Here is an 87,103-nt window from a genome sequence, read left to right as displayed (position 1 = left end):
ACGAGCGGCGCCCCGATGGGGTCGCGTCCGACGAGCGCGCCCAGCCCGTCATGAGCCGGCTCTTCCAGCAGAAGGACATCGACGATTCCCACATCCGCGGCCTTGAGCAGCTCGATGATGGAGGCCCGGCGCTCATTCGTCTCGGCGGCCCATCGGCTTCCCAGCGACAGCAGGTTGCCGGCGTTCAGCCCCGGACGATCCCTGGTGATGGCTCGCATGAACCACTTGTAGACGTCGTGCAGCGGCTGATGTCCGCCACCGCTCTGCGCCTGGGCGAAGCGAGCGGCCGTGGAGACGAACAACGCGGCCGGAGCGGTGATGGCGGAGATTCGCTCGAGGTCCGAGCCCTTCCTGGTCTCCTCGCCCCAGGCGAAGGAGTCACCGTCACGTTCGAAGACACGACGCTTCTTCTTGAACGGATAGTGATACAACCACTCCTCGACGATGCGCTCGTCATCGATGGTGTAGCCGTACGTGTGCCGCACGCCGTCCAGGCTCAGATCGACGACGTAGCGCGACGGCGAGACAGCGATCTCCGGGTCGAGCAGGAAGGGCTCTCTCGTCAAGGACGAGGGCAGGCCCGGCTCCACTGCCTTGTCGGACTGGAGGACCAGCCGACGCATGGACGACAGGGCGTCCAGAGCATTCGACTTCCCCGAGGCATTCGCGCCGAAGATGCCCACCACGGGCACGGTCACCCTGGACTCCGGCTGGGTGTAGGCCGGGGTCAGATTGAGCTGCTGCTCGTCGGCGAACGACCGGTGGTTCGCGAATCGGAAACTCTGCAGCACCGGGGCGTCACCCCCTCCTACGGACGGCCACCATGCCTCTCATGCGAGTAAACCACGCAACAGCCACCTAGGCACCCTGAAATCAGCTCTCACACGACGGCGAGCACCGCGGCTTCGACGCGGTCGCGGGCGGCGGGGTCGGCCCAGGCGCCCTCGAGGTAGAAGGCGTCCACCACGTCGCCGCCCAGGGTGGAGATGCGGGCCGCGCGCACCTCGGCGCCCGCTTCGTCCAGGGCCGTCGCGACGCGGTAGAGCAGGCCGGCCGAGTCGGCGGCGCGCAGCTCCAGGACGACGGCGTCGGTCGCGACCTCGCGCAGCCAGACCACGCGCGGGGCGGCGGCTTCGCGGCCCAGGGGCGGGCGGGCGCGCAGCCGCTGCGTCACGGACACGTCGCCGGCGGCCACGCGGCGGAGGTCGGCGGCCAGGGCGATCGGGTCGGCCGGGGAGCCGTAGCGGGGCTGGGTCACGAACTCGACGATGGCCCGGCCGTCGACCGTGGAGGCGTCGGCGGACAGCACGTCGAGCCGGTGCATGGCGAGGCAGGCGGCCACCGAGCCCAGCAGCCCGCGCCGATCTGCAGCGGCCACGGCCACCCGGTCGCCGTCCAGGTGCAGCGCGGGCAGGTCGCCGGTCAGCAACGCGGGGTCAGGCAGCGGCGGCGCGGGGAGGGCGCCCGTGTCGAGCGCGGTGTGGACCCGGCTGACCAGCTGGGCCATCAGCCGTTCCTTCCAGTCCGACCAGGCGGCCGGGCCGGTGGCGTGGGCGTCGGCGCGGGCCAGGGCGTGCAGCAGGTCGAGCGTCGTGGCGTCACCGACCGCGGCGGCGACGGACGAGATGGTCAGCGGGTCGCCCAGGTCGCGGCGGGTGGCCACGTCCGGCAGCAACAGGTGCAGCCGGACCAGCTTCTCGATCACGGCCACGTCCGCGGGCGGCAGGCCGATGCGGGTGGCGATCGACGCGGCGATCGGGGCGCCGACCGTGCTGTGGTCGCCGGGCAGTCCCTTGCCGACGTCGTGCAGGAAGGCGCCGATCAGCAGCAGGTCCGGCCGGTCGACTTCCCGGGTGTGGGCGGTCGCCTCGTACGCGGCCTGCACCAGATGCCGGTCGAGCGTGAACCGGTGGATGGGGTGGTGCTGCGGCAGGCTCCGCATGCGCGCCCACTCGGGCAGCCACGCGTCGATGAGCCCGTACCTGTCGCAGGTCTCCCACGTCGGCAGCAGCCCCTGCCCCGAGCCGAGCAGGGACACCAGCGCCGCCCGGGCAGCCGGGGGCCACGGGGCGGCCAGCGGCGGCGAGAACGTCGCGAGCCACTCGCACGTCGCGCGCGCGATGGGCAGCCGTACGGTCGCCGCGGCCGCCGCCACGCGCAGGGACAGCGTGGGATCCGGCGTGGGCCCGATGGCCGTACGCGCCAGCACCAGCTCCCCGTCGTGCTCGACCACGTCCCGGGCGACCGGCCGGCGTACCGTCTTGCCGTTCCCGCCGAGCCGGCGTCCGCTGCGCAGGCGGTCGGCGGCGCGCCAGGCGTCGTCGAGGGCGTGCGCGATGGTCCGCGCGTCCCCGGCGACCCGGCGCAGCAGCGCGTCCCCGTCGTCCAGGTCGAGCAGCTCCGCCACCGTGCCGCGCTCCTGCGCGACGAGCCGGTCGACGCGGCGGCCGACGGCGAGGTGCAGGGCGTCCCGGGTGTCCAGCAGCCGCAGGTCGGCGGCGCGCACCGCGGGGCGCATCGTGTCGGCCACCCCGGCGCGGCCCATGCCACGCAGGATGGTCAGGTCGCGCAGGCCGCCGGCGGCTTCCTTCAGGTCGCCTTCCAGCAGGAACGCCAGCTCCCCGTGGGTCGCCCAGCGGGTCTGCGAGATCTCCTTCAACTGCGGCAGCAGCCGTACGGCCGTCCGCCGCCACTGGTCCCCCGTCGCCGCGACGAGCTCGGCGGACAGCGCCTTGTCGCCGGCCACGTGCCGCGCGTCGAGCAGGCCGAGGGCGACCTTGACGTCGTCGACGGCCACGGACTGCGCCTCGGGGATCGTGCGTACCGAATGGTCCAGGCCGAGCCGGGCGTCCCAGATCGGGTACCACAGCCCGGAAGCGATGCGGTCGATGCCGGCCGTGCCGTTGTGCAGCAGGACCAGGTCCAGGTCGCTGTACGGCGCGCAGTCCCGCCGGCCGAGCCCGCCGACCGCGACGAGGCTGACGCCGGGCAGGTGGCTCGGGAAGATCGATCGGAGCCAGGTGTCGAGGTCAGCCGCGCGCCGGGTCCGCGCGCCGGCGCCGATGTGCTGCCGCAGCTCGGCAAGCGAGCCCCCGGCCGGCACCCGAGGTGCGGCCGAGGGCTCGCTCACTGTGTAGCTCATCGATCGTTTACAGCGCGTCGAGTCCGCGCTCGCCCGTGCGCACCCGGACCACGTCGTCGACGCTGGTGACCCACACCTTGCCGTCGCCGATCTTGCCGGTGCGGGCTGCGGTGATCACCGCGTCCACGACCTTCTCCACGTCGATCTCGTCGGTGACGACCTCGACCTTGATCTTCGGCAGGAACTCCACCGTGTATTCGGCACCCCGATAGACCTCGGTGTGCCCCTTCTGCCGGCCGTAGCCCTGCACCTCGCTCACGGTGAGGCCCGCGACGCCCAGGGCGTGCAGCGCCTCCTTCACCGCGTCGAGCTGGTACGGCTTGATGACCGCGGTAACCAGCTTCATGCTCAAACCCTCCATGGCGAGAAAACTAACCGGCGACCTTCTGGCTGACATCAGCCTTGCCGTCCGCGTCGACCGGCTTGTTGCCCAGGCCGGCCATCGCGAAGGCGCCGCCGCTACCACCGGCGGGCGTGAAGTCGTACGCGGTCTCGCCGTGGTCCGCGATGTCGATGCCGCCGACCTCGGCCTCGTCGGACGCCCGCAGCAGCTTGGCGGCCTTGAGGATGAACGCGATGACAGCCGCGATGACGAGCGAGTAGACGGTCACGGCCAGGCTGGCGACGAACTGCCGGCCGAGCTGCGTGGCGCCGCCGCCGAAGAAGAGACCGTTGTCCGCGCCGAGCACGTCGCTGATGGCCGAGTTGACGCCGTTGTCGGCGAAGAGGCCGAGCCACAGCGAGCCGATCCAGCCGCCGACGAAGTGGACGCCGACCACGTCGAGCGAGTCGTCGTAGCCCAGCTTGTACTTGAGGCCGACCGCCAGGGCGCAGAGCACACCGGCGACGATGCCCAGCAGGGCGGCCGAGAGCGGGGCGATGAAGCCACACGCCGGGGTGATGGCGACCAGGCCGGCGACCGCACCGGAGGAGGCACCGACCAGGGTCGGCTTCCCGTCGCGCAGCCACTCGACGATGATCCAGCCCAGCAGGGCCGCGGCCGTGGCGACCTGGGTGTTGACGAAGGCAACCCCGGTGACGCTGTCAACCGTCAGCTCCGAGCCGGCGTTGAAGCCGAACCAGCCGAACCACAGCAGACCGGCGCCGAGCGCGACGAACGGCACGTTGTGCGGGCGCATGTTCTCCCGCGGCCAGCCGATGCGCTTGCCGAGCACGAGGACGACACCCAGCGCCGCGGCGCCCGCGTTGATGTGGACCGCGGTGCCGCCGGCGAAGTCGAGGGCGTGGACGCCCGCGCCGATCCAGCCGCCGCCCCAGACCCAGTGCGCGACCGGGACGTAGACCAGCGTGAACCAGCCGAGCGCGAAGAGGATCCAGCCGCCGAACTTGAGGCGGTCGGACAGGGCACCGCTGATCAGGGCGACCGTGATGACGGCGAACATCATCTGGAACACCATGAACACGTACGTCGGGATGCCGGTCGTGCCCCAGAACTCCGGCAGCCAGCTCGTGCCGGTGCCCGCGTACTGGGTGAAGGAGCCGAGGAACTTGTTGAGGCCGTCCGAGTCGTTGCTGCCGAAGGCGAGCGTGAACCCGTAGAGCATCCAAAGAACGGAGATGAGCCCAATGCTGCTGAAGCTCATCATCATCATGTTGAGTGTGCCCTTGGACCGGTTGAGGCCACCGTAGAACAGCGCCAGACCCGGAGTCATGAGCAAAACGAGCGCAGACGACACGAGCAACCAGACGGTATTGCTGGCGTTGATCTCCACGCTGCCTCCTCTCGGAATTATGTCTTCCTCACGGTCCACAGGGCAGCATCGCGCCGGTCGACCGGTGTGTGCGAGGAGCCTCCCGGTCCGCTGTTTCACCCACGGTCTACGCGCGATTTCCGGCGCGTGACCGGTTGTTTCGTACGTGTGAAGAAACTCTCACAGGCGCATTGACATTCGCGGCCAAACAGCGGCAAATAGCCCAGGAGGGCAGCGCGGCGTCAGATCAAATTCATGAAACCGATGTCGCAGCGGGGTGGTGCGTGCAGACCGCTGCTCACGCCGAGGTGCCCGGCGCGACTCCGCTGGCCGCTGACGCGTCCAGAACGCGGAGCCCCACCGGGCCACGTGCGTGATCCAAGCTCCCGAAGATCAAACCCACGCCCCGCCGCTCCGCTCAGCGGAGGGCGTACTCGAGGGTGTGGCGCTCGTAGTCGAGCAGGCGGAGGTCGCGCATCGGGCGGCGGAGGTGGCCCTTGTGCACGATGCGGACGAAGGCCGGGTCGCCCGCCGCGGCCATGCGGCGGATGCCCTCCACGTGGTCGACGATGCGCTTCCTTATGGTGCGGACCAGCCGGTGCCGGTCGCGCGGGATCAGCCCGTACGCGTCCGCGAAGAGCCGGAGCCGGCGCGGCCGGTTCGGCCGCTTCCAGCCCAGCGTGTAGGAGTCGCGGTCGCTGAAGAGCGGCACCCACGTCCACGCCGCGTACGCCACGTCGTAGATGCGCGCGCCCGGGGACGCCAGGTCGAAGTCGATCAGGGCGAGCGTGCCGTCGGGGCGCCAGACCACGTTGTGCGGGGCGGCGTCGTGGTGGCAGATGACCTCGGTGTCCGGCGGCGGCGGGCCGAAGCTGCGCCAGACCGCGTTGGGCGGGGGCTGGAAGCCGTACTGCGCGTCGTGGAACATGCGCAGCATCGTGGCGACCGTGACCAGCGCCTCGTCGGTGGTCCAGTGCGGGGCGAGCGGGTACTCGCCGCACTCACCGTCGAGGTACGACAGCACCTCGCGGTTGCGCTCGTCCATGCCCAGCACGTGGGGCGACCCCGTGAAGCCGACCCGCTGCAGGTGGTTGAGCAGCGCGTGGACGGCGGGCGTCCACGGCCCCACGTTGCGGCGGACGGTGTCGCCGACCTTGGAGACCGTGCTGACGTTCCCGCCGTGCAGAGGAATCTCCCGGACGGGCTCCTGCGTCACGCACGACCTCCCCAGTCGTCGCCGTTGAACATTTCGAGCCTACGCGTCCGTGCCAACCAGGGCCTCGACGAAGGCGGCCGGCTCGAAGGGTGCCAGGTCGTCCGGGCCCTCGCCCAGGCCGACGAGCTTGACCGGGATGCCCAGCTGGCGCTGCACGGCGATGACGATGCCGCCCTTGGCCGTGCCGTCGAGCTTGGTCAGCACCACGCCCGTGACATCCACCGCCTCGGTGAAGACCTTGGCCTGCTGGAGGCCGTTCTGCCCGGTGGTGGCGTCGAGGATGAGCAGCGTCTCGTCGACCGGGCCGTGCTTCTCGACGACCCGCTTGACCTTGCCGAGCTCGTCCATGAGGCCGACCTTGTTCTGCAGGCGGCCGGCGGTGTCGACGAGCACGGTGTCCACGCCCGTCTCGATACCCCGCTTGACCGCGTCGAAAGCCACGCTGGCGGGGTCGCCGCCCTCGGGGCCGCGCACGGTCTCGGCGCCGACACGCTCGCCCCAGGTGGCGAGCTGCTCGGCGGCGGCGGCGCGGAAGGTGTCGGCGGCGCCCAGCACGACCGTACGCCCGTCGGCCACCAGCACCCGCGCGATCTTGCCGCAGGTCGTGGTCTTGCCCGCGCCGTTGACGCCGACGACCAGCACGACCGCCGGGCGGCCGTCGTGCGGGGCGGTCCGGAGGCTGCGGTCCATCTCGGGGTCGAGGGCGACGGTCAGCTCCTCGACGAGCTGCGCGCGCACCTCGGAGACCGTACGCGTGCCGAGCACCCGCACCCGCTCGCGCAGCCGCTCGACGATCACCTGGGTCGCCTCGACGCCGACGTCGGCGGTGATGAGGCTGTCCTCGATCTCCTCCCACGCGTCCTCGTCGAGGTGGTCGCGGGAGAGCACGGCGAGCAGGCCCTTGCCGAAGACGTTCTGCGAGCGGCTGAGCCGGGCCCGCAGCCGGACCAGCCGGCCGGCGGTGGGCTCGGGCGTCTCGATGACGGGGCCGGCCGGCTCCTCGACAACCGGCGGCGGCAGGACCGTCGGCGGGGAGTCCTCGGTGACCGGCGGCGCGACAGGCGGCCGCTCGAGCGTCGTGGTGCCTCCGCCCTGCTCGCCGGGCGGCAGCTCACGCCGGCGGAAGCGCGGGACGACGAGGCCCACGGCCCCGACGATCAGCACCGCCAGCAGGATCAGGGAGGCGACGACGTATTCCATGCCCGAAATCCTGACAGATGCGCGCGGGGCGCGTGGGGCCACCCGGGGTGTCGATCGCCACCCCGCGTGATCAAGAGGTGCCGGAAACCGCCCTGGCGGAGCACCCGCCGCTGCGGAACGATGGGAAGGTGAGTCCCGCCGCGCCCGCCCATCTGCTGATCGGGCCGGTGCTGCGGCGCGTCGTGGGCGACCGCGCGACGATCTGGGTGGAGACCACCGCGCCCGCCACCGTCCGGGTGTCGGCCACCGAGGGCGGCGCCGGCTCCGCGCGCACCTTCTCGGTCTACGGGCATCATTACGCGATCGTGGTCGTCGAGGGCCTGCCCAGGGGCACCGCCACGGAATACCGGGTGCATCTCGACGACCGCCAGGTGTGGCCCCTCGGGGACTCGCCCTACCCGCCGAGCCTCATCGTCACGCGGCCGGCCGACGACGACGAACGGCCGGTGAGCGTGATCTTCGGCTCGTGCCGGGAGGCGACGCCGCAGGCCACGGGGCGCAAGCTGCCGCCGGACGCGCTGGACGCGTACGCCCGGCGCCTGATGACCGACCCCCGCGACCCGCGGCTGCGCCCGGACGTCATCGCGCTGCTCGGCGACCAGGTCTACGCGGACAACACGTCGGCCAAGGTGCGCAAGTTCCTGCGCCGCCGCCGCGAGGCCGGGCACGACGGGCCGGAGCACGAGGTCGTGTCCTTCGACGAGTACACGAAGCTCTATCTGGAGTCGTGGCGCGATCCCGAGGTGCGCTGGCTGCTGGCGACCGTGCCGAGCGTCATGATCTTCGACGACCACGAGATCATCGACGACTGGAACACCTCGGCGGCCTGGCGGCGGGACATGTCGGCGGAGTCGTGGTGGCGCGAGCGCATCTCCAGCGGGCTGGCGTCCTACTGGGTGTACCAGCACCTGGGCAACCTGGGCCCCGACGAGCTGGCCGCCGACGAGCTGCTCGCGAAGATCACCGCGGTGGAGGACGCGACCGATCTGCTGCGCGACTTCGGGCTCGGGGTCGACGCGCCGGAGTCGGCGGAGAACACCGACCGGCCGTACCAGTGGAGTTTCGCCCTCGACGTCGGCCGCACCCGCCTGGTCATGCTGGACAACCGCTGCAACCGCGTGCTGACCCCGGGCCGCCGCGAGATGCTGCCGGCCGCCGAGTGGGGCTGGTTCCTCGACCAGGCGCACGGCGACTACGACCACCTGGTGATCGGCTCCTCCCTGCCCTGGCTGATGCCGCCGGCCATCCACCACGTCGAGGCGTGGAACGAGTTCCAGGCCGACTCCCGGGGCCCGCGCCGCGCCCGGTACGCCGAGAAGCTGCGCCGCGCCTTCGACCTGGAGCACTGGGCCGCCTTCACCCGCTCCTTCGAGGCCCTCACCGAGCTCTTCCGGCGCCTGGGCGAGGGCACCGCCGAGGGCCGCGTCGGCGCCGGCGGTGCCTATGCCGCGCCCGCGACGATCAACGTGCTCTCCGGCGACGTCCACCACTCCTATGTCGCCCGCGCCGACCTCGGCCCCACCGTCCGCACCCCGGTGCACCAGCTGACCTGCTCGCCGATCCACAACCAGGTGCCGGCCTTCATGCGCCCGCTCATGCGCTTCAGCTGGTCGCGCGCGGCCGCCAAGGGGACGCGGGGGCTGGCCCGCTCGACCGGCGTGCCGGCGCCCTCGCTGCGGTGGCGGCGCCTCGCCGGCCCCTATTTCGGCAACGCGATCAGCACCCTGCGCACCGAGGGCCCGCGCGCCGACGTGCGGGTGGAGGGCACCGCCAAGGACGGGCACCTCTTCACCGTCGCCGACCTGCGTCTGGACGGCCCCGCCACCTCCACCATATAAGCCGCCGGGGGGCTTGCGGCAAGGCCCGGGTGACCTCGCACAATGCGCAGATGCCCAGGACAGAAGTGATCATTTCCGGCGGCGGCCCGACCGGCATGATGCTGGCCGCCGAGCTCCGCCTGCACGGCGTCGGCGTGCTCGTGCTGGAGCGGGACCCGCGCCGCATCCGGTACGCGGGCTCGCTCGGCCTGCACATCCGCAGCATCGAGATCATGGACCAGCGCGGGCTGCTGGAGAAGTTCCTCGCGATCGGCACGCAGTACCCGCCCGGCCGCTTCGCCGGGATCCCCGGGCCGATGCCTGAGCCGCTGGACACCGCCCACCCGTACCTCCTGGGCATCCAGCAGGTCCACACCGAGCGCCTGCTGACCGAGCACGCCGTCGGGCTCGGCGCCGAGATCCGGTACGAGAGCGTGCTCACCGGCCTCACGCAGGACGACGAGGGCGTGACGGCCGAGCTGTCCGACGGTACGCGCCTGAGCGCCCGCTACCTCGTCGGCTGCGACGGCTCCCGGAGCACCGTGCGCAAGCTGCTCGGCATCGGCTTCTCCGGCGAGGCCGCCCGCCACGAGTGGGTCCTCGGCGAGATCAAGGTGACCGCGTCGCCCGAGGAGCTGGCCGCCTCGATGGCCGAGGTACGCAAGACCCAGCAGGGGTTCGGGGTCGGACCGGTCGGCGGCGACTACTACCGCGCGGTCGCCCCGGCGGCCGGCCTGTCCGACGAGCCGCCGACCCTCGACGAGCTGCGGGAGCGGCTCCGGCACTTCGCCGGTACGGACTACGGCGTGCACGAGCCGCGCTGGCTGGCCCGCTTCGGCGACGCCACGCGGCTCGCCGACCGGTACCGGGCGGGCCGGGTCTTCCTGGCCGGCGACGCGGCGCACATCCACCCGCCGATGGGCGGTCAGGGGCTCAACCTCGGCATCCAGGACGCGTTCAACCTCGGCTGGAAGCTGGCCGCCGCGGTCGCCGGCTGGGCACCGGCGGAGCTGCTGGACACGTACGAGCCGGAGCGCCGCCCGGTCGCCGAGGACGTGCTCACCCTCACGCGCGCGCAGGCCGAGCTGCTGTCCACCGAGCCCGGGCCGCAGGCCGTGCGCCGGGTGCTCGCGCAGCTCATGGCCTTCGACGAGGTCAACCGCTTCCTCGTCGAGAAGGTCGCCGCGACGGGCATCCGCTACGACTTCGGCTCCGGCGATCCGCTGGTCGGCCGCCGGCTGCGGGACATCCCGCTCAAGGAGGGCCGCCTGTACGAGCGGATGCACGCCGGCCGGGGCCTGCTGATCGGCCGGCTCCCGGTCACCGGCTGGGCCGATCGCGTCGACCTCGTGGCCGACGCCGGCGACGAGCGCACCCTGCTCCTGCGCCCCGACGGCCACGTCGCCTGGGCCGGGGACGACCACCAGGAGCTCGACGCCGCCCTCACGCGCTGGTTCGGAGCCCCAGCGCCTTCCGCAGATAGGTGAAGTCCTGGGGCCCCGACCAGCGGAAGCCGAGCAGCTTCGCCGCGCGGGCGCCCCGGATCACCCGGTCGTCGTCGTCCACGAAGAGCACCCAGGGCGCCTGCTCGCCCAGCGCCGCGCAGGCCCGCGCGAAGAACTCCGGCGCCGGCTTGTGGACCTTCAGCTCGTAGGAACTGACGACGGCGTCGAACTCCTCCGCCAGCCCGAGCGCGTCGAGGTCGCCGCGCAGCCGGTCGGTCGCGTTGGTGGCCAGGCCGACCTTGCGACCGGCGGCGCGCACCTGGCGGACGAAGGCCAGCACCTCCTCGTCGACCGTGCCGCGGTGCTGCTGCCACTCGGCGACGGCGGCCGCCGCGGTGTCGTCGTCGAGCGGCAGGCGCTTCGCGATGAGGTACATCCACTCGGCGTCGGTCATCTCGGCCGCCACCGCGGGGCGCAGCAGCTCCCAGTCGAACGCCGTGCGCGCCAGCGTGCCGGCCTCCAGCCCGTACGACGACTCGACGCCCGCCGCCACGGCCGGATCCCACCGGCGCAGCACACCGTCGAGGTCGATCAGCAGGGCCCGGGCAGGTTGACGCAACATGGCGGCAAGACTACTTACTCGTCCTCCTGGCGGTTGAGCCGCTGGCTGATCACCTGGGTCACACCGGAGCGCATGGTCACGCCGTACAGGGCGTCGGCGACCTCCATCGTGCGCTTCTGGTGCGTGATGATCAGCAGCTGGCTCTTCTCGCGGAGCTGCTGGAAGAGGGTGATGAGCCGGCCCAGGTTGACGTCGTCGAGGGCCGCCTCGACCTCGTCCATGATGTAGAAGGGGCTGGGGCGGGCCCGGAAGATCGCGCACAGCATCGCGACGGCGGTCAGCGAGCGCTCGCCACCCGAGAGCAGCGACAGCCGCTTGATCTTCTTGCCCGGCGGCCGGGCCTCGACCTCGACGCCGGTGGTGAGCATGTCCTCCGGGTCGGTGAGCACGAGCCGGCCCTCGCCGCCCGGGAAGAGCACCTGGAAGACGGTCTGGAACTCGCGGGCCGTGTCCTCGAACGCCGACGTGAAGACCTCGAGGATCCGGTCGTCCACGTCCTTGACCACGGTGAGCAGGTCGCGGCGGGTGGCCTTGAGATCCTCGAGCTGGTCGGAGAGGAACTTGAACCGCTCCTCCAGCGCCGCGAACTCCTCCAGCGCCAGCGGGTTGACCTTGCCGAGCAGGGCCAGGTCGCGCTCGGCCTTGTTGGCGCGCTTCTCCTGGGTGGGGCGGTGGAAGGGGTACGGCTCCGGCGGCTCCTTGCCGTCCTTCTCCGCCTGCGCGGTCTCGGCGGCGGTCGGGGGCACGAGCTGCTGCGGGCCGTACTCGGCGACCAGGGTCTCGACGTCGAGCGAGAAGTCCTCGGCGGCCTTGGCCTCCAGCTGCTCGATGCGCATCCGCTGCTCGGCGCGGGCGACCTCGTCGCGGTGCACCTCGTTCGTCAGCCGCTCCAGCTCGGCGACCAGGCGCTTGGCCGTCGCGCGCACCTCGGACAGCTCGGCCTCCCGGGCCGTACGCGCGCGGGCCAGCTCGTCGCGCACCTCGACCGCGGCAGCCAGCGAGACCTGCACCCGGGCCAGCGCGGCGGCCGCACCCAGGGCGACGGCCCGCGCGATCTCGGCTCCCCGCGCCCGGGCGGCCCGGCGGGCGGCGGCGCGCTCCCGGGCCTGCCGCTCGGCGTTGGCCTGGCGCAGCAGCGAGTCGGCGCGGCCGGCGATGGACGAGACGCGCTCCTCGGCCGTGCGGACCGCCAGCCGCACCTCCATCTCGTTCTGCCGGGCCTGCGGCACCATGGCGGCGAGCTGGTCGCGTTCCTCGGTGGACGGCTCCTCGTCGATCGGGGTCGCCTCGGCCAGCCGCAGCCGCTCCTCCAGCTCGGCCAGCCCGGAGAGGTCCCGGTCGCGGTTGGCCTCGGCCTTCTGCCGGGACGCGCCGAGCCGCTCGGACTCCGCCTTCGCGGACCGGGCCGCGGCGCCCAGCTCGGCGAGGCGGCGGGCGGCCGCGTTGCGCTCGCCCTCGGCGGCCCGCTTGGCGGCGGCCGCGACGTTGACGGCTTCCTTGCGCTCGGCCACCTCGGCGCGCGCGTCGGCCAGCTGCGCCTTGAGGACGCCGATCTGCTCCTCGGCCGCCTCGCGGTTGGCGTGCGCCTCGTCGACGGCGGCCTGCACCTCGATGTAGCTCGTCGCCTTGCCCGAGCCGCCCGCCGCGGCGTGGGCCCCGAGGACGTCGCCGTCCGGGGTGACCGCGCGCAGCTCGGCGTTGCCCGCGACCAGCTGCGTCGCCGCGGCCAGGTCGGGCACGAGGACGACGTCGCGCAGCGCCCTGTTCAGCGCGGGGCGGATCGATTCCGGACACTCGATGACGTCCGGGGCCCAGATCGCGCCCTCGGGCAGGGCGGGCCGGAGCGCGTCCAGCGGGCCCTGCATGCCCGGCGCCGCGGGCGACGCCACGACCAGCGCGGCACGGCCGGCGTCGGCGATCTTGAGCGTACGCATGGCCTCGACGGCCTCGTCCACCCCGCTGAGCGCGACCGCGTCGGCCAGCCCGCCGAGCGCCGCGGCCAGCGCGGCCTCGTGCCCGGGGCGGACGGTCAGCATCGAGGCGAGGCTGCCCAGCAGGCCGGGGATCTGATCGGCCTTGCCCAACAGGGCGCCGGCGCCGTCCTTGCGCTTGAGCCCGAGGGCGAGCGCCTCCTCCCGGGCCTTCCAGCTCGCGGCGTCCTTCTCCGCGGCGCGCTCGGCGTCGGACAGCTCCTTGACCACGGCGGCGGCCCGGTCGTGCGCGGCGACGGCCTCGGCGTGCCGGGCGTCCAGCTCCACGTTGTCCCGGTCGGCCTCCGTGGAGACCTCGGCCACGGCGTCGACCTCGGCCTGCGCCGCCTCGGCCCGCATCAGGGCGTCGGTGTGCGCGGCCGCGAGGCGCTCGATCTCCTCGGCGGCGCTTCCCGTCCGGGCGCGGGCCGCGTTCACCTGCCCGGTCAGCTTGGCGAGGCCCTCCCGCCGGTCGGCGATCGCCTTCGCAGCCGTACGCAGCGCGCCCTCGGCCGCGGCCAGCTGACGCTCCAGCTCCTGGCGGTGCTCGACCGCCTCGGCGAGCCGCATCTGGTCCTCGGTCAGCGCCTCCCGGAGCTCCTCCTCCTGCTCCCGGACCCGCTCCGCCTCGGCCGCCAGCTGCTCGGGGTCCCGCCCGGGGCGCTCGTCGTCCGACGCCGCGGAGAGGTGCCGGTAGCGCTCGGCGGCCAGCTGCTCGGTGGACCGGAAGCGCTCCTGCAGCGCGGACAGCTTGTACCAGGTGTCCTGCGCGGCCTGCAGCAGCGGCGCGTCCTCGGCGTGCGCGGCCTCGAGGTCGGCGAGCATCCGCTGGACCTCGCGGTTCTCGTCCTCGACCTGCTGGCGCCGCTCGCGCATCGCCGACTCGTCGGCGATCTCCTTGTCCAGCGTGGTGCGCAGCGTGTGCAGGTCGTCGGCGAGCAGCCGGAGCCGGGCGTCGCGCAGGTCGGCCTGGATCCCCGCCGCCCGCCGCGCGACCTCGGCCTGCTTCCCCAGCGGCTTGAGCTGGCGGCGCAGCTCGGCCGTCAGGTCGTTGAGCCGGTTGAGGTTGGTCTGCATCGCGTCGAGCTTGCGGATCGCCTTCTCTTTGCGCTTGCGGTGCTTGAGGACGCCGGCGGCCTCCTCGATGAAGGCGCGGCGGTCCTCGGGCTTGGCGTGCAGCATCGCGTCGAGCCGGCCCTGGCCGACGATGATGTGCATCTCGCGGCCGATGCCGGAGTCGCTCAAGAGCTCCTGGATGTCGAGCAGGCGGCAGGAGTTGCCGTTGATCTCGTACTCACTGGCGCCGTCGCGAAACATCCGGCGGGTGATCGACACCTCGGTGTAGTCGATCGGCAGGGCGCCGTCGTTGTTGTCGATCGTGAGGGTCACCTCGGCCCGGCCCAGCGGGGCCCGGCCCGCCGTGCCGGCGAAGATGACGTCCTCCATCTTCCCGCCGCGCAGCGCCTTGGCCCCCTGCTCACCGAGCACCCAGGCGATGGCGTCGACGACGTTCGACTTGCCGGAGCCGTTGGGGCCCACCACGCAGGTGATGCCCGGCTCCAGCCGCAGCGTCGTAGCGGAGGCGAAGGACTTGAAGCCCTTGGCCGTCAGGGTCTTGAGGTGCACGGATCTCCGAGGGTCGGACGGGTTGGCTCGTGAGGGCAGGTTACCCGCCCGTTCCCCGCAGGTGTGCGCACGCCGCGCGTCCTGTTCCTGGCCTCATGAGCCTTTTCATCCCCTTCGTTCCCGTGGCGGCGCCGAGATGTCGCCCGACAGCGACGCCATCGATGCGTTGAGCGATCACGACGGCAAGAATTGGCACGCCGCCGAGGGCGTGGCCTCCGGGTGCCCCGTATCGCGATCGACGCTTATATCGAGCGCGCCGGGGGGACACCGCACCAACTCCTCCGGGGAGAAGGAAGGTCAGACGAATGGGCACGCTGCGAAGACCGGACTGCCCGCCCGCCGGCGGGCAAAAAGATGCGCGCCGCCACGGTCGGTGGAGGCGCGCTGGTGTTCTGTCGTTCGTGAGGGGCGGACGGGTGAGCGCCGCATGCTGGTCAGGCGGCGCCCCGGGGAGCTCAGGTGAGGGCGGGCTCGCTCAGCAGCCGCAGATCGTCGGAATCGGCGGACGCCGCCTCGAGCCGATCGTTCTCCGCCCGGAGACGGGTGACCTCGAACTCCAGAGCCTGCACCCTGGAACGCAGTCGGGTGACCTCGTCGAGCAGACGCCGATCGGGCGCCGCACCAACGTGGCCGTAGAGGGCCTTCGCCATGACTTCTCCTTGTGAGACGATGCGTCTCTTTGTCTTGAGCGCTGCCGTGTCAATCCGGCCAAACGCGCGCACAGTGGCATAGCACTTCCGAGCCCACGGACACGCGTAGGCACAGAGATCTGCCCTCAGGACAGTGCACGAGATGCAGATTTACCCGCGCTCACGAGACATGAGCGCAGATGGGCGCGACTGGCGACACTTCTATGGTGCGCCCATGTCCAGGGCTCGTCAAGCCGTGGCCCCCGCGCCGGCCCCCGTACACCAGTGAATCTCGCCACCCTGGCACGTCCACCCCGGTTGGATCAAGGGGTTTACGCCTTCCGGGGTCCCGCGGCCCGCATCCTGAAGCCTGCCTTAGGTCTTCCTTTCGGCGATTGGCCGGTGAGCGTGCGGCTGCTTACCGTGACGCCGATCGGCTCGCCGATCCCCTGGATGCCGGGCGCCAGTGGCGGGGTGCCCGGCATCCGCCGAACCCGGTGCGCCGCACAGGCAAGGGCCGGAACGGGTGAAATCCCCCGCACGGCAACGCCTACAAATGCCCCAAAAGGGAGCATAAACGGCGGCGGGACGGGCGGCTTCCCGTACCTTTTCGCCGCTGCTTCGTTGCAGCCATCGTGATATCACCCCCGACGTGCCCACGGTGCTGAGCGGCATGCGCATCTGTCTGCTCACCGGGGGCGGTTACCCGTTCCGCCGGGACGCCCTCGCCGGTTGGTGCCGCACCCTCGTCGACGGACTCGCCGGGCACCGCTTCCACCTCGTCACGGTGTCCGACCGCGAGCCGCTCGGCGGCCCCGCCTACCCGCTGCCCGCGCATGTGGCGTCGGCCGAGTGCGTGGTCCTGCCCCGGGACGCGACCAAGGGACACCGGGACGAGAACGCCGTCGCCGCCGCCGTGCTGCTCTGCCGCGGGCTGGTCGAACGGCGCGACGAGGACTTCGCCCGGGGCCTGGCCGCCCTCGCCAGCCTCGCCGAGAAGGCGCCGCCCCTGCACGCGGTGCCGCTGGCCGACGTCCTGCTCGACGCGTGGAAGGCGGGCCGGGCGACCGAGGACGGCGACCGCCTGCCGAAGCTGAGCGTGCGGGACGCCCGGACCGCGGTGACGCTGCTCCGGCACGCCGCGCGGGCGCTGGCCGTACCGGTGCCGGAGAGCGACCTGATCCACTGCGTGGGCGGCACGACGCCGCTGCTCGCCGCCCTCGCCGCGCGGTGGCGCACCGGGACGCCGCTGCTGCTCACCGAGGCCCGGGCGCCCGTGAGCCGGCCGCGGTCGAGCGAGGAGCGCCTCTCCCCCGCCGTGCAGACGGTGCTGCGGCGCTTCCGGCGGGCCGTCGCGCGTACGGGCTACGCGGAAGCCGGGCTGATCGCGCCGCTCAGCGAGTTCCACCACGCGTGGGCACTGCGGCACGGCGCCGAACCCGGGCGGCTGGTGCCCGTGCCCGCCGGCGTCGACCCGCGCGACTTCCCGAGCGCGCCGGAGGCCCGTACGGCCCCCTCGATCGTCTGGGCCGGCAACGGCGCCCCGGACAGCGGGCTGCCCAAGCTGCTGGACGCGTTCGGCCGGATCTCCACCGCCGTCCCGGGCACCGTCCTGCACCTGGTCGGCGTCGGCTCGACGCACGAGGACCACGCCGCCGAGCTGATCGACCGCACGGGGCTCGGCCGCGCCGTCCGGATGCACCCGATCCCGGCCGACCCCCGGTCCCGGTACGCCACGGGCCACCTCGTCGTGCACCTGCCCGGGCCGGCCGACCCGCCGTACCGGCTGATCGAGGCCATGATGTCGGGCCGCGCGGTGGTGGGCGTCGACGTCGGACCGGTCGCCGAGACGCTGGGCGATGCCGGGGTCGTCGTACCCGAGGACGATCCGGAGACGCTCGCCGGCGCCTGCATTTCCCTGCTCAAGGCGCCCGCACGCCGGCGGGCCCTGGGCGACGCGGCCCGGCGCCGGGCGCTGGCCTACTTCACCACCGACCGGGTCGTGCGGGCCTACGGCGCGCTCTACACCGACCTGGCGACCCCGCCCCCCGCACCCACCTACGAGCTGCCGCTGGCCGTCCCCGCACCCCGGGAGACCGAGCCCGCGACCTTGCGCTGGCTGGCCCAGGAAACGCTGACCCCAGGAGGATCCCCGTGAGGACCCTTTTCCCCCCGTACGCCCACCCGTCGCCCGGCATCGCCCTCGACGCCGACACCTGGCTCATCCAGGACCGGCCGGGCCGCCGCCGCAACCGGCACCAGCGCCTCGGCCGCGTCGACCTGGACTGGGGCGGGCGGTCGCTCGCCGACGTCCTCGCCGACGTGGACGCGTGGCGCGAGGAGGGTGCCGAGGGCCTGTTCCTGGACCGGGCGCCGGCCGGCGCGGGCGGCGTCGGCCCGGTGGCGCTGACCGTGCGGCTGGCGGCGCGCCGCGGCCTGCACCGGATCGTGCTCAACCCGGGCGTCCCGACCCACCCGCTCTACCGCGATCTGGGGGTGCGGATCTGCACCTTCGACGGGCCGTGGTCGGCCTATCAGGGGTGGGCGGGCGACGGGGTCCGGCCGGGCGACGGCCACCTCGTGCACGGCGTCCCGGTCGAGCTGCTCACGGCGGCCCGCCGGCTGATGGGCCGCCGGGGCGCGGGCTTCGGGCTGGCCACCGACGCCAGCCCGTATGTCACCGCAGGGACTTCCGGGGCCGTGGCTGGCACCGCGGACAGCTGTACGACGACCGGTTCATGAACTGCTCGCGGCGCATGGCCGTGCCACAGCGGTGGCACGGCAGCCCCTCGCGCCCGTACGCGTCGAGCGACCGGTCGAAGTAGCCCGACTCCCCGTTGACGTTGACGTAGAGCGCGTCGAAGCTCGTCCCGCCCGCCTTGATCGCCTCGCCGAGGATGTCGCGCACGTGCCCGAGCAGCCGCCGCACGACCGGCTTGGTCAGCGCGTCCGTCGGGCGGGCGCCGTGCAGCTGGACCCGCCACAGTGCCTCGTCGGCGTAGATGTTGCCGACGCCCGAGATCAGCGTCTGGTCGAGCAGGGCGCGCTTGACCTCGGTGTGCTTCGCGCGCATCCGCTCGGCGAACTGCTCGTCGTCGAAGAGCGGGTCCATCGGGTCGCGGGCGATGTGCGCGATCTCGTCCGGCAGCTCGGCGCCGCCCTCCGACACGGACAGCCCGCCGAACGTACGCTGGTCGACGAAGCGCAGCTCGGGCCCGTCGTCCGCGAAGGCGAACCGGACCCGCAGGTGCTTCTCGTCCGGCGCCCCGGGCGGCTGCATGAGCAGCTGGCCGCTCATGCCCAGGTGCGCGATGACCGCGTCGCCCGAGTCCAGCGGCAGCCACAGATACTTGCCGCGGCGCCGGGTGCCGGTGATCGTGCGTCCGGCGAGGACGGCGGCGAAATGGGCGTCGCCCGGGAGGTGGCGGCGGATCGCCCGGGGGTGGTGCACCTCGACGGCCGCGATCCGGCGGCCGGTGACCCACTTGTCCAGACCCATGCGGACGGTCTCGACCTCGGGAAGCTCAGGCATGTGCTCCTGCTCAGATCGTGTAGGGCCAGACTGCTACCAGATAGGCGCCGTACCAGAGGCCGAACAACGCCCACGCGCTGATCGCGAGGATCGCCACGCGGGGACGCGCCCGGGCCGCCGCGGCCACCGCCGGGAGCAGCGTCAAGAGTACGGGCAGCAGCAGCCGCGGCTTGGAGTGGTAATAGCCGGCCTGACCGTAGACGAGCACCATCGCGACGACCCCGTAGACGCCCAGCGGCAGCCACGGCCGGCCCACCAGCGCGACCCCCGCCGCCGCCAGGGCCGCGAGCAGGATCAGCGCCACGCTCATCGGCACCCAGCCGTCGGCCAGGGTCAGCGTGTCGGCCAGGAACGACACCGTGCTTCGCCCGAAGTCGGTCGACGTGCCCCAGCCCGCGGTCTGGATCTTGAACCAGGCGTCCCACTCGCCGACCCGCCAGCCGACCCAGCCCAGATAGGCCGGGACCCCCGCGAGCGCCACCCCCGCCGCCAGCAGCGGTGGCCACTTCCGGTCACCGGCGCGGACCGCCAGCAGCGCGGCGACGGCCAGGGCGACCGCCGCGGCGGCACCGGTCGGGCGGGTCAGCGCACAGCCGAGCCCGAGCAGGCCGGCGGCCCACCACACCTTGCGGTGCGCGGCCACCAGCATGCCGGCGAGCAGGGCGAGGAAGAGACTTTCCGTGTACGCCATCGACAGCACCACGGACATCGGCGCCCCGCAGCAGATGCCCACGAGCGCCCAGCCGGCCCGGCGACTCCGGAACAGGCTCGTGCCCAGCAGGTGCAGGGCGACGGCCGCCCCGACCGACGCGAGCCAGCTGACGGCGAGCGCCGAACTGCCGGCGTTGAAGCCCAGCGCCGACAGGACCCGGATCAGCGACGGGTAGAGCGGGAAGAAGGCGAGCTCGTTGCCCTCCAGGGCGCCCGTCGGGCCGTACGTGTAGCCCTCCGGATAGCCCTGGGCCACCCGCAGGAACCAGCCGCCGTCCCAGATGAGCAGGTTGGCGCGCAGGCCGGTGGGCTCGGCCGTGGCCCGGTCGAGCCCGACGAGCAGCAGCAGCTGAACTACCCGGGTCAGCGCGAGGATGCCGACGGCGATGCCGGCCCCGCGCCAGCGCCCGGCCAGGTCCCAGAGACGGTCCGTGGTGGTGGCCGTGGGGGCGTCGGCCGCCGTGGTGCTCACCCCTCAACTGCGCTTTCGGCTTTGTCGTCCTCGGCGTGGCCGCCCTCGGCCACCGGTTTGTCGTCTCCGGCGTGTCCCCCGCCTGCCACCGCGGGGGGCGGGGTCGCCGACTCCGCCCGCTCGGTCAGCGTGCGCCAGGCGGCCGCGGCGGCGCGCTGCTCGGCCTGCTTCTTGCTGCGCCCGTCCGAGCCGCCGTAGCGCTCGCCCGCGACGACCACCCAGGCGGTGAACGTCTTCGCGTGGTCGGGCCCGGCGTCGTCGATCACGTAGTCCGGGACGCCGAGCCCGAGCGCGGCCGTCAGCTCCTGCAGGCTGGTCTTCCAGTCGAGGGCGGCCCCGCGCCCGGCCGACTCCGCCATCAGCGGGTCGAACAGCCGGTGGATCACCTCGCCGGCCAGGTCCAGCCCGTGCTCGAGATAGATCGCCCCGAGCAGCGCCTCCAGGGTGTCCGCCAGGATGCTCGCCTTGTCCCGGCCGCCGGTCGTCTCCTCGCCCTTGCCCAGCAGCAGATGCGGGCCCAGCCCCTGCGGTCCGAGGGTCCGGGCGACGTCGGCGAGGGCGTGCATGTTCACGACGCTCGCGCGCAGCTTCGCCAGCTGGCCCTCGGGCAGATCGGGGTGGTTGTGGAACAGCGCCGACGTGATGACCACGCCGAGCACCGAGTCGCCCAGGAACTCCAGGCGCTCGTTGGTGGGCAGGCCACCGTTCTCGTAGGCGTACGAGCGGTGGGTGAGGGCGCGCTCGAGCAGGCCGGGCTCGAGGGGGACGCCGAACGCCTCCTCGAGCGGCTCGGTCGAGGGGCGTACCCGCCGTTTGTCGTTACTGCTCATGCACCACCTCTTGCACTGGGAGAACTCCTTCGGTCTTCGGTCGTTCCGTCATGTCCCGCGCCGGCCTGGCCCGCGGCGCCGCTTTCTCCGCCGCCGGCCTGGGGCTTGGCGCTGCCTTCTCCGCCGCCGGCCTGGGGCATGGCGCTGCCTTCTCCCCTGCCGGCCCGGGGCTTGGCGTCGGCCTCTTCCGCGCCGGCCGGGGTCGTGGCCCGGGCCGGCGCCCGAGTCGCGGTGTCGGTTGCTTGCGCCGCCTCCGCTGCTTGCGCCATCTCTGCTGCTTGTGCCGCCTCAGCTGCTTCCGCGCGGACCAGGGTGGCGACCTTCGGGACGGTGCCGATGCGGTGCAGGGCGGCGGCGAACGCGATGCCCGCGGCCAGGTCCGTTCCGCTCGCGGCACCGTGGCACACGACGACGAGGCCGCCGACACCGAGCAGCACGGCCGCGCGGGGCGGGGGCTCGCGGGGCGGGTCGGCGGGCGGGGGGCCGATCATCGCGTACGCGGTCTCGAGGCCCTTGAGCAGCACGTTGCCGGCGAATCCGTCGGTCACCACGACGTCGGCGACCGCGCCGGTGACCACGTCGTTGCCCTCGACCAGGCCGGCGTAGCGGGCGCCGCCGGGCAGCGTGATCTCGTCGAAGAGCTCGGGGGCGGCACGGCGCAGCCGGTCACCCTTGCCGGGCTCGGTGCCGATGGTGAGAAGGCCCACGCGCGGGGCGGCGATGCCGTGCACGGCGATGGCGTACGCGGCGCCCAGCCGGCCGTGCATCGCGAGGGTGTGCTCGTCGGGATCGACGGAGGAGCCGACGTCCAGCAGCACGACCCGGCCGGCGGCGCTGGGCAGCACGGCGGCGAGCGGGGGGCGGCGTACACCGATCAGGCGGCCGAGCGTGATGGCGGCCGAGGTGACGATCGCACCGGTGTCGCCGGCGGACACGACGGCGTCGGCCAGGCCGGCCGCGACGGCGCTCACGGCCGCGCGGACCCCGGGCTCGGCGAACTGCCGGGCGCGGCCGACCGCGGGCGCGTGGGCCGAGCGTCCGGCGGCGTGACCGTCGAGGTCGTCCGGGGCGGGCTGCACCGGGTGGAGGCGCACGCGGGTGCGCTGCTCCGGCGTCAGGGCAGCGAGAACCAGCTCGGCGGCCTCGATCGGGCCGACGAGCAACAACTGAAGGGCGGGGTCGGCCTGAGCGGCGCGCAGAGCGCCGTCAACCACGACGGCGGGAGCTTGGTCCCCGCCGAGGAGGTCGACGGCGATCCGCGCGGTGCCCGGCTCCCGGGCGGGGCCGGCCTGCTGGCCGCCCTCCGCCGGGTCCGGGACACCGGACGATCGCCGCTGCCCGGGCTCGACCCGCCCGCTGATCGGGCGCGTCACTCCGCGAGGCTCAGACCTCGACGACCTGACGGCCGTTGTAGGTGCCGCAGACCCCGCACGCGGTGTGCGGCAGGTGCGGCGACTTGCACTGGGGGCACTCCACGGTCTGCACCGCGGTCGCCTTCCAGTTCGCCCGGCGGGACCGGGTGTTGCTGCGCGACATCTTGCGCTTGGGGACGGCCACGGTACCTACTCCTCAGAATGACGCTGGTCGAGCGGCGAAGCCGCCTCAGCTGACAGGTTGCGCAAAGCGGCCCACCTGGGGTCGACGTCCTCGTGACTGTGGTCGGCCGGGAGGTCGTCGAAGTGCACCCCGCAGTCGGGGCACAACCCTGGGCAGTCCGGCCGGCAGACCGGGTTGGTCGGCAGTGTCAGCACCACCGCGTCCCGCACCGCCGGCTCCAGGTCGATCAGGTCGCCCTGCATCCGGCCCACCTCGTCCTCGTCCGTCGTCTCCTCCGTGGTGCTCTCCGCATAGGCGTAGAGCTCCGCGAGCGGAACGTCGAACGACTGCGAGATCTCGTTGAGGCAGCGCCCGCACTCACCCTGGAGTGAGCCACGGATCCTGCCGCTGACGTAAACGCCCTCGGAGACCGATGTCAGGCTCAGATCGAGCTCGACGTCGGAACCCTCGGGCACCGAGATCAACTCCAGGCCGAGGTCCGCCGGTGCCGGGATGACCCGCTTCAGGGCACGCGTCGCCCCAGGCTGGCGCGGGAGTTTCGTCGTGTCGACGACCAGCGGCATCCTGGGATCGAGGTGGTTCTGCGAAATCTTGGGCATCGTGAACTCTCAGCCATGGGTAGGCCGACAGGAAAGGTTACCTGAGCAGCGGGGGTGACGTCGAATCGCCCCGGGCGGCGGGCCGCACCCGGGTCGAGGGGAAAAGCCTACCCTGCCCGGCACCGGACAAATCGCCCGTTACGCCGCGCCTCGGAGTGACCTTCAGAACGGCAGCGGGCGCTCGTTCTCCTCGCCCTGGAAGGTGCCGATCTCGCGCAGGGCGTGCATCTTGTCGCGGCCACGCTCTATCGATGCCAGCGCCCGGGTGAGGAACTGCTCGAAGTTGGCCAGCGCGGTGTCGACGTAGTCGTCGACCTCCTCGCGCAGCCGCTGGGCCTCGGACCGCGCCTCGGCGATGATCCGGGCGCCCTCGTGCTCGGCCGAGACGGTGATCTCGTTGACCGACACCAGGCGGGCGTGCTCGGTCTCGCCCTCACTGACGATCCGGTCGGCCTCGCGCTTGCCGGCGTCGATGATCTTGTCCCGCTCCTCGAGCAGCGCCACGGCCCGGCGCAGGTCACCGGGGAGCTCCGAGCGCAGCTCGTCCAGAAGCGCGACCATCTCGGCCCGGTCGAACATGAAGTTGGTCCGGGACATCGGGACCGACCTCGCCTGCTCCACCAAGGAGATGATCTCGTCGATGCGGTCGAGCGGATCCACGGCGCCTCACTCCTGTCAGCTGCCACTCACACTGAGTGGTCCGATCACGGTAATGCCGAACCCGGCAGCCGGGCGGCGAAGGCCACGCCGTCAGTTTTGCCGCAGTCTCGTCACGAGCCGCTCCCGGACGAAGTCGGGCACGTAGGACGACGCGTCGCCGCCCCACTTGACGACGTCCTTCACCAGGCTGGACGAGAGGAACGAATAAAGGGGGTTGGTCGGCATGAACAACGTCTCCACGCCGGAGAGCCCGATGTTCATCTGCGCCATCTGCAATTCGTAGTCGAAGTCGCTCACCGCGCGCAGACCCTTGATCACCACGGCCGCCCCCTGGGCCCGGCAGAAGTCCACCAGCAGGCCGTGGAAGGACTCGACCCGCACGTTCGGGTACGGCGCCGAGGCCTCGCGGAGCATCTCGATGCGCTCCTCGATCGTGAACAGGCCGGTCTTGGAGTGGTTGATCAGGACGCCGACGATGACCTCGTCGAAGAGCCGGCTCGCGCGCCCGACGATGTCGAGGTGCCCGTTGGTGACCGGATCGAAGGAACCGGGACAGACCGCACGTCTCATGATCGGCGACCGTACCAAAGAGTGGTCTCGCCGTAGCGGCGGCTGCGATCCGCTGTGAGACCGTCCACCCAGCTCAATGGCTTACCCTTGACCGACGTACGGGACGATCGCTCGAAGGTCACCACCGCGTCGTCCGCCAGCCACCCGTTGGCCACGAGGGCCAGCTGCACCTCCTCGACCTCGTCGTCACCGACCGCGTACGGCGGATCGGCGAAGACGACGTCGTAGGGCCCGCCCTCGGGGGGCGCGGCGAGCAGCGTGAGCACCTTGCCGGTGACCAGGCGCGCGGCGTTGCCGGCCCGGAGCGCGACGATGTTGTCCCGGATCGCGCGGGCAGCCTTGGCGTCGGACTCGACGAGCAGCGCGTGGGCGGCCCCGCGCGACAGCGCCTCGAGCCCGATCGCCCCGGAGCCGGCGTAGAGATCGGCGATCCGGGCACCGTCGAGATCGGTCATGGTGCCGAGCGCACTGAAGTAGGCCTCGCGCACCCGGTCCGATGTGGGCCGGGTCTGCGCACCGGGCGGCGCGGCCAGCCGGCGCCCGCCGTGCGTCCCGGCGATGATGCGGGTCATCGAGCCCCCACGGCTTGTTGGAAGAGCACGCTGCGACGCTACTTCACCACCCCGGGCGCCCCACCGGAGAGTGAACTTTTCCCTCCGCTTCGTGCCCCGGAAACCACGTTGAGCAGCAGCACAACAGCAGCGCGTCCAACGAAGATCTCGAATATATAACAGTCACCTCGGAGCCAGCTTCGGGGTTCAACGGATCGGCCCGGCTCGCTATGGTCCCTGTGCCGCCGACGAAACGCTGTCGGTACGACGATGCGGGGAGGTATCGTCGCCGGCCCGCGCTGACAGCCCCTGTCGCGCGCCGGCATGCCGCCGACCCCGCGCCGTTCCCCTCGGTCCTCACCACAGGAGAAGGCGTGATCCTCCGCAAGTCCCCCCTGCGCCGCACGGCATCCATCGCCGCCGGCACCCTGCTCGGCCTGACGGGCGTGGCGTTCCTCGCCGGCCCCGCGAGCGCCCACCACACCACCCTCAAGCCCTCCGCCGCCTGCGTGAACGAGGACGGCACCTGGCAGGTCACCTGGACGGCCTTCAACAGCCAGGGCAACCTCGAAGCCAAGATCACCGACGTCAAGCTGACCGAAGGCAGCACCATCACCGGCCTCCTGAAGGACGCCGTGCTGCCGAAGGCGCCGGGCTCCCTCGAGGGCATCCAGCAGCTTCCCGCCTCGGCCGAGAAGGCCGAGGTCGGCATCACCGCGTTCTGGGACTACGAGCGCCAGGCGGACGTGACCAAGGGCGACGGCGGCGAGCTGCGCAAGCCCACCGAGAAGTGCGCGCCGGAGGAGAGCGAGTCGCCGTCCCCGTCGGCCTCCGCCTCGGCCTCGGCGTCGCCCGCCCCGTCGGCGTCGACCCCGACCAAGCCGGCGCCCTCGTCGCCCGCCACCCCGACCAGCCCGGCGCCGAGCTCCCCGGCCCCGAGCAGCACGGCCCCGTCGGCGCCCGCCGAGGAGCCGGAGTTCGTCTACGAGGCCGACTGCGACTCGGTCACCCTGGGCATCACGGTGCCGAAGAGCTGGCCCGAGGACGTCAAAGTGACGTTCGAGACCAGCACCGGGGTCACCAAGACCATCACCGGCAAGGTCGGCGAGACGACCAAGGTCGAGCTCCCCGCCACCGACGGCATGGAGATCACCGCCACGCCCGAGGGCTACGAGGACGAGGCCGCCACCATCACGTACGAGCAGCCCGCGGACTGTGACACCGCCGGCTCCGGCGGTGGCGACAGCGACGAGCCGACCCTGCCGCTGACCGGTGCGGCCGCCGGCAGCATCGCCGCCGGTGCGGTCGTGCTGCTCGGTGCCGGCATCGCGCTGTTCATCGTGGCGCGTCGCCGCAAGGTGAAGTTCACCGCCTGACGTAACGCCTGAGGCGCGCCGGCTCCCACCGAGCCGGCGCGCCTTTTCGTTGCCATAACTGTCCACATCAGACCGGCCGGGAACCCGTCTCCGCCGGTCCCGGCGACCGCCAGGCCCGTCGGTGGGCTGCTCGGACGCCGGGCAGGTCTGAGGACTCGCCCGGTCACCGGGCCCGCTCGAGCGCTGGACACGTCGGCGGGCTCGCTCGGTCAGCGGGCCCGGCGACGGGTCGGTCAAGCGCCGGACACGTCACCGGGCTCGCTCGGTCACCGGGCCACGGCAACGGGCCCGGTCAGGCGCCGGGCAGGTCGGTGGGCGGGGCGAAGGTGCCGTCCGGGCCGGGTTGCCAGTCGTGGACGGCGGCGACGGCGGCGACCGGGATGGGCGCGTAGAGGTGCGGGAACTGCATGCCGGACGGGTCCGGTGGGTCGCCGTCCTCCCACACCGGGGGTACGGGCAGCAGCTCCTCCCGCAGCACCAGCAGCACCAGGTCGGTGCGGCCGCGGGCGAGCAGGTTCGCCGGGACGGCCACCTGCTCCGGGGTGGACAGGTGGATGAAGCCCTGGCTCTCCAGGGACTCCGCGCGGTAGGTGCCCGTCTCGGCGGCCCGTTCCCAGTCGGCCCGCGGGCAGAAATGCAGGATCAACCCTTCTCCAAGTATTCGGCTCGGTCCTCGTCGACCAGCGCCGCGACCGAGGCCGCCAGCGCCGGGTAACGGGTCAGGTCGGGATCGTCGCCCACCAGCTCGGCCGCCTCGGCCCGGGCCTCCCGGATGAGGTTGCTGTCCCGCAACAGCGAGAGCAGGCGCAGGTGGCTGTGCTTGCCGGACTGCGAGGCGCCGAGGACGTCGCCCTCGCGGCGCTGTTCGAGGTCCAGCTCGGCCAGTTTGAAGCCGTCGGTCGTGGACGCCACGGCGGCCAGTCGCTCGCGGGCCGGCGTACCCTCGACCGCCTCGGAGACCAGGAGGCACACACCCGGCGCCGAGCCGCGGCCGACGCGACCGCGGAGCTGGTGCAGCTGGGAGACGCCGAACCGGTCGGCATCCATGATGATCATGACGGTGGAGTTGGGCACGTCCACGCCGACCTCGATCACGGTGGTGGCGACCAGCACGTCCAGCTCGGCGGCGGCGAAGCGGCGCATCACGGCGTCCTTCTCCTCGGCGGGCAGCCGGCCGTGCAGGACCCCGATCCGCAGCCCGTGCAGCGGCCCCTCCTCGAGGATCGGCGCCACCTCCAGCACCGCGAGCGGCGGCCGCCGGGCGGGCTCGTCGTCCTTCGGCGGCTCCCCGTCGTCCTCGGCACCGTCGGCGTCGCCGATGCGCGGGCAGACCACGTACGCCTGGTGGCCCTTCCGCACCTCCTCCTTCACCCGCTCCCAGGCCCGCGCGAGGAAGTCGGGCCGCTCCGGCGGGACCACGTGGGACGCGATCGGCGACCGGCCGCGCGGCAACTGCGACAGCGTCGAGGTCTCCAGGTCGCCGTACACGGTCATCGCGACGGTCCGCGGGATCGGCGTGGCGGTCATCACCAGCACGTGCGGCGGCGTGGCGGCCTTGGCCCGCAACGCGTCCCGCTGCTCGACGCCGAACCGGTGCTGCTCGTCCACGACCACCAGGCCGAGATCGTGGAAGTCGACACCCTCGTACAGCAGGGCATGGGTCCCCACGACGATCCCGGCTGTGCCGTCGGCCACCTTGGCGAGCGCGGCGCGCCGCCCCTTCGCCCCGAGCGATCCGGTGACCAGCGTCACCTGGGTCCCGCGCGGGTCGCCGTCGAGCTCCCCGGCCCGCCCGAGCGCCCCGAGCTGGGCGCTGATGCTGCGCTGGTGCTGCGTGGCGAGCACCTCCGTCGGGGCCAGCAACGCCGCCTGGCCGCCGGCGTCGACCACCTGGAGCATCGCGCGTACGGCCACCAGGGTCTTGCCCGACCCAACCTCACCCTGCAGCAGGCGGTGCATGGGGTGCGACGCCGCCAGATCCGCCGCGATCTCCTCGCCGACCCGCGCCTGGCCCTCGGTCAGCTCGTACGGCAGGGCGGCATCGAACGCGGCCAGGATGCCGTCCGCCTTCCGGGGCCGCGCGCGCCCCGGATCCGCGGCCGCCCGCGCCCGCCGCTGCGCGAGCGTCACCTGCACGGCGAACGCCTCGTCCCACTTGAGCCGGTGCTTCGCCCGGTAGAGGTCCTCCTGCGAGCTCGGCCGGTGGATCTCGTGCAGGGCCTTGCCGATGCCGATGAGGTTCCGATTGGCCCGGACCGCCCCGGGCAGCGGATCCTCCGGCGCCTGGAAGGTGTCGAGCACGGTCCGTACGCACTTCGTGATCGTCCACGTCGGCACGGCGGCCGCCGCGGGATAGACCGGAATCAGCGCCCCGGCGAACTCCTCGATCTCCTCGGCCGCCTCGTCCTGCGTCGCGTCGGCCTTGAGCAGCTGATAGGACGGGCCGTTGAGCTGCCGCTTCCCCCGGAAGTCGGTGACCTTCCCGGCGAAGAGCCCCCAGCGCCCCGGCGTCAGCTCCCGCTCGCGCCACGCCTGGTTGAAGAACGTGCACGTCAGCGTCGCGCCCGACCCGTCGCCGACGGTGATCTCCAGCATGGTGCCGCGGCGCTGGCGCATCGGGCGTACCGTCCGGCTGCGCACCTGGGCAAGCAGGGTGACCTGCTCGCCGATCTGGAGCTCGCGCAGGTCGGTGTGCTCGCCGCGCTCGTCGTAGCGGCGCGGGAAGTGATAGATCAGATCGCCCGCGGTGTGCAGGTCGAGATGGTCGGCGAGCGCCTTCGCGGTCCTGTCGCCGAGCACCTTCCGCAGCGGGGTGTCGACGGTCGTCGCGGTGGTCGTGTCGGTCATTCCACTCCAACAAGAAGGTGGTAGCGCGGCTGGCCACCCGCATAACACTGCACTTCCACGAAGGGCCACGCCTCGGCGACATGCGCGCGCAGGGCCGGTTCGAGGCTCGCGGGCGCGTCGGCGCCGAGCACGAGCGTCACCAGCTCGCCGCCGCCCCCGAGCATCCGGTCGAGCAGCCGCCGGCACACCTCCTCCAGCCCGCCGCCGATGAGATTGACCTCACCGTCCACGAGCCCGATCAGCTCACCGGGCCGGCACCGCCCCGCCACGGTCAACGCCTCCCGCGCGGCGGTCGTCACCTCGCCGTACCGGCAGGCCCCGGCCGCCTCGGCCATCGCGATCACGTCATCGTCGAAGCGGCGCTGCTCATCGCGTACGGCCAGGGCGGCAAGCGCCTGCACCGGCGAGCGCGTGGGCACGACGCTGACCCGCACCTCCCCGGGCCCGCCCGTCGCCTCCCGCGCGGCAGCCGTGGCGACCGCGTGCGTGTTGGCGTCGTTCGGCAGCAGCACGACCCGCCGCGCCCCGGTGGCCGCGACGGCCGCGAGCATCTCGGCGATCGACGGGTTCCGCTCGACGACGACCGCGCCCTCCGCCCGGAACAGACGCGCCAGACCCTCCCCGGCGGCGACCACAACCGCACCCCGGCCCGGGCGCTCCTCATGATGCTGCGCGGACAACGGCGTCACGGAGATCCGGTGCGGCCGCCCGGCCCGGATCCCGGCCTCGATCGCCGCCCCCACATCATCGACATGAACATGAACGTTCCAGGTGGGCGGCGCCCCGTCCCCCGTCCCGACGATCACCAGCGAGTTGCCGAGCCCGTCGAGCACCGTCCGCAACGTGGCGACGGCATCGGCCCCGGCATCGAGCAGATACTGCACCTCGTATCCGGGAGCGGGGTGCTCCCCACCTCCCGGGCCGATGTGCCGGCGCTCCGGCCCCGGGGCGGCCCCGGTCTCTTCGGGCCGCGCGCTCTGCTCCGTCTCGTCCGGTCGGGCCTTCTCCGGACCAGGGCCGGTGCTCAATGCCTCGACCAGGGCTTCGAGCAGGACCACCAGCCCCCGGCCACCGGCGTCGACGACCCCGGCGCGGGCCAGCACCGGAAGCTGCTGCGGCGTCCGGGCCAGCGCCTCGGACGCCGATCGCGCCGCGGCCCGCGCCACGGTCAGCAGGTCGTCGGACTTGATCCGGCTGGCCCCCTCGGCCGCGGCAGCCACCACCGACAGAACAGTGCCCTCCACCGGCCGGGCCACCGCCGCGTAGGCCGCCTCACTCGCCTTCCGCAGCGCCCGGGCCAGCTCCGCGCCGCGCACCGACGCCTTCTCCGCGAACGCGTCCGCCATCCCGCGAAGAATCTGCGACACGATGACGCCGGAGTTGCCCCGAGCCCCGAGCAGCGCCCCGCGAGCCATGCGCCGCATCACCCGCCCGAGCGCCGCGCCCCGGACGCCGGCCTCCCGGCCGGCCACGATCTCCCCGGTGACCACCTCATCGGCCGCACCGGTGACAGCGTGATCGGCGCCGACGGACCGGGCATCGGCGTCCGCTGCGATGCGGATCTCCACCGCACCGCCGGCGCCGCCCGGGTGGGTCACGCCACTTACACCTGCAGCGCCGCTCGCACCTGCGGCGCCGCCCGCATCCTCCGCGCCGCCCGCATCCTCCGCGCCGCCGTGGGTGGCCGCGTCGCTTCTGCTCACCGCGCCGCTCCGGCCTGCCGTGCCGCCACTCCGACCTGCCTTGCCGCCGGTGCCTTCCTCGGCGTCGGCGGCCTTGGGGTCGGCGGCCTCGGCGGCGACGGCTTCGAGGTCGGCGGCCTCGGCGGCCTCGGCGGCCTCGGCGTCGTCGGCGGTGGCTTCGGCGTCGTCGGCTTCGAGGTCGGCGGCTTCGGCTTCGGCGTCGGCGGCTTCGAGGGCTTCGTGGGCGGAGGTGAGGGTGAGCACGAGGTTGGTGCCGGTGTCGCCGTCGGGGACCGGATAGACGTTGAGCTCGTCGATCTCGCGCTGGTGCGCCCGGAGCGCGGCCAGCCCAGCACCGCACCAGCGGCGCACGGCGGCGGCATCCAGGGTCTCCAGCACGCGAAAAGCCTACTAACGCCCACCGACATTTGCCGGGTGCCGACGGGCCCTCCCGGGGCGATTGGCTGTTCGGGCGGGGCATCGGGTAACCTGGCTGGGTTGCCCGGTCGCACTCTGTCCGGGGCACCCTCAGTTCGCAGCCGGCCGTCGTGTTCCGTTGGCCGGCGTATCAATCCCAGGAGTACCCCGTGGCTAGCGTGTGCGACGTCTGTGGCAAGGGACCGGGCTTCGGCCACAACGTGTCCCACTCGCACCGGCGGACCAACCGCCGCTGGAACCCGAACATCCAGTCGGTGCGCACCCCGGCCGGTGGCGGCAACACCAAGAAGCTCAAGGTCTGCACCTCGTGCATCAAGGCCGGCAAGGTCGTCCGCGCCTGACGACTCGATCGCGCGTCACTTCCGGTGACGCCTGATCGACCGAAGGCCTGACACCTGTTCGGTGGAGTGTCGCCCACGAGCGACGTCCCCCGTGCCGGTCCGGCCAAGACACCACCGTAGCCGCCGGGTCCCCGTGACCCGGCGGCTACGTTTGTTGCCGACGTGCCCCCAACCCACCGGATTCGCTGCCGTGCACACCGGCCGGTGTCGCCGACGCGCACACGAATCGGTGCTGCCAACATGCCCACAATCCACCGCAGTTGCGGGCGTGCACCCCGCCGGTGTCACCGGCGCGCACACGAACCGGTTGCCTACGGGCACAGGACGCACCGTTATTGCCGGCGGGGAAACGACGCACCGGACACATACGGCGGGCCCGCCTCGGCTAGCGCATCGCCGAGCGCCCGAGCACTCAGGTGTCGCCTCAGGCCGCGGCCACGGCCACCGGCGTCGGATGCAACCCAAGCCCCGGTGACGCCCAGCCTCGGCCACGCCTGAGCCCGGTTCCGGCACATTTGTGCGGGCTGCGACGGGGTTCGTCGAGGTCGCGCGATCGGCGTCGGAGAGCGCTCAGGCGGGCGGGGGGAGCGCGGTGGAGCGGGTCCGTTAGAGGGGCTTGGCGTAGGAGAGGACCCCGTCCTCACCCTTGTAGTAGCCGAAGTCCTCGATGCGCTCGTAGCCGCACTTCTCGTACAGGGCGATCGCCTCGGGCTGCTTGTCGCCTGTCTCGAGGATCACGCGCTCATAACCGCGCTCGCGGGCCGAGTCCTCGATCGCGGCCAGGACCTGGCGGGCGACGCCCCGGCCGCGGGCTGCCTCGATGGTGAACATGCGTTTGAGCTCGGCGTCCCTGCCGTGGGTGCGCCAGCCGGCGCAGCCGAGGAGGCGGCCCGTCTCGTCGCTGGCCACGAGGAAGGCGCCCGTCGGGGATGTGAAGTCGGCCGGATCGACGGGTGTGTCGTCGCCGCTGCCGCCGTACCTCTTGCTGAGCTCGGCCATCGCGAGGGTGACGAGGGCCTGGGCCGCGGGCTCGTCGTAGCGGGCCTCGCGGATGTTGATCTTTTCCACGTCCACCCACGCTAGCCGACCCGGAGCCTCTCCCGCTCCCCCACGTGAGCACCCCCACGACCCCTCGGACCAGGCCCGGCACGCGGAGACCACGCGCGGCCCGGCCTTCCCGCCTCGGCGAACGCGAACGCGAACGCGAAGGCAAAGGCGAACGCAAAGCGAAGGGCCAAGGCGAACGCGAAGGCAAAGCGAAGGCGAATACGAAGGAGAACGCGACCGCGAAGGACCGAGGGAGGCCAGGAGCGGGGGTAGGGAAGGCGGAAGGGCAACTACGGGCGGGTCAGCGGAAGTGGTCCCAGCCCAGCCCGCCCTGCCAGGGCTTCCCGTCGACGGTCACGCCGGTGCCGTCGTGCACGCTGCCGACGACCCGCCAGCCCTCGGGGAGCGTCGTCCCCGCCGGGAAGGTCGCGGCCAGGGCGTGGTCGTCGCCGCCCGCGAGCAGCCACACGTACGGGTCGACGCCCAGCGCGGACGCGGCGTCGCGCATCTGGGCCGGCACGGCGAACGCCTCCCGGTGCAGGTCGATGCCGACGACGCTGGCGGACGCGACGTGGCCGAGGTCCTGGAGGAGCCCGTCGGAGACGTCGATCAGGGACGTCGCGCCGAGCTCGGCCGCCTCCGGGCCGGCCGCGTAGGGGACGTCCGGCCGCCGGTACGCCTCGACCAGCAGCTTGGGCGTACGGAACCCGCGCGAGAGCACCGTGTAGCCGGCCGCCGCATAGCCCGTACGCCCGGCCAGCGCGACCAGGTCTCCCGGCTGCGCGCCGGACCGGAGCACCGGAGCGCGCCCCCCGAGGTCGCCGAGCGCGGTGACGGCGATCGTCAGCGTGGGACTGGACGACATGTCGCCGCCCACCACGCTGGCGCCCACCAGCGCCGCCTCGTCCGACAGGCCGTCCGCCAGCTCCTCGGCCCAGGCCACGTCGAGGTCAGCCGGGGCGCACAGGGCCACGAGCAGCGCGGTCGGCCGGGCGCCCATGGCCGCGATGTCGGCGAGGTTCGCGGCGGCGGCGCGGTGGCCGACGTCGGCGGCGCCGCACCAGTCGCGCCGGAAGTGGCGGCCCTCGACCAGCACGTCGGTGGAGGCGACGACCCGGGAGTCGGGGGCCGCGACCAGGGCGGCGTCGTCGCCGGGGCCGAGCAGGGCCGCCGGGCCGCCGCCCAGGCGGTTGACGACCCGCGTGATCAGGCCGAACTCGCCGGCTTCCGCGATGCTCACGTGATGATCATTCCTTTCCGGGCGGACCGGACCAGCGATGCGCGCCGCAAGGATGGCGTTCCGTACTGTAGTTTCACGTTCGAGTCTCCGGCGCCGGAGGGTCCGGCCCGGCCGGGTGGCAGAGGCGTCGGAGGGTCGCCGTCGCAGCGGATAGGAGTCAGTCGTGGTCCAGGCATACATCCTCATCCAGACGGAGGTCGGAAAGGCTCGTGACGTGGCCGCGGCGATCGACAAAATTCAGGGCGTGGTCCGGGTGGACGCGGTCACCGGCCCCTACGACGTCGTGGTCCTGGCCGAGGGGCACACGGTCGACGAGCTCGGCCGGATGATTGTGAGCAAAATCCAGTACGTGCCGGGCATCACGAGGACCGTCACGTGCTCCGTGGTAAACCTCTGACCCATGACCGAGGAGAAGGACCGGACGACCCGCAGCGCGGCGCTCTGGGCGACGGTGGTCGCCGTGCCGGTGGCGGTGCTCGTGGCGTTCTTCGCGGTGACCGCCTTCACGCCGGACGACGAGGAGCCGGCCGCCCAGCCGTCGGCCACCCAGCCGTCGGTCCTGCCCAGCACGCCGGTGCCGATGGCGGCGCCCGCGTTGTCGGCGCGGCAGCGGGAGGTCTGCCTCGCGGTGACCTCCCAGCTGCCCAACCAGCTGCGTGACCTGGGCAGCCGCAAGGTCAGCGCGGGTCCGGAGCAGAACGCCGCGTGGGGCGAGCCGCCGATCACCGTGGCGTGCGGAGTCCCGCAGCCGGAGACGTGTCAGAGCATGACGGACACCACCGGCTGCGTCCCCATGGACACCGAGCTGATGAACATGGACCAGGTCTGCTGGTTCGCCGATCAGCAGGGCGCGGCGACCGTCTTCACCACCATGGACCGCGAGGTCGCCGTCCAGGTCACTGTCCCCAAGCAGTACGACCAGCCGGCCCAGTGGGCGAACGAGTTCTCCACACCGATCGTCGAGACCGTCAAGTCCCGCACGTCGGGCGTGCCCTACGGCTGCGTCTGATCAGGCCGTGAAGGTCTGGGGCAGCACCCCGTCGTCCCACAGCGTGTTCAGGTGCTCCAGGAAGCCGACCAGGCTCCGCTCCAGCTCCCGCCGCTCCGCCACCGACAGGCTCGCCAGCGGGTCGGAGAAGATCAGCCCCTCCGGGTGCTTGGCCCGCGTGCCGACGAAGCGGTGGCAGGCGGCGCACCACACGTAGGACACCAGCGTGGGGCGGCGGGCGTTGTCCGGCGCGGTCACGTAGGCGCGGACGCTCCGCTTGCCGCATGCCGGGCACTCGCGCTCGGCCGGCGCGAGGAAGAAGCTCTCCCCCTGCGCCAGCGCCGCGACCTGGTCCCCGGTGAAGCTGCCCCACTCGGCGGTCACGCGGCGCCCGGCCCGGCGGCGAGGGCAACCGGCAAGCCGACGGCAAGAGCGGACGGCAGCCCGACGGCGGGGGAAGTCGGCAGGCAGGCGGTCACGCGGCGTCCAGCCCTGCGGTGAGGTCGGCCATCAGGTCGGCGGTGTCCTCGATGCCGCACGAGAGCCGGACGAAGCCGGGGGGCGTGTCGTCGCCCCACTGGGCCCGGCGGTCGGCGGTGGTGTGCAGGCCGCCGAAGGACGTGGCCGCGAACACGAGCTTCGACGCGGTCAGGAAGCGGGCGACCCGCTCCGCGCTGCCCAGGTCGAACGACACGATGCCGGGGATGCGGCGCATCTGGGCGCGCGCGATCTCGTACGACGGATCGCTCTCCAGGCCGGGCCAGCGCACCCCGGTCACGTCGTCGCGCCCGGCCAGCAGCGCCGTCACGGCGGCCGCGTTGGCGGTCTGCCGGGCCAGCCGCAGGTCGAGCGTCGCCAGCGAGCGGTGGGCCAGCCAGCAGTCGAACGCCCCCGGGATGCCACCCGTCTGCGCCCGCCACGTGGTGACCGCGGTGAGCAGCTCCTCGTCGCGCGCGGCGACATAGCCGAGCAGCACGTCGGAGTGCCCGGTCAGCGCCTTGGTGCCGGACGCCACGACGAGGTCGGCGCCCAGGTCCAGCGGCCGCTGGCCGAGTGGCGTCGCGGTCGTGTTGTCCACGGCGACGAGCGCGCCGGCGGCGTGGGCGGCGGCCGACACGGCGGCCAGGTCGCACACGTCCAGGCCCGGGTTGGCCGGGGTTTCCAGCAACACCAGCCGTACGCCGTCAAAGCTCGGATAGGGCCCGGCGGTGGGCACGAGCACGGTGCTGACGCCCAGGCCGCGCAGCGTCCCCTCGGCGAACGCGCGCACGGTGAAATAGCCGTCCGCGGGCAGCGCCACGGTGTCGCCCGACTTGAGCACCGACAGCAGCAGCGCCGTGATGGCCGCCTGGCCGGTGGCGAAGGCCCGCACGGCCCCGCCCTCCAGCTCCCCGATCGCCGCCTCCAGCGCACGCCGCGTCGGGTTGTCGGGGCGCCCGTAGCCGTTCTCGGTGGGCCCGGTCACCGGGTCCAGGTGGTACGGCGCCGCGAGCACCGGCCCCGGCAGGAACGGCTCCCCCGGCACCGGCTCGGGCAGTCCCGCGTGCACGACGAGCGTGCCATCGCCCTTGTCACTCACTCCGGCTTCATCTCCCGGCCCATCAGCAGCTTGACGGCGACGCGCGGGTCCACGCCCTCGTGGCACACGCGCTCGACCTGTTCGGTGATCGGCATCTCGACGCCGTGCGCCCGGGCGAGGTCCCGGATCGCGAGGCAGCTCTTGACGCCCTCGGCGGTCTGCTTGGTGGCCCGCTGCGCCTCCTCGAGGGACTCGCCGCGGCCCAGGTGCTCGCCGAACGTGTGGTTGCGCGACAGCGGCGACGAGCAGGTCGCCACGAGGTCGCCCAGGCCGGCGAGGCCGGCGAAGGTCATCGGGTCGGCGCCCAGCGCCACGCCCAGGCGGGTGGTCTCGGCCAGGCCGCGGGTGATCAGCGACGCCTTGGTGTTGTCGCCCATGCCCATCGCGGAGGCCATGCCGTAGGCGAGCGCGATGACGTTCTTCACCGCGCCGCCGATCTCGCAGCCGATCACGTCGTCGCTGGTGTAGGGCCGGATGTAGGGCAGCGCGATGCTCTGCTGCACGGCCTGCGCGCGGCGCGGGTCGGTGCCGGCGACCACGGTGGCGGCGGGCTGCTCGGCGGCGATCTCGGGAGCCAGGTTGGGCCCCGAGACGACGACCACGCGGTCCGGGTCGACGCCCGCCGTCTCCACGATGACCTGGCTCATCCGCTTGGTGGTGCCCAGCTCGATGCCCTTCATGAGCGAGATGAGCGTCGCGTCGCCGGGCAGGTGCGGCGCCCAGTCGGCGAGGTTGCCGCGCAGCGTCTGCGACGGCACGGCGAGGAAGACGAACTCCGCGCCGGCCACGGCCTCGCCGAGGTCGCTGGTGGCCGTCACGCGGGTGGGCAGCTTCACACCCGGCAGCGCGACCTCGTTGATGTGCCGCTCGCGGATGGCCGCGGCGACCGGCTCGCGGCGGGCCCACATGGTGACCTCGGAGCCGGCCTCGGCCAGGATCTTCGCGAACGCGGTGCCCCACGCACCGGCGCCCAGCATCGCCGCCCGGGTCATGCCGGCAGCTCCGTCGGACCGCCGGCCTCGGAGCCGGGCTCCTGCGCCGCCGGCGAGTCGCCGGGCCGGCGGGCGGGCCCGCTCCACAGCGCCCTGTCCGGCGCCGGCTCGTTGCGCAGGTCGGCCAGCAGGTCGCGGGTGGCGACCTGCAGGGCCTCGGTCATCTGCTCCAGCACCGTGCGGGTGGGCGCCTCGCCCTCCCAGCGGCTCAGGTCGACCGGCTTGCCCGCGACCACGCTGACCGGCACGCGCGGACGGAAGGACACCTTGCCGGTGCGCACGTCGTGGATCTCCTGCGACCCCCACTGGGCCACCGGCACCACCGGGGCGCCGGTCGCGAGGGCGAGCCGGGCGGCGCCCGTCTTGCCCCGCATGGGCCAGAGATCGGGGTCGCGGGTCGTCGTGCCCTCCGGATAGATGACCACGACGCCGCCCTCCCGGAGTGCCTGGATCGAGGTGTCGAGCGACTTGGCGGCCTCGACGCTGCCCCGCACGACCGGGATCTGGAAGGTCTTGTCGAGCAGGAAGCCGACCACCGGGATCTTCCAGATGCTGGCCTTGGCCAGGAAGCGGGGCCAGCGGCCGGACGCGTAGAGATAGTGCGCCACCACGAGGGGGTCGAACTGCGAGACGTGGTTGGGCGTGACGATGAAGCCGCCGCCGGCGGGCATGTTCTCCATGCCGCTCCAGCTGGGCTTGGTCCAGACCCGCATCGTGGGGACGACCAGGCACACCGCCAGCCGCCGCCAGAACCCGAGTTTGCGCTGCGCCACCCCGTGCCTCCTCGTCTGCCACACCCGGTCGAAATCATGCCTGCCGGCGCCCGGGTGAGCCAGGGCGGGTCCGGCGCCGGACAGAGCGGGAGCGCCGGTGGCAGGATGGTGATCGTGTCAGGAGCGGACTGGACGGCGGTCGTACCCGTCAAGCGCCTCACCACGGCCAAGAGCAGACTACGCGGCGCCGTGGCCGAGGCCCGCCACGAGGAGCTGGCGCTGGCCATGGTTCGCGACACCGTGACAGCCGTCACGGCCTGCGCCCGGGTCGGTGAGGTCCTGGTGGTGACCGCCGATCCGCGCGTCGCCGCCGCCGTGCAGGCCCTGGGCGCCCGGGTGGTGCCCGACCCCGGCGGCGACCTGAACGCCGCGATGCGCTTCGGCGCCGACGCCGTCGCCGGTCCGGAGCGGTGGCGTGCCGTCCTCACCGGCGACCTGCCCGCGCTGCGGCCGGAGGAGCTCGGTGCCGCCCTGCTGGCCGCGGGTCCCGGCCGGTCCTTCCTGCCGGACGCCGCCGGCACCGGCACGGTGCTGCTGACCGCCGGGCCGGCCACCGCGCTCGATCCCCGCTTCGGTCCCGGCTCCGCCCGCGCCCACGCCGCCTCGGGCGCCATCGAGCTCCAGGGGCCGTGGCCGGGGCTGCGCCAGGACGTCGACACGGCGGCCGATCTGCGGACCGTGCTGGCGCTGGGGGCCGGCGAGCACACCTGCGGCCTGCTACGTGATCTCGGACTCGTCACGGAGTGCAGCGCTTGTCCGGTGAGCGCGGGCCCGTCCTTGTAGCGTCATGGCATGCAGGGGACGATCGCGACGTTCGACTCACGGGACCACACCGGCACATTGCTGCTGGACGACGGCACCGAGCTGGCCTTCGGGGCGGAGGCGTTCCGGGCGTCGGGGCTGCGCCTGCTCCGGCTCGGCCAGCGGGTCGACGTCACCACCGGCGACGACGCCCATGTGACCAAGGTCCAACTTCCCGGAATCTCATGAGCCTCGTTCATTTCCTGTTCACCTCGAACGGGCAATGATGGACCCATGACCACCCCGCACCGGAACCCCGCACGCCGTCGCGGCCCCAACGGCAGGTTCCTCCCCCGTGAGGAGCAGCTCAACGGCGCGGTGGTGGCGGAACAGGAGACTGCCTTGGCGAGCCCGATCGAGCCCGTGTCCGCGACCCCGGCGCCCGCCGGCGAGCTGCCCGCCGCCGAGCGTGGCGACGTGGTGCCCGGTGCGGAGTTCTGGGAGGGCTCCAGCGGCATCGACGAGGAGTCCGACCGGCCCGAGCTGCCCGACGACCGCTTCCTCAACCGGGAGCTGTCCTGGCTCGACTTCAACGCGCGGGTGCTGGCGCTGGCCGAGGACCCGGGCACCCCGCTGCTGGAGCGCGCAAAGTTCCTCGCCATCTTCGCGAGCAACCTCGACGAGTTCTACATGGTGCGGGTGGCCGGCCTGAAGCGGCGGCTCAAGGCCGGGCTGCCGATGCGCGGCGGCGACCGCGTCTCGCTGCGCAACCAGCTCGAGATGATCACCGAGCGGGCCGCCGACCTGGTCACCCGGCACGCCGCCTGCTTCGGCGAGGAGGTCCGGCCCAAGCTGTCGGCCGAGGGCATCGAGATCGTCAAGTGGGCCGAGCTCGACGCCCCCGACCGCGAGCGCCTCCGCACCTACTTCCGCGAGCAGGTCTTCCCGGTCCTCACCCCGCTGGCCGTGGACCCGGCGCACCCGTTCCCCTACATCTCGAGCCGGTCGCTCAACCTCGCCGTGGTGCTGCGCGACCCCGACGACGCGGCCAGCGAGCGGTTCGCCCGGATCAAGGTGCCCAACAACGTGCCGCGCTTCGTCGTGGTGCAGAACGACAGCCGGGGCGTGCGCTTCCTGCCGGTCGAGGAGCTCATCGCCGTACACCTGGATCAGTTGTTCTCCGGCATGCAGCTGCTGGAGTGGCACGTCTTCCGGGTCACGCGCAACGCCGAGGTCGAGGTCGACGAGGACCGCGACGAGGACCTGCTGCAGGCCCTGGAGCGCGAGCTGGCGCAGCGGCGGTTCGGCCCGCCCGTGCGCCTGGAGGTCGCGGCCTCGATCAGCGACCACGTCCTCGACCTGCTCGCCGGCGAGCTCGACATGAACGACGAGGACGTGCTGCGCGTCCCGGGGCTGCTGGACCTCTCGGGCCTGTGGCAGATCTTCGCCGAGTGCGACCGCGACGACCTCAAGGACCGCCCGTTCGTCCCGGCGACGCACCCGCAGCTGGCCGACGGCGAGGTGCCGCGCAGCGTCTTCAACCGGCTGCGCGAGTGCGACATCCTCGTGCACCACCCCTACCACTCGTTCTCCACCAGCGTGCAGCGCTTCATCGAGCAGGCCGCCGCCGACCCCAACGTGCTGGCCATCAAGCAGACGCTCTACCGCACCAGCGGCGACTCCCCGATCGTCGACGCCCTGGTCGACGCGGCCGCCGCGGGCAAGCAGGTGGTCGTGCTGGTCGAGGTCAAGGCGCGCTTCGACGAGGTCGCCAACATCGGCTGGGCGCGCACGCTGGAGCGGGCCGGCTGCCACGTCGTCTACGGGCTCGTCGGCCTCAAGACGCACTGCAAGACCGCCTTGGTCGTGCGGCAGGAGGGCAACCAGATCCGGCGCTACTGCCACATCGGGACGGGCAACTACCACCCCAAGACCGCCCGGCTGTACGAGGACTTCGGCATGCTGACGGCCGACCCCGAAGTGGGAGCGGACGTCACCGACCTGTTCAACGTGCTGACCGGCTATTCGCGTCAGACCCGTTTCCGCCGGCTGCTCGTGGCGCCGCACGGCGTCCGCAAGGGGCTCATCGAGCGCATCGACGAGCAGGCGCGCATCGCGCGGGCCGGTGGCCGGGGGCTCGTGCAGTTCAAGGTGAACTCCCTCGTCGACGAGGAGAGCATCGACGCGCTCTACCGTGCCTCGCAGGACGGCGTGCAGGTCGACCTCATCATCCGCGGCATGTGCGCGCTGCGCCCGGGCGTGCCGGGGCTCTCGGACAACATCCGGGTGCGCTCGATCGTCGGCCGCTTCCTCGAGCACTCGCGGGTCTTCCGGTTCGGCGCCGGCGACGACGCCGAGTACTGGATCGGCTCGGCCGACCTCATGCACCGCAACCTCGACCGCCGCGTCGAGGCCCTGGTGCGCGTGACACTGCCCTCCGCGCAGGACGATCTCCGCAATGTGCTGGAGTTGTCGATGGGCGACGACAGCGAGGCCTGGGACCTGTCCGGCGACGGCACCTGGCACCGGCGCGCGTCGACGCCCAGCGACCCGCACGTCCACCTCCAGGAGGCTCTGTTGCGTCAGACACTCGGCAAGGCGGTCCGGCCCGCGTGACCAAACCAGTCCGGACCGCGGGCGGCGTCGTCTGGCGCCCCGCGGGTGACACCTTCGAGATCTGCGTCGTCCACCGGCCGTACCTGCGGGACTGGGTCCTGCCCAAGGGCAAGCTCGACGGCTCCGAGCACACCCTCGTCGCCGCGGTGCGGGAGGTGCTGGAGGAGACCGGCGTACGGGCCGAGCCGCAGCTGCGGCTGCCGCAGGTGGCCTACACGATGCCCAACGGCGTGCCGAAGACCGTCGACTTCTGGCTGATGCGCGCCGGCGACGGCCCGGCCGCCGACCCGATCGACCCCACCGAGGTCGACGCGGTGGAATGGTTGTCGCCGGCCGACGCGGTGGCCCGGCTGACGTACGAGGTGGATCGCGACCTTGTCACGCACGTCACGACGCTGCCCCCGGTGACCGGCCTGACCCTGCTGATCCGCCACGCGCACGCCGGCAAGCGCAGGCACTTCGCCGGCGACGACGTCCTGCGCCCGATCGACGAGCGCGGCCGCGCCGAGGCCGAGACCATCCGGGCCGTCGCCGGCCTGTTCGCGCCCCGGCGGCTCCTCGCCGCCACGCCCCTGCGCTGCCGCCAGACGCTGGTGCCGCTCGGGGAGACGCTCGGCCTGCCGGTCGAGGAGGACCCGGCCTTCGCCGAGCCGCCCGACGGCGAGGTCACCCCGGAGCGGGTCGCCGAGTCGGTCAAGGCCGCGACGACCCGCCTGCTCGAGCTGCGTACGGGCGACCTCGCCGCGATCTGCAGCCAGGGCAAGGTGATCCCAGGCGTCCTGGCGCAGCTGTCCGGCGCCACGGACACCGATGCCTACAAGACGCCCAAGGGCGACGGCTGGGTGCTCACCTGGTCGGGCGACCGGCTCGCGGGGCTGAGCCGGATCTGACCGGCCGGCTCCTCGGCGCGGGCGGGGGCACGGTGTCGGTGCGCCAGTAGCCCACCAGGTCACCGGTCAGCCAGCGCGCCCGCCACAGCTCGTCGCTGCGCGGCTCCCAGTCGCGCAGCGGCAGCAGGGCCACCCGCCACGCCAGGACGGCGACGAGATACCAGCCGTAGAGCGGCACGAGGCCCAGCACGGCGTCACGCCGGCGGTAGGAGCCGTGCGGGGCCATGCACCCGACCGCCGCCCCGGTCAGCACGCACGTCACGAGCCAGTCCAGCAGGGCCCAGCCGGTCCACCGCTCGGCGGCGTCGCCCAGGGCCCAGGCCGGCACCACGGCGACGGCGAAGAGGACGGCCGCGACGCAGGCCCGCCCCACCAGGCCACGCGGGCGGGCCTGGCCGCGTACCGGCCGGCTTTTGGTCTCCATGCAGCGGACCGTAGGCACAGTGGCGTGAGCACCGCCGGAACACGCGAAAGGCGTCCACCCTGAGGTGGACGCCTTTCGTCGCTCTGCGGCCCGCTGAGGCGGTCTCAGCGGGTCTTGCTCAGCGGGTCTTGGCCGCCGCCGACTTGCGCGCGGTCGCCTTCTTGGCGGGGGCCGCCTTGGTGGCCGTGGCCTTCGTGGCGGTCGCCGCCTTCTTCGCCGGCGCCGACTTGGTGGCCGCGGTCTTCTTGGCGGCGGCCGTCTTGGTGGCCGGAGCCGCCTTCGTGGCCGTCGACTTGGCGGCCGTGGCCTTGGTCGCCGTCGTCTTCTTGGCGGCGGCCGTCTTGGTGGCCGGAGCCGCCTTCGTGGCCGTCGTGGACTTCGCCGCCGTCGTCTTGGCGGGCGCCGACTTCGCCGCGGTGGACTTCGCCGCCGTGGCCTTGGTCGCGGTCGACTTCGCCGCCGTGGCCTTGGTCGCCGTCGTCTTCTTGGCGGCAGCCGTCTTGGTGGCCGGAGCCGCCTTCGTGGCGGTGGCGGCCTTGGTGGCGGTGGACTTGGTGGCGGTGGCCTTCGCCGGGGCCGCCTTGCTGGCAGTGGTGGACTTCGCCGCCGCGGTGGTCTTCTTCGCGGCGGTGGCCTTGGCCACCTTGCCGCTGGCGACCATCTCCCGGAAGCCCGTGCCGGGCTTGAAGGCGGGGACGGACGTCTTCTTCACCTTGACTGGTTCGCCGGTGCGTGGATTCCTCGCCGTACGCGCATTGCGCGCCCGCTTCTCGAAGACTCCGAAACCGGTGATGGCCACCCGGTCGCCCTTGGTGACGGCGGTCTGCACCTCGCTGATGACCGCATCCAGAGCAGCCGTAGCCGTCTTCCGGTCCCCCAGTCGGGCGGCGAGCGCCTCGATGAGCTCGGCCTTGTTCACGGTTTTCCTCCCGAACGTGAGAACTGACGCTTGCGGCCACGCAGGAGCTTTCATCCTCGTGAACAAGCATCATCGGCCCAATGCGAGCCATTCTGCGCGCACCGTATGCCCCCTGACCAGCAGACACAAACATTCGCTCGAAAAAATTCGTTGTGTCGCAACGGATTTCGCCCTCACCGGTGACCCGGCGAGGGCGAAATTCCTTGTGGGCACTGGGATTCCGGGCACTTTCGGGTGGCGCGGCGGATCCGGCGCCCGGCGAGTGATTTCCGCCTCCCGATGGCCCTTCCGGGCAACGGATCCGGGGTTGGCGGGCGCCGGAACCCTCGGTGCGGCCGGGTTTTCCGGTCTCCCGGCGGCCGGATCCGGTGCCTCGCAGGCCTTCCCGGATGCCGGGGGGCCGCTTTCCGGCTGCCCCCGGCGTTTTCCGGCTTCCGGGTCCCCGGTTTTCGCTCCGGCTCCCGCTTTGCGCTCCCGACTGCCGGCTTTCCGGCTGCCGGCTCAGACGGTGACGGGCTTGAAGGCCGGGCGGCGCTGCTCGTACGCGGCGATCGCGTCTGCGTGGCGCAGGGTCAGTCCGATGTCGTCGAGGCCCTCCATGAGGCGCCAGCGGCTGAAGTCGTCGATCGGGAAGGACCAGTGCGCCTCGTCCACGCGCACCTCACGGGCGCCGAGGTCGACGGTCACCTCCTTCTCCGGCTCGCTGTCGCCCAGGTCCCAGAGCGCCTCGACGGCCTTCTGGTCGAGCTGGACGGGCAGCAGCCCCTCCTTGAGGGCGTTGCCCCGGAAGATGTCGCCGAAGCGGGCGGCGATGACGACCTTGAAGCCCCAGTCGCGCAGGGCCCAGACGGCGTGCTGGCGGGAGGAGCCGGTCCCGAAGTTGGGGCCGGCGACGAGGATCGTGGCACCCGCGTGGGCGGGGTTGTGCAGCACGAACGACGGGTCCTCGCGCCAGGCGCTGAACAGCCCGTCCTCGAAACCGGTGCGGGTGACCCGCTTCAGGTAGACCGCCGGGATGATCTGATCGGTGTCCACATCGGAGCGGCGCAGCGGCATGACCTTGCCGCTGTGGGTGGTGAACTTGTCCATGATTCTCTCCGGCTCAGAGGTCTGCGGGGGCGGCGAGCTTGCCGGCCACGGCGGTGGCGGCGGCGACCTCCGGCGAGACCAGGTGGGTACGCCCGCCCTTGCCCTGCCGGCCCTCGAAGTTGCGGTTGGACGTGGAGGCGGCGCGCTGGCCGGGGCTGAGCGTGTCCGGGTTCATGCCCAGGCACATCGAGCAGCCCGCGAAGCGCCACTCGGCCCCCGCGTCTGTGAAGATCTTGTCGAGGCCCTCCTGCTCGGCGGCCTCACGGACCTGGTACGACCCCGGGACGATCATCATCCGGACGCCCTCGTGCACCTTGTGACCCCGGATCACGTCCGCGGCGGCGCGCAGGTCCTCGATGCGGCCGTTGGTACAGGAGCCGACGAAGACCACGTCGACGGCGACGTCCTTGAGCGGCGTGCCGGCCCGAAGGTCCATGTACTCCAGCGCGCGGCGGGCGGCGTTGCGCTCGGTCTCGTCGACGAACTCCTCCGGGTCCGGCACGGCGCTGTCCAGCGGCGCGCCCTGGCCCGGGTTGGTGCCCCAGGTGACGAACGGGCTGATGGTGGAGGCGTCGAGGATCACCTCGGTGTCGAACTCGGCGTCCTCGTCGGTCGCCAGCGACTTCCAGTACTCGACGGCGGCGTCCCACTCCGCACCCTGGGGCGCGTGCTCGCGGCCCTTGAGGTACTCGAAGGTGGTCTCGTCCGGCGCGATCATGCCGGCCTTGGCGCCCCACTCGATCGACATGTTGCAGATGGTCATCCGGCCCGCCATCGAGAGCTTCCGGATGGCCTCGCCGCGGTACTCCACGATGTGGCCGTTGCCGCCGCCGGTGCCGACCTGCGTGATGAGCGCGAGGATGAGGTCCTTCGCGGTGACGCCGGGGCGCAGCTCGCCGGTCACCGTCACGGCCATGGTCTTCGGCTTCGCCTGCGGCAGCGTCTGCGTCGCGAGCACGTGCTCGACCTCGCTGGTGCCGATGCCGAAGGCCAGCGCCCCGAAGGCGCCGTGGGTCGCGGTGTGCGAGTCGCCGCACACGATCGTCATGCCGGGCTGGGTGAGCCCCAGCTGCGGGCCGATGATGTGCACGATGCCCTGGTCCACGTGACCGAGCGAGCGGATCTGCACGCCGAACTCGGCGCAGTTCTTCCGGAGCGTCTCGATCTGGGTGCGCGAGGTCGTGTCGGCGATCGTCAGCAGGTCGCCGCGACGGGTGTTGAAGGCCGGATCCGCGTACCCGGTCGGGGTGTTGTGATCCTCGGTCGCCAGCGTCAGGTCGGTGCGCCGGACCTTGCGGTTCGCCATGCGCAGGCCGTCGAAGGCCTGCGGGCTGGTCACCTCGTGCAGCAGGTGCAGGTCGATGAAGAGCAGATCAGGCTCACCCTCGGCGCTACGCACGACATGGTCGTCCCAGACCTTCTCTGCCAAGGTCCTCGGCTTCGGAGTGACTCCCACCATCTGGACATCCTAAATTCTGGGAGGTATGTTTCGGCTTGTGGGACACAGTATGAGCGGTGTCGGCGTTCTCGACAAGGCGGTGGTCATCCTCGCGGCCTGTGTCGACGGCGCCAGCCTGGCCGAATTAGTCGACCGGACCAAGCTGCCCCGGGCCACCGCGCACCGGCTGGCCCAGGCTCTGGAGATCCACCGGATGCTGGTCCGCGACACCCAGGGCCGCTGGCGCCCGGGCCCGCGGCTGGGCGAGCTCGCCAACGCCGCCCCCGACGTCCTGCTGACCGCGGCCGAGCCGCTGCTGACCGCATTGCGGGACGCCACGGGCGAGAGCGCACAGCTCTACCTCCGGCGTGCCGACGAGCGCATCTGCGTGGCCGCGGCGGAGCGGGCGAGCGGCCTGCGCGACACCGTCCCGGTCGGCTCGGTCCTCCCGATGGTCGCCGGCTCCGCGGCCCAGATCCTGCTCGCCTGGGAGCCGCCGGAGGCCGTGATGCCGCTGCTGCCCCGGTGCAAGTTCACGGGGCGCACGCTCGCCGAGGTCCGCCGCCGCGGCTGGGCCCAGAGCGTCGCCGAGCGCGAGCCGGGTGTGGCCAGCGTCTCGGCCCCCATCCGCGACCGGACGGGCCGGGTCATCGCCTCCATCTCGATAAGCGGTCCGATCGAACGGCTGGGTCGTCGTCCCGGCGAGCGGCACGCGATGGCTGTCGTACGGGCGGGGCAGCGGCTCAGCGGCCTCTGACCCGCTCGCCGCGGGATTCTGGCGGCCTTCTTCTCCCGAGCCGGCGTCCGAGCTCGCGCGAGGTCGACGCGGGCCTCCCCGGATCCTGGCGGTTCGCTTCTCGCGAGCCGGCGCCGGCCACTCCGGATGTCGGCGCGCGAGCGGGCGCCGGCGTTTGAGCGGGCTTCGGCGCGCGGGCTTCGGCGCTTGAGCGGGCATCGGCGCGCGGGCTTCGGCGCGGGCTTTGACTGCTTCTGTCCGCGGGCTTTGACTGCTTCGGCGGCGGTGTTGCCTTGATCACCAGGTGGCTTCGCGCGGCTCCCAGACCGAGTTGTCGTGCGCGAACACCACGCGAGCCGGGTCGAAGTCCAGCAGGCGCGGGATCCAGGCCGGCGCGACAGGCAGCGGCTGCCCGGCGCCCTCGCCGGCGGCTCGGTGGGCGAGCACATCCCCGGCGAACGCCGTCGCGTGGTCATGGCTCTGCCCGGCGACGACGATCGTGCCGTCCTTGCGGCGCACCACGAGCGACTGGTGGCCCGCCGCGTGGCCGGGCGTGGGCACGATGACGACCCCGGGCAGCACTTCCGTCTCGCCGTCCAGCTCGGTGTAGGTGACGCCGGGCGCATCCACGCACTCGCGCAGGTACTGATCCGATCGCCGGGCTGTGTCGAGCTCCGTCCGCTGCGTGAAGATCGGGCGCCCCGGCAGCAGCGGGTTGCCCCCGCTGTGATCGAAGTGCAGGTGACAGTTCACCACCCACCGCACGTCGTCCAGCCGCGCGCCCGCCGCCCCCAACGCCTCGCGCAGCCCGATCCGCGAAGGCCGGTAGTGCGCGTCCACGCCGGCGTCCCCCGCCATGCCCGTGTCCATGAGCAGCAGGCCGTCCGGATGCTCGACGAGATAGCCGAGACAGGGCTCGACCCGGGGCGCGCCCGTGCCCGTCTCCTCGGCGGGGCGCACGAAGTATCCGAAGTCGACGCGTCGTACCGATAGCTCCGTCATGGGTCCATCTTCGCTGGCAGCGAGGGATCCGGGTTACGCCCGACGCGGATCTGCCGACCGCAGAAGCCCTTGCATCCGCCCCTGACCGCGCCAGCCCGGGAAAAAGATGCCAGCGCCCGGAAAGCAGCGAGCGGGCAGCCAGCGGCGGGGGCAGGAGACCGGGCGGCAAGCGGCCGGGCGGTGCGCGGCGGGTGGCGCGCGGCGGACGGCGGGTGGCGCGCGGCGGCGGGCGGCGGCACACGGCGGCGGGTGGCGGGTGGCGGGTGGCGGCGGGCGGCGGCACACGGCGGGTGGCGCGCGGCGGCGGGTGGCGGGTGGGACGCTGGGACGCAAGAACTCGGCCGGCGGAAGCCCACGGCACAGCGGCTTGGCCGGCGGAGGCCCACGGCACAGCGGCTCGGCCGGCGGAGGCTTGGAACGCAGCGAGCCCGTGTCGCATGACACGGGCTCGGTGGTGGTAGTCCCGAAGGGATTCGAACCCTCGCTACCGCCTTGAGAGGGCGGCGTCCTAGGCCGCTAGACGACGGGACCGGGCCGGACTTTCATCGCCGCCGCGACGACGTGCATCGCGGAGCAACGGAGTGGAACTCTATCGTCTGCCGCGGCCCGGCCGCCAGCCAGGGTGGGCCGCCCCACATCAACCACCCGGACGGGCCCAGCCGAGGGGAAGGAAGGGCAGGACCCGCGGGGGCCGCGAAACATGGCCCGAGTGCGGAGGAGATGTGCGAGGCAATCAGGGCGCGGAGAAGACGCGGGAGGTGGGCTTCAGCGCGAAGGGGGCGGAAACGAAAACAGCCCGCCTCGGATGAGGCGAGCTGCTGTCACTGCTGTAGTCCCGAAGGGATTCGAACCCTCGCTACCGCCTTGAGAGGGCGGCGTCCTAGGCCGCTAGACGACGGGACCAGGCATTGCCGTGTTGCTCCTGCCATGGTCTTACCGATCCAGCAGCGCTGCCACTCGTTTTTCGCGAGCTACCAGCGCCGCCGACCTCGAAAGACCTCAGCGCTGGGGTACCAGGACTCGAACCTAGACTAACTGAACCAGAATCAGTCGGGCTGCCAATTACCCCATACCCCATCGGCGCTTCCCACCTTGCGGTGTTCCGTGCCGAGAACGAACTCTACCCGAGCCTCCAGTGGGCGCCAAATCGGGCCCCCGGAAGCAGGGTCAGCGGAAGTCCGCCGCGTGCGCCCGTGCCCACTCCAGGAAGGTCGTCCCGGGCCGTCCGGTCACCTGCTCGACGGCGGGCGACACGGGCTGCGGGTGGTCGATGAGCGCTGCGAGGCCGTCCACGTACCAGGCGGCGTATTCGCCCATGGCGGGAGCGAGCTCCGCGATGAAGGCCTCGCGGGGCAGGTCGACGTATTCGAGGGTGCGGCCCAGGGCCAGCCCGAGCTGCGCCACGCGGTCGCGGCGGGTGAGGGAGGCGGGGCCCGTGAGCTCGTACGACCGGCCCTCGTGCCCCTCCTCGACCAGGCACCGGGCCGCCACCGCCGCGATGTCCTCGAGGGCGATGAGCGCGCTGCTGGACTCGCCGCAGCCGTCGCGGACGACGTCGCCGGCGCGGGTCTGCGCCGCCCACATGAGCGTGTTGGGCAGGAACTCGCCCGGTTCGAGGTGGACGTGGGGCACGCCCGTGGCCTCGACACCCTCCTCGATCGGGCGCCACTCGCCGTCCTTGGCCCCGGCCAGGTCGACGATGCGGCGCACGCCGGCGTCGGCCGCCAGGCGGCAGATCTCGGCGTTCGTGGGGAGGTGCGGCGCCAGGTAGAGGTGGTCGACGTCACGCAGCGCGGGCGCGACGGTCGCCGGACGGCCGATCCAGCCGCGGAAGACCTCGACGCCCTCGGGCAGCCGGGCCGCCTCCGGCTTGGCCGTCAGCGCCCGGACGTCCGTCGCGCCGAGCGCCAGCAGCTCGTCCACCACCAGCCGCCCCACGTTGCCGGTCGCGCCCGTCACCAGGATCTTCATCGCGTCACCCCGTTCTCGTATGCCCTACGGAAACAGTTCTCGTAGGGTATACGAGATGAGCGAGCCGAGTGAAGCCCCCGACCTCGACCGGCTGCTGTCCCTGCTGTGGCGCCGCACCGCTCCCCCGGTGCCCGCGCGCACCGGCCGCAAGCCCCGGCTCGGCATCGACGACGTGCTCACCGCCGCGATGGCGATCGCCGACGCCGACGGACTCGAGGCGACCTCGATGGCCCGCGTCGCGGAGCGGCTGGGAGTGGCGACGATGACGCTCTACACGTACGTGCCGTCGCGCGCGGCCCTGGTCGACCTGATGGCCGACGAGGCGCTGGAGCAGCGGAATCTCGCCACGATCGGCGGCGACCCGGCGGAGTGGCGCACGAGGCTCGTCCGGTACGCCCACCGCACCAAGGAGATCTATCGCCTGCACCCGTGGCTCGCCCAGGTCTCCACGGCCCGGCCGCCGCTCGGACCCGGCACCTTCCGGGAGCGGGAGTTCGTGCTGGCCGCCATGGCCGACGCGGGACTGCCGACGGGGCAGATCAACCCCGCCGCGGTGGCGTTCACCATGTTCGTCACCGCGGCGGCCCGGCAGGAGGCCGAGAGTGCGCTGCTCCGCAGGGCCACGGGCAAGTCCACGGACGCCTGGTGGCAGGAGCGCACGAGCTTCTGGGAGAACTGGTTCGACGCCGAGCGGCATCCGGCCATGACCCGAATCTGGGAGGCGGGCGGCTACGGCGGCGGCGCAGAGGAGCAGGCCGCAGTCGCGTTCGACTACGGCCTGCAGAAGATGCTGGACGGCATCGCGACCGACTGACGCGGCCGGCCGGCAAGGATCGCCGCCGGCTGATGGCGGCTGTGGGGTCAGTCGAGCGAGACGACCGGGTTCCGCAGCTCGCCGATGCCCTGGACCGACACGGACACCGTCTCCCCGGACACGATCTGGCTCACCCCGGCGGGCGTGCCGGTGAGGATCACGTCGCCCGGGAGCAGCGTCATGACATGCGACACGTACGACACCAGGGTCGGCACGTCGAAGACCATGTCCTTGGTGCGGCCCAGCTGGCGCACCTCCATCTCGTCGGGGTTGCGGCCCACCTCGCACCGCACCTCCAGGTCGCTCACGTCCAGCTCCGTCTCGATCCACGGGCCCAGCGGGCAGAACGAGTCGAAGCCCTTGGCGCGCGTCCACTGCGAGTCGGTGCGCTGCAGGTCGCGGGCGGTGACGTCGTTGCCCACCGTGTAGCCGAAGATGGCCTTCTCGGCGCCGGCGCGGTCGACGCGGCGGGCGCCGCTCGGGCCGATGACGACGGCCAGCTCGGCCTCGTGCTCGACCTGGCTGGTGACGGCCGGGATGCGGATGGCGTCGTTGGGGCCGATCACCGAGGTGGAGGGCTTGATGAAGAGCAGCGGCTCCTTGGGCACCTCGTTGCCCAGCTCGGCGGCGTGGTCGGCATAGTTGCGGCCCACGCCGATGACCTTGCTGGAGAAGATCGGGGCGAGGAGCCGGACGTCCGCGAGGGCCCAGCGGTTGCCGGTGAAGCGGACGTTCTGGAACGGGATGCTGTCGATCTCGGCGATCGTCAGACCGCCGGCGCCGGACTGCGCCTCACCCTCGACGACCCCGAAGGACACGCCACCGGCATGAACAAAACGAGCGAAACGCACGGGTCATCCCCATCCTCGAAGCGGTGATTCACGATCGAGGCTACGCGCTGCGCGCGGCGGGATCGGTGCCGAGCCGCGGGAACGGCTCCAGCGCGAAGAGCACCTCCACGGGCACCTCGAAGTAGGCGCTGATCCGCAGGGCCAGGTGCAGCGACGGGCTGAACTCGCCCCGCTCGAGGTAGCCGACCGTCTGGTAGTGCACGCCCACGGCCTCGGCGAGCTGCCGCCGCGAGACGCCTCGCTCGGCGCGGAGCATCGCGATGCGGTTGTAGGTGGCCTCGGAACCCATGTGCCCCTTCTCACGTGACCCGCTGCAGGGCCCGCTCGCGGCGGCGGGCCACCCGCTCGACCGCCAGCTGCGCGGCGATGGCCCGCACTCCGGCGAAGGCCAGCCCCATGCCGAGGTGGTCAGCGGGATGGTGGTCTCGTCCACATCGGACAGTTGGTGCACCAGGTCGTGGAACTCGCAGCGCGCCGCCGGGGCGAAGCCGGCCGTGGGCTCGTCGAGGAAGAGCAGCTCGGGCCGCCCCACGATGCCGATGGCCAGGTCGAGGCGCCGGCGCTGCCCGCCGGAAAGCTGCCCGACCCGAGGCGGCGAAAGTGACCCCGCGCAGCACATCGGTGCCGCCATAGCGCATCCGCAGGTCACGGACGTCAAGGACGCGGTCGTCGGTCGGCGATCCCGGCACGGCCTCCAGCACCCCCGTCGATGTCGTCATGCCCAGCCCCTCAGCGAGAATGTAGCAGGTGTACTACATTCCGCCGCATGTCAGATATCCGTCGGCCCCTCCTCCGGGCGTTCCTCACACCCGGAGAGATCAGCGCTCGATAGAAGTGGCCGACCTGGATACGCTGGAGCGATGGGGATCGGCGAGGGGGCACCGGGCGCGGCACACGCGCTGACCACCGTGCTGCCGAGTGTGAGCTGGGTCCCGCTGGCGCTCGCCCATGCCGAGCGGGCCGACGGGATGACGGCCGGGCACCGGGCACGCAAGGCGGCCGGCGAGAAGCACGCCATAGAGGATTTTCTGTACGACTACTACGGCACCCGCCCGGCCCAGCTGCGCCGCTGGCACCCCGGCGTCGGCGCGGGTCTCGGCCCCACTCCCGACGGCCCGGCCGAGCACGCGGGCTGGAAGTTCTACACGACGCTGCCCGACGGGGTGGTCACGCTCGACGTCGAGGCCTACATGCAGGCCCGCGGCGAGAGCGTCCGCTACATCCACGGCCTGCTCACCGCGACGGCGTCCCGGCCCGCCTTCTCCGGCTGCTTCGGCCTGCACGAGTGGGCCATGGTCTACCGCCAGCCGGAGCACCGGCACCAGCTGCCGCTGCGCCTGGGCCAGGCCGAGACCGACCGGGTCGTCGAGACGCATCCGATCCGGTGCACGCACTTCGACGCCTTCCGGTTCTTCACGCCCGAGGCGGTCGGGCTCAACCGGCTCCAGCCGACCCGGGCCACCCAGGTCGATCTCGACCAGCCCGGCTGCCTGCACGCCGCGATGGACTGTCACAAGTGGGCGAGCAAGCTCGGCCCCGCGGTGCCCGGCGCCCTGGCCCTCGACTGCTTCGCGCTGGCCGGCGACATCCGGCTGCTGGACATGCAGGCCAGCCCCTACGACCTGAGCTCCTACGACCAGCCCGCGGTCAAGATCGAGACCCCCGAGGGCAAGCAGGAGTACGTGGCCCGGCAGCGCGAGTTCGCCCGCCGGGCCGCCGCGCTGCGCGCCCGCCTGATCCGGGTCTGCGAGGCGCTGCTCGGCCCCGCCCTCGCCGCGGAGAACCGTGAGGCCGTGGCCCCGCACAACGTCTGATCCCGCCGCCGTGCCCGAAAGACCATGAGGCCGTGACCCCGCACAACGTCTGATCCCGCCGCCGTGCCCGAAAGACCATGAGGCCGTGACCCCGCACAACCTCTGAGCCCGCCGCCGTGCCGAAAGCGGCGGTCCCCGCAACCCGCCCGGCCTTCGAGCGGCGAGGGCTGTGCGCCGCAACACGTGCAACTGCGCATCCGCGGCGCGGAGCTGTGAGAGGCGAAACGATCAGTAGTCGTCGGGGCGGCGGTTGCGCTTGGTCTGACTGCGCCGCTTCTTGTCGGCGATGCGCCGCTCGACCGATCCGCGCGACGGGCGGGTGGCCCGGCGAACCCGCGGCGGAGGCGCGATGGCCCCCGCCACCAGGCCGGCGAGCCGCGCCGCAGCCGCCTCCCGGTTGCGCAGCTGGGAACGGTGCTCGGACGCGACCACGGTCAGCACGCCGTGGACCAGCCGGTGCGCGAGCCGCTCGGCCGCGCGCTCCTTGAGCGACGGCGGCAGCAGATCCGATCCGCCCAGGTCCCAGGAGAGCTCGACCCGGGAGTCGGTCGTGTTCACACCCTGCCCGCCCGGCCCGCTCGCGCGCGAGAACCGCCAGGACAGCTCGGCCGCGGGGATGACGAGCCGCTCGTTCACCTGCACGTCGTCGGCCACGCGCCACAGCATTTCACTACCCGGCCGCCGCCGCCACGCAGAATGTGATCAAGCGAACGCCGTGGATCCGACGCTCGCGGCGACCACCACGCCGACGGCCAGGGCGGTCACCCAGGTGGCGGGCTGACCGAGCAGCGCCCAGCCGGCGACGGCCGCCACCACCGGCTCGAGGCTGAGCAGGACACCGAAGACGCGCTTGGGCAGGCGGCGCAGGGCGGAGAGCTCCAGCGAGTACGGGATGACGGACGCCAGCACCCCGGTCGCGAGCGCCAGCACCAGGACCGTGGGCGACGTCAGCGCCCTCTCCGCGCCGGTGACGCCGACCGGCAGCAGCACCACCGCGCCGACGGCCATGGCGATCGCCAGCCCGCCCTGTCCCTGGACGGCGGCTCCGGCCCGGGCGCTCGCGAGGATGTAGAGCGCCCAGAAGGCCGCGGCGACGAGGACGAAGAGGACGCCGAGCGGGTCCAGCGCCCCGGCGCCGTCGGCGAAGCCGAGCAGGGCCACGCCCGCCATGGCGAGCAGCACCCAGGCGATGTCCCGGACGCGGCGCGACAGGACGGCTGCCAGGGTCAGCGGCCCGAGGAACTCGATAGCCACGGCCGGCCCGAGCGGGATCCGCGCGATCGCGGCGTAGAAGAAGCCGTTCATGCCCGCGAGGGTGAGACCGAGCAGCAGCACCGCCCGCCACTGATGGCTTCGCCACGCCCGTACGGCCGGACGAGCGACCGCCACCATCACACCGGCCGCGAGTCCGAGCCGGAGCAGCGTCGCCCCGGCGCTGCCCGTGACCGGGAACAGCCGCGCCGCGAGGGCCGCGCCGACCTGCAGCGAAGTGCAGGAGCCGAGGATCATGAGGACGGCGGGCCGGGCGGATCCCGGGCGGGCAAGCGTTGCGGTGGACATGGGCCCAGCGTCCAGCGGCGAGGATCGAGAAGTCCAGCGAACGTTTCTGAGGAATAATCGTCAGAAATGTTGGACGTTCACCGCCTGCGCCTGCTCCGCGAGCTCGACCGCCTCGGCACCCTCGCGGCCGTCGCGCGCGCCCTCAACTACAGCCCGTCGGCGATATCGCAGCAGCTCAGCCTGCTGGAGACGGAGACGGGTGCGACGCTGCTCGAGCGGGTCGGCCGGGGCGTACGGCTCACCGCGCAGGCCCGGATCCTGGTCCGCCACGCCGAGGCGATCCTGGCCCGGATGGAGCTCGCCGAGGCCGAACTGGCGGCCAGCATGACGAAGGTCACCGGCACCCTGCGGGTCGCATCCTTCCAGTCGGTGCTGCTCGCCCTGGTCCCCGGCGCCCTGTCCGGCCTCGCGGCGGCCCATGCCGGGCTGCGCGTGGAGATCACCCAGGTGGAGGCGGGGCCGGCGTTCGCCGGGCTGCTCGCGCACGAGTTCGACGTGGTGCTCGGCGAGGACTATCCGGGCCTCGCCCAGCCCCGGCTGCCCGGCGTCGACGAGGAGGACCTGATCCGCGACGAGATGCTGTGCGTGGTCCCGGCGAGCGGCCCGTGGTCCCGCCCGGACCTGGCGGACCTGGCCGACGCCCCCTTCGTCTTCGACCCGGCGGGCATCGTCCCGGGCGACTGGGCCCGCCAGCTCTGCCGCACGGCCGGCTTCGAGCCCGACGTCCGCTTCGTCTCCGGCGACCTCCTCCTGCAGATCCGCCTCGTCGAGACCGGCCACGCGGTCGCCTTCGTCCCCGATCTCCTGTGGACCGGCCGCGACCACAGCGCCGTCCACCTCCACCCCCTGCCGGGCCGCCCCCGCCGCCGCCTCTACACCGGCGTCCGCACCGGCTCCGCCGACCAGCCGGCCATCCGCGCCTTCCGCAAGGCCCTCCGCGACCAGCTCACCTGAGGTCAGACCGGCAGACCCAGCTTGTCGAAGAAGGCCCTGTTCCGCTCGTGCGCGGAGTTGAGCAACCGGTCGAACGACGACACCTCGATGTAGGCCCGGTAGTTGTCGTTGTATCCGAAGAACCCCATGCCGTCCCGGGTCCGCTTCAAGCCGGTGATGTTGCACTGCTCAATCACTGCGGGGGTCAGGTCGGCGACCACGTAGAGGAATCCGGGAGTGTCGTCGGCGGCGGGAATCAGTCGGCCCTGTGCCGTCTTGACCTCGCCCCTCCGCACCCTGTTGAGGTATCCGAGTGCCTGCCAAACCGGGCCACTGTCCTGTTTCGAGTCCGCCCGCATGGGTCGCTTGATCTCCACGACCGTGATTGCCGCGAGCGGAAGCTTCTCCTTCTCCGAAACCAGGACGGGGGTGTCGCAGACCTGCAGGGCGAGCAGATCCGGTTCCTTGCGCTCGGTGGAGTCGGTGATCGGGAAGCTGCTCAGCGGCTTGTCGGAGGCGAGGAAGTTATGGAAGGCCAGTCGCTCGTCGATGATCCACAGGTTGCAGACCTCCGGCGGGACGTCGTTCGAGGTGGTCCGCATCGGCATGATCAGCTTGTGGATCACGTCCTCGCGGACGTATCTGCCGTCCTTGTCCGCCTGGATCGCCTTGGCCAGCACGTCCAGGACGACCCGGCGCCGGGAGACGTAGGCAGCCAGGTCCGACTTCTTCACGTCATCGATCCTCGCGAGATAGTCGTCGAGCCGCTTCCGGTGCTCGGGCGAGCCGTCGGCGACGTCCCCGGCGAGCACCCGGTGGCCCTCGTCGAGGAGGTCGGCCTCGATGTCCCACAGCTGCCGGTGCAGCAGCAACTCGAGGTCCCGCTCGGAGATGTCGGGATCCACGAAAAGCTTGCGGGGATCGATGTGCCGGAGGATCGGGCGATAGCGCGGCGCCCGGTGGTCGACGAACTCCTCGACCCGGGCCCGGCCCGCCTGCTTGGCCTCGTCGAGCAGGTCGCCCAGATAGCGCTCGGCAGCCCGTAGGACCGCCGTCCGGATCTCGGACAGGCTCAGCTCGTCGGCGAGGAGCGTCCCCTCCGTACTTTCGAGCAGGTCGAAACCCGTCCGCTCCGACCGGACGACCTCGTCCAGGAAGGGCGACGTCACGTAACACGAGTAGACGAAGGCGGACTCGCCCGCGCCCAGGCGGCCGTGCAGGCCGGGGACCTTGTCGGCCAGCTTTTCCTCGACCACCACGCGGTTGGCCGCGCACCAGTGGATCTGGGACTCGATGCCCGCCCTCGCCTGCACCCGCAGATGGACGACGTCGAAGCTGCGGCCCCGGACGGCCAGCGACTCCACCTCCGCCGAGGTGAGCATGTAGTCCTCGAAGAGCTTGGACAGGCTGATCCGCTCTGTGCCGTCCATCAGAAGGATCTCCGGACATCCTCCCGGCCGGACGAAGTACCAGAGACAGTGCTCGAGCAGACTGCGCGCGATGGTCTGAGCCGTCTTGGCGGACGCATCGCGGTAGGACGGCCGAAAACCGGCGAGGGTCACCGTCGCCCCGGTCTGCGCCTCCTCCGTCCCCGTCGGCTCGCTGCCGGAGACACCCTGGGCGGCGGTGAAGGAGAAGGACCGGCGCAGGCATCGGCCCGAGGCAGACCGGAAGACGCTGGTGATCTCGACGGTGTCGAAGGCCTTCAGCCACAGCAGCCGGCCGACACCGCGGCATCCCTGGTCGGCCTTGTACTCACTGTCGAGCGTCTCGAAGGACGCCATGTTGTCGCGATCGAACCCGATGCCGTTGTCCTCGATGCGGAAGGATCGGATGGGCTCCTGCGGGAGGGGGCCCTTGCGGCCGGCCACTCCGGGAAGGCTCGGCTGACTCAGCCGCCCGACCTCGACGGTAATCAGACCGAGGCTGGTGTCGTCGCCGGTGGCATCGATCGACTGGATTGCGTTGACCACCGCCTCGAACAGTGGCAGAAGGCCGTGGCTGGTGGGCAGCGAAGTGTTGCGAAGTCGGCCGGGTAGTGACGTACTGAGACGCACGGGAACCTCCTTGCTCCACGTACATTCTTAGCACACCGCTAGCTGGCTGGCGACAAGGGGTCGGTGGGCGGGGGCGGGTTGTCGTCGGCGCGGTCGGCGGCGGGGAGCCAGAGGACGAAGGTGCTGCCCTCGGCGGGGGTGGAGAAGGCGGCGACCTGGCCGCCGTGGGACTCGACGATCTGGCGGACGATGGCGAGGCCCAGGCCGGTGCGGCGTTCGCCGCCGGGGCGGGTCGCCGAGCCGCGCCAGAAGCGGTCGAAGACGTGGGGCAGGTCGGCGGCGGCGATGCCCGGGCCCTCGTCGGCGACGGCGACCCAGAGCCAGGAGCCGGTGCGGCCGGTGGCGATGGTCACGGTGGAGGCGGGCGGGGCGAGGCGGACGGCGTTCGACAGGAGGTTGCCGACGGCCCGGCGGAGGGCGTCGGCGTCGCCGATGAGGTGGAGGCCGGCGCCGAGGTCGTACGTGAAGCGGAACGGCGCCGCGTCCTCGCCGGCCTCGGCGGCCACGACGGAGAGGTCGACGTCGGTGTCGGTGAGCGCGTCGGCGTCGCGGCGGGCGGTGGCGAGCAGGTCTTCGACGAGGCGGGACATGCGGGTCGTGGCGCGGTCGATCACGGCGACGGCGCGGTCGCGTTCCTCGGGCGTCGCTTCCGGGGCGGTCAGGGTGGCGTCGAGGTGCGTACGGATGATGGCCAGCGGGCTGCGCAGCTCGTGGGACGCGTCGTCGATGAGCTGGCGCTGGCCCTGGAAGGCACGGTCGAGGCGGTCGAGCATCGAGTCGATGGTGTCGGCCAGGTCGCGCAGCTCGTCGCGGGGGCCCTGGAGGCGGATGCGGCGGGACAGGTCGGTGGCCTGGATGTCGCGGGTGGTGCGGGTGATGGCGCCGACCGGGCGCAGGGCCCGGCCGGAGAGGACCCAGCCGATGCCGAGGCTGGCGACCAGCAGGCCGCCGAGGGCGATCAGCGAGTAGGTGCGCAGGGTCTCCAGGGCGCGGTAGTTGACCGCCGCCTCGATCTGGTTGACGTCGGCGACCGTGATGGTGTCGACCTTCACGCCGTAGCGCTTGACGACGGCCTGCAGCTCGGTGACCGGCTGCGGGTCCGTCGCGGCCGCCACCGAGAAGTACGTGATCGCGAGCGCCGTGGTCGCGAGCGCGAACAGCAGCGCCGAGTAGAGCACCGTGAGCCGGAAGCGGATCGAGCGCCAGATTCCGAAGGTCATGACGCACGCAGCCGGTATCCGCGGCCGACCACGGTCTCGATCCAGCCCTCGCCGAGCTTGCGGCGCAACGTGCCCACGGTCACCCGGACCGTCTGCGTGAACGGGTCGGCGTTGGCGTCCCAGACGTGCTCGAGCAGCTCCTCGCTCGCGACCACGTGCCCGGGGCGGGTCATCAGGTATTCGAGCACGCCGAACTCCTTGGGCGTCAGGGCCAGCCGCCGGCCGGCCAGGGCCGCCTGGTGCCGGGCGGTGTCCAGCTCCAGGTCGCCGACGGTCAGCCGGGCGGTGCCGCCGTTGGTGTCGCGGCGCAGCAGGGCCCGCACGCGCGCCAGCAGCTCGGCGAGCGCGAACGGCTTGACCAGGTAGTCGTCGGCGCCCTCGTCCAGCCCGCGGACCCGGTCGTCGAGGGCGCCGCGGGCGGTGAGCATCAGCACGCGGACGCCGGTGTCGCCCGGCGTCTCCAGGGCGCCCGTCCGCAGCGCCCGGCACAGCGCGAAGCCGTCGCCGTCGGGGAGGTTGATGTCGAGGAGCATCAGGTCGTACTCGTTGACGGTCAGCCGGTCCTCGGCCTGCGCCACGCCGGCCGCCACGTCCACGGCGTATCCGTTGCGGGACAGGCCGACCCGCAGGCCCTCCGCGAGGTCTTCCTCGTCCTCCACCACCAGCAAGCGCATGTCCCGATCCTCCATCAGGGCAACCGGGCGAACCAGAACAACGAGGCCAGCGCCGCCAGCACGGCGAGCACGAGCCCGATGCCGATGAAGCGCGCCGAGACGTCCTGCACCTCCGTCTCGTAGCCGATCACGCCGCCGATGTCCGAGTACGCGTCCCACAGGTCCGCGGCATCAGCGGCCTCGAAGTAGTTTCCACCCGTCACCTCGGCCACCGCCCGGAGGGAAGAACCGTCGACGGGCACCGCCTGCCCCGCGCCGGGACCGTCGCCGCCGATCGTGCCGCCGGCCGTGCCGAACGAGATGCTGTCGACGGGCACTCCCCGTTGCGCGGCGGCCGCCGAGGCCTGGGCCGGATCCTGGCCGGCCGTGTTGGCGCCGTCGGAGAGCACCACCACGCGCGCCGGAGTCCCGTCCGCCAGAGCACCCAGCGACGCGCCGATGGCGTCCCCGATCGCGGTGCCCGCCTCCCCGGCCGTGCCCTCGGCCAGCCGGTCGATGCCGGCGCCGACGATGTCGCGGTCGGCGGTCGGCGGGACGAACACCGAGGCGGTGCCGGCGAAGCCGACCACGCCGACGTTGACCTGCGCGGGGAGGTCGGCGACGAAGGCCCGGGCCGCCTGCTTCGCCGCGGTGAGCCGGTCGGGGGCCACGTCGTCGGCGAGCATCGAGCGGGAGACGTCCACGGCGACCAGGACGGTCGCCTGCTCGCGCGGCACGCGGACCTCCGCCTGCGGCCGGGCGAAGCCGACCACGAGCAGCCCGAGCATGGCCAGGAACAGGACGGCGGGCACGTGGCGCCGCCACGCGGGGCGCTTCGGCGCGACGCGGTCGAGCAGTTTGAGATTGGTGAAGCGGACGGCGTACCGGCTGCGGCGGCGCTGGGCCACGACGTAGGCCGCCGCCAGCGCGGCCACCGCGAGCAGCAGCCAGAGCCGTTCGGGCGAGAGCCAGCTCATCATTTTCTCCCCACGGAGGGACGACGCCGGTGGGCGTGGACGTGCCGGACGATGTCGGCGACCCAGTCGCGGTCGGTGCGCAGCACGAGGTGCGTGGCCCCGGCGCGGCGGATCGCGCTCCCGATGGCGGCCTGCTGCTGCGCGGCAGCGGCGGCATACCGTTCGCGGAGCTTGCGGCTGGCGGTGGGCACCTCGCGCAGCACGCCGGTCTCCGGATCGACGACCGTGAGCAGGCCCACGTCCGGCAGCTCCTGCTCGCGCGGATCGGTCACCCGCACGGCGAGCACCTGGTGCCGGGCCGCGAGCCGGCGCAACGGCTGCTCCCAGTCGGGCGCGCCCGGGCCGAGGCCGTCCTCGTCGAGCCCGTCGAGGAAGTCCGAGACGACCACGACCAGACCCCGCCGGGGCACCGCGCGGTGCAGGCCGTCCAGCGCGCCGGCGAACGGCACGACCTGCGTCGCGGGCAGGCCGCGAGGTGCGGCCAGCAGCGTGCGCAACATACTGAGCAGCGGGGTACGCCCCCCGAGCGCCGGAAACCGCCGCACCCCCGCGCCCGTCACGAGGTGCGCGCCGAGCCGGTTGCCCGTACCCGCGGTCAGGAAGCCGACCGCCGCCACGGCCGCGACGGCGAGTTCCCGCTTCTCGACCTCCGCCGTGCCGAAGTCCATGCTCGCGGTCCCGTCGACGAGCACCCACGTGGTCAGCTCCCGGTCGGCGTCGGCGGTCCGCACGTGCGGCACGGTGGTGCGCGCGGTCACGGACCAGTCCATGCGGCGCACCTCGTCCTCGCCGGGCCGGTACTCGCGGCTGCCCGCGGGCTCGCTGCCGAGGCCCGGCAACAGCCCGAGGTACGAGCCGTGCAGCAGCCCGTCGAGCCGCCGCGTCACCGTGAGTTCGAGTCGCCGCAGCCGCTGGTCCGGGGTGAGCAGGCCGGTCACGCGGCGGCGCCGAGGGGCTGGGCGGGCGCGATGACGGGCGGCGCCACGGCCTCGACGACCCGCTGGACGATCGACTCCGGCGCGATCCCGTCGGCGACGGCGTCGAAGGACAGGACCAGCCGGTGCGCGAGCACGTCCGGGGCGATGTCGAGGATGTCGCCGGGGAGCACGTACTCGCGGCCGCGCAGCAGGGCCAGCGCCCGGCCGGCGGCCACCAGGCCGAGCGTGGCGCGCGGGCTGACCCCGTACGCGAGCTGGTCCTTGATCTCCGGCAGGCCGAACCGCGCGGGGTCGCGCGTGGCCAGCACGAGCCGGACCACGTATTCGGCCAGGGCGTGGTGCACGAACACCGCGCGGGCGCGGGCCTGCAGGGCCGACAGCGTCTCCGGGTCGAGGACGCGCTGGGCGACCGGGCGCTCGCCGCCCATCCGGTAGAGGATGCCGAGCTCGTCCTGGTCGCTCGGATAGCCGACGACGACCCGCATGAGGAAGCGGTCGCGCTGCGCCTCGGGCAGCTGGTAGACGCCCTCGCTCTCGATCGGGTTCTGCGTCGCCAGGACCAGGAACGGGCGCGGGACGGGATACGTCCGCCCGCCGATCGACACGTGCCCCTCGGCCATCACCTCCAGCAGCGCGCTCTGCACCTTGGCGGGCGCCCGGTTGATCTCGTCGGCGAGCACCAGGTTCGCCATGACCGGGCCGGGCTCGACGTCGAAGGTCTCCCGGCTCGCCCGGTAGATCCGGGTGCCCAGGATGTCCGAGGGCACCAGGTCGGGCGTGAACTGGATGCGGTGGAACGCGCCGCCGACCACCGTGGCGAGGGTCTCGGCGGCGAGGGTCTTGGCCACGCCGGGCACGCCTTCCAGCAGGATGTGCCCGTCGGCCAGCAGCGCGGTGAGCAGCCGCTCGATGAGCCGGTCCTGCCCGACGACGACCTTCTTGACCTCGAAGAGGGCCTGTTCGAGCAGCCGGGTGTCAGCTTCCGTCATGTCCCGCATGACACCAACTCGCACCGAAAGGCAGGCGAAGGGATCGCTCACGCGATACTGGGGGCTGACAAGGGAGGTTGCGTGACTGCTCAGCCCGCGCCGGTCGCCGAGACCGGCTATCCGTGGCCCATCGAAACCGCGCGCCTGGACAACGGGTTGCGCGTCGTCGTCAGCGAGGACCACACCGCGCCCGTGGTGGGCGTCAATCTGTGGTACGACGTCGGCAGCCGGCACGAGCCGGCCGGCCAGACGGGTTTCGCGCACCTCTTCGAGCACCTGATGTTCGAGGGTTCCGCGCACGTCGCCAAGACCGAGCACATGCGCTATGTCCAGGGGGCGGGCGGCAATCTCAACGCCACCACGAACCCGGACCGCACCAATTACTTCGAGACGCTGCCGGCCGAGCACCTCGAGCTGGCGCTGTGGCTCGAGGCGGACCGGATGGGCGGCCTGGTGCCGGCGCTGACCCAGGAGACGCTGGACAACCAGCGCGAGGTGGTGAAGAACGAGCGGCGCCAGCGCTACGACAACGTGCCCTACGGCGACGCGTGGCTGCGCCTGCTGCCGCTGCTCTACCCGCCGGGGCACCCCTACCACCACGCGACGATCGGGTCGATGGAGGACCTGAACGCCGCGAGCCTGGAGACGTTCCAGGCGTTCCACGCGCAGTACTACGCGCCCAACAACGCGGTGCTGACCGTGGCCGGGGACGTGACACCGGCGGAGGTGTTCGCGCTCGCCGAGAAGTACTTCGGGGCGATCGAGGCCGTCCACGACATCCCCGCCGCCCCGCACGGGCACCTGAGCGGGCCGGCGACCGCCCCGGCGAGCGAGACCGTCGTCGGCAACGTCCCGGCGCCGCGCGTCTATCTGTCGCACCGCACGCACCCGTTCGGCACGGCCGGCTACGACGCCATGACCGTGCTCGCGACGGTGCTCGGCAGCGGCCGGGGCAGCCGGCTCTACCAGCGGCTGGCCGACGGCGCCCGGATCGCGCAGCCGGACTACATCGGCTCGTACGGGGTGGATCTCGCCCACGCCCCGGCCCCGCTGATCGTGACCGCGACGGCCAAGGACGGCGTGGACATCGAGACGCTGACCGCCGGGGTCGCCGAGGTGCTCGACAGCATGGCGGCCGAGCCGGTCACCGACGCGGAGCTCGACCGGGCCAAGGCGCTGCTGACCACCTCGTGGTGGCGCCAGGTGTCCACGGTGGCCGGTCGCGCCGACACCCTCAGCCGGTACGCGACCCAGTTCGGCGACCCCGGCGCGGCGGCCTACCGGCTCCCGCAGTGGCTCGCCGTCACGGCCGGCGACATCGCCGACGCCGCCCGCACCCTGAACCCCGAGTCCCGGGTGACGCTGACCTACCTCCCGGAAGGGGACGACAAGTGACGCTCGTTGCCACGCGGCCGGAGCCGGGAGACGCCCGGCCCTACACGTTCCCCGGCATCCAGCGGCTCTCGGTCGCCGGCGGTGAGGTGGTCGCCGCGCACATGCCCGGCCAGCTGCTCGCCACCGCGACGCTGCTGCTCGACGCCGGCGCCGCCTACGAGACGATCGGCCGCGAGGGCACGGCCGCGGTCCTGGCGAAGTCCCTGGAGGAGGGGACGGCCACGCGGGACTCCACGGCGTACGCGCTGGCCCTGGAGGGGCTCGGCGCCGAGCTGAGCGCGTCCGTCGACTGGGAGGCCTTCCGCACCGGGGTGTCCGTGCCCGTCGGGCTGCTCCCCCGGGCCGTCGCGCTGCTCGCCGAGGCGACCCGGACCCCGCGGCTGGACCCGGCCGACGTGGAGCGGGTGCGCGACGACGAGGCGACCGCGCTGCGCATGGACTGGGCCCAGCCCGGCCCGCAGGCCGACGCCGCGCTGCGGGTCAGCCTCTTCGAGCCCGGCGAGCGCTACGGCCGCCCGCTGCACGGCGACCCCGAGTCGATGGCCGCCGTGACCGTCGAGGACGTGACCGCGTTCCACGAGGCGTACCTGAAGCGGCCGGGCGTGCTCCTCGTCGCCGGCGACCTGGACAAGCTGGACCTGCGTGAGCTCGGCGAGGCGGCCTTCGCGGGCACCTCCGGCGCGCCGTTGCCGGCCGAGGGGCCGCTGGACGTCCCGGTGTCCCCGGCGCGCCGGCTGATCCTTCTCGACCGGCCGGGCTCGGTGCAGTCGACGCTGCGGCTCGGGCACCGGGCGCCGGAGCGCGGGCACCCCGACTACGTGCCGATCACGCTCGCGGCGACGGTGCTGGGCGGGGCGTTCACGTCGCGGCTCAACCACCTGATCCGCGAGGTGAAGGGCTACACGTACGGCATCCGCGCCGACTTCGCGATGAGCCGCCGCTTCGGCCGGTTCGGGGTGAGCTCGTCGGTGCAGACGGCCGTCACCGCGCCGGCGCTGACCGACACGGTCGGGGAGATCACGCGTACGCAGCAGCACGGGGTGACCGAGGAGGAGCTGACGGTCGCGCGCACCTGGCGGGCCGGGTCGCTCTCGGTCGACATGCAGACGCCGGGCTCGATCGCCGGGGCGCTGGCCACGCTGGTCATCCACGGCCTGCCCGACGACTACTACGCCACGCTGCGCCGGCAGCTGCTGGAGGCCACGGCCGAGCAGGTCTCCGCGGCGGCGGCCGAGCACCTGCACCCGGAGGGTCTCACGATCGTGGTCGAGGGCGACGCCGCGTCGATCCGCGAGGAGCTGGTCGCGGCGAAGCTGGGCGAGCTGTTGTAATAAGCAAAGTTAACTGAGGAGGTACGCGCATGCCGACGAACCTGACCGCCTCGTTCAGTGGCCGGCGCGTACCGATCCGGCGGTCCCGGGCGGCGGCGCCTCTGCTGGCGCCGTCCGCCCCGGCCAACGCGTACGCGGCCCGGCAACTCGTGGACCCCGGCCTCGCCGAGCCCGTCGCGCGGGCCTACCACTACCTCGACGTGGTGCACGACGCCTACCAGCGGGGCGGCGAGCCGCGGCTGCTGCAGAGCTACAACGACGAGAGCGAGCTGCTGACCACGGCGTTCGTCTACGACAACGCGCTCGCGATGCTGGCGTGGCTGGCCAGCCCCACGATCGCCAACGTGCGGCGGGCCCGGCTCGTGGGCGACGCGCTGCTGCGGGCCCAGGGCCGGGACGACGGCCGGCTCCGCCAGGCGTACGCGGCCGACGGCACGACGGCCGCGCTCGACGGCTTCGGGTTCGGCGGCTCGTCGACCGGCGACACGGCGTGGGCGGGCATCGCGCTGGCGCAGCTCTACATCGACACCCGGATCGGGAAGTACCTCGACGGCGCGGTGGCGCTCGGGCGGTGGATCGGACAGCAGGAGTCGCATCACCACTACGGCGGTTACCACGGCGGGGTGCGCAGCGACGGGGAGACGCCGCAGCGCTGGGCGTCGACCGAGCACAACCTGGACGCGTACGCGCTGTTCGAGCTCCTCGCCAAGCTGACGAAGGGCCGCGAGTGGGAGCGCCGCGCCGAGCGGGCCGCCGCGTTCGTGCGCGCGATGTGGAACCGCCGCGGCCGGCACTTCTGGACCGGGACGCTGGACGAGAGCCCGGACCTCGTCAACACGACCAACGTGCCCGAGGACGCGCAGGCGTGGGCCGTGCTCGCCCTGGGTGACCCTCGCTACGACGGCTCGGTCGACTGGGCGACGCGGAACCTGTGGACGACCGACCTGGACATCCCGGGCATCGCTTACAGCACCTACCGGCAGGCCGGCGGCATCGTGTCCGGCAGTGCGCTGCCGCACGTGGACGGGGCGGTCTGGCTGGAGGGCACCGCGCACACGGCCCTGGCCCTGCTCGAGCGCGGCGACGCCGACCTCGCGCGCCGGCTGCTGTCGTCCCTGACCCGCGCGCAGGAGTCCCTGGGCGCCGGGCAGACCGTCGGCGGCCGGCCGCTGCCCGCCGCGTCGGGCCTGGTCGCCGCCACGAACGCCTTCGACACGGGCTTCGAGTACGGGCATTTCCCCCGGCAGCATGTCGGCACCACGGCCTGGTTCCTGATGGCGGCGCAACACTTCAACCCGTTTGAATGATGTGATGTAGGCCGGGGTTCCTCGGTGCCGGTGGCCCCGGGCGGATACCGTCGCCGCCATGACGATCACCAGCTCCGAGCCCGTCGCCCGTCCGGTGCGGGCCCGCCGCGCGATCTGGCACGTCCTGCTCTGGCTGCTGGTGCTGCCGGGCGCGGCCTGGGTCGTCGTCCGGCTCTGCGGCTGGGAGCGGAGCCTGCTGGTGCAGCTGCTCGCCTTCACGCCGTACGTCGCGGCGTGGTCGGTCCTCGCGGCCCTCCTCGCCGTGGTGAGCCGGCGCTGGACGGTCGCAGCCGTGGCCACGGTGACCGCGGTGCTGTTCGCGATCGCCGTGCTGCCCCGGGTGATCCCCGACGGCGACAAGGGCCCGCAGAGCGGCGTCAAGCTGCATGTCATGACCTCGAACATGCTCTTCGGGGGTGCCGACGCCGCCCAGCTCGTCCGGCTGGTGCGCGACAACGACGTCTCCGTGCTCGCGGTGCAGGAGTTCACCGCCGAGGCGCAGGCGAACCTCGCGGCGGCCGGCCTGGGCGACCTGCTGCCGTACTCGTCGCTGGCCCCGGAGCCGGGCGCGACCGGGTCGGGGCTCTACTCGCGGTTCCCGCTCGCGTCAGCGGGGGTGCAGCGCAACGGTGCCGGGTGGCGGTTCAACCAGGCGTACGGGACCATCCAGCCGGCCGGGGCCATCGCGGTGCAGATGGAGTCGGCGCACCCCGCCGCGCCCTCCGCCCTGTCGGTGATCGACGACTGGCGTGAGGACCTGGCCGCCGAGCCCCGCGCCGACGACGGCAAGGGCCCGCGGATCCTGCTCGGCGACTTCAACTCGACGCTGGACCACCAGCCGCTGCGAGACCTGATCGGCAGCGGCTACCGCGACGCCGCGGCGGCCACCGGCTCGGGGCTGGTGCCGACCTGGGGCCCGTACGACGGCGACCCGATCCCGCCCGTGACCATCGACCACGTGCTGGTGGACAAGCGGCTCGGCGTGGTGTCGGCATCGGCGCACACGATCAAGGACAGCGACCACCGGGCGGTCATCGCGGAGGTTGTGCTTCCCGCGGCGTGAAAGCCCGCACGACCGCCTCGACGCCGCTCCGGTAACCGGTGGCGGGGACCCCCTCCGGGTCGACGAGGTTCTGCAGCGCGATGCCGACGTCGAGCGCGACCATGAGGGCGGCCACCGTCTCGGGCTGTGCCATGCCCACGTCCCGCGCGTCGCGGGCGTGGGACTCGCGGATGGTCCGCAGCCAGCGGCGCAGCGTCTCCCCGTCGTCCTCGTGGCGCATGCCGTGCAGCCACAGCTCGGTGAAGGCCATCGCGAAGCGCCGCGTCTCGGGCAGCGCCATGTTCTTCTCGTAGCTGTCGCCGCGGGCCCCGACGAAGGAGTCGGCGCTCATCCGCGCCCAGCCGGGCTCGTCGTCGTCGAGGCGGCGCTGCATGATCGCGACGATGAGGTCCTTCTTGCCGCCGAAGTTGGCATAGATCGCGCCCTTGGTGAGGCCCGCCGCCGCGGCGATCTGGTCCAGCGAGGTCTGGTGGATCCCCTGCTCGCCGAAGAGGGCCTCCGCGCTGTCGAGGAGCTTCTCGCGGGTGCGCGCCTGCTGCTGCGCGCGGGTCAGTCGCTCGGTCACGCCTCGCAGCCTACCCGTTGACATTCTCCCCGGTATCCGGATACTCATCGGTATCCAAATACCGAGCGGTATGTCAAAGGAGCCGGGCATGTTGCACATCCGCGAGCTGACGAAGGTCTACCGCCGGGGCGTGCGCGCCAACGACGCCATCAGCCTCGACGTCGCCGAGGGCCACGTCGCCGGCCTCCTGGGCCACAACGGCGCCGGCAAGACCACGCTGCTGAGCCAGGTCGTCGGGCTGGTGCGGCCGACGCAGGGCCGGATCACGCTGCTCGGCCGCGACCCGGTGGCCGACCCGGCGTACGCCCGGCGGGTCTGCTCCTTCCAGCCGCAGGCCCAGGCGCCGCTGCGCGGGGTGACCGCCCGGCAGGCCATCGAGATCGTGGGCCGCATCCGGGGCGGCAGCCGCGCGCAGGTCCGCCGCCGCACCTCGGCCCTGCTCGCCGCGCTCGACATCGAGGAGTGGGCGGACGCCCCCGCCGAGCAGCTCTCCGGCGGCGTGCGGCGGCTCACCGCGTTCGGCATGGCGATCGTCACGCCCGGCCGGCTGGTCATGCTCGACGAGCCCACCAACGACGTCGACCCGGTCCGGCGCCGGCTGCTGTGGGAACAGGTGGGGCTTCTGGCCGCCGCCGGCCACGCGGTCGTGCTCGTCACGCACAACGTCGCCGAGGCGGAGAAGATCATCGACCAGGCGGTCGTGCTCGATCACGGGCGCGTCGTGGCGGCCGGCACCCCCGCCGCCCTGACCGCCGGGCACGGCAGCCTCGAGGACGCCTACATCGCCGTCACCGGAGGACATCATGCGTCCCTGGCTGCGTAGCTACGGCCTGCTGCTGCGCTGGACGATGCTCCGGCTGCGGCACGCCCTGCCGGTCTTCCTGATCATCCAGACGTTCCTGGCGGTCGGCATCGTCGTCGGCTTCGCGTTCCTGCTGCCCTCGGTCGACCCGGCGACCGCCCTCCACCTGTCGACCGGCGCGCCCACGCTCGGCCTGATCACCATCGGCATGGTGATGGCGCCGCAGCTGGTGGCCGAGACCAAGACCGAGGGCACCTTCGACTACAACCGCACCCTGCCGGTGCCGCGCACCGCGACGCTGGCCGCGGATCTGACCGTCTGGCTCGCCGTCGCCGCGCCGGGGCTGGTCGCGGGCCTGGTCACCGCGGTCCTCCGCTTCGACCTGCACCTGCACGTGAGCTGGCTGGCCGTCCCCGCGATGCTGCTGGTGGCGCTGACCTCGACGACCGCCGGCTACGCCCTGGCCCACGCGCTGCCGCCGACGATCTGCCACCTGATCACGCAGGCCTTGATCTTCGTCGCGCTGATGTTCTCGCCGATCAACTATCCGGCGTCGCGGATGCCCGGGTGGCTGCAGGCCGTGCACGAGGTGCTGCCCTTCCAACACATGGCCGAGGTCGTCCGGCAGACGCTCGACGTGCCGGCGAGCGGGATCGCGGTCACCCCCTTCGCGGTGCTCGCCGTGTGGTGCGCGGCGGGCCTGGCCATCACCTTGCGGGTGATGACCAGGCGGGCCTGATCACTTCGCGCGGCCGAGCCCGTAGGTCAGCGCGTCGATCAGGGCCTTCCAGCTCGCCTCGACGATGTTCTCGTGGACGCCGACCGTGGTCCAGTCGGTCGTGCCGTCGCTGGTCTCCAGGAGGACCCGGGTGATGGCGTTGGTGCCGTGCGAGCCCTCCAGGATGCGGACCTTGTAGTCGGCGAGCTGGAAGTCCTTGAGCTCCGGGTGGTGCTGGGCGAGCGCGGCCCGCAGGGCCTCGTCCAGGGCGTTGACCGGGCCGTTGCCCTCGGCGGTGGCGATGACGCGCTCGCCGCGGACCCGCACCTTGACGGTCGCCTCCGAGATCACCGAGCCGTCCTCGCGGTGCTCGGTCTGGGCGCGCCACGACTCCAGGGTGAAGGGCCGGGCGTAGGCCGCGCCCGGCAGCTCCTCGCGGACCAGCAGCTCGAAGGACGCGTCGGCGGCCTCGAAGGACCAGCCGCCCGCCTCCAGGTCCTTGACCTTGCGGGTCACCTCGGTCAGCGTGTCCGGACGGCCGGCCAGGTCCAGCCCGAGCTCACGGCTCTTGAGCTCGATGCTGGCCCGGCCGGCCATCTCGGTCACGAGGATCCGCATGTCGTTGCCCACCACCACGGGATCGACGTGGTTGTAGAGCAGCGGATCCACCTTGATCGCGCTCGCGTGCAGCCCCGCCTTGTGAGCGAATGCCGCGGCCCCGACGTACGCCTGGTGGGTGTCGGGGGCGATGTTGGCGATCTCGGCGAGCGCGGTCGACACGCGCGTCGCCTTCTCGAGGCAGCCGTCCGGTAGGACCTTCAGCCCGAGCTTGAGTTGCAGGTTGCTGACCACGGCGAAGAGGTCGGCGTTGCCGGGCCGCTCGCCGTAGCCGTTGGCCGTGCACTGGAAGTGCTCGACGCCCGCCTCGACGGCGGCGATGGTGTTCGCCACGGCGCAGGCGGTGTCGTTCTGGCAGTGGATGCCGAGGCGGTCCGCGGTGACGCCGGTGCGCGCCACGACGTCCTGGATCGCCGCGGTGATCATCGACGGGAGCATGCCGCCGTTGGTGTCGCACATGACGACCCGTTCGGCGCCGGCCTCGAACGCCGCCTTGACCACCGAGGCCGTGTAAGCGGGGTCGTAGCGGAAGCCGTCGAAGAAGTGCTCGCAGTCCACGAAGGCGCGGCGGCCGTTCGCGACCAGGTGGGCGACCGTGTCGCGGACCATCGCCAGGTTCTCGTCGCCGGTCGTGCGCAGCGCGCGCTCGACGTGCCGGATGTCGGACTTGGCGACGACGCAGACCACCGGCGTCTCGGCGTCGAGCAGCGCCTGCACCTGCGGGTCCTGGGCGACGTCGACGCCGGCCTTGCGGGTGGCGCCGAAGGCGACCAGCACCGCGTGCTGCAGGTCCAGCTCGGTCTTGGCGCGGCGGAAGAACTCGGTGTCCTTCGGCATCGCGCCGGGCCAGCCGCCCTCGATGAACCCGACCCCGAACTCGTCCAGCAGCCGCGCGACGGCCAGCTTGTCGACGACCGAGTAGCTGATGCCCTCGCGCTGCCCGCCGTCGCGGAGCGTTGTGTCGAACACCTGATAGGTCATGCTGCGGTCTTCCTCTCGAGGACGTGAGAACCCGGGTCGCCCAACAAAAAGACCCCCCGCGAATGCGGGAGGTCTGCGCGTCGGCGGGGAGCGGTCAGCCGGCGCGCTAGGTGCGAATAATCAGCACGAGGGTGCGGGTCACGTTGCAGAGCATGCCACTGTCCGCCGGAGGATGGGACAGAAGTCCAGAGTGCGAGACGATAATCCGTCCCCCGGACGGGGTATGCCCCCGTCATGACCTCTCCGCAGAACGATCCCGACCGGGCCGGTGGGCTGATCTCCGACGCGCAGGGCGAGTTCGTCCAGGAGGAGCCCGGCGGCGTGTTCGACCCGCGGGCCTTCCGGGCCGGCTCGGCGACGCCGCCCGCCCCCGTCCCCGCCGGCGCGGCCCCCGACCCGTCGTCCGTGCCCGCCGGCGACCCGTCCGCGCCCCAGCCCGACCAGGATGCGACCGCATCGCAGCCGTCGTCCGCGCCTTTCGTCCCGCCGGGTGAGGAGATCGACAAGGCCCGCTAGGTTGGGAGCTGTGCAGCGTTCCCTGACTTTCGCGTCCAACTTCAACTTCCGCGATGTCGGCGGCTATGCGGGACTCGACGGCCGCACGGTGCAGTGGCGCCGGCTCTTCCGGGCCGACTCGCTGCACCGGCTCAAGGGCGACGACCTGGTCGCCTTCGAGGAGCTGGGCGTGCGCACGGTCATCGACCTGCGGCGGGTGCACGAGGTCGAGCGGCACGGACGAGTGCCCGCGGCGCCGGGGCTGACCTATCACAACCCCGTCATCGAGCACGTCGAGTGGAACGACGTGCCGCTCACCGACGGCGTCCCGCGGTCGCGGTGGCTGGCGGACCGCTATCTCAACTTCACGGCCGACGGCACCAAGGGCATCGGCACGGCGCTGTCCCTGATCGCCGACCCGGCGGCGGCGCCGGCAGTCGTGCACTGCATGGCCGGCAAGGACCGGACGGGCGTGGTGTGCGCCCTGACCCTGGCGCTGCTCGGGGTCTCGGACGACGACATCGCCGCCGACTACCACCTGACCGAGACGTCGATGGACTCGCTCACCGAATATCTGCAGCGCACGGACCCGTCGGCGGTGGCGGACAAGTACCACATGTTCGAGTGCCCGCCCGAGGCGATCCTGATGTTCCTCACCGACCTGCGGGCCCTGCACGGGTCCGTCGCCGCCTACGTCCGCTCGATCGGCATCACCGAGCAGCAGGTGGCCGCACTGCGCGACCACCTGCTCAGCGACTAGAGAACGCGCTGGACCCAGCCGAACGGGTCCTCCGCCCGGCCGCGCTGGATGTCGGTGAGCTCCTTGCGCAGGCCCATGGTGACCTCGCCGGAGCCGCCGTCGGCCACGGTGAACTCGCCCTCCGTCGAGCGCACCGTCCCGATCGGCGTGATCACCGCGGCGGTGCCGCACGCGAAGGCCTCGCGGATCCGGCCGGACCGGGCGCCCTCGCGCCACTCCTCCAGGCTGACCGGGCGCTCCTCGACCCGGCGCCCCGCGCGGCCGGCGAGCTTGATCACCGAGTCGCGGGTGATGCCCGGCAGGATCGTCCCGCCCAGCGGCGGGGTGACGAGCGTCCCGTCGTCGGTGACGAAGAAGACGTTCATGCCGCCCAGCTCGTCGATGTACTTCCGCTCGACCGCGTCGAGGTAGACGACCTGGTCGCAGCCGTGCTCCATCGCCTCGGCCTGGGCGGACAGGCCGGCGGCATAGTTGCCACCGCACTTCGCGGCACCCGTGCCACCGGGGGCGGCGCGGGTGTAGTCGGGCGTGACCCAGACGGTGACGGGCTTGACGCCCCCGCTGAAGTAGGCGCCCGCCGGGGACGCGATGACCAGGTAGAGATACTCCATGGCCGGGCGGACGCCGAGGAAGACCTCGCTCGCGTACGCAAAGGGCCGCAGGTAGAGGCTGCCCTCGTCGCTCTCCGGGATCCACGTGCGGTCGACCGTGATGATCTGCCGGAGCGACTCGAGGAAGGTCGCCGCCGGCAGGACCGGCATCGCCATCCGCTTCGCCGACTCGCCGAAGCGCGCGGCGTTGGCGTCCGGGCGGAACATGGCGACGCCGCCGTCGGGCAGCGTGTAGGCCTTGAGCCCCTCGAAGATCTCCTGCGCGTAGTGCAGCACGGCCGCGGCCGGGTCCATGGCGATCGGGGCGCGGGCCTCGACCCGCGGCTCGTACCACCCCTTGCCCTCGGCATAGCGGATGGTGACCATGTGGTCGGTGAAGATCCGCCCGAAGCCGGGATTCGCCAGCAGGGTGGCGCGATCCGCGTCGCTTACGGGCGCCGGGTGCGGACGGATCTCGAAATCGAGGTTGTCACCACCACTCATGGCAGCCTGCTTTCTCTCGTATGTCGTTTCTGTCTGATCGGGCGCACGCGACGCCCCATGAACTTACCCCGAACGCTCGTTCACAGCCGCGCTCGCCGGGCGGGTGCGCGCACTCGGCGGGCGGGTGCGCGCACTCGGCGGGCGGGTGCTCGCGCTCGGCGGGCGGCTTGCGGGACTTCGCCGGTCCTGCCGCTTTTCCTGTACGCACAACCCCGTCAAGCGTTCGCCCGGGGCGGCCGTGCGTCGTGGGGCGCGAGGCAGTCGCGGTGCGAGCCGCGCGCACGCGACTCGCCGTGACATGCCGCGCGGCCGGCCTGGAGGCTCGTGGTCCCGTGGCCGTGGTGTCCGGTCATGCCGCATGCTGTTGCCGCGGCCGGACGCCGTCACCGAGCGCGCGACCCGGTCGTGTGCGTGGCCGCCGCTCAACGATGCCCGGCGCCCGCCAGGACGCCCCGGCCTCGCCGCACTCACCCCTGGCCGCGGCCCACCCACCCTAGGGGGCGGCCCCCGCTACCAGTGTGGTGGAAGAGCGCCGCAGCCGCCGACCGGGCTGTGGACGACGCGCGGCTGTGGATGAGCGCGAAACGGAACTGCGCGGGTGGTATCAGGCGGCCGCGGTGGCAGCGACCCGGTCCCCGACGTCGGCGGTGCGCAGCGGGGCTCCCGGGGTGCGGGAGGCCACCTCGGCCGCGACCGCCTCGGATACTCGGCGGGCCTGGTCGGGGTGGCCGAGGTGCTCGAGCAGCAGCGCGGCGGACAGGATGGCGGCGGCCGGGTCGGCGATGCCCTGACCGGCGATGTCCGGCGCCGAGCCGTGCACCGGCTCGAAGGTCGACGGGTACTTCCGCTCCGGGTTGACGGAGCCGCTCGCGGCCATGCCGATGCCACCGGTGACGGCAGCGGCGATGTCGGTGAGGATGTCACCGAACAGGTTGTCGGTCACGATCACGTCGTAGCGCTGCGGGTTGCTCACCATGAACATGCTCGCCGCGTCGATGTGCTGGTATTCGGTCGTCACGTCGGGGAACTCCGCGGCGACGGCCTGGAAGGTGCGCGCCCACAGCCCGCCCGCGTGGGTGAGCACATTGGTCTTGTGCACCAGCGTCAGGTGCCGGCGCTCACGCCGCTGGGCCCGCGCGAAGGCGTCCCGCACGACCCGCTCGACGCCGTGCCGCGTGTTGAGGCTCTCCTCGGTCGCGATCTCCGCGGGCGTGTCACGGTGCAGCACCCCGCCGGCGCCCACGTAGAGCCCCTCGGTGCCCTCGCGCACGACGACCATGTCGATCTCGCCGGGCTTGACGCCGGCGAGCGGGCTGACCGTGCCGGGCCAGAGCCGCGACGGCCGCAGGTTGACATACTGATCGAAGTCGAAGCGCAGCTTGAGCAGCAGCCCGCGCTCCAGCACGCCCGGCGGCACGCTCGGGTCGCCGATGGCGCCGAGCAGAATGGCGTCGTGACCGGCCAGCTCGTCCTGCACGGACTGCGGCAGCACCTCGCCGGTGCGGTGGTAGAGCCGGGCGCCCAGGTCGTAGTCCTGGAACTCGGTGCCGGGGAGGACGGCCTCGATCACCTTGCGGGCCTGCGCGGTCACCTCGGTCCCGATGCCGTCGCCGGCCACCACCGCGATGCGCGCCACCGTCACGTCCACTCCCTCGATCGTTCCGACCGCCCGAGCCTAGCCCGCCGTCCCGATCTCCGGTACGCCGGTCCCACACTGTGGGTGAGCAATCGTTCAGGAGGGCCGGTGACATCGGACGCGCCGGCACGCCGGGCCCCGGACGCGAACAACCCCCGGATCGCGGCAACGATCGCGGGGGTTGTCACGACGAGTACGCGTGGCTTCGCGCCCGCCGGGGGTTGCATCACCGCGCGGGACATCCGCGGAGATGTCACCCGAAGACATATCCGCCTCGCCCGTGCGGCAAGGACCAACGCTAGCGATGCGGACTAATCTCGCGCAAGACGCATCCCCCGCGTGTCGGGACGACAATGGGATGTCTCGCCCGGCGATATGGCACCATGCGCCGGTGAGTTTCGACCTCGTGGTGTGGGCCACGGACAACGCGGACCTGCCCGACGACGTGCGTGCCGCCAATGAGCGGTGCGCCCGCGGTGAGCACCCGCAGCGCCCTGCCGACCCCCGCGTTGTCGCGTTCTACGACGCCTTGACCAGCACATATCCCGATCGCGGCCCGCGCGCCACGCTGCCCGGCACGCCCTGGGCGACGGCGCCGCTGCACGCCGCCGCGGACCACATCACGATGCGGCTCGACGAGGGATGCCCCGACGCGGTGCTGGAGACGATCGAGCGGCTCGCCGCCGAACTCAACCTCGACCTGCTCGACCTGCAGGACGGCACGGTCTACCCGCCCCCGGTCAAGACCCGCTGAGCACCCCTCGCGCGGGCCGACGCATCACTCCTCGCGCAGGTCGACGATGCTCGCCCGCGAGGAGCCGATCGCCGCGGCCACGGTGGACAGCAGCTCGGCGTCGACGGCGGAGTCGAGCAGCAGCACCATCAGCGCCTCGCCACCGGCCTCCCGGCGGGCGACCTGCATGCCGGCGATGTTGACCCCGGCCTGGCCGAGCAGCGTGCCGATCCGGCCGATCATGCCCGGCCGGTCGGAGTAGCGCAGGAACAGCAGCACCCCACCGGCGTCCAGCTCCAGGTCGAACTCGTCGAGCCGGGTCAGCTTGCGCGCCTCCCGCCCGCCCGCGGTGACGATCGCGCCGGCCACGCAGACGCTGCGGCCGTCGGGCAGGGCTCCCCGTACGGTCACCAGGTTGTGGGGGTCGTCGCGGGCGCTGTCGACGTGGAGCGCGACCTCGACGCCGCGGGCCGCCGCCAGCCGGGGTGCGTTCACGTACGTCACCCGCTCCTCCACCACCGACGCGAAGAGTCCCTTCGTCGCCGCCAGCTTGAGCACCGCGACGTCGTGGCTGACGATCTCGCCGCGCACCTCGACGGTCACGTTCGCCGCGATGCCGCCCGCCACGCCGGTGAACACCTTGCCCAGCCGCTCGGCCAGTCCGAGCAGCGGCCGCACCTCCTCGTCGACCACGCCGCCGGCCTGCACGTTGACCGCGTCGGGCACGAACTCCCCGGCGAGCGCGAGCTTGACGCTGCGGGCGACGGCGAGCCCGGCCTTGTCCTGCGCCTCGGCCGTCGACGCGCCCAGGTGCGGCGTGACCACGACCGTGTCGAAGGCGAAGAGCGGCGACCGGGTCGCCGGCTCGGTGGTGAAGACGTCCAGCCCGGCGCCGGCGACCCGGCCGTCCGCGAGGGCAGCGGCGAGCGCCTCCTCGTCCACGAGTCCGCCGCGGGCCGCGTTGACGATGCGGACGCCCGGTTTGACCGACGCCAGCTCCTTCTCCCCGATCAGGCCCATCGTCTCCGGGGTGCGCGGCAGGTGCACGGAGATGAAGTCGCTCTCGCGCAGCAGCTCGTCCAGCCCCACCAGGCGTACGCCCAGCTGGGCCGCCCGGGCCGGCTGGAGGTAGGGGTCGTACGCGATCAGGCGTGTCCCGAACGCCGCCATGCGCTGGGCGAACAGCATCCCGATCCGGCCGAGCCCGACCACGCCGACGGTCTTGCCGTGCAGCTCGACGCCGGTGTAGCGGGAGCGCTGCCACTCGCCGCGCTTGAGGGCCGCGCTGGCCGCGGCGGTGTGCCGGGCGACCGCGAGCAGCAGGGCGACGGCCTGCTCGGCGGCGGACACGATGTTCGACGTCGGGGCGTTGGCGACCATGACGCCCCGCGCCGTGGCCGCCGCCACGTCGACGTTGTCGAGTCCCACGCCGGCGCGCGCGACGACCTTGAGCTTGGGCGCCGCGGCAAGCACCTCCCCGTCGACCCGGGTGGCGCTGCGGACGATCAGCGCCTCGGCGTCGGCCACCGCCGCCAGCAGCGCGGCCCGGTTCGTACCGTCGGCGGTCCGCACCTCGAAGTCGGCGGCGAGCACGTCGATCGCCGCCGGAGCGAGCTCCTCGGCGACCACCACGACAGAAGTCACATCGACAAGTATCTACACGATGCGCCTCGATCGCAGCGGTCGCCGGGCCTCAGACCTTCTGCCGCGGCACCGTGTGCCGGGCGATCGGGGCGTCGAACTGGCGGAAGCTCGTCGCCTCCGCGTCCAGCCCGTCGTAGAGCAGCTCGAGGTCGAGGCTGCCCACCGGCGGGTAGACCCGCTCGCGCGGCGGCTCCTGGCCGGGCTCCAGGGCGCCCTGGGACACCATGAAGTCGACGATGGCCTGCCGCACCGCCGGGAGCGTGACCGGCGAGTGGTAGATCACGTTGAGGGCCTGCATGCGCATGCCCTGGACGTGGTCCTCGCCCTTGTTGTCGTGGAAGTGCGGATTGCGGGTCTCGATCTGCAGGATCGGCACCGAGCCGGCCATGACCTCCGGGTCGTTGCTCTCCAGCACGCCGCCGAACTGCTCGAACAGGTCGAGATATTCGTAGGGCTCGACCGCGAAGCCGCCCGCCAGGCGCAGCTTGAGGCCGAGTTCGAGGCTCATCGCGTGCTCGCCGGCGTTGCCCGTGGCGATGACCTCGGTGCCGAAGCCGGAGTATTCGGCGAGGAAGCGGTTGAGCCACTCGTTGGTGATCTGCGAGCTGCGGCCGCGGCGGCTGAAGAACAGCCGCCCGTCGCGCAGCTTGGGCTTGGAGTGCCACGAGATGCGGACCATGGACCAGGGGCTGTCGGCCAGGTGCAGACCCGCGGCGTACGCCTTGCAGTACTCGTGGACGGCGCCGGGCACGTAATTGTCGGCGTCGACGTAGCCGAGGTATTTGCGGCCGGTCATCGCGGCGACCGCCATGCCGATCAGCATCGCCTCGCCCTTGCCGTTGCGCACCAGCCCGTCGTCGCCGATCAGCTCGGCCATGCCCGCCGCCTTGAACGCGGCCGCGAGCCCGGGGTCCTTCTGGTGCACGGCCACGGCGGAGCGCCCGGCGAGCCGGCAGAACTGCTCGAGCGTCTGCGCCTCGATCTCGTAGCGATCGACGGGAAGCTTGTCGCTGTTCGAGACAAGCACAATGAGACAGTCGTGTGGAATTCCGGAGAGCACGCCTTCGATGACGCTTCGTGTCTCATTCATGCAGGGGACGACGATTACCATTTGCGACTCGACGGCGCGTATTGCCTCCGGCGCGACCACCCGGCTGCCGGCCGAGCGATTCGGCTGGCCGGCGTCGGGCACGGCACCCGAGTCGAGCTCGATCACCCTCTGCAGCTCATGAATCCGGACAGCGCCGAAGCGCTCACTCCGGAAAGAATCAGCCAGTCGCATGCGGCGAGGCTACCTGTTCCGCACCACCCGGAAGTGCCCTTACAGTGCACAATTCGATGACGACGCCAATCCTAGGTAAGCGCGACGTAACGCCCACGTTTCAGGTAGTCATCTGATCACAAAGACGACAGCCCGGACCACCACGAGGGCGATCCGGGCTGTCGGGAATGCGATCAGGCGGTCTCGGTGATGGGCCGGTCCACCCAGCTCATCATGCCGCGCAGCTTGGCGCCGGTGACCTCGATCGGGTGCGCGGCGCCCTGCTCGCGGTACTTGGTGAGCAGCGGGCGGCCGTTGTCGTCGTCCTCGATCAGCTCGCGGGTGAACTGCCCCGACTGGATCTCGGCGAGGATCTTCTTCATCTCCTCCTTGACCGACGCGTTGATCACGCGCGGGCCGCGGGTGTAGTCACCGAACTCGGCGGTGTCGGAGATGCTGTAGCGCATGCGCTGGATGCCGCCCTCGTACATGAGGTCGACGATCAGCTTGAGCTCGTGCAGGCACTCGAAGTAGGCGATCTCGGGGGCGTAGCCCGCCTCGGTCAGCACCTCGAAGCCGGTCTGCACCAGGGCGGCCGTGCCGCCGCAGAGCACGGCCTGCTCGCCGAAGAGGTCGGTCTCCGTCTCCTCCTTGAAGGTCGTCTTGATGACGCCGGCGCGGGTGCCGCCGATGCCCTTCGCGTAGGAGAGCGCGAGCGCGAGGCCCTCGCCGGTCGGGTCCTGCTCCACGGCGACCAGCGCCGGGACGCCCTTGCCGTCCACGTACTGGCGGCGGACCAGGTGTCCCGGGCCCTTCGGCGCGACCATGGCGACAGTGACGTCGGCCGGGGGCTTGATGAGCTCGAAGCGGATGTTCAGGCCGTGGCCGAAGAACAGCGCCTTGCCGGCGGACAGGTTCGGGGCGATCGACTCGGTGTAGATCTTGCGCTGCGCGGTGTCCGGCGCGAGCACCATGATCACGTCGGCCCAGGCGGACGCCTCGGCCGGGGTGAGCACCTTCAGGCCCTGCTCCTCGGCCTTGGCCCGGCTCTTGGAGCCCTCCTGGAGGCCGATGACGACCTCGACGCCCGAGTCGCGCAGCGACAGCGAGTGCGCGTGGCCCTGGCTGCCGTAGCCGATCACGGCGACCTTCTTGCCCTGGATGATGGACAGGTCGGCGTCGTCGTCGTAGAAGGTCTCGACGGTCATTTCTTCCTCTAATCCTTGGTAATCAGGCGGCGCGCAGCGCCGGGCCGGTGGTGATGGATCGGGAGCCGCGGCCGATGGCCACGAGGCCGGACTGCACCATTTCCTTGATGCCGTACGGCTCCAGGTCGCGCAGCAACGCGTCCAGCTTGTCGGGGTTGCCGGTCGCCTCGATCGTGAGGGTGTCCGGTGCGACGTCGATCACCTTCGCCCGGAAGAGCTCGACCGTCTCGAGGACCTGGCTGCGCATGGAGCGGTCGGCGCGCACCTTCACCAGCAGGAGCTCGCGCTGGACCGACTGGTGCGGGTCCAGCTCGACGATCTTCAGGACGTTCACCAGCTTGTTGAGCTGCTTGGTCACCTGCTCCAGGGGTGAGGAGTCGGCGTTGACCACGATCGTGATGCGGCTGACGTCCGGGTTCTCCGTCTCGCCCACCGCCAGGGACTCGATGTTGAAGCTCCGCCGGGAGAAGAGCCCGCTCACCCGGGCGAGGACGCCGGGCTTGTTCTCGACCAGCACGGAGAGGGTGTGCTTGTTCATGGTGGTCACAGGTCGTCCTCGTCGAAGTCGGGGCGCACGTCCCGGGCGAACATGATCTCGTCGTTGCTCGTGCCGGCGGCGACCATCGGCCACACCATGGCGTCCTTGCCGACCGTGAAGTCGATGACCACCGGGCGGTCGTTGATCTCCATGGCGGCCTTGATGGTCGCGTCCACGTCCGCCTTGCTCTCGCAGCGCAGCCCGATGCAGCCCAGCGCCTCGGCCAGCTTGACGAAGTCGGGGATGCGGTGCTTGTGCGTGCCCAGCTCGGTGTTGCTGTAGCGGCCCTCGTAGAACAGCGTCTGCCACTGACGCACCATGCCCAGGTTGCCGTTGTTGATCACCGCGATCTTGATCGGGATGCCCTCGATCGCGCAGGTAGCCAGCTCCTGGTTGGTCATCTGGAAGCAGCCGTCGCCGTCGATGCCCCACACCGGGGTGTCCGGCAGGCCCACCTTGGCGCCCATCGCGGCGGGCACCGCGTAGCCCATGGTCCCGGCGCCGCCGGAGTTGAGCCAGGTGCCCGGCTTCTCGTACTTGATGAACTGCGACGCCCACATCTGGTGCTGCCCGACGCCCGCCACGTAGACCGCGTCGGGGCCGACCAGCTCGCCGATGCGCTCGATCACGTACTGCGGGGCCAGCGTGCCGTCGTCGGGCTCGTCGTAGCCGAGCGGGTAGCGCTCGCGCAGGTCGTTGAGCGAGGCCCACCACGACTGGTACGCGTCCGCGCCGGTCGCGGTGCCGGACACCGCGGCGATCAGCTCGTCGATCACGTGCCGGGCGTCACCCACGATCGGGACGTCCGCGTGCCTGTTCTTGCCGATCTCGGCCGGGTCGATGTCGGCGTGCACGACCTTGGCGTCCGGGGCGAACGAGTCGAGCCTGCCGGTCACCCGGTCGTCGAAGCGCGCGCCCAGCGTGACCAGCAGGTCGGCCTTCTGCAGCGCGTAGACCGCGGGCACCGTGCCGTGCATGCCGGGCATGCCCAGGTGCTGCGGGTGCGAGTCGGGGAACGCGCCGAGGGCCATCAGCGTGGTGACCACCGGGATGCCGGTCTGCTCGGCGAGCTTGCGCAGCCCGTCGGTCGCGCCGGCCTTGAGCACGCCGCCGCCCACGTAGAGCACCGGGCGCTTGGCGGCGGCGATCAGCCGGGCCGCCTCGCGGATCTGCTTGCCGTGCGGGTGCAGCGTCGGCCGGTAGCCGGGCAGGTCGAGCACGGGCGGCCAGGCGAACGTCGTCTGCGCCTGCTGCACGTCCTTGGGGATGTCGACGAGCACCGGGCCGGGCCGGCCGGTCGACGCCAGGTGGAACGCCTCCGCGAGCACCTGAGGGATCTCCTCGGGCGTCTGGATCAGGAAGTTGTGCTTCGTGATCGGCAGCGTGATGCCCTGGATGTCCGCCTCCTGGAAGGCGTCCGTGCCGATCGAGGCCCGCGTGACCTGTCCGGTGATCGCCACGATCGGCACCGAGTCCATGTACGCGTCCGCGATCGCGGTGACCAGGTTGGTCGCGCCCGGGCCGGACGTGGCGATGCACACGCCGATCTTGCCGGTGGCCTGGGCGTAGCCGGTGGCCGCGTGACCCGCGCCCTGCTCGTGGCGGACGAGGATGTGGCGCACCTTGGAGTCGTAGAGCGGGTCGTAGGCCGGCAGGATCGTCCCGCCGGGCAGGCCGAACACGACCTCGACGCCGAGCGCCTCGAGCGACCGCACGAGCGACTGGGCCCCGGTGGCCGGGGTCGGGCTCGTGGCTACGGACGGGGCCGCGGCGGCGGCCGCGACGGTAGCGGGGGTGGCGCGGTTGGCGAGGGTCTCGGGCGTGGGTCTCGTCATGACGATTCGGCCTTCGTTCGGGTTCGGATGTCGTTACTCGCGCAACAAAAAAGGCCCACGTGCTTTCGCACGGGACCTAGCGCACTGCCCAGAAGCTTCGTGAAGGGCAGCGCGCTCAACTAAGTACGAGGAACGACGAACACATGCGGCTAAGACTGCCCCATCTCACGTGGTGCGTCAACTGATCTCACATCTTGGTCACTCGAAAAGGCCGGGTCGGTCGGCAGCACCGCCCGGACCTGCCGCATCCCCGGTCCCAGCATGACGATCTGGCTGCGCGCGGGTGCGCTCGGCGAAACATTCGCGGCCCGCGCCTTCGGGGCCGGGCGCGACACCGTCTGCCGCGCCGTGAGCTGGGCCTCGAAGTGCTCGGCGGGCACACCCCAGCCGAAGAGCGAGCCCTGGCCCAGCCGGCAGCCGGCCTCCTCGACGACGTCGCGCTGCCCCGGCGTCCCGATGCCCTCGGCGAGCACCTCGAGGCCCAGGCGGTGCCCGAGGCGCACGACGACGTCGACGAGCGGGGCGGCGGTGCCCGTCCGCGACTCGGGCTCGGCCACCAGCGCGTGGTCGATCTTCAGGATGTCCACGGGGAGGTTCCGCAGCTGACCCAGCGACGAGTACCCGGCGCCGAAGTCGTCGAGCGCGATGCGTACGCCCGTCGAGCGCAGCTCGGTCAGCCGCCGCACCAGCTCGTCGAGGTCCGTGGCGACGGCGTGCTCGGTGACCTCCAGCACGATGCGCTGGGGCGGGACGCCGTACTTGGCGAGCACCGCGGCGACCCGGCCGGCGTAGTCCGGGGCGTGCAGCTCCTTGGGCGAGAGGTTGACCGACACCCAGACGTCGTGACCGGCCAGCAGCCACTGGGCGAGCTGACGGCACGCCTGGTCGAGGACCCAGGCGCCGAGCTCGCAGATGAGGTCCGACTCCTCGGCCACGGGGATGAACTCCGCCGGCGGGACGGCCCCGAGCTCCGGATGGGTCCAGCGGAGGAGGGCTTCGCCGCCCACCGGGCGTACGGACGGCAGCGCGACGACCGGCTGGAAGACCAGCCGCAGCTGGTCGCGCTCGATGGCGTGGCGCAGCTCGCTCTCCAGCACGCTGTGCCGGCGCAGCAGCTCGTCGAAGCGCTTCTCGTAGCTCTCCACGCGGTTCTTGCCGCGCTGCTTGGCATAGCGCAGGGCCAGATCGGCGTCGCGCATCAGCTCACCGCCGGACGCGACGCCCACGCTCGCGGAGAGGAAGACAGTCCCGTACGGCTCCCGCAGCACCGCGAGCAGCCGCTTGCCGACCGTCATCGCCTCCTCCGGGGTGCCCGCCATGAGCACGGCGAACTCGTCCCCGCCGAGCCGGGCCGCCACGTCGCCCTCGCGCAGGTTGGCCCGCAGCCGGTCGCCCACCTCGGCCAGCACCGCGTCGCCAACGTCGTGGCCGCGCATGTCATTGACGTTCTTGAAGCCGTCGAGGTCGAGGCTGATGAGCGTGGTGCCGCTGCGCTGCGCGAGCGCCCGGAAGAGGCCGCGCCTGTTCGCCAGCCCCGTGAGCGGATCAGTGTGGGCGAGTTCGCGGTAGTGCGCCTCGCGCCGGCGCAGCTCCAGGGTGTGGCTGCGCACGTCGCCGAGCGCCAGGTACTGCCGGCCGACCAGGGCGAACCCCTCGACGCAGGCGGCGGCGAAGCCGGACGCGGTGACATTTCCGCCCGTGACGGCCTCGTACGTGCCGGCGAGCACCATGGCGGCCATCGGCACGAAGGCGTAGCCGGACCCGCGCTGGATGATGTCGCCGGTCATCGTCACCGGCCGGTCGGCGATCCGCACCGCGTGGGCGACCAGCAGCAGCCCGGCGGGCAGGAGCACGGCGCCGGCCAGCATCAGAAGCTTGTTCTCCAGGCAGATGCCGGCGGACAGGGCCGTGGCCGCGAGGGCGACGACCGTGACGCCGGCGGCGACCCGGACCGTGATGTGGCGCGGCCGGTGCGCGTGCATAGCCAATATGGTGGTGATGCCGACGGCGAGCGCGGTGACCCCGGCGGGCAGCAGGACCGCGACGCAGGCCTCGATCCTGGTGCCGGTCGCGATGCCGCCCACGAACCACAGCGCGGCGGCGATGATCAGCGCGTCGAGCAGGTGGCGCAGGGCCGCGCGCCGGTCCTCCGCCGCCCCGGGGAGCATGAGCGTGCCGGTGAGCAGCGTCAGCGTGCCGAGCGCGGTCGCGACGGCGACGGCCTGGCCGAGCGTGCGGTGGTTGTGGGTGGAGAGCGCGCTGAGCAGCCCGGCGAGCGCGGCCGCGGCGGCGGTCGCCCCGCCCGCGGCCAGCAGCTGGTGGGCGCGGCGGGCGGCGCCGGTGTGCCGCCGGCCGGACCTGGCCAGCAGGGCGACGGCCGGGACCGCGGCCAGGAGGCTCGCCAGCCCGGCCAGCTCCACGCCGGACGGTGAGTGCACGGGAACACTCTGCACCATGTCCATCAATCTTTGAAGAGGCTCTATCTCCCCGCGGCCGAAAATCGAAGCCAACCAGGGCCCGTCCCGCCTTGTGGACGCATGACTACTGACACACCGCCCCCCGCCCGCCCCGGTGGCACTATGTACCCATGCCTGAGCTGCGTTCCCGGACCTCGACACACGGTCGGACGATGGCCGGCGCCCGCGCCCTGTGGCGCGCCACCGGTATGACCGACAACGACTTCGGCAAGCCCATCGTGGCCATTGCCAACAGTTACACCCAGTTCGTCCCGGGGCACGTCCATCTCAAGGACCTCGGCGGGCTCGTGGCCGACTCGATCGCCGAGGCCGGCGGCGTGGGCCGCGAGTTCAACACCATCGCGGTCGACGACGGCATCGCCATGGGCCACGGCGGCATGCTCTATTCGCTGCCCAGCCGCGAGCTGATCGCCGACGCCGTCGAATACATGGTCAACGCGCACTGCGCCGACGCCCTGGTCTGCATCTCGAACTGCGACAAGATCACGCCCGGCATGCTCATCGCCGCCCTGCGGCTCAACATCCCGACGGTCTTCGTCTCCGGCGGCCCGATGGAGGCCGGCAAGACGATCGCGATCGAGGGCATCGTCCACGAGAAGCTCGACCTGGTCGATGCGATGTCCGCGAGCGCCAACGACGCCGTCACCGACGAGCAGCTCGACACCATCGAGCGGTCGGCCTGCCCGACCTGCGGCTCGTGCTCCGGCATGTTCACCGCCAACTCGATGAACTGCCTGACCGAGGCGATCGGCCTGGCCCTGCCCGGCAACGGCTCGACGCTGGCCACGCACGCCTCCCGCAAGGCCCTCTTCGAGAAGGCCGGCGCGCTGATCGTCGACATCGCCAAGCAGTACTACGAGAACAACGACGAGAGCGTCCTGCCCCGCAGCATCGCCAACCGCGACGCCTTCGAGAACGCGGTCGCGCTCGACGTCGCCATGGGCGGCTCGACCAACACGGTCCTGCACCTGCTGGCCGCCGCGCGCGAGGCCGGGCTCGACTTCAGCGTCACCGAGATCGACGCCATCTCGCGCCGGGTGCCGTGCCTGAGCAAGGTCGCGCCCAACAGCCCGAAGTACCACATGGAGGACGTCCACCGGGCCGGCGGCATCCCCGCCCTGCTCGGCGAGCTCCACCGCGGCGGCGCGCTCAAGACCGGCGTGCGGTCGGTGCACTCCCCCGACCTGAGCAGCTGGCTCGACGCCTGGGACATCCGCGGCGGCTCGCCCAGCCCCGAGGCCCTCGAGCTGTTCCACGCGGCTCCCGGCGGCGTGCGCACCACCCAGCCGTTCAGCACGGAGAACCGCTGGGCGACGCTCGACACCGACAGCGAGGCCGGCTGCATCCGCTCGGTGGAGCACGCGTACACGGCGGACGGCGGCCTGGCCATCCTCTTCGGCAACCTCGCCCCGGACGGCTGCGTCGTCAAGACCGCCGGCGTCGACGAGTCGATCTGGAAGTTCACCGGCCCGGCCCGCGTCTACGAGAGCCAGGACGACGCGGTCCAGGGCATCCTCGGCAAGGAGGTCGTCGAGGGCGACGTCGTGGTGATCCGCTACGAGGGCCCCAAGGGCGGCCCCGGCATGCAGGAGATGCTCTACCCGACGAGCTTCCTCAAGGGCCGCGGCCTCGGCAAGGCGTGCGCGCTGATCACCGACGGCCGCTTCTCCGGCGGCACGTCCGGCCTGTCGATCGGCCACGTCTCCCCCGAGGCGGCGGGCGGCGGCCTCATCGCCCTGGTCCGCACCGGCGACGAGATCACCATCGACATCCCCGGCCGCAGCATCACCCTCAACGTCTCCGACGAGGAGCTCGCCCAGCGCCGCCACGAGGAGGAGCAGCGCCC

Annotated in this window: 77 protein-coding genes, 3 tRNA genes and 3 pseudogenes (1 of these 83 only partly in view); 26 read left to right on the top strand and 57 right to left on the bottom strand. The window is 72.4% G+C overall.

All coding sequences use genetic code 11. The features are described from left to right. The 6 genes from RBH18_RS00920 to ftsY all read right to left on the bottom strand — a co-directional run. Positions 1-791, bottom strand: a 791-nt coding sequence (locus tag RBH18_RS00920; RefSeq protein ID WP_306203848.1) for an AAA family ATPase, incomplete at its 3' end; no start/stop codon positions are given. 89 nt (positions 792-880) lie between these two features. After that, a complete protein-coding gene (locus RBH18_RS00915) occupies positions 881-3,142 on the bottom strand; it encodes a [protein-PII] uridylyltransferase (protein ID WP_306203846.1) in 2,262 nt (753 codons plus the stop codon). A gap of 7 nt (positions 3,143-3,149) precedes the next feature. Continuing rightward, positions 3,150-3,488 carry a P-II family nitrogen regulator gene (locus tag RBH18_RS00910; protein WP_305782893.1) on the bottom strand — a complete coding sequence of 113 codons (339 nt, stop codon included), beginning with the start codon at positions 3,486-3,488 and terminating at the stop codon, positions 3,150-3,152. A gap of 25 nt (positions 3,489-3,513) precedes the next feature. Further along, positions 3,514-4,875, bottom strand: coding sequence for an ammonium transporter (locus tag RBH18_RS00905; protein ID WP_306203845.1), 1,362 nt, complete (start codon positions 4,873-4,875; stop codon positions 3,514-3,516). Positions 4,876-5,272: 397 nt separating this feature from the next. Next, on the bottom strand, positions 5,273-6,085 hold the full coding sequence (locus RBH18_RS00900) for a phosphotransferase (protein ID WP_305783059.1): 813 nt from the start codon (positions 6,083-6,085) through the stop codon (positions 5,273-5,275). 24 nt (positions 6,086-6,109) lie between these two features. After that, entirely contained in the window at positions 6,110-7,270 is a 1,161-nt protein-coding gene (gene ftsY, locus RBH18_RS00895; protein ID WP_306203844.1) for a signal recognition particle-docking protein FtsY, read from the bottom strand. Positions 7,271-7,398: 128 nt separating this feature from the next. On the opposite strand from ftsY, the gene RBH18_RS00890 reads away from it, so the two are divergent. Next, positions 7,399-9,108, top strand: coding sequence for an alkaline phosphatase D family protein (locus RBH18_RS00890; RefSeq protein ID WP_306203843.1), 1,710 nt, complete (start codon positions 7,399-7,401; stop codon positions 9,106-9,108). A gap of 50 nt (positions 9,109-9,158) precedes the next feature. Continuing rightward, positions 9,159-10,574, top strand: coding sequence for an FAD-dependent monooxygenase (locus RBH18_RS00885; protein ID WP_306203842.1), 1,416 nt, complete (start codon positions 9,159-9,161; stop codon positions 10,572-10,574). Here the strand turns inward: RBH18_RS00885 and RBH18_RS00880 are convergent. The 3 genes from RBH18_RS00880 to RBH18_RS00870 form a co-directional block, all read right to left on the bottom strand. Further along, on the bottom strand, positions 10,531-11,154 hold the full coding sequence (locus RBH18_RS00880; protein WP_306203841.1) for an HAD family hydrolase: 624 nt from the start codon (positions 11,152-11,154) through the stop codon (positions 10,531-10,533). The genes RBH18_RS00885 and RBH18_RS00880 overlap by 44 nt on opposite strands. Before the next feature lie 14 nt (positions 11,155-11,168). Then, positions 11,169-14,750, bottom strand: coding sequence for a chromosome segregation protein SMC (gene smc / locus RBH18_RS00875; protein ID WP_306203840.1), 3,582 nt, complete (start codon positions 14,748-14,750; stop codon positions 11,169-11,171). Between the two features lie 455 nt (positions 14,751-15,205). Continuing rightward, entirely contained in the window at positions 15,206-15,400 is a 195-nt protein-coding gene (locus RBH18_RS00870; protein ID WP_305782900.1) for a hypothetical protein, read from the bottom strand. Between the two features lie 631 nt (positions 15,401-16,031). Here RBH18_RS00870 and RBH18_RS00865 point away from each other — a divergent pair. Beyond that, a complete protein-coding gene (locus tag RBH18_RS00865) occupies positions 16,032-17,537 on the top strand; it encodes a DUF3492 domain-containing protein (protein WP_306203838.1) in 1,506 nt (501 codons plus the stop codon). Beyond that, complete coding sequence (locus RBH18_RS00860) at positions 17,534-18,121, top strand: Spherulin-4 (protein WP_306203837.1); 588 nt, start codon at positions 17,534-17,536, stop codon at positions 18,119-18,121. Before RBH18_RS00865 ends, RBH18_RS00860 begins: the two co-directional genes overlap by 4 nt. Here RBH18_RS00860 and mutM read toward each other — a convergent pair. The 9 genes and pseudogenes from mutM to rsmD all read right to left on the bottom strand — a co-directional run bounded on the left by mutM (position 18,057) and on the right by rsmD (position 24,882). Next, complete coding sequence (mutM, locus tag RBH18_RS00855) at positions 18,057-18,911, bottom strand: bifunctional DNA-formamidopyrimidine glycosylase/DNA-(apurinic or apyrimidinic site) lyase (RefSeq protein ID WP_306203836.1); 855 nt, start codon at positions 18,909-18,911, stop codon at positions 18,057-18,059. The two genes, RBH18_RS00860 and mutM, sit on opposite strands and share 65 nt — an antisense overlap. Before the next feature lie 10 nt (positions 18,912-18,921). Further along, positions 18,922-20,094, bottom strand: coding sequence for a glycosyltransferase family protein (locus RBH18_RS00850; protein WP_306203835.1), 1,173 nt, complete (start codon positions 20,092-20,094; stop codon positions 18,922-18,924). Next, positions 20,091-20,924 (bottom strand): ribonuclease III, encoded by an 834-nt coding sequence (gene rnc / locus RBH18_RS00845; RefSeq protein WP_306203834.1) that lies wholly within the window; start codon positions 20,922-20,924, stop codon positions 20,091-20,093. The genes RBH18_RS00850 and rnc overlap by 4 nt, the downstream gene beginning before the upstream one ends. A gap of 284 nt (positions 20,925-21,208) precedes the next feature. Then, positions 21,209-22,180, bottom strand: a pseudogene (locus RBH18_RS00840) (phosphate acyltransferase PlsX); the annotation flags it as partial. Between the two features lie 127 nt (positions 22,181-22,307). Then, positions 22,308-22,481 (bottom strand): 50S ribosomal protein L32, encoded by a 174-nt coding sequence (rpmF, locus tag RBH18_RS00835; RefSeq protein WP_067505321.1) that lies wholly within the window; start codon positions 22,479-22,481, stop codon positions 22,308-22,310. 5 nt (positions 22,482-22,486) lie between these two features. After that, positions 22,487-23,080 carry a YceD family protein gene (locus RBH18_RS00830; RefSeq protein WP_306203833.1) on the bottom strand — a complete coding sequence of 198 codons (594 nt, stop codon included), beginning with the start codon at positions 23,078-23,080 and terminating at the stop codon, positions 22,487-22,489. A 162-nt stretch (positions 23,081-23,242) separates the two neighbouring features. Continuing rightward, positions 23,243-23,740, bottom strand: coding sequence for an ATP synthase subunit B family protein (locus RBH18_RS00825; RefSeq protein WP_306203832.1), 498 nt, complete (start codon positions 23,738-23,740; stop codon positions 23,243-23,245). Positions 23,741-23,830: 90 nt separating this feature from the next. After that, complete coding sequence (coaD, locus tag RBH18_RS00820) at positions 23,831-24,310, bottom strand: pantetheine-phosphate adenylyltransferase (protein WP_305782909.1); 480 nt, start codon at positions 24,308-24,310, stop codon at positions 23,831-23,833. Then, positions 24,307-24,882, bottom strand: coding sequence for a 16S rRNA (guanine(966)-N(2))-methyltransferase RsmD (gene rsmD / locus RBH18_RS00815; protein WP_306203831.1), 576 nt, complete (start codon positions 24,880-24,882; stop codon positions 24,307-24,309). The genes coaD and rsmD overlap by 4 nt, the downstream gene beginning before the upstream one ends. A gap of 353 nt (positions 24,883-25,235) precedes the next feature. On the opposite strand from rsmD, the gene RBH18_RS00810 reads away from it, so the two are divergent. Continuing rightward, entirely contained in the window at positions 25,236-26,237 is a 1,002-nt protein-coding gene (locus tag RBH18_RS00810) for an LPXTG cell wall anchor domain-containing protein (protein ID WP_306203830.1), read from the top strand. A gap of 292 nt (positions 26,238-26,529) precedes the next feature. Here RBH18_RS00810 and RBH18_RS00805 read toward each other — a convergent pair whose 3' ends face one another. From RBH18_RS00805 to RBH18_RS00795, 3 genes are read right to left on the bottom strand one after another with little or no spacing between them, the layout of a single operon-like run. Continuing rightward, on the bottom strand, positions 26,530-26,883 hold the full coding sequence (locus RBH18_RS00805) for a DUF952 domain-containing protein (RefSeq protein ID WP_306203829.1): 354 nt from the start codon (positions 26,881-26,883) through the stop codon (positions 26,530-26,532). After that, complete coding sequence (gene recG / locus RBH18_RS00800; protein WP_306203828.1) at positions 26,880-29,084, bottom strand: ATP-dependent DNA helicase RecG; 2,205 nt, start codon at positions 29,082-29,084, stop codon at positions 26,880-26,882. Before recG ends, RBH18_RS00805 begins: the two co-directional genes overlap by 4 nt. After that, a complete protein-coding gene (locus tag RBH18_RS00795; RefSeq protein WP_306203827.1) occupies positions 29,081-31,165 on the bottom strand; it encodes a DAK2 domain-containing protein in 2,085 nt (694 codons plus the stop codon). The genes recG and RBH18_RS00795 overlap by 4 nt, the downstream gene beginning before the upstream one ends. Positions 31,166-31,353: 188 nt before the next feature. On the opposite strand from RBH18_RS00795, the gene rpmB reads away from it, so the two are divergent. Beyond that, positions 31,354-31,545, top strand: a complete 192-nt coding sequence (gene rpmB / locus RBH18_RS00790; protein ID WP_023561910.1) for a 50S ribosomal protein L28 — start codon at positions 31,354-31,356, stop codon at positions 31,543-31,545. A gap of 606 nt (positions 31,546-32,151) precedes the next feature. On the opposite strand, the gene RBH18_RS00785 is transcribed toward rpmB, so the two are convergent. Together RBH18_RS00785 and RBH18_RS00780 are read right to left on the bottom strand one after the other, a co-directional pair. Then, a complete protein-coding gene (locus RBH18_RS00785; protein ID WP_306203826.1) occupies positions 32,152-32,613 on the bottom strand; it encodes a GNAT family N-acetyltransferase in 462 nt (153 codons plus the stop codon). A 280-nt stretch (positions 32,614-32,893) separates the two neighbouring features. Continuing rightward, positions 32,894-33,832, bottom strand: a complete 939-nt coding sequence (locus tag RBH18_RS00780; RefSeq protein ID WP_306203825.1) for a thiamine-phosphate kinase — start codon at positions 33,830-33,832, stop codon at positions 32,894-32,896. Positions 33,833-33,995: 163 nt separating this feature from the next. On the opposite strand from RBH18_RS00780, the gene RBH18_RS00775 reads away from it, so the two are divergent. Then, entirely contained in the window at positions 33,996-34,229 is a 234-nt protein-coding gene (locus RBH18_RS00775; RefSeq protein WP_067505352.1) for an Lrp/AsnC ligand binding domain-containing protein, read from the top strand. Between the two features lie 3 nt (positions 34,230-34,232). Next, on the top strand, positions 34,233-34,841 hold the full coding sequence (locus RBH18_RS00770) for a DUF3515 family protein (RefSeq protein WP_306203824.1): 609 nt from the start codon (positions 34,233-34,235) through the stop codon (positions 34,839-34,841). On the opposite strand, the gene RBH18_RS00765 is transcribed toward RBH18_RS00770, so the two are convergent. The 4 genes from RBH18_RS00765 to RBH18_RS00750 all read right to left on the bottom strand — a co-directional run bounded on the left by RBH18_RS00765 (position 34,842) and on the right by RBH18_RS00750 (position 38,164). Then, positions 34,842-35,204 (bottom strand): hypothetical protein, encoded by a 363-nt coding sequence (locus RBH18_RS00765; protein ID WP_306203823.1) that lies wholly within the window; start codon positions 35,202-35,204, stop codon positions 34,842-34,844. It abuts the gene before it with no gap. 91 nt (positions 35,205-35,295) lie between these two features. Next, positions 35,296-36,399, bottom strand: coding sequence for a cystathionine gamma-lyase (locus RBH18_RS00760; protein ID WP_306203822.1), 1,104 nt, complete (start codon positions 36,397-36,399; stop codon positions 35,296-35,298). After that, the gene (locus RBH18_RS00755; protein ID WP_306203821.1) at positions 36,396-37,391 is read right to left on the bottom strand and encodes an NAD(P)H-dependent glycerol-3-phosphate dehydrogenase; all 996 of its coding nucleotides are present in this window, start codon (positions 37,389-37,391) and stop codon (positions 36,396-36,398) included. Before RBH18_RS00755 ends, RBH18_RS00760 begins: the two co-directional genes overlap by 4 nt. Continuing rightward, on the bottom strand, positions 37,388-38,164 hold the full coding sequence (locus RBH18_RS00750; RefSeq protein WP_306203820.1) for a lysophospholipid acyltransferase family protein: 777 nt from the start codon (positions 38,162-38,164) through the stop codon (positions 37,388-37,390). The genes RBH18_RS00755 and RBH18_RS00750 overlap by 4 nt, the downstream gene beginning before the upstream one ends. A gap of 114 nt (positions 38,165-38,278) precedes the next feature. Between RBH18_RS00750 and cofC the strand changes: the two genes are divergently transcribed. Genes cofC through RBH18_RS00730 form a run of 4 tightly spaced genes read left to right on the top strand, consistent with a single transcriptional unit; the run spans position 38,279 to position 42,411 of the window. Next, entirely contained in the window at positions 38,279-38,947 is a 669-nt protein-coding gene (cofC, locus tag RBH18_RS00745) for a 2-phospho-L-lactate guanylyltransferase (protein WP_306203819.1), read from the top strand. 9 nt (positions 38,948-38,956) lie between these two features. Beyond that, a complete protein-coding gene (locus RBH18_RS00740; protein WP_306203818.1) occupies positions 38,957-39,154 on the top strand; it encodes a cold-shock protein in 198 nt (65 codons plus the stop codon). Positions 39,155-39,199: 45 nt separating this feature from the next. Continuing rightward, positions 39,200-41,521 (top strand): RNA degradosome polyphosphate kinase, encoded by a 2,322-nt coding sequence (locus RBH18_RS00735; RefSeq protein WP_306203817.1) that lies wholly within the window; start codon positions 39,200-39,202, stop codon positions 41,519-41,521. After that, positions 41,518-42,411 (top strand): NUDIX hydrolase, encoded by an 894-nt coding sequence (locus RBH18_RS00730; RefSeq protein WP_306203816.1) that lies wholly within the window; start codon positions 41,518-41,520, stop codon positions 42,409-42,411. The genes RBH18_RS00735 and RBH18_RS00730 overlap by 4 nt, the downstream gene beginning before the upstream one ends. Here the strand turns inward: RBH18_RS00730 and RBH18_RS00725 are convergent. From RBH18_RS00725 to leuC, 4 genes are all read right to left on the bottom strand, one after another. Then, positions 42,368-42,835, bottom strand: coding sequence for a hypothetical protein (locus RBH18_RS00725; RefSeq protein WP_306203815.1), 468 nt, complete (start codon positions 42,833-42,835; stop codon positions 42,368-42,370). The two genes, RBH18_RS00730 and RBH18_RS00725, sit on opposite strands and share 44 nt — an antisense overlap. Before the next feature lie 118 nt (positions 42,836-42,953). Next, positions 42,954-43,754 carry an HU family DNA-binding protein gene (locus RBH18_RS00720; RefSeq protein ID WP_306203814.1) on the bottom strand — a complete coding sequence of 267 codons (801 nt, stop codon included), beginning with the start codon at positions 43,752-43,754 and terminating at the stop codon, positions 42,954-42,956. Between the two features lie 501 nt (positions 43,755-44,255). Continuing rightward, positions 44,256-44,843: a 3-isopropylmalate dehydratase small subunit gene (gene leuD, locus RBH18_RS00715; RefSeq protein WP_306203813.1), complete on the bottom strand. Its 588-nt coding sequence runs from the start codon at positions 44,841-44,843 to the stop codon at positions 44,256-44,258. A 13-nt stretch (positions 44,844-44,856) separates the two neighbouring features. Further along, a complete protein-coding gene (leuC, locus tag RBH18_RS00710; protein WP_306203812.1) occupies positions 44,857-46,302 on the bottom strand; it encodes a 3-isopropylmalate dehydratase large subunit in 1,446 nt (481 codons plus the stop codon). Positions 46,303-46,351: 49 nt separating this feature from the next. Between leuC and RBH18_RS00705 the strand changes: the two genes are divergently transcribed. After that, entirely contained in the window at positions 46,352-47,038 is a 687-nt protein-coding gene (locus RBH18_RS00705; RefSeq protein ID WP_305782929.1) for an IclR family transcriptional regulator, read from the top strand. A gap of 276 nt (positions 47,039-47,314) precedes the next feature. On the opposite strand, the gene RBH18_RS00700 is transcribed toward RBH18_RS00705, so the two are convergent. The 5 genes from RBH18_RS00700 to RBH18_RS00680 all read right to left on the bottom strand — a co-directional run bounded on the left by RBH18_RS00700 (position 47,315) and on the right by RBH18_RS00680 (position 49,990). Next, positions 47,315-48,019, bottom strand: coding sequence for an N-acyl homoserine lactonase family protein (locus tag RBH18_RS00700; RefSeq protein ID WP_306203811.1), 705 nt, complete (start codon positions 48,017-48,019; stop codon positions 47,315-47,317). Positions 48,020-48,474: 455 nt separating this feature from the next. Then, positions 48,475-48,550: transfer RNA gene (locus tag RBH18_RS00695), tRNA-Glu, on the bottom strand. 299 nt (positions 48,551-48,849) lie between these two features. Further along, positions 48,850-48,922: transfer RNA gene (locus RBH18_RS00690), tRNA-Glu, on the bottom strand. A gap of 102 nt (positions 48,923-49,024) precedes the next feature. Beyond that, positions 49,025-49,096: transfer RNA gene (locus tag RBH18_RS00685), tRNA-Gln, on the bottom strand. A gap of 90 nt (positions 49,097-49,186) precedes the next feature. Beyond that, on the bottom strand, positions 49,187-49,990 hold the full coding sequence (locus tag RBH18_RS00680) for an NAD(P)H-binding protein (RefSeq protein ID WP_306203810.1): 804 nt from the start codon (positions 49,988-49,990) through the stop codon (positions 49,187-49,189). 55 nt (positions 49,991-50,045) lie between these two features. Between RBH18_RS00680 and RBH18_RS00675 the strand changes: the two genes are divergently transcribed. After that, positions 50,046-50,804 carry a TetR/AcrR family transcriptional regulator gene (locus RBH18_RS00675; RefSeq protein WP_306203809.1) on the top strand — a complete coding sequence of 253 codons (759 nt, stop codon included), beginning with the start codon at positions 50,046-50,048 and terminating at the stop codon, positions 50,802-50,804. A 47-nt stretch (positions 50,805-50,851) separates the two neighbouring features. On the opposite strand, the gene RBH18_RS00670 is transcribed toward RBH18_RS00675, so the two are convergent. The 3 genes and pseudogenes from RBH18_RS00670 to RBH18_RS44045 all read right to left on the bottom strand — a co-directional run. After that, a complete protein-coding gene (locus tag RBH18_RS00670) occupies positions 50,852-51,655 on the bottom strand; it encodes a fumarylacetoacetate hydrolase family protein (protein ID WP_305782933.1) in 804 nt (267 codons plus the stop codon). A 40-nt stretch (positions 51,656-51,695) separates the two neighbouring features. Next, complete coding sequence (locus RBH18_RS00665; protein WP_306203866.1) at positions 51,696-51,944, bottom strand: helix-turn-helix transcriptional regulator; 249 nt, start codon at positions 51,942-51,944, stop codon at positions 51,696-51,698. A 114-nt stretch (positions 51,945-52,058) separates the two neighbouring features. Further along, positions 52,059-52,244: pseudogene (locus tag RBH18_RS44045) on the bottom strand (ATP-binding cassette domain-containing protein); the annotation flags it as partial. Positions 52,245-52,515: 271 nt separating this feature from the next. Between RBH18_RS44045 and RBH18_RS00655 the strand changes: the two are divergent. Beyond that, positions 52,516-53,469 (top strand): 3-methyladenine DNA glycosylase, encoded by a 954-nt coding sequence (locus RBH18_RS00655; protein WP_306203808.1) that lies wholly within the window; start codon positions 52,516-52,518, stop codon positions 53,467-53,469. A gap of 228 nt (positions 53,470-53,697) precedes the next feature. Here RBH18_RS00655 and arfB read toward each other — a convergent pair whose 3' ends face one another. Both arfB and RBH18_RS00645 read right to left on the bottom strand, forming a co-directional pair. Beyond that, positions 53,698-54,135, bottom strand: coding sequence for an alternative ribosome rescue aminoacyl-tRNA hydrolase ArfB (gene arfB / locus RBH18_RS00650; protein WP_372338814.1), 438 nt, complete (start codon positions 54,133-54,135; stop codon positions 53,698-53,700). A 36-nt stretch (positions 54,136-54,171) separates the two neighbouring features. Next, the gene (locus RBH18_RS00645) at positions 54,172-55,029 is read right to left on the bottom strand and encodes an EamA family transporter (RefSeq protein ID WP_306203807.1); all 858 of its coding nucleotides are present in this window, start codon (positions 55,027-55,029) and stop codon (positions 54,172-54,174) included. A 66-nt stretch (positions 55,030-55,095) separates the two neighbouring features. Here RBH18_RS00645 and RBH18_RS00640 point away from each other — a divergent pair, with 66 nt between their 5' ends. Beyond that, positions 55,096-55,983, top strand: a complete 888-nt coding sequence (locus tag RBH18_RS00640) for a LysR family transcriptional regulator (protein WP_306203806.1) — start codon at positions 55,096-55,098, stop codon at positions 55,981-55,983. A gap of 2 nt (positions 55,984-55,985) precedes the next feature. On the opposite strand, the gene RBH18_RS00635 is transcribed toward RBH18_RS00640, so the two are convergent. The 6 genes from RBH18_RS00635 to RBH18_RS00610 all read right to left on the bottom strand — a co-directional run bounded on the left by RBH18_RS00635 (position 55,986) and on the right by RBH18_RS00610 (position 62,805). Next, complete coding sequence (locus RBH18_RS00635; protein WP_306203805.1) at positions 55,986-57,935, bottom strand: hypothetical protein; 1,950 nt, start codon at positions 57,933-57,935, stop codon at positions 55,986-55,988. A gap of 122 nt (positions 57,936-58,057) precedes the next feature. Continuing rightward, on the bottom strand, positions 58,058-59,239 hold the full coding sequence (locus RBH18_RS00630) for a sensor histidine kinase (protein WP_306203804.1): 1,182 nt from the start codon (positions 59,237-59,239) through the stop codon (positions 58,058-58,060). Then, positions 59,236-59,913: a response regulator gene (locus RBH18_RS00625; RefSeq protein ID WP_306203803.1), complete on the bottom strand. Its 678-nt coding sequence runs from the start codon at positions 59,911-59,913 to the stop codon at positions 59,236-59,238. Before RBH18_RS00625 ends, RBH18_RS00630 begins: the two co-directional genes overlap by 4 nt. 14 nt (positions 59,914-59,927) lie before the next feature. Beyond that, positions 59,928-60,869, bottom strand: coding sequence for a VWA domain-containing protein (locus RBH18_RS00620; protein WP_306203802.1), 942 nt, complete (start codon positions 60,867-60,869; stop codon positions 59,928-59,930). After that, entirely contained in the window at positions 60,869-61,807 is a 939-nt protein-coding gene (locus RBH18_RS00615; RefSeq protein ID WP_306203800.1) for a DUF58 domain-containing protein, read from the bottom strand. The genes RBH18_RS00620 and RBH18_RS00615 overlap by 1 nt, the downstream gene beginning before the upstream one ends. After that, positions 61,804-62,805, bottom strand: coding sequence for an AAA family ATPase (locus RBH18_RS00610; protein ID WP_372338813.1), 1,002 nt, complete (start codon positions 62,803-62,805; stop codon positions 61,804-61,806). The genes RBH18_RS00615 and RBH18_RS00610 overlap by 4 nt, the downstream gene beginning before the upstream one ends. Positions 62,806-62,877: 72 nt before the next feature. Here RBH18_RS00610 and RBH18_RS00605 point away from each other — a divergent pair, with 72 nt between their 5' ends. The 4 genes from RBH18_RS00605 to RBH18_RS00590 are packed head-to-tail and all read left to right on the top strand — an operon-like array spanning position 62,878 to position 67,892. Next, entirely contained in the window at positions 62,878-64,191 is a 1,314-nt protein-coding gene (locus tag RBH18_RS00605) for a M16 family metallopeptidase (RefSeq protein WP_306203798.1), read from the top strand. Next, the gene (locus RBH18_RS00600; protein ID WP_306203797.1) at positions 64,188-65,522 is read left to right on the top strand and encodes a M16 family metallopeptidase; all 1,335 of its coding nucleotides are present in this window, start codon (positions 64,188-64,190) and stop codon (positions 65,520-65,522) included. Before RBH18_RS00605 ends, RBH18_RS00600 begins: the two co-directional genes overlap by 4 nt. Before the next feature lie 29 nt (positions 65,523-65,551). Continuing rightward, a complete protein-coding gene (locus RBH18_RS00595; protein WP_306203796.1) occupies positions 65,552-66,829 on the top strand; it encodes a hypothetical protein in 1,278 nt (425 codons plus the stop codon). Positions 66,830-66,887: 58 nt separating this feature from the next. Beyond that, positions 66,888-67,892, top strand: a complete 1,005-nt coding sequence (locus RBH18_RS00590) for an endonuclease/exonuclease/phosphatase family protein (protein WP_306203795.1) — start codon at positions 66,888-66,890, stop codon at positions 67,890-67,892. Here the strand turns inward: RBH18_RS00590 and RBH18_RS00585 are convergent. Beyond that, on the bottom strand, positions 67,861-68,457 hold the full coding sequence (locus tag RBH18_RS00585) for a TetR/AcrR family transcriptional regulator (protein WP_306203794.1): 597 nt from the start codon (positions 68,455-68,457) through the stop codon (positions 67,861-67,863). The two genes, RBH18_RS00590 and RBH18_RS00585, sit on opposite strands and share 32 nt — an antisense overlap. Positions 68,458-68,545: 88 nt before the next feature. Between RBH18_RS00585 and RBH18_RS00580 the strand changes: the two are divergent. Together RBH18_RS00580 and RBH18_RS00575 are read left to right on the top strand one after the other, a co-directional pair. Then, positions 68,546-69,205 (top strand): annotated as a pseudogene (locus RBH18_RS00580) (ABC transporter ATP-binding protein); the annotation flags it as partial. 55 nt (positions 69,206-69,260) lie between these two features. Then, a complete protein-coding gene (locus tag RBH18_RS00575) occupies positions 69,261-69,998 on the top strand; it encodes an ABC transporter permease (RefSeq protein ID WP_306203793.1) in 738 nt (245 codons plus the stop codon). Here the strand turns inward: RBH18_RS00575 and cimA are convergent, their stop codons facing one another. Then, positions 69,999-71,576 (bottom strand): citramalate synthase, encoded by a 1,578-nt coding sequence (gene cimA, locus RBH18_RS00570; RefSeq protein ID WP_306203792.1) that lies wholly within the window; start codon positions 71,574-71,576, stop codon positions 69,999-70,001. Between the two features lie 234 nt (positions 71,577-71,810). Here cimA and RBH18_RS00565 point away from each other — a divergent pair, with 234 nt between their 5' ends. Next, positions 71,811-72,092: a hypothetical protein gene (locus RBH18_RS00565; protein ID WP_306203791.1), complete on the top strand. Its 282-nt coding sequence runs from the start codon at positions 71,811-71,813 to the stop codon at positions 72,090-72,092. Continuing rightward, a complete protein-coding gene (locus RBH18_RS00560) occupies positions 72,022-72,831 on the top strand; it encodes a tyrosine-protein phosphatase (protein ID WP_306203790.1) in 810 nt (269 codons plus the stop codon). Before RBH18_RS00565 ends, RBH18_RS00560 begins: the two co-directional genes overlap by 71 nt. On the opposite strand, the gene RBH18_RS00555 is transcribed toward RBH18_RS00560, so the two are convergent. Both RBH18_RS00555 and RBH18_RS00550 read right to left on the bottom strand, forming a co-directional pair. Continuing rightward, the gene (locus RBH18_RS00555; RefSeq protein WP_306203789.1) at positions 72,828-73,925 is read right to left on the bottom strand and encodes a branched-chain amino acid aminotransferase; all 1,098 of its coding nucleotides are present in this window, start codon (positions 73,923-73,925) and stop codon (positions 72,828-72,830) included. The genes RBH18_RS00560 and RBH18_RS00555 overlap by 4 nt on opposite strands. Before the next feature lie 604 nt (positions 73,926-74,529). Continuing rightward, positions 74,530-75,561, bottom strand: a complete 1,032-nt coding sequence (locus tag RBH18_RS00550; RefSeq protein ID WP_306203865.1) for a 3-isopropylmalate dehydrogenase — start codon at positions 75,559-75,561, stop codon at positions 74,530-74,532. A 358-nt stretch (positions 75,562-75,919) separates the two neighbouring features. Between RBH18_RS00550 and RBH18_RS00545 the strand changes: the two genes are divergently transcribed. Then, complete coding sequence (locus RBH18_RS00545; protein WP_372338812.1) at positions 75,920-76,315, top strand: hypothetical protein; 396 nt, start codon at positions 75,920-75,922, stop codon at positions 76,313-76,315. A 24-nt stretch (positions 76,316-76,339) separates the two neighbouring features. Here the strand turns inward: RBH18_RS00545 and serA are convergent, their stop codons facing one another. The 6 genes from serA to RBH18_RS00515 form a co-directional block, all read right to left on the bottom strand. Then, positions 76,340-77,938, bottom strand: a complete 1,599-nt coding sequence (gene serA / locus RBH18_RS00540) for a phosphoglycerate dehydrogenase (RefSeq protein ID WP_306203787.1) — start codon at positions 77,936-77,938, stop codon at positions 76,340-76,342. A 49-nt stretch (positions 77,939-77,987) separates the two neighbouring features. Next, positions 77,988-79,220, bottom strand: a complete 1,233-nt coding sequence (gene mpgS, locus RBH18_RS00535; RefSeq protein WP_306203786.1) for a mannosyl-3-phosphoglycerate synthase — start codon at positions 79,218-79,220, stop codon at positions 77,988-77,990. A gap of 173 nt (positions 79,221-79,393) precedes the next feature. After that, entirely contained in the window at positions 79,394-80,407 is a 1,014-nt protein-coding gene (gene ilvC, locus RBH18_RS00530; protein WP_306203785.1) for a ketol-acid reductoisomerase, read from the bottom strand. A gap of 22 nt (positions 80,408-80,429) precedes the next feature. Beyond that, positions 80,430-80,945: an acetolactate synthase small subunit gene (gene ilvN / locus RBH18_RS00525; protein ID WP_306203864.1), complete on the bottom strand. Its 516-nt coding sequence runs from the start codon at positions 80,943-80,945 to the stop codon at positions 80,430-80,432. 5 nt (positions 80,946-80,950) lie between these two features. Continuing rightward, a complete protein-coding gene (locus RBH18_RS00520) occupies positions 80,951-82,780 on the bottom strand; it encodes an acetolactate synthase large subunit (protein WP_306203784.1) in 1,830 nt (609 codons plus the stop codon). A 149-nt stretch (positions 82,781-82,929) separates the two neighbouring features. Then, positions 82,930-85,236, bottom strand: coding sequence for a putative bifunctional diguanylate cyclase/phosphodiesterase (locus RBH18_RS00515; protein ID WP_306203783.1), 2,307 nt, complete (start codon positions 85,234-85,236; stop codon positions 82,930-82,932). 131 nt (positions 85,237-85,367) lie between these two features. Between RBH18_RS00515 and ilvD the strand changes: the two genes are divergently transcribed. Next, positions 85,368-87,103 carry the 5' portion of a dihydroxy-acid dehydratase gene (gene ilvD, locus RBH18_RS00510; RefSeq protein WP_306203782.1) on the top strand. It continues 112 nt past the right edge of the window, so only the first 1,736 of its 1,848 coding nucleotides appear in the window; the start codon lies at positions 85,368-85,370; its stop codon lies beyond the right edge, outside the window.

The sequence above is a fragment of the Actinoplanes oryzae genome (genome assembly GCF_030757795.1).
Classification (GTDB): domain Bacteria; phylum Actinomycetota; class Actinomycetes; order Mycobacteriales; family Micromonosporaceae; genus Actinoplanes.
The sequence above is the reverse complement of the archived record's forward strand: the minus strand, read 5'-3'. Positions and strand labels throughout refer to the sequence as shown.

What these genes read in the sequence shown, in the direction of transcription:
- RBH18_RS00915 (WP_306203846.1), bottom strand. Translation starts at nt 3,142, where the DNA reads ATGAGCTACACAGTGAGCGAGCCCTCGGCCGCACCTCGGGTGCCGGCC.
- RBH18_RS00910 (WP_305782893.1), bottom strand. Translation starts at nt 3,488, where the DNA reads ATGAAGCTGGTTACCGCGGTCATCAAGCCGTACCAGCTCGACGCGGTG.
- ftsY (WP_306203844.1), bottom strand. Translation starts at nt 7,270, where the DNA reads ATGGAATACGTCGTCGCCTCCCTGATCCTGCTGGCGGTGCTGATCGTC.
- RBH18_RS00885 (WP_306203842.1), top strand. Translation starts at nt 9,159, where the DNA reads ATGCCCAGGACAGAAGTGATCATTTCCGGCGGCGGCCCGACCGGCATG.
- RBH18_RS00880 (WP_306203841.1), bottom strand. Translation starts at nt 11,154, where the DNA reads ATGTTGCGTCAACCTGCCCGGGCCCTGCTGATCGACCTCGACGGTGTG.
- RBH18_RS00870 (WP_305782900.1), bottom strand. Translation starts at nt 15,400, where the DNA reads ATGGCGAAGGCCCTCTACGGCCACGTTGGTGCGGCGCCCGATCGGCGT.
- mutM (WP_306203836.1), bottom strand. Translation starts at nt 18,911, where the DNA reads ATGCCTGAGCTTCCCGAGGTCGAGACCGTCCGCATGGGTCTGGACAAG.
- rnc (WP_306203834.1), bottom strand. Translation starts at nt 20,924, where the DNA reads ATGAGCAGTAACGACAAACGGCGGGTACGCCCCTCGACCGAGCCGCTC.
- RBH18_RS00830 (WP_306203833.1), bottom strand. Translation starts at nt 23,080, where the DNA reads ATGCCCAAGATTTCGCAGAACCACCTCGATCCCAGGATGCCGCTGGTC.
- coaD (WP_305782909.1), bottom strand. Translation starts at nt 24,310, where the DNA reads ATGAGACGTGCGGTCTGTCCCGGTTCCTTCGATCCGGTCACCAACGGG.
- rsmD (WP_306203831.1), bottom strand. Translation starts at nt 24,882, where the DNA reads ATGACCCGCATCATCGCCGGGACGCACGGCGGGCGCCGGCTGGCCGCG.
- recG (WP_306203828.1), bottom strand. Translation starts at nt 29,084, where the DNA reads ATGACCGACACGACCACCGCGACGACCGTCGACACCCCGCTGCGGAAG.
- RBH18_RS00770 (WP_306203824.1), top strand. Translation starts at nt 34,233, where the DNA reads ATGACCGAGGAGAAGGACCGGACGACCCGCAGCGCGGCGCTCTGGGCG.
- RBH18_RS00755 (WP_306203821.1), bottom strand. Translation starts at nt 37,391, where the DNA reads ATGACCCGGGCGGCGATGCTGGGCGCCGGTGCGTGGGGCACCGCGTTC.
- RBH18_RS00740 (WP_306203818.1), top strand. Translation starts at nt 38,957, where the DNA reads ATGCAGGGGACGATCGCGACGTTCGACTCACGGGACCACACCGGCACA.
- RBH18_RS00735 (WP_306203817.1), top strand. Translation starts at nt 39,200, where the DNA reads ATGACCACCCCGCACCGGAACCCCGCACGCCGTCGCGGCCCCAACGGC.
- RBH18_RS00725 (WP_306203815.1), bottom strand. Translation starts at nt 42,835, where the DNA reads ATGGAGACCAAAAGCCGGCCGGTACGCGGCCAGGCCCGCCCGCGTGGC.
- leuD (WP_306203813.1), bottom strand. Translation starts at nt 44,843, where the DNA reads ATGGACAAGTTCACCACCCACAGCGGCAAGGTCATGCCGCTGCGCCGC.
- leuC (WP_306203812.1), bottom strand. Translation starts at nt 46,302, where the DNA reads ATGGTGGGAGTCACTCCGAAGCCGAGGACCTTGGCAGAGAAGGTCTGG.
- RBH18_RS00705 (WP_305782929.1), top strand. Translation starts at nt 46,352, where the DNA reads ATGAGCGGTGTCGGCGTTCTCGACAAGGCGGTGGTCATCCTCGCGGCC.
- RBH18_RS00700 (WP_306203811.1), bottom strand. Translation starts at nt 48,019, where the DNA reads ATGACGGAGCTATCGGTACGACGCGTCGACTTCGGATACTTCGTGCGC.
- RBH18_RS00680 (WP_306203810.1), bottom strand. Translation starts at nt 49,990, where the DNA reads ATGAAGATCCTGGTGACGGGCGCGACCGGCAACGTGGGGCGGCTGGTG.
- RBH18_RS00675 (WP_306203809.1), top strand. Translation starts at nt 50,046, where the DNA reads ATGAGCGAGCCGAGTGAAGCCCCCGACCTCGACCGGCTGCTGTCCCTG.
- RBH18_RS00665 (WP_306203866.1), bottom strand. Translation starts at nt 51,944, where the DNA reads ATGGGTTCCGAGGCCACCTACAACCGCATCGCGATGCTCCGCGCCGAG.
- RBH18_RS00655 (WP_306203808.1), top strand. Translation starts at nt 52,516, where the DNA reads ATGGGGATCGGCGAGGGGGCACCGGGCGCGGCACACGCGCTGACCACC.
- arfB (WP_372338814.1), bottom strand. Translation starts at nt 54,135, where the DNA reads ATGCTGTGGCGCGTGGCCGACGACGTGCAGGTGAACGAGCGGCTCGTC.
- RBH18_RS00645 (WP_306203807.1), bottom strand. Translation starts at nt 55,029, where the DNA reads ATGTCCACCGCAACGCTTGCCCGCCCGGGATCCGCCCGGCCCGCCGTC.
- RBH18_RS00640 (WP_306203806.1), top strand. Translation starts at nt 55,096, where the DNA reads ATGTTGGACGTTCACCGCCTGCGCCTGCTCCGCGAGCTCGACCGCCTC.
- RBH18_RS00630 (WP_306203804.1), bottom strand. Translation starts at nt 59,239, where the DNA reads ATGACCTTCGGAATCTGGCGCTCGATCCGCTTCCGGCTCACGGTGCTC.
- RBH18_RS00625 (WP_306203803.1), bottom strand. Translation starts at nt 59,913, where the DNA reads ATGCGCTTGCTGGTGGTGGAGGACGAGGAAGACCTCGCGGAGGGCCTG.
- RBH18_RS00620 (WP_306203802.1), bottom strand. Translation starts at nt 60,869, where the DNA reads ATGAGCTGGCTCTCGCCCGAACGGCTCTGGCTGCTGCTCGCGGTGGCC.
- RBH18_RS00610 (WP_372338813.1), bottom strand. Translation starts at nt 62,805, where the DNA reads ATGCGGGACATGACGGAAGCTGACACCCGGCTGCTCGAACAGGCCCTC.
- RBH18_RS00595 (WP_306203796.1), top strand. Translation starts at nt 65,552, where the DNA reads ATGCCGACGAACCTGACCGCCTCGTTCAGTGGCCGGCGCGTACCGATC.
- RBH18_RS00590 (WP_306203795.1), top strand. Translation starts at nt 66,888, where the DNA reads ATGACGATCACCAGCTCCGAGCCCGTCGCCCGTCCGGTGCGGGCCCGC.
- RBH18_RS00575 (WP_306203793.1), top strand. Translation starts at nt 69,261, where the DNA reads ATGCGTCCCTGGCTGCGTAGCTACGGCCTGCTGCTGCGCTGGACGATG.
- cimA (WP_306203792.1), bottom strand. Translation starts at nt 71,576, where the DNA reads ATGACCTATCAGGTGTTCGACACAACGCTCCGCGACGGCGGGCAGCGC.
- RBH18_RS00565 (WP_306203791.1), top strand. Translation starts at nt 71,811, where the DNA reads ATGACCTCTCCGCAGAACGATCCCGACCGGGCCGGTGGGCTGATCTCC.
- RBH18_RS00560 (WP_306203790.1), top strand. Translation starts at nt 72,022, where the DNA reads ATGCGACCGCATCGCAGCCGTCGTCCGCGCCTTTCGTCCCGCCGGGTG.
- RBH18_RS00555 (WP_306203789.1), bottom strand. Translation starts at nt 73,925, where the DNA reads ATGAGTGGTGGTGACAACCTCGATTTCGAGATCCGTCCGCACCCGGCG.
- RBH18_RS00545 (WP_372338812.1), top strand. Translation starts at nt 75,920, where the DNA reads ATGTCTCGCCCGGCGATATGGCACCATGCGCCGGTGAGTTTCGACCTC.
- mpgS (WP_306203786.1), bottom strand. Translation starts at nt 79,220, where the DNA reads ATGCGACTGGCTGATTCTTTCCGGAGTGAGCGCTTCGGCGCTGTCCGG.
- ilvC (WP_306203785.1), bottom strand. Translation starts at nt 80,407, where the DNA reads ATGACCGTCGAGACCTTCTACGACGACGACGCCGACCTGTCCATCATC.
- ilvN (WP_306203864.1), bottom strand. Translation starts at nt 80,945, where the DNA reads ATGAACAAGCACACCCTCTCCGTGCTGGTCGAGAACAAGCCCGGCGTC.
- RBH18_RS00520 (WP_306203784.1), bottom strand. Translation starts at nt 82,780, where the DNA reads ATGACGAGACCCACGCCCGAGACCCTCGCCAACCGCGCCACCCCCGCT.
- RBH18_RS00515 (WP_306203783.1), bottom strand. Translation starts at nt 85,236, where the DNA reads ATGGTGCAGAGTGTTCCCGTGCACTCACCGTCCGGCGTGGAGCTGGCC.